This is a genomic window from Curtobacterium sp. BRD11, from assembly GCF_031844345.1.
Taxonomy (GTDB): Bacteria; Actinomycetota; Actinomycetes; order Actinomycetales; family Microbacteriaceae; genus Curtobacterium.
Genome location: NZ_JAUZUZ010000006.1, coordinates 1 through 112,920, shown reverse-complemented (window position 1 = coordinate 112,920; position 112,920 = coordinate 1). Strand labels below are relative to the sequence as shown.

Below are 112,920 nucleotides of genomic sequence, written 5' to 3'. Positions count from 1 at the left end.
CATCCTCATCCCGGTCGTGTCCGTCCTCGCCGCTGTCGGTGCCTCCGTGGGCGTCCGCGCGCTCTTCAACGCCAACGCCGAGCCGTCGCCGTCGGCGCTCGCGACCGAAGCGGCGAAGCAGGTCAACGAGAACTACACGTTCCCGCTCGAACTCGACGAGGTCACGCGGTGGGACGGCGTGACGGCCGACGGCGCGCAGCTCGAGTACGCCTACACGATCGACTCCTCGGTCGATCCGGCGAGCCTGACCGCGGCGGACCTCAAGTCGTCGGTCGTGTCGAACGTCTGCCAGAAGAAGGAGTCGCGCGACCTGCTGTCGAAGGCGATCGTGATGCGCTACTCGTACGTCTTCGACGGCACGGACCGCACGATCGACTTCTCGGTCACCAGCGCCGACTGCTGACCCCCGGCGGAGGCTGAGGAGGGGTGGCTCCTGCACGCCGGGTCTTCCATGCGCTCCTCGCGGCGGTGGCAGTGACCAGCAGCGGGCTCATCGAGCTCGGGCACTTCGGCGTCCCGGGCTGGGCGTTCGCCGTCGTCACCGTCCTCGGACTCGGCTACGGTGCGGCGCTCGTGCGCGTCGGCGCAGCGGGTTGCCTCGTACCGACGGTGCTGTTCCTCGGGAGCTTCGTCGTGCTCGGTGTCCTCGTGGACCACGTGTCGGGCTGGGGGCCGCTGCAGTACGGGTGGCTGCCCGCGGTGCTTGCCGGTGCGCTCCTCGCTCGGGTGCTGTTCCCGGACGTCGGGGCGAGGCGGCGCAAGGAGACGGTGGGCCGCGGGCTGCGCACAGCGGGTGGGGAGTGGCTGCGTGAGCTCGGCCCGTTCATGCTGTGCACGGGTCGTTCTGCGCCGCCGCGCTGGGGGCGATCCTGCACGGCGAGGGTGACGAGGCGCTGCGGTACGACGACGCTCTCCGGCGGACCGGTGTGATCGTCACCGGCGAGGTCGTGCACGTCGAGCGTGTGCACTACACGGGCTACAAGGGACGTGGGCACACCGAGTACACGCCCGTGACGCGGCAACGGTACGAGGGCGTGGAGTACGAGACGACGCTCGACGAGTACACGGTGTCGAGCGATCCAGACTTCTACCGGGTCGGACAGCGCCTGCCGATCATGGTCGACCCGGACGATCCGACGACCGCCGGCGTCCGGTCCGAGGAGCTGCACGGGATGTTCGCCCGGAACGTCGACGACGGTCGCAGCTACGCGTTCACCGCACTGCCGCTGCTGGCCGTGGGGGCACCGCTCCTCGCGGTGCAGACGGTCGAGGGCATCATCCGGAAGATCCGCACCAGGCACACGCGGCGGTGGGCGAGAGCCAGGCGACAGGTGCTCGCCGCTCGACGGCGCGCTCGCCGTCTGGCCGCCGGTGTCGCGTCAGCCCACCGCGCTGGATCGTTCCCGCCACGCACCCCGACCGAGTGACCGCGCGACCGTCACCGGAGCAGCAGGCGACGGAGCAAGGCGACTGACCCCGCGGGGCGGGTCGCGAGGACGGGCTGCACCGCGCCTCCAGGCCGGGCTGCGGTGATCAGCGTCCGACGGTCAGCGCGGGAGCCCGCTCACCCACGCGCGGAACGTGATGGCATCGCTGTCACGGAGGACGACTGCCGGTGCGTCCTGCGCGTCGTACAGGAGTGCGAGGCTCTCCGGCGGCAGACCGGCCAGCTGCCGACCCCCGAGCGAGGTCGGGGCGACGAGCGCAGGGCTGGCGAGGAACGCGAGGGGCTGCGAGTCGGACTCGGCGACCGCCGTCCGGCCGTCGATGAGGGCCCGGACCTCGGCGGGGTGCAGCACGACGACGTCGCCGCCGACGAACAGTCGGATGACCGGGCGTGGGCGACCGCCGGGGCCGAGTGGGACGGTGGTCCAGTCGGCGCTGCACGCGGCACCCCGCCAGGACGGGATCGAGACGCCGTCCGGTCCGAGCGCTGCGGGGGCCACTGCACGGGGACGGACGACGCGCTCCTGCAGGTACGCCTCGAGCTCCGCGTACCCGCGGGCCAGGCCCATGACGGAGAAGAGGCGCTTCCCGGTCGCGTCACGTGCCTGCAGACCGCCGTACTGGTTCGCGATCGGCAGCATCGCAGCGATCTCGCCGAGGTCGACGCGGCGCTCCTGGTGGAGGCCCTGGCGGACCAGCAGGTGGTCCTCCATGGCGAGCACCCGGGTCCGGCGCATCGAGCGGGAGAGCACGATGCCTCCGATGCCGGCCAGCAGGAGGACGATCGCCATGACGACGAGGCTGGGTTCGACACCGGTCGAGATCGTCGTGGCGGCGCCGAGCGCCAGCAGGGCTCCGACCACGAGGAAGATGATGGCGACCACGCGGATGAGCACCCACTGGAAGGTCCGCAGGCGCACGGTGACGAGCGCACCGCCCTCGTTCGGCAGCGGCTCCCCACGCTCGCGCCGGCGTCGGTCGCTGTGCTTGGTCACCGCCGTCACGGATCTCGTGATGACGAATGCCGCCACCATCGCGATCCCCACGGACGTGATCGTGATCCACATGTGTCGTCCCCCTCGTGCTGCGGCCCCTGAACCGAGTGGCCGACCGCCACGTTCACGACGGTCGACCACTCGATCATGCATCCCCGACCACCATCCGGCGTTCGGCGATCCCCCCAGGGCAATGTGCAGAGTATCAATTCCAGGAGGAGCTGCAAGTTCGTATGTCGCCGGGCTGTGGCTCGAACGGGGGTGGTCCCCACCTGTGGAGGACGGAACCTCACGGTATTTCAGCGGTTAGGATCGACAGCGCAGTCGATTCTTGAGGGGGACGATCGTGATGTTGACGCGCGCCGGGGGTACCGGAACTCGGCAGGGGAGCCGCATCGCGGGAGTGGTGGCCGTCACGGGCGCACTCGCGCTGGTGCTCGCCGGGTGCACCGCCGACCAGGACCAGGTGACGGATCCGTCACGCGTGCTGCAGACGGTGGACACGACGCTCACGACGAACGGCGCCGTGAACGCGATCTCGGACACGACGATCTCGGTCGCCGGCACGCGCTCGTCCTCGAAGACCGTCGACCACGACGTGCAGGACGCGGCGGGAGACCTGCCGCTGCGGATCACCACGCAGTACACGACCGACAAGCGCTCCGGGACCGACCTCGCCGACCTCGACGGGTACTCGGGTCGCGTCGAGATCGACGTCACCGTCGAGAACCTCACGGTCCGGTCGCAGAACCTGTCGTACGACGTCGCAGGGGCCTCCCGTTCCACGCCGGCGCTGGTCGGCGCTCCGTTCAGCGTCGCCGCGTCGACCGTCCTCGACGGGGTCGCACCGGACCGCATCGTGACCGAGTCCGTCGACGGCGGCGCGTCCACCGACGGCGTCGTGAGCACCAACGCCTCCGGTGACGCCGTCGTGCAGTGGGGCCGGCTGCTGGCGCCGCCGACGTCGGGAGCGAGCAGCACGCTGCACCTCGTCGCCGACGTCCGTGACTTCTCGACGCCCGCCATCGACGTCGCGGCGCAGCCCGGGCTGACGACCGACCTGTCGACCAGCGGCGTGATGAACGGGGCGTTCGGGTCCGAGACGGACTCCGAGCTTGCCCTGCAGCGTCGGACGATCGACCTCATCGCGCAGGTCAACGAGGTCCTCGCCCGTGCCGGCGGGACCATCACCGAGGTCCGCACGAACCTCGAGTCGACGTCCGAGACCCTCGGTGTGCGGACGGCGGAGCGGCTGCAGGAGAGCAGCGCGTCGCTCGCGAGCACGATGCAGTCGCTGTCGGGTGAGCTCGGTTCGCTGAACGGGGACCTCGGTTCCACCGTGCAGGCGACGCAGTCGACGGTGCTGCAGCAGCTGCAGCAGACGACGGGCAGCCTCGATGCCCTGCTCGGGGACACGTCGGCGACGGCGCCGACGCCGGTGCTCGACGGTGAGGGATGCAACGCGGTCCCGCGGACCGGTGCAGCGGGCTCGAGCGTCTACGGGAACCTGCTGCGCGTCTCCGCGCAGCTCGAGGGCTACGCCGACGCGAGCGAGGCGTGCAAGCAGCAGGCGACGAGCGACCTGGCAGCATCGATCGGTCCGGCTGAACCGACGGACGCGACGTGCCCTGCAGAGTCGACTTCGTTCACGTGCGTACTCTTCCTGTCCTCGAAGGACATCACCGCCACCGCCGTCCGACTCGCGGACACCGGAAAGGCGCTCGCAGATTCGCTCCAGACAGACAAGGCAGATGCTGCCGTCGCCAAGGTCGCAGCGCTGCAGAAAGCGCTCGCGGGCCTCGCTTCCCAGGCTGGTTCCGCATCGGGGTCGCTGAACGGTTCTCTTGACGAACTCGACGAGAGCATCGGCGCCGTCGAGCAGAGCATCGGTGTCCTCGGCGACGACGTCGATGCGGTGCACGTGAAGGCTGCCGCAGCTCGGGACGTCATCGGAGTTACGGAGGACTCGTTCCCCCCGAGGTCGATGCAGGCGCAGAACGCGGCACTCGCTGATGCCATCTGTGCGCTGGTCACGAAGCGAGAGGACGAGGACGGCCCCGACCCCGACCTCGACCTCGACCTCCCGATCATCGGCGGCCCGACTTCTGGTCTCACCGAGGAGCAGGCGGACGATCTTCGGGCGTACTTGACGGCAACCCCCTGTGACGAGTCTGAGGACGGCCCGGGGCCGCAGAAGCCACCGGCCCCCTTCTCCGCGCCCATGGACCAGCGTCTCGCCGAGCAGGCGGCAGCATGGGGCGAGATCGAGCAGTCCACCGACGTATCCAACCCCGACAGTGCATTCGGTCGAGCCTTCGTCGAACTGCGGAACCGCATCGCCGCAGTGCGCTCGGCTGTGGAGGCCGTTCGACGGGCTGGATCCGACGACGCCGGCGCCGCGGCTCAGCTTGACCAGTTGAAGACCAACATTGAAGCCGCAGTCGCACAGTCGGACGAGGTCGGCGCCGACCTCGGCGCGCTCAAGGAACAGCAGGACAAGGTCAAGGACGAGCTCCGCAAGACGGCGGACGACCAACAGAAGCGCGTCGAGTCGAGTGTCCGGGCGCTGCTCGACGAGCGTGTGACGGATGTGTCGAAGTCGGCGTCGTCGAACGCGTCAGAAGTCCGCGACGCGTTCGACAAGTCCATCGCCGGGCTCCGGTCCACGGCTGACGACGTGACGAAGCAGTCGAAGGGCACGATCGACGAGCAGAAGGGCTCGCTGCAGGAGCAGAGCAGCAGCCTCGCCTCGTCCGTGGACGAGCAGACCGCGGCGAGCCTCCAGCGCATCGACGCGAGCACCAGCGCCTCGGTTCGCGACGTCGAGGGCGCCAGCACGCTGCTCACCGGCGACCTCAACCGCGTGATGCTCGACCTCGGCGACCGCGAGGTGAACGGCTCCGGCATCCTCGGCGCGATGGCCACGAGCGCGGCGAAGTCCGACTCCGCCGACTACCAGCTCGCCCTCGCGTCGCAGAACGCCTCGGGCTACGCCAACGTCCGTGCCGAGGACGTCGCCGGCATCCTCCTGCAGCAGCAGCAGTTCCGCGCCTCGCTCGACCGGGCGGCGAAGCTCCCCGCCTTCCGTCTCGACGTTCCGTCCAGCGCGACGTCGACGACGCTCTACGCCTTCCGGATCGGAGCCGAGCGATGAGCCACGTGCAGGACCACTCGACCGAGGCGGCCGCAGAGGAGCCCGCGGAGACCGCAGCGCCCGACGCCGCCCGGACCCGGAAACGCCGCCGCACCGCGATCATCGTCGCGGTGGCCGTCCTCGTGGTCGCCGCCGTCGTCACCGCGCTGCTCGCGGTGCGTGTCTCGGCCTCGACCCCGGCCGAGGCGGTCTCCGCGACGGCACCGGTGCCGATCAGTGTCGCCCACGTCCCCGACGGTACGAAGATCGGCGTCGTGGTCACGCTCGGTGACGGCGAGGGTGCGCAGTGGGACGACGCCGCCCAGGGGGCCCTCGTGGCGCAGCGCCGCCTGGAGCTCGGCGGCACGGACGTGCAACTCGTGACGAAGAACGACGGCGGGTCGATTGACGGTGCCCGGAAGGCCGTCGAAGCGCTCGCTGCCGACGGTGTCTCGGGCATCGTCGTGGCCACCTCCGGCGACCACGTCGGTGGTGCGTTCACCGCGGCGGCCGACGCCGGCATCCCGGTCGTCGCACCGTACGCGGCCGGCGCGGACGACGCCTGGTCGACCGCGCCGTCGACGGAGTCCGTCGCGACGGCACTGCAGGACGCGCTCGGCGACGCCGCGTCGCCGCTGCTCGTCGACCTGGGCGGCGGAGCGCCGTCCGGAGTGCGGTTCGCCCACGTCGTCGACGCGACGAGCGCACCCGACCTCGGCGCTCTCGCCACCACCGTCGCGCAGCGCACCGGCGCGGCGGCGGGCTCCACCGACGCCACGACGGCCGACGACCAGGCTGCAGCCGAGCAGGCCGGAGCCGAGCAGGACGGGGACGAGCAGGCGGCACCCGACTCCGACGCCGTGGTCGTCAGCGGTCCGGCCGGACGACAGGGAGCGCTCGTCGCCGCCCTCCAGGAGGCCAACGTCACCGCTCCGGTCGTCCTGACCCCCGAGGCCACCAGCCCCGCCTTCGCGGCTGCGCTCGCCCAGGCGGGCGGCAGCCTCAGCGGCGCCTTCCGCACCGTCGGGGTCGAGACCGACGACGCCCGTGCCCTGTCCTCGGACGCCGAGGGCCGCGCCATGTCGGCGTTCCTCGGCGGCGTGCGGGTCCTCGCCGACGACGCGGACGCGAAGAACCTCACCGGCGACCGGTCGTTCGCCTCGGTGGCGACCGTGGCCGACGCCCGCAGCCACGACGCCGTCGTGGCGCTCGTGACGGCCGTCGGGACGGCCCGGAGCACGGACGCCGCCGCGGTGTCGGACGCGTTGGCCCGGCTCGACCTCGGGGCCGGAGACGGCCTCGCAGGCCCGGCACTCGACTTCGGCTCGCGACAGGCCCTCGGCGATCCCGCCGGCGTGCTCGCCGCCTCCGCGCAGGACCTCGGGCTCCGCCCCGCCGCTGCGACCGAGGACGACGGGGCCACGCCCGCGCTCGTCTGGTTCTCCGACTCGACCGACTGACCCCGTCCCACCTGCACCACCCGCACCGCCGCACCACGCCCAGGGAGGACCGCCCATGCGCCTGCTGATCGAGCTCGACGACCGCCGCGAGACGATCGAGGCCGACGGGTGGGCGGAGTCCTCCACGCTGGGGGACCTCGTCGCGGCGTCGCTCGGCACCCCGCTCGACCCCGGCACACCCCTGGCGGTCGACGGTCACCGGACGAGCTCCGACACCCCGTTGCGCGACCTGGTGCTCCTCGAAGGGTCCCGGGTCGCCCGCACCACCGAGGAGCCACCGCGCGCCGTCGACGGGTGGAGCGTGACCCTGGCGGGCGGCCTCGGGGCGGGCGTCGTCGTCCCGGTGCCGCGCAGCCGTCGGCTCGTCGTCGGACGCGCTCCGCAGGCGGACGTCGTGCTCCCCACCGAGAGCGCGTCCTGGGAGCACTGCACCGTGGAGCGCGAGGACGACGGTGTCCGGGTGCGCGACTCCGGGTCGACGAACGGCACGGTCATCGCGGGGGAGCGCATCGACGACGAGGGCGTCCTGCTGACCGGGACCACGAGCGTCATCGTGGGCGGCGCGGTCCTGCTGCTCCGTCCGGAGCTGCCGGAGACGACCGTGCCGGCAGCGGGCACGTTGCCCAACCTCACGCCGGCCGCCACGGCGCCGTTCAACCGACCGCCCCGGCCGGGACGGCTCACCGACACCGAGCCGGTGTCCCCGCCGACGCGCAGGGACGTCGCCCCGGCGTCGAAGTTCAGCTGGATCACGGTGGCGGCTCCGCTCGTGCTCGCCGGGGCGATGGTGCTCCTGCTCGGGGACGCCCGCTTCGCACTGTTCGCGCTGCTCAGCCCCGTGACCGCGATCGGCATGTGGTTCGAGCAGAAGCACCGCCGGGCGAAGAACCTGAAGGAGGAGGAGACGCGCTTCACCGAGGCGGTCGAGACCTTCCGCGGCGAGATCGCCGCGGCCGCGGCCGTCGAGGCGGCCCGCCGGCAGGACCTCGTGCCCGACCCGGCGACCGTCGTGCGTCGAGCGCTCGTCCCCACCACCGACCTGTGGCAGCGTCGGTCGGACGACGACGACTTCCTCAGCCTGCACGCCGGCACCGGTGACGCGCCGTGGCGTCCCGAGGTCGACCAGCGGGCGGCGTCGTCGAAGCTCGAGGACGAGGCGAAGGCCGCGATCGCGGACAGCCGGCTCACGGCGGCGCCGGTCGTCGCCGACCTGTCGGACGCCGGCGTCGTCGGCATCGTCGGTGACCGCGACGGTGCGCTCGCCCTGGCCCGCAGCCTGCTGGCGCAGGCGACCGTGCACTGCGGACCCGCGGACCTGACGGTCGGGGTGTTCTGCGACGCGGGCCGCGAGGACGACTGGTCCTGGGCCTCCTGGCTGCCGCACACGCGCGTCGCGGGCAGCAGCACCGGCGCCCGGTGGATGTCGGCGCAGCGCGACCAGAGCGCCGCCGTCCTGCGTGGGCTGCAGGAGTCGCTCGACGAGCTGCCCACGCCGAACCTGCTCGTCGTCGTGGACTCCGACGTCCTCACCGAGGGCCGCGACGCCCCGGCACGCAGCCTGCTCGGCCAGGGCCGCGCGGTCCCCGGTGTGTCGCTCCGCCCGGGGGAGCGGCGCCAGCGGGTGAGCGGCATCGTCATCGCGACGAACGAGCAGCAGCTGCCCGCCGCCTGCACGTCCATCGTCACGGTCGGTGCGGACGCGGCCGCGACGGTCTACCGCCCCGAGGACCGCACGCGGGTCGAGGACGTCGTGCTCGCCGGCCTCACCCCGGACACGGCGGAGCGCGCCGCCCGCGCCGTCGCCCACTTCGACGACCCCGAACTCACGGTGCCCGGTGCATCGCTGCCGTCGCTCGTCCGCCTGCCCGAACTCCTCGCGCGGAGTGCCGCGGCCCCTGGCGGCACCGCTCGCGCCGCGGCCCCTGGCGCGGGCCACGGGACCGCCGCCGTCGACACGACCACCGCCGAGGGCATCCGGACCCTCTGGCAGACCAGCACCGGTACCTCGACCCCGGTCGGTTCCTCGGAGTCCGGCGTCCTCGAGATCGACCTGGTGCGCGACGGCCCCCACGGCCTGGTCGGTGGGACCACGGGTTCCGGCAAGAGCGAGTTCCTCCGCTCGTTCGTCGCCGGCCTCGCGGCCCGGAACGACCCCACCCGGCTCAACTTCCTCCTCGTCGACTTCAAGGGCGGCGCCGCCTTCGCCGCCTGCGAGCGGCTGCCGCACACCATCGGCACGATCAGCAACCTCGACGAGCAGCTGGCAGACCGAGCCATCCGCGCGCTCGAGGCCGAGCTCGAGCGTCGTCAGCGGGTCTTCGCGACGGCCGGCGCCGACATCGACAACCTCGACGCCTACCTGGCGACACGGCCGACCGAGCCGATGCCGCGCCTGCTCTTCGTCGTCGACGAGTTCGCCATGCTCGCGAAGGAGTTCCCGGACGTCCTGACCTCGCTCGTCGCGATCGCTGCGGTCGGCCGGACGCTCGGCGTGCACATGGTGCTGGCCACCCAGCGGCCGGCCGGCGTCGTGAGCGAGGACATCCTCGCGAACACGAACCTCCGGGTGGCGCTCCGCGTGCAGAGCCGCGAGGACTCGACGAACGTCATCGGCGTGCCCGCCGCGGCGGGCATCGGCCGCCAGCAGACCGGCCGCGCCTACGTGAAGCTCGGGCAGGACGACATCACCCCGGTGCAGACCGCCCTGGTCACCGGCCGCGCGCGCGACGAACGGGTCGAGCAGCCGGTCTCCGTCCGCCCGACCGACGTGTTCGGCGTCCCGGCACCGGCGCCCGCACCCGGGCCGAGTGCGTCGGACGACACCGACCTCGACGTCCTCATCGAGGCGATCCGCGCCGCGAACGACGCCGCCGGGTACGCGGCACCCCGCCCCATCTGGCCCGAGGCGCTGGGAGCCCGGGTCGACCTGGCAGACGTCCCGGAACCGTCCGACGGTGCCCGCCGCTTCGTGCCCGTCGCGCTCGCCGACGACCCCGACCACCAGCGCCAGGTCGCCGGCGGCTGGGACCTCGACGAGGGCAACCTCGTCCTGATGGGCATCCCGGGCAGCGGCACGAGCACCGCCCTGTCCGCCCTGGCCCTGCGTCTCGCGCGGACGACGAGCCCCGACGACCTCGACCTCCTCGTCCTGGACATGGGACCGGGGGACCTGGCACCGCTCGCGCAGCTGCCGCACACGACGGCCTACGTCGGGTCCGGCGCCGGGGCGGGCGAGCTGCAGGCCCGCTTCCTCCGACACCTGCGCGCCGACCTCGAACGCCGTCGTGCGAGCCCCGGCGGACGTCGAGCCGTCGTCCTCATCGATGGCCTCGCCGCACTCCGCGACGAGTACCAGGACTTCGAGGGCCAGCAGCTCCTCGACGCCCTGTACCGCGTCTACGCCGAGGGGCCGGCGCTGGGGATCTCCTTCGCCGTCTCCACGACGCGGGCGAAGGCCGTCCCGTCCGCCATGGACGAGGTCACGACCCAGAAGTGGATGTTCCGCCTGGCCGACCCGTACGACTACGCGTCCATCGGGGTCCGTCCGAAGGACGTCCCACCGCCCGTGCCGGGTCGGTACATCGACTCGACGACGAAGCTGCAGAGCCACGTCGCGACGCCGTCGGTGCCCCTCGCCGGAGCCGTCGCCGAGGTCGCCGCGGCGTGGCCGGACGCCGCGGCGAAGACGAGCGCCGTCGGACGTCTGCCCGATGCGGTCCGGGTGCAGGACCTCCGGACCCCGGCCCGCTTCGACACGGAGCCGTGGCGCCTGCCGGTCGGCATCGCGGAGGACGACCTCGGCACCGCGGCGCTCGAGGTCTACGACGGCGAGCACGTGCTCGTCGCCGGCCCGGCGCGCTCCGGCAAGTCGACGGTGCTCCTCGCCCTCGCCGACCTGGCACGGTCCGCCGAGGGCGTCCGCCCCGCCGTGTGGGCGGTCTGCGACCGCCGGTCCCCGCTCGCCGACGGTGTGTTCGACCGCCTCGCGGTCGGTGCGGACGAGGTCCCCGCCCTGCTGGCCGGCCTCCGCCTGGAGCGGGGCCCGGTCCTGCTGCTCGTCGACGACGCCGAACGCTTCGACGACGCCGACCAGTCGATCGCCTCGCTGCTGTCCTCCGAACGGCCGGGCCTGTGCGTGGTCGCGGCCGGCCGGTCCGCCGACCTCCGATCGCTCTACAGCCACTGGACGCGATCGGTCCGGAAGTCCCGCTGCGGCGTGCTGCTGCAGCCCGACGTCGACTACGACGGCGAACTGCTCGGTGTCACGCTGCCGAGACGGGCCCCCGTCGCGCTGACCGTCGGCCGCGGCTACGCCGCATCGGGCGGTGCGGTCCGGCTCGTCCAGACGGCCGCCGCCGGCGCCTGACCGGCGCGACCACCACCGGACGGGAGGCACACCGCACCGCCGCCACGTGCCTCCCGTCCGGCGGGTCCGCGACCGGGAGGCACGGCACACCGCCGCCACACACCTCCCGTCCGGCGGATCCGCGACCGGGAGTCGCGGTGCACGCCCGCCGCGCGCCTCCCGGCGTGACCCACGTCACGTCCCGCGACGGCGGACGCCGGTCAGTCGCGGGTGGTGATGCCGAAGGGCGAGCTCTCGAGGTCCGTGAAGTTGCCCACCGTCGCGCGGACGGTGCAGGACGGCGCGACGGACAGTGCGGTCACGACGAGGCCGTCCGAGGACACGGCCAGCGCACCCGAGCACCCGTCGGCGAAGCGCACCCCGGCCTCCCCGCCGGCGACGTCGGTGAGCATCTCCGACGGCTTCCCGGTCGAGGGGCTGCGGTAGAGGGGGTTCAGTTCGTCGGCACCGCTCGGCCACACCGGTACGAGCGTCACGGGCAGCGTGGTCTGGCTGACCGTGCGGTCGGGCGTGCGGACCTCGACGCCCTGCAGTCGCTGCACGGGGTACGAGGTCCCGGTCACGGCCTGGTCGGTGACGGCCGTCGTGGTCGCGCTGCCCGCCGCGTCGAGCCACTCCTGGAGCCCGGCCTGGTCGGGCACGTCGGACAGCCGCACGGTCGCCTGCACGCTCAGGTCCTCGCCCGCCGGGACCACCACGTCGGAGAGCGTCCAGCCGCAGCGGACGTCGACGCCGGTCAGCGACGGTTGGTTCCGGGCACCGCTCACCTCGTCGCCGGTCCACGTCACCGCGGGACACTCGGACCGCGCTCCGACCCCGGGCACCACCTCGAGCAGCGGGCCGCGGAGCGTCGCGGACTGGGCGGCGTACGTGATCGACAGGTCCACCGTGCCGGCCTGCGGGTCGACGGTCGCCTTGCGGGTCGTCGAGAGTCCGGTCGGCAGCGGACGGTCCTGCTGGTAGGCGCTCGCGGCCTGCGCCGTGCGGGCCGCACTCGGGGTGTCCTTGCCGCCCAGGGCGCCGGGGAGCCAGACGACCCCGCCGACGACGAGTGCGGCGACGAGCACCACGCCGAGGGCACCGAGCCCGAGCATGCGGTTCGTGAGCCAGTCCGGGCGCTGCCACCGGCCGCGCGCCGGGGCCTCGGGTTCGCGAGCGGCGGCGACCGGAGGGCGTGCGAGCGGCCGGAAGACCGTCTGCGAGCCCGCCTGCCCGAGTTCGGGCACCGGTCCGGCGTCCTCCGCAGCAGGTGACGGGCCGGAGCCGTCCGCGGGGGGACCGTCGGACGCGGTACCGCCGCCGGGACGGAGTCCGCGCACCACGGTGGCGGGCCGCTCGACCTCGGCGAAGGACTCCGGCTCGGCAGTCGGGGCCAGCGCCGGGGCGTCGGCCAGCTGTCGGGCAAGGCGGCGCAGGGTGGCCGCGGCGTCGGCGGCCGCGGGTCGTGCGGCCGGGTCCTTGGCGAGCATCGTCGACACCGCCGTCCACAGCGACGCGGGGACGTCGAGCTGCGGCGGGTCCGAGGTGACGTGGCGGTAGGCGACGGCGAAGTCGGTGCCCGGTCCGGCGAAGGGGGTGCGTCCGGCGAGCAGCTCGTAGAGCATCACCCCGGCGCCGTACACGTCGGCCGCGGGGCCTGAGCGCCCCTGGCTGATCGACTCGGGGGCCATGTACTGCGGCGTGCCGAGCAGCCCGGTCGTGGTGCGCTGCCGGTCGGCCATGACGGACGCGATCCCGAAGTCCGACACCCGGACGTCGCCCGTGGTGCCGGGTACCCACGGGGACGCGAGCAGCACGTTGTCGGGCTTGACGTCGCGGTGGGTGACGTCCTGCCCGTGCGCGGCGGCGAGGGCGTCGAGCGTCTCGGCGGTGATCGTCAGGGCGTCCCGGGGCGGCAGCGTCCCGGCGTCGGCGAGCAGGTCGCGGGCGGAGCCCCCACCGACCAGGTCCATGACGATCGCGAGTCGGTCGCCCTCGACGACGAGGTCGCGCACCCGGACGATCGACGCATGCTGCAGGCCGAGCAGCACGGTGCGTTCGCGGACGAACCGCTCGACGACGGTCGGGTCGGCGGCGAGCTCGGCGCGCAGCAGCTTGGCGGCGACGTGCTCCCCGGTCGCGGTGTGCTCGGCGCGCCAGACCTCGCCGGTCGCGCCGGTGCCGAGCAGGTCGACCAGTCGGTACGACGCACCGAGCGGTTCGCCGCGGCCGTACTGCGCCCGACCCTGCTCCGTCACGTTGCCCCCGACTGCCCCCGGTCGACCCCTCGTCGACCTCGCGTCATGTTACCGGCCGGACCCTGCGGCGTACTGCACGTCGATCGCGTGCTGCGTGAAGCCGGACCGGCGGTAGAGCGCCAGCGCGGGCTCGTTGTCGCCCTCGACGTAGAGCGCAGACGCGGTCAGTCCACGACCGGCCAGCCGGGCCGAGCCCGCGCGCATCAGGACCCCGCCGAGCCGACGCCCCTGCAGGTCCGGCCGGACCGCGACCGCGTAGAACTCGCCGACGCCGTCCTCGACCTTGAGCCAGCACGATCCCGCGAGCGCGCCGGAGTCGTCGCGCAGGAGCAGCAGGTCGTCGCCGGAGAACCACGACTCGGCCTCGCGGGCGCGCAGGTCCTCGAGCGTCATCCGGCCCTGCTCGGGGTGGTGCGCGAAGGCCGCGGCGTTGAGGGTCAGCCAGGCGTCCTCGTCCTCGGGGTCGCCCGGGCGGAAGGCGTCGATGCGGTACCCGTCGGGGACATCGGCCCCGGTGGGTTCGTCCGACACCGTCGCCCGGAGCTGCAGCAGGGTCCGTACCGGAGTCCAGCCGTACCGGTCGGCGAGGGCGCGGGCGGCCGGGTGGTCCCCGTGCGCCCACGCGAGGCGCGGAACGTCCGAGGCCGGCGTCGCGCCCCCGGCGCCCGGGGTGAGCACCTGCGCGACGAGGGCCGACCCGACGCCCTGGCCACGGGCCTCCGGGGCGACGACGAGTTCCAGCTCGCCGTCCCGGACCACGGCGACCCCGCGTTCGTCCCCGACCACCGCGGCACGGCCGGCGCGCACGTCGACCAGGGTCTGGTCGGAGAACGGCGGGGCCTCGCCCGCGGCGGTCGCGGCGGCCGCGAGCATCTCGACGACGGCGAGCACTACTGCGCCGCCAGCCGGTCGGCCTCGTCGTCGTGCACGTTGAAGCGGTAGCCGACGTTGCGGACCGTGCCGATGAGCGACTCGAGGTCGCCGAGCTTGGCACGGAGCCGTCGCACGTGCACGTCGACCGTGCGGGTGCCGCCGAAGTAGTCGTAGCCCCAGACCTCGCTCAGGAGCTGCTCACGGGTGAAGACGCGCGAGGGGTGGGAGGCGAAGAAGCGCAGGAGCTCGAACTCCTTGAAGGTGAGGTCCAGCGGCCGGCCCCGCACCTTCGCCGAGTAGCTCGCCTCGTCGATGACGACCCCGGAGGCCTGGATCTTCGAGCCCGACGGGTTCTTGGCGGCGCGTCCCGTGGTGAGGCGGATGCGCGCGTCGACCTCGGCGGGCCCGGCGCTCTCGAGCACGACGTCGTCGACGTTCCACTCGCTGTTCACCGCGGTCAGCCCGCCCTCGGTCACGACGAGGATGACCGGTGTCGTCGAGCCGCTCGTCGCGAGGATCTTGCACAGGGCCTTGGCGCTCACGAGGTCGAGGCGGGCGTCCACGAACATCAGGTCGCTCTGCGGGGCGTTGACCAGCTGGGCGGCCTCGGCCGGGACGTGGCGGATCCGGTGGCTCAGCAGACCGAGACTCGGCAGGACGTCGCCGGGCGCGGCTGAGGTGAGTACCAGGAGCTGGGCCACAGGACCTCCAGAACGAGGGGACGTCGTGGAGCCATCCTAGTGATGTGTCGGAAGGGGCCCGCCGACCGGCCGGTCGGTCGGGCGTCCCGGTCGGCGAGGCCCTGTCATGATGGAGCGCGTGACCGAGCCCGTCCCACCCCTCGACCAGCGCCGCCTGCGGCTCACCTCCGTGCTGCCGGTCTGGGTCCTCGCCGTGGTCGGTGCGGTGCTCGTGCTGGCCCTGACGCAGAAGGACTCGTTCGCCTGGCTCCTGCTCGTCTTCGTGCTCTGCGTGCTCGTGAGCTTCGTGCTGCAGCTCATCACCGCGACCAAGGACGGGCTGGTCGAGCGGATCAGCATCGCGTCCTCCGGCGCCTTCGTCGTCGTGCTCGTCACGGCCGTGGTGCTGCTGGCGCGCTGAGCCGCGCGACCCGCGACCGCGCGACCTGCGACCGCGCGGCACGCCCCCTGGCGCCGTCAGGCGTCCCGCGTAGACTCGCGGCATGGATTCGCTGCTTGCGCTCGAGCTGTTCTACGTGGGCCTCCTCGGCCTGGCGTCGCTCGCGATCGCGTTCATCTCGGTCGTCGTCGTCGTGAAGCTGTTCAAGGGTCAGCGTTGATCGAACTGCCCGAGGGCCTGGCGCCCGAACTCGTCCCGCTGTCCTGGCTCGTCGGTGTCTGGGAGGGCACGGGCGTCGTCGAGTACCCGGTGGGCGACGAGGACGAGCCCCGCAAGTACGAGTTCGGCCAGCGCGTGAGCTTCAGCCACGACGGCCTGCCGTACCTCAACTACTCCTCGACGACGTGGCTGCTCGACGACGACCACACGCCCCTCGCCGCCGAGATGGGCTACTGGCGCATCGACCGGCCGAACGAGCCCGGTGACCGCGGTCCCGCGATGCTCATGGGCGACGGTCCCGCGCCGTTCAGCACGGTGGAGAGCGTCGAGGCGCTCCGGAACACGACCGACGGCTTCGACGTCGAGGCCGCGATCATCCACCCGACCGGGGTCAACGAGCTCTACGTCGGCCGCGTCAGGAAGGGCCGGATCGACCTGGCCACCGACGCCGTGATGCGCTCGCCGAACGCGAAGGACTACTCGGCCGCGACCCGCCTGTACGGGTTGGTCGAGGGCAAGCTCTTCTGGGCGTGGGACATCGCTGCGCTCGGGCAGCAGCTCACCTCGCACGCCTCGGGGCAGCTCGCGAAGGTCGACTGATGTCCGCCTTCAGCGGGCGCGACGGTTTCGTCGCGACCGAGGCCGGTCCCGCCGCCCACTTCGGCAACCCCGTCGGTGAGCAGCGGGCGCTCGCCTCCGGTGGCGCGGTCGTCGAGCTCGGCCTCGGGGTCGTCACGGTCAGTGGTCCGGACCGCCTGTCCTGGCTCAACTCGATCACCTCGCAGCTGCTCACCGGGCTCGAGCCCGGCGTCAGCACCGAGACGCTCGTCCTCGACCAGTCCGGCCGCGTCGAGCACGCCGCACGGGTGGTCGACGACGGCGAGATCACCTGGCTCCTCACCGAGCCCGCGGACGCCGCACCGCTCGCGGCCTGGCTCGACTCGATGCGCTTCATGCTCCGCGTCGAGGTCACCGACCGGTCGGCCGACCTCGTCACGCTCGGCCGCTTCGCGGGTTCGGCAGCGCCCGACGGCGTGGTCGTCGAGTGGGTCGACCCGTGGTCGTCGGTCACGCCCGGCGGATGGGGCTACGCCGCCCCGGAGGCCCATCCCGCCTCCGACTGGACCCTCCGCATCGACGTGGTCACCCCGGACGCCGTGGCTGCGCTGGCAGCGTCGGACACGCCGGTCGCGGGGCTGCTCGCGTTCGAGGCCCTGCGCATCGCCGCGTGGCGGCCCTCGCTCGCGGACGTCGACGAGCGGACGATCCCGCACGAGCTCGACTGGCTCCGCTCCGCCGTGCACCTGTCAAAGGGCTGCTACCGCGGGCAGGAGACCGTCGCCAAGGTGCACAACCTCGGGCACCCGCCGCGCCGCGTGGTGATGCTGCACCTGGACGGCTCGGACGGCGTGCTGCCCGCGCCGGGCACCGCGGTCGAGCTCGACGGCAAGGACGTCGGGCGGCTCACCGCGTCGGCGCTCCACCACGAGCTCGGGCCGGTCGGGCTCGCGGTCGTGAAGCGCTCGCTCGACCCCGCCGTGACGCTGACCCTGACCGTCGACGACGTCGTGGTCACGGCCGCGCAGGAGACGATCGTCCCGCCGGAGGCCGGCGCGACGGCGAACGTCCCGCGCCTGCCCCGGCTCGGAGCCGTGCGCCGCTCGTAGTCGTCGCGGGTTGCGGTCCGGCGAGACTCGGCCCCGCGGACGTGTTCGCGCCCGCACGACCGTGGACGTGTCCGCCTGGGCGAGTCTCGTGGCGCGGCGGCCGCTCAGGCGGGAGCGACGGCCGACCACGGGACGCTGAGCTCGCCGAGACGCCAGCGCGTCACCCCGTGCAGCACCGGCCAGCCCCGGTCGCGCATGCCGTGCACCGTCGCGATCCACCGCTGGCGGGGGCCGTACGTGCCGAGCGGAGCGGCGACCGCCCACGCACGATCGAGGTCGAGCAGGAACGCGTGCACCCGCTCCCCGGGGACGTTGCGGTGGATCAGGGCCTTCGGCAGTCGCTCCGCCACGATGCTCGGCAGCTCGAGGTCGGCGACGCGCAGGGACACCGTGAACGTGTGCGGCTCGTGCTCGTCGAGCGTGACCCAGGACGCCACGCGGCCGACCTCGTTGCAGGTGCCCTCGACGAGTGTCCCGCCGGGCTGCAGGCGGTCCTGCATGATCCGCCACGAGTCGACGACGGCGGACTCGTCGTACTGCCGCAGGACGTTGAACGCCCGGATCACGGCGGGACGGCGGCCACCGGGCGTCGGCGTCTCGAAGCCGCCGAGCCGGAACGTCACCCCGTCACGGGTGCCCGCGTTCGCCAGCGCCACGCGCGACGGCTCGATCTCGATGCCGGTGACCTCGACGTCGGGTCGGACCCGGGCCAGCCGGTCGCGGAGCTCCAGGGTCGTCGTCGGTCGGGCGCCGTACCCGACGTCGGCCACGAGCGGGTCGTCCGTCCGTCGGAGCGCGGGGAGTGCGGCGATCCAGCGGTCGACACGACGGAGCCGGTTGTACCCGGTGGTCCCGCGCGTGACGTTCCCGATGGGCATGGACCCCAGGGTACCGAGGCGCACCCGCTCGGTAGACTCGGACGCATGACCTCCACGCTCGTCCTGCTGCGTCACGGCAACAGTGACTGGAACCAGAAGAACCTGTTCACCGGTTGGGTCGACGTCCGGCTCTCCGAGCTCGGCGAGAAGGAGGCGAAGCGCGCCGGCGAGTTGATCGCCGGGTCGGGCATCGTGCCGGAGGTCCTGTACACCTCGCTCCTCACGCGCGCGATCCAGACCGCCGACATCGCCCTGCTCGAGGCCGACCTGGCCTGGCTGCCGGTGAAGCGCGACTGGCGCCTCAACGAGCGCCACTACGGAGACCTGCAGGGCAAGGACAAGGCCCAGACGCTCGAGCAGTACGGCGAGCAGCAGTTCATGGAGTGGCGTCGCTCGTTCGACGTGCCGCCGCCCCCCATCGCGGACGACGCCGAGTGGTCGCAGGCCGGGGACCGCCGCTACGCCGACCTCGGCGACCAGCTGCCCCGCACCGAGTCGCTGAAGCTCGTCATCGACCGGCTGTTGCCGTACTGGGAGTCCGACATCACGAAGGACCTGGGCGAGGGGAAGACCGTCCTGGTCACCGCGCACGGCAACTCGCTCCGCGCCCTCGTGAAGCACCTCGACGGCATCTCCGACGACGACATCGCGGGCCTCAACATCCCGACGGGCATCCCCCTCGTGTACGAGCTCGACGACGACTTCCGTCCGACGAAGCCCTCGTACTACCTCGACCCGGAGGCCGCCGCTGCCGGTGCAGCCGCGGTCGCCGCGCAGGGCGCCAAGAAGTAGCACCAGCACGACGAACGCCCCGCCGGACACCGGCGGGGCGTTCGTGCACCTCGGGCGGGCCTCAGACGAAGTGGTCGGCGATCTCCTGCACGAGCGCCCCGACGTCGTAGGGGCGACCGGTGTCGACCCGCACGACGGGGACGCCCGGCAGCCCGATCGGTGCGGCCGCGTCGCCGTGCTCGTCCCAGAAGGCCAGGATCTCCGCCAGGTCCCCGTGCACCTCGTGCCGGACGGGCAGTGTGCCGGGCTCGTACCGGTCGCGCAGCCGGTCCGCGGCGGTGACCCGGTCGACCTGGCAGAACACCTCGACGGCGCGCGGTGCGCCGGCGGAGGCGAGTCCGGCCTCCAGGCGGTCGCGGTCACGGGACGGCAGCCAGACGGCGTCGAGGACGACCCCGTTCTCGACGGCCTGCGCCATCGACCACATCGTGCCCATCGCGATGCCGCCGAGCTCGCGCGAGCCGATCATCGGACCGACCACGTCGGCCAGGGGTTCCTTGATGCGGTCCTTCGACAGGAAGGGACAGCCGAGCACCTCGGCCAGGGCGGCGCCCACCGTGCTCTTGCCCGAACCGGGCATCCCGTTGACGACGATCGCGACCTGAGCCATGCCACGATCCTGGCAGAACCCGTCAGGCGGGGGAGGCCGTCACCGACGCGGCGCCGGTCCAGTCGCCGGTCGCCAGGTACTCGACCTTCTTGGCGATGGACACCGCGTGGTCCGCGAAGCGCTCGTGGTAGCGCGAGGCCAGGGTCGCGTCGACCGTGTCGATCGGGTTCCCCTTCCAGGTCTCGCCGAGCACGAAGTCGAACACGCTCGCGTGCAGCTCGTCGACGGCGTCGTCCTCGTCGCGGATCTCCGCGGCCAGGGCGATGTCCTCGGTCGCGAGCAGGCGCGTGAGCTTCTGGGCCATCTGCACGTCGTGCGCGCCCATCTGCTTGAAGGTGCCGCGCAGGCCCTTCGGCACGACCTTCTCGGGGAAGCGCTGGCGGGCGAGCTGCGCGATGTGCTCGGCCATGTCGCCCATGCGCTCGAGCGACGAGCTGACACGCAGCGCGGTCACGACGACGCGGAGGTCACGGGCGACCGGCGCCTGCCGCGCGAGGATGTCGATCGCGATCTCGTCGAGGCTGTTCGCCGCGTGGTCGATCATGGCGTCGTCGGCGATCACCTCCTCGGCGAGGGCGACGTCGGACTCGCTGAACGCCTGCGTCGCACGGGTGATGGCGGACTCGACGAGTCCGGCGATCTCGGTCAGACGCTCCTGGACGTCCTGGAGCTCCTGCTGGAAGACTTCGCGCATGGGGGATGTGCCTCTCTGATGCGTACCGGACGAGTGTCGTCAGCCCAGGTGAACGAACGGTGACCTGCGGCTGAACACCTCACGATCCGGGGCCTCGACTGCGCGGAAGCGGGGTGAACGGCGTCGGAACCCCGCGTGACGATCCCTACACTGGCGGCATGGACAACGCGTGGCTCGTGCCACTGTCGATGCTCCTCGGCGGGGTCTTCGGCGCAGGGGTCGTGGTGCTGGTCATCACGGCGGAGCGCACGGCCCGGGCAGCCGACGTCGCGGAACGGACGCTGCCCGACGGCGTCGCCGCGGTCATCGCCACGATGCACAACCCGGCCGTGGTCGTCGACCCCTCGAACACGGTCGTCGCCGCGTCGCCGCAGGCACTGACCGTCGGGCTCGTCGTGCGGCGGAAGCTCGTGCACGCCGAGCTCGTCGCCCTGGTGGACCAGGTGCGCAGGAGCGGGGAGATGGGGTCGGAGGACCTCGAGCTGCCCCGCGGGCGCAGCGGGGAACTGGTCGGCTACCTGAGCTTCCGGGCGGCGCAGCTCGGCAACCGCTACGTGCTCGTCACGGCCGACGACCTGACCGAGAGCCGCCGCATCGACGAGGTCCGACGCGACTTCGTGGCGAACATCTCGCACGAGCTGAAGACCCCCATCGGGGCGATCGGCCTGCTCGCCGAGACCCTCGTCGTCGCCGCCGACGACCCGGACCACGTGAAGCGGTTCGCCGGGCAGCTCATCACCGAGTCCGAGCGGCTCGGGGCCCTGACGAAGGACATCATCGAGCTGTCGCGGCTGCAGTCGGTCGACACCCTCGAGAACAGCGAGGAGACGTCGGTCGACAAGATCGTGCAGGCGGCGGTCGACGCGAACGAGGTCGTCGCCCGCGCCCGGGAGATCGAGATCGTCCGGGCCAAGCGGTCGAAGCTGCGGGTCATGGGCGACCCGGGGCTGCTGCAGGTCGCGGTGTCGAACCTCATCGCCAACGCGGTCAAGTACTCCCCGGACCACACCCGTGTGGGCGTCGGCGTCCGCTCCACCAAGGGGTTCGTCGAGATCGCGGTGACCGACCAGGGCGTCGGCATCCCGGAGGCCGACCTCGACCGCGTGTTCGAGCGCTTCTACCGCGTCGACCCCGCACGGTCGCGGGCGACCGGCGGCACCGGTCTCGGGCTCGCCATCGTCAAGCACGTCGTCGGCAACCACGGCGGCGACGTCCGCGTCTGGTCGCAGCCCGGCAAGGGCTCGACCTTCACGATCCGCCTGCCCGAGGCGGATCCCGAACTCACCACCGCACTCGAAGAGCAACTGGAAGAGCAGTCATCGTGACCAAGATCCTCATCGTCGACGACGAGCCGGCCCTGAGCGAGCCCCTGGAGTTCCTCCTGCAGCGCGAGGGGTACGAGACCGCCGTCGCCGCGGACGGCGTGACCGCGCTGTCGAAGTTCGACACCGAGAACCCCGACCTGATCCTGCTCGACCTCATGCTGCCCGGGCTGAGCGGCACCGAGGTCTGCCGGCAGGTCCGGACGCGCTCGAACGTGCCGATCATCATGCTCACCGCGAAGGACTCCGAGGTGGACATCGTCGTCGGGCTCGAGCTCGGCGCCGACGACTACGTGACGAAGCCGTACTCGACCCGTGAGCTCCTGGCCCGGCTCCGGGCGGTGCTGCGTCGGCGCACCGAGGACGACCCGGGCGACAGCGGCATCCTGCAGGTCGGCGGGATCCGGATGGACGTCGAGCGGCACACCGTGTCGGTCGACGGGGCGGAGACGCCGATGCCCCTCAAGGAGTTCGAGCTGCTCGAACTCCTGCTCCGGAACGCCGGACGCGTGCTCACCCGCGGGCAGCTCATCGACCGCGTGTGGGGGTCGGACTACTTCGGGGACACGAAGACGCTCGACGTGCACATCAAGCGCATCCGGTCGAAGATCGAGCGTGTGCCGAGCGCCCCGGAGGTCCTGGTGACGGTACGCGGTCTGGGGTACCGGATCGAGGGCTGACCGGCGACGCACGGGAGGCCCGGTGCCGGTTCCGAGAACCGGCACCGGGCCTCCGGTGCGTTGCGTCAGGTCGTCGCGCCCGTCCGGCGCGCGGCGGTCAGTTCGTGCCGCTGTCGCCCTCGGACGAGTCGGTCTGCGAGTCGCCCGACTGGGTGCCCGGAGCCGTGGCGTCGCCGGTGGGCTCGGAGCCGCTCTCCGACGGCGAGGTCTCCGTGCTCGACGGGGTGGCCGACGGGGACGTCGTCGGGGCGAGGGTCTGGTACTCCTCGAGGGCGCTGGTGAGCACCGGGACGTTGGCCGAGACACCCTCGGCGCCCGAGTACGAGAAGTACGTCTTGACGAGCGAGCCGGGGACGGCGTCGGCGCCCGAGAAGACGAGCTCCGGCTGGCCGGCGGAGCGCGTGCCCTGCGTCTCGGCTCCGGACTGGACGCTGGACTCGGCCTCGCTCGAGGGGCCGGCCGGGACGGCGGGATCGACGTGCGAGTTCGCCGGGATCTCGACCGTCTGGGTCACGCCGCCGACCTCGACGCTCATGGTGACGTCCTTCGACCCCGTGTTGATGAAGCTCCCGACGAAGCGCGCGTCCTCGCCGCCGTCGGAGATGAGCAGCGCGTTCCGGATGTCGATCGAGCCGGTGCTGACGTTCACGCCGTCGGTGATCTGCTTGATCTCCTTGGTGTGCGCGGGCGACATGAACTCGCAGCCGGTGGCGCCGAGCGCGATGGATGCCGCAACGGCGACGGACACGAGTACCCGAGCTCGCAAGAGATTCCTCCGGAAGATCACGATGTGGACCAGGCGGTCCGCGTCCATCCTACCGATCGTCGGGGGTGCGGGCCGCCCAGGCCCCTTACCCGAAAGGTGCTTGTGGTAAACTGGGGGTCCTGGGAACGGAGCCTGATACATGCAATTCGAGGTCGGCGAGACCGTCGTCTACCCCCACCACGGGGCGGCAACCATCTCTGAAGTCAAGACGCGCGTCATCAAGGGCGAGGAAAAGGTCTACCTGAAGCTGCGTGTCACGCAGGGTGACCTGACGATCGAGGTGCCGGCGGACAACGTCGACCTGGTCGGCGTCCGTGACGTCATCGGCAAGGAAGGCCTCGACAAGGTCTTCGAGGTCCTGCGGGCGCCCTTCACGGAAGAGCCCACGAACTGGTCGCGCCGGTACAAGGCGAACCTGGAGAAGCTGGCGTCCGGTGACGTCATCAAGGTCTCCGAGGTCGTGCGCGACCTCTGGCGCCGCGACCAGGACCGCGGGCTCTCCGCGGGTGAGAAGCGGATGCTGGCCAAGGCCCGGCAGATCCTGATCTCCGAGCTCGCCCTGGCCGAGAAGACCGACGAGGACAAGGCATCGACCGTCCTCGACGAGGTCCTCGCCTCGTAGCGCGGACCGCCGCTGGACACCACGACGACGACCGTCCTGCTCCCCGACCGGGTGAGCAGGGCGGTCGTCGTCGTCGCGGCTGGGTCCGGCACGCGGTTGGGCATCGGGGACGCGAAGGCGTTCGTCCCGGTCTCGGGGGAGCCGATGCTCACCCGTGCCCTGCGCACCGTGCTCACCCTGGCCGAGCCGACCGTCCTCGTGGTCGTGGCACCCGCAGCCCGGCTCGACGAGTGCCGCGCCCTGGTCGCGGCGACCGCCGGACACGCGGTCGACCTCACCGTGGTCGTCGCGGGCGGTGCTGACCGCCACGCCTCGGTCCAGGCGGGCCTCGACGCCCTGCCGCACGGCATCGAGTGGGTCGGTGTCCACGACGCCGCCCGCTGCCTGACGCCGGCGGCGCAGTTCGACGCCGTGTTCGACCGTGCACGCGCGACCGGTGACGGCGTCGTCCCGGCCCTGCCCGTCACGGACACGGTCAAGCGTGTCGACGCGGACGTCGTGGTCGAGACCGTCGACCGGTCGGCGCTCGTCGGGGTGCAGACGCCGCAGGTCTTCCCGCTCGCCGCACTCCGGGCCGCCTACGCGGGCGCCGAGCGCTCCGAGACCGACGACGCGGGTGTGTTCCGGGCGGCCGGGGGAACGGTCCGCACGGTGCCGGGAGACGCCGACGCGTTCAAGATCACCACGCGGTGGGACCTCGCGCGGGCCGAGGCGCTCGTGGCCTCCCGCACCGGTGCGGCAGCCGCGGCGCCCGACGTCCGCGTGGGCCTCGGGGTCGACGTGCACGCCTTCGACGCCGCGTCGCCGTGCCGGGTCGGGCTGCTCGACTTCCCCGGCGAACCGGGGCTCTCCGGGCACAGCGACGGCGACGCGGTCGCCCACGCGGTCTGCGACGCACTGCTGTCGGCGGGCGGCCTCGGTGACATCGGCGGGCGCTTCGGCACCTCCGACCCGCGCTACGCCGGGGCCACCGGTGACGTCTTCGTCCGCGGGGCCGTCGAGCTCCTGCGCTCGGCCGGTCTCGCGCCGACCTCGGTCACGGTCCAGGTGATCGGGAACCGTCCCCGCATCGGTGCCCGACGCGACGAGATGCAGGCCGCCCTGGCCGCGGTCGTCGGTGCTCCCGTCGCGGTCTCCGGCACGACGACGGACGGCCTCGGCCTGACCGGGCGCGGTGAGGGGCTCGCGGCGATCGCGACCGCCGTCGTCCGGCCGCGCTGACCGCTCCCGACCCCCTCCGTCACCCGGCGCGTCCGACGTCCTAGGCTTGGGGCGTGACCGTTCGCCTGTACGACTCCCGCGCCGCAGCCGTCGTCGACCTCGTCCCGCTGGTCGACGGACAGGTGAGCATGTACGTGTGCGGGCCGACGGTGCAGTCGTCGCCGCACATCGGGCACCTGCGCTCGGCACTGGTCTACGACGTGTGGCGCCGGTGGCTGACGTACCGCGGGTACCGGGTGACCCTCGTGCGGAACGTCACCGACATCGACGACAAGGTGCTCGACCTGGCCGCGGGCACCGACGAGCATTGGTTCGCCCGGGCGTACCGCGTCGAGCGGGAGTTCACCGCCGCGTACGACGCCCTCGGGATCCTCGCCCCGACGTACGAGCCGCGGGCGACCGCGAGTGTGCCGCAGATGCACGAGATCATCGAGCGGCTGATCGAGCGCGGGCACGCGTACGCCGCCGCCGACGGCACGGGCGACGTGTACTTCGACACCGGCAGCTGGGAGTCCTACGGCGCCCTGACGCGCCAGCGACGCGAGGACATGGTCGAGGCCACCGACGCCGACCCCCGCGGCAAGCGCGACCCGCGGGACTTCGCGCTGTGGAAGGGCGCCAAGCCGGGCGAGCCGACGACGGCGACCTGGGACTCCCCGTGGGGGCCGGGCCGCCCGGGCTGGCACATCGAGTGCTCGGCGATGTCGCGGCGCTACCTCGGCCCGGCGTTCGACATCCACGGCGGCGGCCTCGACCTGCGCTTCCCGCACCACGAGAACGAGCTCGCGCAGTCGACCGCGGCCGGCGACCCGTTCGCGTCGTACTGGCTGCACAACGGCCTGGTGACGGTCGAGGGGCAGAAGATGTCGAAGTCCCTCGGGAACTCGATCTTCGCCGCCGACTTCCTCGCGTCCGCCCGTCCGGCCGTGGTCCGGTACTTCCTCGGCGCGGCGCACTACCGGTCCTCGATCGACCACCACGACGGCTCGCTGGCCGAGGCCGAGGCCGCCTACGACCGGATCGAGGGGTTCCTGGCCCGAGCGGAACCCCGGCTCGAGGGGGTCCCGCTCCGCGACGCCCCGGCCGTGCCCGACGCGTTCGCGGCCGCGATGGACGACGACCTCGCGGTGCCGCAGGCGCTGGCCGTGCTGCACGAGACGGTCCGTGCCGGGAACGCCGCGCTCGACGCCGACGATGCGGAAGCGCTCGGGGTCGCGTACCATCAGGTGGCCGCCATGGTCGAGGTCCTCGGCATCGACCCGCGAGCGGCCCACTGGTCCGGTGGTGCGCAGGACGTCTCGGCCGCACCGCTCGCCGCGCTCGTCGACCGCCTCGTGCAGGAGCGCGCCGACGCCCGTGCGGCACGCGACTTCGCCACGGCGGACCGGGTGCGGGACGACCTCGCAGCCGCGGGGATCACCATCGAGGACACCGCAGCAGGAACACGCTGGAGCATCGCCTGACAACGGCCGTGCCGGACAGGAGAGAGCAATGAAGAACGTCTCGGGGAGCAAGAAGGGCCGGCCCGGCGCCGTCCGCTCCGGCCGCAAGGGCAACAAGCAGGTCGGCTCCGGCGGCCAGGGCGCGCAGGCGCTCGAGGGGCGCAAGCCCACGCCGAAGGCCGAGGACCGGCCGTACCACCCCGCCGGCAAGCGCAAGGCGGCGAAGGACCGGCTCGACGCTGCCCGCGGCCGTCACGGTGCGTCGAGCTCGCCGCAGCAGCGCACCGGTCGGCCGCCGCAGCGCAAGAGCGACGACTCCGAGCTCGTGACCGGGCGCAACTCCGTGCTCGAGGCCCTGCGCACGAAGACCCCGTCGACGACGCTGTACATCGCCGCCCGCATCGAGGTCGACGACCGCGTCAAGGAGATCCTGGCGCTCGCCAACCACCGCGGCGTCCCGATCATGGAGATCATGCGGCCGGAGCTCGACCGCATCACGGGCCACGACAGCGTGCACCAGGGTGTCGCGCTGAAGGTCCCGGCGTACGAGTACGCCGTCGCCGAGGACCTCGCCGAGCGCGCGTTCTCCCGCGACCAGGTCCCGCTCATGGTCGCCCTCGACGGCATCACCGACCCGCGGAACCTCGGCGCGATCATCCGCTCGACCGCGGCCTTCGGTGGCCACGGCGTCATCGTGCCGCAGCGCCGCTCGGTCGGCGTCACCGCGTCGGCGTGGAAGACGAGTGCCGGTGCCGCTGCGCGCACGCCCGTCGCGATGGCACCGAACCTGACGCAGACGCTCAAGTCGCTGAAGTCGATGGGGCTCTTCGTGCTCGGTCTCGACGGCGACGGGGACGTCGAGCTCGACGCTCTCGAGCTCGCCGACCGGCCGATCGTGATCGTCGTCGGGTCGGAGGGCAAGGGGCTGTCCCGCCTGGTCACCGAGACCTGCGATGCGATCGTCTCGATCCCGATCTCCAGCGCCACCGAGTCGCTCAACGCGGGCATCGCCGCGAGCGTCACCCTGTGGGAGGTCGCTCGGCGCCGTCGCGCTGAGTAGGCGCGCGCTGCGCGGTGGCGCAGCACGCAGCCACCCGACCACCTGGAGGCCCGGTGCCGGTCCACGAGACCGGCACCGGGCCTCCAGTCCGTCCGGCTACACCGTCGCGCGCCAGTCCTCGACGTCGTCCTCGTCTGCCGTGTCGTCCTCGACGACGGGGATCGGCAGCGTCATGGACGACGTCGGCGGGTTGATGAGCAGCCGCTCGTCGCGGCGGTGTCGCAGCACGTCGTTGATGTACGCGGTCGTGGCCTCGGGCAGGGAGACCGAACGCTCTTCCTCCTGGGACATGAACCAGCGGTGCTCGAGCAGCTCGTGGAAGACCTCGGCGGGCTCCAGACGACCGCGCAGGTCACGCGGGATCGAGCGGATCACCGGCTCGAACACCCGGGACACCCACTCGTGCGCCACCATCTCCTCGTCGAGCTGGTCCCGCCCGTTCCGCGCCCGGTAGGCGTCGAGGTCGTTGAGCAGCCGCCGCGCCTGGTTCTCGCCGGCGTCGAGCCCGGTCAGCCGGAGCAGACGCCTCTGGTGGTGTCCGGCGTCGACGACCTTCGGCTGGATCCGCACCTGCGAGCCGCCCTCGGTGGTGTGGATGGAGAGCTCCTCGATGTCGAACCCGAGGGCGTTGAGGCGCTCGACCCGGTCGTTGATGCGCCAGCGCTCCTTGACGTCGAACTGCTCGGTGCCGGTCAGCTCCTTCCAGAGCGTCCGGTACTGCGCGACGATCCGGTTCGACACGTCCACGGGGTCGGCGTTCTCGTCGAGGCGCCCGCCAGCCTCGAGGTCGAGGAGCTCACCGGCGATGTTGACCCGGGCCACCTCGAGGTCGTTCTCGCGCTGGCCGTTGGAGAGGCCGCCCGGGTAGAGCTTCCCGGTCTCGGCGTCCACGAGGTACGCGGCGAAGGCGCCCGCGTCGCGGCGGAACAGGGTGTTCGACAGCGAGACGTCGCCCCAGTAGAAGCCGATGACGTGCAGGCGCACGAGCAGCAGCGCGAGGGCGTCGACCAGGCGTGTGGCGGTCTCCGGTCGCAGGGTCTGCGAGTACAGCGCGCGGTACGGCAGCGAGAAGCGCAGGTGTCGGGTCACGAGCACCGGGTGCAGGGGCTCGCCGTCGGCGTCGGCTCGGTTCGTGATCACCGCGACCGGGTCGACGCACGGCACGTCCATGCGCTGCAGCGTGCGGAGCATCTCGTACTCGGCCCGCGCGACCTCCTCCCCGGTCTCCTTGACGGCCGCGACGTACCCGCTCAGGTGCACGAAGCGCACGAGGTGCCGCGAGATGCCCTTCGGCAGGGCGACGATGACGTCGTCGGGCCAGTCCTCGAGCGGCAGGTCCCACGGCAGGTCGAGCAGGCCGGGGTCGACGGTGGCGGCGGTGATGGCGAGGGAGTCGGGCACGGTTGGCTCCTGGAGGGCGCGGTACCGGACGTCGGGCTCGTGGCGTCGGCACCACGCGCACGGCGTCCGGTGGGTGGAACAGCGGGAGCCCGCGCCCGCCCTGGTGAGGCGGGCGCGGGCTCCCGGGGGAACTGCGCAGACTACGCGCTGACGACTGCCTTGTCGTCGAGGCGCTCGCCCGACTCGGTGTCGAAGGCGTGCACGTGGCCCTGCTTCGGCGTGATGACGATCGTGTCGCCGATCGACGGGTGCGAACGCCCGTCGACACGGGCGACGATGTCGGTGCGCTGGCCGTTCACGTCGGCGTGGCCGTAGAGGTAGCCGTCGGCGCCGAGCTCCTCGACGACGTCGACCGTCACCGGCAGGCCCTCGCCCGAGGTCGACACGACGACGTCCTCGGGGCGGATGCCGACGGTGATGTTGCCGGAGCGCGCGTTCGACAGGGTGTCGCGGTCGAGCGGGTGGTTCAGCGTGCCGAACTTGATGCCGCCCTCGATGACGTCGGCCGGCAGCAGGTTCATGGCCGGCGAACCGATGAAGCCGGCGACGAACACGTTGTTCGGCTTCTCGTACAGGTCGCGCGGGGAGCCGACCTGCTGCAGGATGCCGTCCTTGAGCACCGCGATGCGGTCACCCATGGTCAGGGCCTCGGTCTGGTCGTGCGTGACGTAGACCGTGGTGACGCCGAGACGACGCTGCAGCGACGCGATCTGGGTGCGGGTCTGCACGCGGAGCTTGGCGTCGAGGTTCGACAGCGGCTCGTCCATGAGGAACACCTGCGGCTGACGGACGATCGCGCGGCCCATCGCGACGCGCTGACGCTGACCACCCGAGAGCGCCTTCGGCTTGCGGCCGAGGTACTGCTCGAGGTCGAGGAGCTTCGCGGCCTCCTGCACGCGGGTGGCGCGCTCCTCCTTCCCGACACCGGCGATCTTGAGCGCGAAGCCCATGTTCTCGGCGACGGTCATGTGCGGGTACAGCGCGTAGTTCTGGAACACCATCGCGATGTCGCGGTCCTTCGGCGGGACGTCGGTGACGTCGCGCTCGCCGATGCGGATGGCGCCGGAGTTGACCTCTTCGAGGCCGGCGAGCATGCGCAGGGAGGTGGACTTGCCGCAGCCCGAGGGGCCGACGAGGACGAGGAACTCGCCGTCGGCGACGTCCAGGTCGAGGGAGTCGACCGCGGGGCGGGTGCCTCCGGGGTAGAGACGGGTTGCCTTGTCGTAGGTGACGGACGCCATGAGCGTTCGATCCTTCCTTCACCGGCAGGTACGTGCCGGACGATCCGTTGTGAAGCGGTTGCCCGTGGGGGCCCCGGATGGTCGTCGTCGACCATCGGTGCTCATACAACACGAGTTCCCCCGCCAGCGCCAGTGTCCGGTCCGACCTGGTTGGCTGGTCCCAGGAAGGACCACTACGATCGGCGGGTCCGTCCGGCGTACGGGGGAAGGCGAGGCCGTGCGGACGTCAGGAGCAACGTGAGGACCAACGACGCATGACCAACCGCCCCGAGGGTGACGCACGCGCCGCGCGCAACGAACGACGAGAGGCCGCACGGCAGCGGGCCCAGCGAGCACGGACCCAGCAGAAGCGCCGGCAGCGCGGCACACGCCTGGGACTGCAGATCGGGCTCGGGGTCGTGCTCCTCGCCGCGGTGGCGGTCGTCACGCTGGTGCTGGTCGACTCGGTGAAGCCCGCCGGCCCCGGACCGTCCACGATGTCGCAGGGCGGCATCACGATCGGCGAGGGCCTGCGCCCGGTCGGGGCGTCCTCGTCGTCCCCGACGCCCGACGCGACCGACGCGTCCGACCCGGTGCGGATCACCATGTACGTCGATTACCTCTGCGACACCTGCGCGCAGTTCGAGGACGCCAACAGCGAGTACATCGCGAGCCTGGTCGACTCCGGCGCCGCGACGGTCGACATCCACCCGGTCGCCGTGCTGACGAACCGGTCGCAGGGCACGAAGTACTCGCTGCGCGCCGCGAACGCCGCGGCCTGCGTCGCGGACCGGTCGCCCGACCAGTTCTACGCCGTGAACCAGGCGCTCTTCGCGCGGCAGCCCGACCAGGGCACCTCCGGCCTCACCGACGCGCAGCTCGAGCGGCTCGTCACCGGGGTCGACGGCGTGCAGGACGCGGCTGCGATCCGCGACTGCATCCGGGACCAGACCTACGCCAAGTGGGTCGACGAGCGCACGGCCGACGTGACCGGCGGCGACATCCCCGGTTCGTCGCTCGACGAGTTCCCCGGGCCGCCCCTGGTGCTCGTGAACGGCAAGCAGTACGAGCTCACCGCGCCGATCACCAACGACGACTTCCGCACCTTCGTGGTGTCGGCGGCCGGGGCGTCGGACGCGACGCCGTCGCCCACCGCGACCCCGACCCCCTCCGCGAGCGCGTCCGCCGGCTGACGTCGCGACCGGTCGGCAGACCGACGGACGGGAGGCTCCCCACCGGACCGGTGGGGAGCCTCCCGTGCGTCCGGGGGCGGCTCGTGACCCGAGCGTGCGTCCGCGGCCCGCGGATCAGAGCCGGGAGCCCGGCACGCTGAACGTGTCGCAGGCGGTGGCCCCGCGCTCGTAGCCCCGCGTGAACCACGCCTGGCGCTGGGCGCTGGACCCGTGCGTGAACGAGTCGGGGTCGACGCGACCCGTGGCCCGTTGCTGGATGCTGTCGTCGCCGACGGCGCTCGCGGCGGACAGCGCGTCGGCGATCTGCGCCCGGGTGACGGGTTCGAAGAACGTCTCGCCGTTCGCGTCGCGGGTGGTCGTGGCCGAGCCCACCCAGGAGCCCGCGTAGCAGTCCGCCTGCAGTTCGACGCGGACACTGCCCGAGGACGCGCCGGTGCCGGAGCGGTCGGTGTCGGCGAAGGTGCCCTCGAGCTGCTGCACGTGGTGGCCCCACTCGTGCGCGACGACGTACATCTGGGCGAGCGGACCGCCGGACGAGCCGTACCGGGACTGCAGGTCGTCGTAGAACGCCGTGTCGAGGAAGATCGAGCGGTCCGGCGGGCAGTAGAACGGGCCGGTCGCCGCCGAGGCCTGGCCGCAGCCGGTGTCCGTCGACCCGTCGAAGAGCACGAAGCCCGGCGTCGTGTACGAGATCCCGAGGTCGGCGGCCTCGGCCGTCCAGTAGGCGTCGAGCGACTCGGCCGCGCCCTCCATGCGGCACTCGACCCGCTGGTTCGCGTCGCGGCCGGTGCGGCACCCCTCGGCGGGCTGCACCGTCTCGTCCTGCTGCTGGATCTGGGTGGTGCCGCTGCCGTCGCCGACGATGCCGCTCAGGTCGACCCCGGTGAACTGCGCGATGAGGAACACCACGATCGCCGCGACACCGACGCCGCCACCACCGATCGCCGCCGTCCGCCCGCGGCGCTTCACCTTCCCGCCGCTGAGCTGCGAGTCCTCGTTGAACGTCATGCCGCCGACCGTACCCGCAGCCGACCCGCGTAGCGTCCGGTGCGTCGGCACCGCCGACACCTGTCGTACAACAGCACGATCCACCCGGAAGGAAGCAGCACCATGGCCACTCCGATCAGCACCGTCATGAGCCCCGCCCGCTACGTGCAGGGCAAGGACGCGATCACCCGCGTCGGGGAGTTCGTCGCGCCGATCGGGAAGCGTCCGCTGCTCGTCGCCGACGACGTGGTGTGGGGCATCGTCGAGGACGCCGTCCGCACGAGCTTCGACGCCGCCGGCCTGCCGGTCGAGCGGGTCGGCTTCGGACGCTTCGCCACCCCGCAGGCGATCGACGACCTCACCGCGAAGATCCGCGAGACGGACTCCGACGTGGTCGTCGGCCTCGGCGGCGGGTCCGCGATCGACGCCGCGAAGGCCTCCGGGCACCTCGCCGGGATCCGCTGGGCGAGCGTGCCGACCGCCGCGAGCACCGACGCCCCGACCTCCGCGCTCGCGGTCGTCTACTCGGAGGAGGGGGAGTTCGTCGAGTACCGCTTCTTCCCGCACAACCCGGACCTCGTGCTCATCGACACGAAGCTCGTCGCGAACGCCCCCGTGCAGTTCCTCGTCGCGGGCATCGGCGACGCCCTCGCGACCTGGGTCGAGGCCCGTGCCGCGAAGCGCGCGAACGCCGACACCATGGCCGGCGGGCTGCAGACCGAGACCGGTGTCGCGCTCGCGGAGCTGTCGTGGGAGCTCCTGCACGACAACGCGCTCCAGGCGATCGAGTCCGTGAAGGCGAAGGTCGTCACGCCCGCGCTCGAGAAGGTCGTCGAGGCGAACACCCTGCTGTCCGGGCTCGGCTTCGAGTCCGGTGGCCTCGCCGCGGCGCACGCGATCCACAACGGCCTGACCGCGGCCCCGCAGGCGCACGGCCTCGCGCACGGGCAGAAGGTCAACGTCGGGACGATCGCGCAGCTCGTGCTCGAGGGGGCACCCGCCGACGAGATCGAGGACTTCGTCGTCTTCACGACGAGGGTCGGACTGCCGAACACCCTGACCGAGATCGGGCTGACCGTCGACGACCGGGACGTGCTCCGGGCCGTCGCCGAGGCCGCCACCGTGGAGAGCGAGACGATCCACAACATGCCGTTCCCCGTGACCGCCGAGGCCGTGGTCGACGCGCTCGTGGCGATCGAGGGCATCTCGCGCAGCATCCGTGCCGCCCACGGACTGCCGGAGCCGGAACTGTACCGCGCCCACTGAGCGTGGCCGGAGGGGGTGCGAGCAGCATGGCGGCATGGCCGACCTCGATGAACAGCACCCCCTCTTCCTCCTCGCGATGGACCAGCGGTCCTCGCTCCTGGAGCACACCTACGGCGACGAGTCCGGCGAGCCCGCGGACGAGGCCGACGCCCAGCGCGTCCGTGCCGGCAAGCAGCTCGTGTACCGCGGTGTGCTCACCGCGCTCGCCGCAGGGGCCTCCCGCGCACGCACCGGCGTGCTCGTCGACGAGCGCTACGGCGACGACGTCGCCCGGCTCGTCCGCGAGGCCGGGCTGCAGCTCGCGATGCCGATCGAGCGGTCCGGCCGCGACTGGTTCGAGCTCGAGTACGGCGACGACTGGCTCGCGCACGTGGACTCGTTCGACCCCGACTTCGTGAAGGTCCTCGTCCGCGACAACCCCGCGTTCGACGCCGGTGACCGGCAGGCCCAGGCCGAGCGGCTCGCCGAGGTCTCCCGCGCCCTGCACGACGCCGACCGTGCGTTCCTGGTCGAGCTCCTCGTCCCGGGCACCGACGACCAGCAGGCGCAGGCGGACGACTACGACCGCGACGTCCGCCCGGGACTCGTCGTCGAGACCATCGGGTACCTGCAGGAGCACGGGGTCGAGCCGGACGTGTGGAAGCTCGAGGGCCTCGACCGCACCGAGGACGCCGAGCGCGTCGTCGCCGCCGTGCGCGCCGGAGGTCGGGACCACGTGCAGTGCATCGTGCTCGGCCGCGACGCCCCCGAGGACCAGCTCGACCGGTGGCTGCGCGTCGCAGCACCCGTCGACGGCTTCGTCGGCTTCGCCATCGGGCGGAGCAACTGGGAGGACGCGCTCGACGACGTCGTGCAGCAGGGGCTCGACCACGAGGCGGCCGAGCAGGTGATCGCCGCCAACTACCGGCACTTCGTCGACACGTGGCTCGAGGCGCGTCCCGACGTCGTCGACGGGGTGGACGCCGGCGCGGCCTGATCCCGTTCCCGTCGACGCCGGGTCGGTGTCGGGCGCGGACCGGCGTCAGGTGCGGACGAGCGGCTCCATCGTCGCCAGGTCCGCTCCGATGCCGACGTCGACGAGCTCGATCCGCCCGGCGAGCGTCGCCCCGGGGCCGGTGAGCAGGCCCGCCTTGACCCCGCCGAAGGTCACGGTGACGTCGGCGTGGAGCACGTGGTCGTCGGCCACGGCGCCGGTGTCGACGTCGATGCCGCTCGGCACGTCGACGGCGACGACGAACGGGGCGCGCTGGTCGCGGGCGAGCTCGCGGATCGCGTCGACGACCTGCCGAGCGGGGGAGCGCAAGGGGGTGCCGCCGCCGGCACCGATGCCGAGGATGCCGTCGAGCACGAGGTCGGCTCCCGCGGCGGCCTCGGCGGCGACCGCCGCCAGGCGCTCGGCGTCCGGGGTCGCGGCGGCCCGCAGGACGTCGGCCGCACCGGCGTCGTCAGGGTCCGTCGGGCCGTCCGGGGCCCACGCCGCCGGTTCCGGAGCGACGCGCCAGCGGCGGTCCGGCCGTGCCGGTGGGGCGAGGCGCGACCCGGCGTCCAGCGCCGCTGCCAGGCCCGCCTCGTGGACACGTGCGCCGACGCGCAGCACCGTCACGTGCCTCCCGTCCGACGCCAGGTGCGCACCCGCGAACAGGGCGTCACCGCCGTTGTCGCCGCTGCCCACCAGCAGCAGGACCGACCCCGGGCCGTCCTGCGGGCGGACCGCCGGGTCGTCGAGCAGCTCGCCGACGATGCGGGCCAGCCCCGCCGCCGCGCGCTGCATGAGGGGTTCGCCCGCCTCGAGGTGCGGCCGCTCCGCCGCCCGGACCTGATCGCCGCCGTAGCCGTCCATGGCCACCACCATGCCCCGGTAGCCTGGTCGCGCCATGTCACTCGTCCCCGAAGCGCCCCGTCCCCGTGCCGTGATGTCCCCGGACGGCCTGAAGCTCGCGACGTACGACTTCGGCGAGCCGGACGCCCCCGTCGTGGTGGCCGTGCACGGCTTCGCCTCGGGCGCCGTCCTGAACTGGCACGCCTCGGGGTGGACCCGTGACCTCGTCCGAGCGGGCTACCGCGTCGTCGCGCTCGACCAGCGCGGGCACGGTGCCTCGTCGAAGCCGCACGACCCGTCCGCGTACTCGATGGACCTGCTCGTCGCCGACGTCACCACGGTCGTCGACACCTACCTGCTCGACGACGTCGCGTTCCTCGGGTACTCGCTGGGCGCCCGTGTCGGCTGGCACACCGCCGAGCAGATCCCGGACCGGATCTCGCGGGCCGTCCTCGGCGGGATCCCGGACGCCGACCCGATGCGCCGCGTGGCGGTCGACCAGGCGAAGGCGTACATCGCCGACGGCACCCCGGTCGAGGACCGGGTGACGAACGGGTACCTGCAGATGGCGGCGAACGTCGAGGGGAACGACCTCCGCGCGCTCGTCGCGATGGTCGAGGGGATGCGGAACAGCGTCGAGCCGACGCCGGAGAACGCCCCCGCGCAGCCGATCCTGATGGCGGCGGGCAGCGAGGACGGGATCCGGGACAGCGCCGTGCGGTTGGCCGAGGCGGCGCCGGACGCGTCGTTCTTCGAGATCCCGCGTCGGAACCACTTCAACGCCCCCACGTCGCGCGACTTCCGTGAGCGTGCGATCGCCTTCCTGTCCGAGGGACGCTGAGGGGGCGGTGCGCACCCCTGACGGGTACTGGCAGGTCCCCGCTGGCGGAGGAGACCGGGCGTAGCGTCCCGGCCATGGACTACAGACTCCTCGGCAACAGCGGGACATCGGTGTCGACGCTGACCCTCGGCACCATGACGTTCGGCAGTGAGGCCGACGAACCCACCTCCCACCAGATCCTCGACACGTTCGTCGCAGCGGGCGGCACGCTCGTCGACACCGCGGACGTGTACTCCGGCAACGAGTCCGAGCGCATCATCGGCCGGTGGCTCGCCGCCCACCCGACCGAGGCGCAGCAGGTCGTCCTCGCGACGAAGGGCCGGTTCCCCCAGGGTGACGGCCCGAACGACCTCGGCCTGTCCCGCCGTCACCTGCGCGTCGCGCTCGACGCCTCGCTCGAGCGGCTCGGTGTGGAGCACATCGACCTCTACCAGATGCACGCGTGGGACGCCCTGACGCCGATCGAGGAGACCCTGCGCTTCCTCGACGACGCCGTGTCCGCCGGCAAGATCGGCACCTACGGGTTCTCGAACTACCTCGGCTACCAGGTGACGAAGGCCGTCTACGAGGCGAAGGCCCACGGCTGGGCACCGCCGGTGACGCTGCAGCCGCAGTACAACCTGCTCGTGCGGGACATCGAGCACGAGGTCGTGCCCGCGTGCCTGGACGCCGGCATCGGTCTGCTCCCGTGGTCGCCCCTGGCCGGCGGCTGGCTCTCCGGGAAGTACCAGCGCGACGAGGCTCCGACGGGCTCGACACGTCTCGGCGAGAACCCGCAGCGCGGCATGGAGGCGTGGGAGGCCCGCAACGGCGACGAGCGCACGTGGAAGGTGCTCGACGCGGTCTCCGCGGTCGCCGACGCGCACGGTGCCTCGAAGTCGCAGGTCGCCCTCGCCTGGCTGCTCGCGCGGCCCGCGGTGACGAGCGTCATCCTCGGCGCCCGGACGGTCTCGCAGCTCGAGGACAACCTCGGCGCTGCCGACCTCGTGCTCACCGACGACGAGCTGCAGGCCCTGACGGACGCGAGTGCCCCGCGGGTCGACGACTACCCCTACGGCACCGCCGGCGTCGCCCAGCGCGAGCGCCGCATCACGGGCGGACGCTGATCGCGGTCGGACGCGGAGCACGGCCGTGCGCGCCGGGCATCCGCCCGGCGCGCACACAGCGGGGACGCAGTCCGACCGGCCGGTTCCTGCACATCCGTGCGGGTTCGCGTGGATCGGACCGGAACCGTGGACACGTCACCGGGTGCGGTGACACCATCGAGGGACGACCGGCTGGTTACCGCGTCGAGCGCTCGGAACGCCTCCTGATCCGCGTTCCGCGCGCCGGAGGGCCCGGGACGTCCATCGTCCGGGCCCTCCGTGCTCCCGCCGGAGGGCGGCGGCTCCCGCCGTAGGATCGTCCGGTGCCCAGTCGACGCCACGCCCTCGTGCTCCAGGACCGCCGAGCGGTACGGATCGTCGCCCTCGTCCTGCTCGCCCTGGCGGCCGCCTACCAGTGCTTCTGGCGGATCGCCGACGAGAACATCGGCGGCGACGAGGCCACCTACGTCCGCGCCGGCTTCGCGTACGTGCACGGCGCGTTCGACCAGAACCGCGAGCACCCGCCGACGGCGAAGTACCTGTTCGGGCTCGCGCAGCTCGTCGGCGGCGAGGGGGCCACCGCGCCCCGGGTCCTCGTCGCCGCCCTCGTCGTCCTCGGCGCCGCCGTCATGTTCGTGTGGCTCCGCGCCGAGGTCGGCTTCTGGGCGGGGTGGACCGCCGCGGCGCTCTGGACGCTGACGCCCCGGGGTGGATCCGGTGCGCGGCTCGACCGTGTCGCGCTCCTCGACCCGGTGATGGTGTTCTTCGCCCTGGCCGCGCTCTTCGCCGTGTGGACCTGGACACGGACCGGCCGGTGGTGGTGGCTCCCGGTGTCCGCGGTGCTCATGGCCGCCTCGGTGACGTCGAAGGCGTCGACGCTCGTGCTGGTGCCCGTGTTCCTGCTCGCCCCGCTGCTGTTCCGGCAGTGGCGTCGGCTCGTCGTCGGCGGCGTCGTCTGGGCCGTGGTCTTCACGGTGACGGTCGTCGCGCTGTACGCCCCGATGGGCATACGGTCGGCGGTGCTCTACATGCTGGCCTTCCAGGAGGGGCAGAACGAGAACGGCCACCTCGCCGTGATCGCCGGGCAGACCCACCAGTTCGCACCGTGGTGGGGGAACTGGTGGTTCCTGGCGCAGGGAGTCGGCCTGCCGGTGCTCGTCGTCCTGGCCGCCGGGGTGCTGCTCGCGGTCGTCGTCCGTCCGGACCGGCTGGTGGTGTTCCTCGCCGCACCGCTCCTGCTGCTCGTCGCGTTCTACACGGTGGCGGCGAAGATCGCGCTGCCGACCTACTACAGCGCGTGGACGCCCTGGATCGTCCTGCTCGCCGCGGTCGGACTCGGTCGGCTCGCGGTGCTCCGCCCCCGGCCGCTGACCGGCGCGCTCGCCGCACTCCTCGTCGTCGTCGCACTCGTCGGCAGCATCCCGACCGCGCGGGCGGTCTGGCAGACACGCCCCGAGGGGGTCGCGCGCCTCCTGCCGCTGCTGCGGAGCGAGGGCATCCGGGACGGCCGCATCTTCTTCGGCGCGATCACCCCCAGCGACTACGACCAGTACGTCGGTGCGCGCGGTGTGCGCGACGTCGACGATGCACCGTTCGAGGCGATCGTGGTGGGCCGCGACCAGCGCTTCCCGCTGCCGCAGGAGATCACGGACCTGCTGCGCGACGAGCGGTCGTCGTTCGAACGGGTGCGCCTGGACCGCATCGTCGTCTGGATCCCGGACGGCGAGATCGAACGGGACGCGGACGGCGAGCTCGACGTGCGGTGACGACGCGCGACGGCTCCGCCTCGGGCTGCACGAGGAGCCGTGATCTGGGGCCGGCAGCGGGACTCGAACCCGCAACCCCCGTATTACAAGTACGGTGCGCTACCAATTGCGCCATGCCGGCTGACGCGCCCATCCTACCGGCGGACGCGTCGGGGTCTCATTCGCCCTGCTCGGAGAAGTTCAGCGACAGCGAGTTCATGCAGTAGCGGTCACCCGTCGGGGTGCCGAAGCCGTCGGGGAACACGTGCCCGAGGTGCGAGCCGCAGTTCGCGCAGCGGACCTCGGTGCGGACCATGCCGAGGGACTTGTCCTCGATGAGCTGGACCGCCTCGGGGCGGACCGACTCGTAGAACGACGGCCAGCCGCAACCGGAGTCGAACTTCGTGCCGCTCTGGAACAGCTCCGCGCCGCACGCCGCACACGTGTACGTGCCGGCGCGCTCCTCGTCGAGCAGCTCACCCGTCCACGGGCGCTCGGTCCCGGCCTGCCGGAGCACGGCGTACTGGTCCGGGGAGAGCTCCTCGCGCCACTGGGCGTCCGACTTGTCGACGTTGTACGCCATTGCTTCCTCCTGCTTCCGGTCGGGGCTCGATGGTGATGCCCGACCCCTTCAGTAAACTCGCGACGATGTCCGAGCATTCCGTCCGCCACGCCCGCTGGACCCGCCTGACGACGGACGAACTGTACGGCATCGTGCGGCTGCGGAACCGCGTCTTCGCCCTCGAGCAGCGGGTCACCGCCGACGACTTCGACGGCCGTGACCGCGAGCCGGACACCGAGCACTGGTGGTTCGGAGCGGAAGGCGATCCGGTCGGGTACCTCCGCCTCGTCCGGCCTGCCCCGGACGAGGACCACCCCGCGGCCAGCGAGCCGCCGGCCTGGGTGATCGGCCGGGTCGCCACCCACCCCGACCACCGGGGGCAGGGGATCGCCGGACGGCTGGTCGCGGGGGTGCTCGAGGCGCACGGTCACGAGCCGTTCGTCCTGCACGCCCAGGAGTACGTCGCGAGCCTCTACGAGCGGCACGGCTTCGTCCGGTTCGGTGCGCCCTACGACGAGGCCGGCATCCGTCACGTCGGCATGCACCGCCCGTGACCGGCACGCGCGAGCGGTACGCCACCTACGCGGCGCGCATCGCTCCGGCCTCGCCGTCGTACGCGGCCTGGGCACGCTCGGTCGACGACGACCTGGTCGCGCTCCTCGACGCGGTCCCCGAGCAGCAGCGGCAACCGGAGCTGGTCTTCGCCGTCGCACGTCGGCTGGGTGCCGACCCGTCGGACCCCGGAGCGCTCCGTGCGCTCGGCCGGGAGGCCCGTGCCGCGTTCGTCACGGCGCTCGCCGCCGCCACGGTGCAGGCCAACGACCCGCGGCGGCTCGGTCCCGTCGTCCCGCTGTTCGCGGCGCTCGCCGCGGCGGACCCGCGGCCGCTCGGCCTCGTCGACGCCGGAGCCGCCGCCGGGCTCTGCTCGATCCCGGACCGGGTGACGCTCGACCACCGGACCGGGGACGGCACGGTCCGGGTGCACACCGCCGTCGCCGAGCCGTCGGTGCACCTGACGGTCGACGCCAGCGGCGCGGTCCCCGAGCCGGCCGGCACCCCGATCCGGATCGGCGCGCGGGTCGCCCTCGACCCGAACCCGATCGACCTCGCCGAGCCCGGTGCGTTCGACCGGCTGGTCGAGGCCGTCCCGCCCGAGGCGACGGACCGCACCGCCCTGATGCGCGAGGCGGCGCGCGCGACGCTCGCCGTGCCTCCCGTCCGGATCCGTGGCACGCTGCCCGGCGACCTCGACCGTGCACTGGACGCGTTGCCGGACGGCGTCCGTCCCGTGGTGCTCACCACCGGGACCCTCGTCTACGTGCCGGGCGCCGACCGCCAGCGCGTGGTCGACCGGCTGGCGGAGCGTGGCGTGCACTGGGTCGCGGTCGAACGGACGGGCATCCTGCGCGGGGTGGCCGCGACGCTGCCCGACGACGTCGACCCGGCGGACCCGGACGCCTTCGCCACGGTGTCGCTCGACGGTGTGGCGACGGCGGTCTGCGACCCGTTCGGCGTCCGGGTGCGGTGGTTCCGGCGGCCCGCAGCCTGAACCGGGCTTCGCGACAGTCCAGCCGCGTGCCAGGGTCGGACCGCCGGGCACCCCTACGATGTGCGAGACCCGTGACCGAACCGTGACCGGAAGTGCCGTGACCGCCCTCCCCACCGACGAGCTCAGCGAGCTCGACCAGCGCGTGCTCGCGTTCGAGCACGACCGGGCGCGGCACGACCGCACGAAGGAGGCGGAGATCCGGGTCGAGTTCGACATGTCGCCGGCGCGCTACTACCAGGTGCTCAACCGCGTGATCGACCTGCCCGCCGCGCTCGCGCTCGACCCCCAGCTGGTCGGTCGGCTGCAGCGGCTCCGGCACGCACGCACCCGAGCACGAGCGGCGCGCGCGTTCGTCGCCCCCGCGCCCGATCCCCGTGAAGAGGAACGATGACCGAGAGATTCCCGCGAGACCGGTTCGACGACGTCACCGACGGCCCCCGGGTCGGAGCGCACCGCGGTGCCCGTCGTCGTGGGCGCGGGTGGATCGCGTTCGCCTGGGGCGCCCTCGCGACCGGTGTGCTCGTGCTCGTCGGTGTCCTCGTGCTCGCGCTGCTGAACGGCAGCTACTCGTTCCCGGGGTCGACCTCGTCGCCGCGCCCCTCGTCGAGCTCCTCGGCGTCGGCCGCGCCGTCGGAGACGCCCTCGGAGTCGCCGTCGGCGCCCGCGTCCGAGGAGCCGAGCGCTGCGGAGCCGTCGGCGCAGGGCTCGACGAGCGTCGTCGTGCTGAACGGCACGACGACGACCGGTCTGGCCGCCCGCGCCAGCAGCGCACTGACCACAGGGGGCTGGCAGGTCGCCTCGACGGGTGACGCCGGGACGACGGGGACGACGACCTCGGTCGTGTACTACCAGCAGCCCGAGCAGCAGGCCGTGGCACAGGGTGTGGCGAAGGCGCTCGGCATCGCGACGGTGGAGCAGTCGGGGGCGTTCCCGAACGCCGACGTCAGCGTCGTGCTCGGCGACGACTACGGCGGCTGACGCGCGCTGTGTGACGGAGGTGTTTCGGGCACGTTGAGTTCTGACGCGATCGGCGTGCAAGAACGTCACACCTCTTGCCTTGCCGCCGTTGTTGCACGAGAGTCATCGCCAGACGGCGATGGCGTCGTCCGCAACTGCAGCACCAGGGAGCAAGAGATCATGGCCAACGGAACCGTGAAGTGGTTCAACGCCGAGAAGGGCTTCGGCTTCATCACCGTGGATGGAGGGGGCCAGGACGTGTTCGTGCACTACTCGGCGATCGACATGTCGGGGTACAAGGTCCTCGAGGAGGGCCAGGCGGTGACGTTCGACGTCGGCACCGGGTCGAAGGGCCCACAGGCGGAGGCGGTCCGTCCCGCCTGAGCCCAGGACCACTCGACGAACGCGCCGTCCCCTCGGGGGCGGCGCGTTCGTCGTGCACAGCGCTCCGCCCGCCGAGCAGCCACCACCCGGGCCGACCGTGCCGGGTCCCGGCCGCAACGTGTCCTGGGAAGTCGAGCCGCGCCTCCCGACTGTGTTGCACTCACACCCGGCGAGTGCCAGAATCGGCGTTGGCACTCGCTTGCGCTGAGTGCCAGCACGACCCCCACGCACGACGTCCGGGAGGGACGAGAAACTCACATGGCTAAGATCATTGCTTTCGACGAGGAGGCCCGTCGTGGCCTCGAGCGCGGCCTGAACACCCTGGCCGACGCCGTGAAGGTGACGCTCGGCCCGCGCGGCCGCAACGTCGTCCTCGAGAAGAAGTGGGGCGCCCCCACGATCACGAACGACGGTGTCTCCATCGCCAAGGAGATCGAGCTCGACGACCCGTACGAGAAGATCGGCGCGGAGCTCGTCAAGGAGGTCGCCAAGAAGACCGACGACGTCGCCGGTGACGGTACGACCACCGCGACCGTGCTCGCCCAGGCGCTCGTCCGCGAGGGCCTCCGCAACGTCGCGGCCGGTGCCGACCCCGTGTCGCTCAAGCGCGGCATCGAGAAGGCCGTCGCCGCCGTCTCCGACCAGCTCCTCGCCAACGCGAAGGACATCGAGACCAAGGACCAGATCGCCGCGACCGCGTCGATCTCGGCCGCCGACCCCACCATCGGCGAGCTCATCGCCGAGGCGATCGACAAGGTCGGCAAGGAGGGCGTCGTCACCGTCGAGGAGTCGAACACCTTCGGCACCGAGCTCGAGCTGACCGAGGGCATGCGCTTCGACAAGGGCTACCTGTCGCAGTACTTCGTCACGGACCCGGAGCGCCAGGAGGCCGTCTTCGAGGACCCGTACATCCTCATCGTCAACTCGAAGATCTCCAACATCAAGGACCTGCTCCCGGTCGTCGACAAGGTGATCCAGGCGGGCAAGCAGCTCCTCATCATCGCCGAGGACGTCGACGGCGAAGCCCTCGCGACCCTCGTCGTGAACAAGATCCGTGGCATCTTCAAGTCCGTCGCCGTCAAGGCCCCGGGCTTCGGCGACCGTCGCAAGGCGATGCTGCAGGACATCGCGATCCTGACCGGCGGCCAGGTCATCTCGGAAGAGGTCGGCCTCAAGCTCGAGAACGCGACCCTCGACCTGCTGGGCAAGGCCCGCAAGGTGATCATCACCAAGGACGAGACCACGATCATCGAGGGTGCCGGCGACGACGAGCAGATCGCGGGCCGCGTCCGTCAGATCCGCTCCGAGATCGAGGCGACCGACTCCGACTACGACCGCGAGAAGCTCCAGGAGCGCCTCGCGAAGCTCGCCGGTGGCGTGGCCGTCATCAAGGCGGGTGCCGCGACCGAGGTCGAGCTCAAGGAGCGCAAGCACCGCATCGAGGACGCCGTCCGCAACGCGAAGGCCGCCGTCGAGGAGGGCATCGTCGCCGGTGGTGGCGTCGCGCTCATCCAGGCGTCCGTCGCGCTCGACACGCTCTCGCTCGAGGGTGACGAGGCGACCGGTGCGAACATCGTCCGCGTCGCCATCGACGCGCCGCTCAAGCAGATCGCGCTGAACGCCGGTCTCGAGCCGGGCGTCGTCGCCGCCAAGGTCCGCGAGCTCGAGTCGGGTCACGGCCTCAACGCCGCGACCGGCGAGTACGTCGACCTCGTCGCCGCGGGCATCATCGACCCGGCCAAGGTCACGCGCTCGGCGCTGCAGAACGCCGCGTCGATCGCCGGTCTGTTCCTCACGACCGAGGCCGTCGTCGCCGACAAGCCGGAGAAGAACCCGGCCATGCCGGCCGGCGACCCCACGGGTGGCATGGACTTCTAGTCCCGGTAGCCGGAAGGGCCCCGCACGCGCTGCGTGCGGGGCCCTTCCGCGTGCGGGGCCCTTCCGCGTGCGGGCGCCGCGGCCCTGGCTCGGTTTCGGTCGCAAGACTTGCCGCTCAGAACCGGCAGCGACGGCAGGTCGTGCGCCCGCAACGACCGCGGGCGGCATGCCGTGCTACCAGGACGTAGGTGCTTCTCCCGCACGGGAGGCTCAACTGCGGTCGTTCTCCACAGGTGCGCCCGCCTCTGGCTCGGGTGGTGCCGTGCGCCTCCAGGCTACGAGCATGACCACTCCGCGCGCACTGCCGAGCGGCCTCGCGGAACGGGCCTTCACCGTCGCACAAGCTCGTCGGTACGGCGAGGGTACGAGCCGCATGCGCCGCGCTGATCTCCGGCGCCCCGTCCACGGCGTCCGCGTGCCTCGTGACCGCGACGCGAGCCTGGTCGACTGCATCGCCCTGGTGCTCCGCCCCGACCAGCGGTTCAGCCACACGACCGCAGTCAGCGTGTGGGGAGCGCCGGTGCCGAGGGAACACCGCGAAGGGTCGCGGGTACACGTGGCGACCATCGGCGGAGCGAGCCTCATGCGGCGTCCGGGTGTCACGGCCCATCGTGTGGCCGACGACGAGACCGTCGAGCAGGACGGCCTCCCGGTCAGCACGCCGGCCCGCGCCTGGGCCGAGTGCGCGACCCTCTTCGACTTCCGAGCGCTCGTCGTCCTCGGCGACCACCTCGTCGGACGGGCGGGACTCGCCACGATCGAGGATCTCGCGCGTGCGCTCCGTCCCCGCGGGCACGGGGTCGTCCTCGCGCGGGCTGCACTCGAGGCCGTGCGTCCGGGGAGCGAGTCACCCATGGAGACGCTGATCCGCCTCGACGTCGTGGATGCAGGATTCCCGGAGCCCGAGCTCAACCACGAGGTGTTCGACGAGCGCGGTGCGTTCCTCGGACGGGTGGACATGTGCTGGCCACAGCTCCGTATCGCGCTCGAGTACGACGGCGACCATCACCGCGAGCGCGACGTCTTCCGACACGATCAACGCCGAGGGAACGGGTTCGCTGTCAACGGGTGGATCGTGGTGCACGCGACGGCTGCCGACGCGGCTCGACCTGCGGTGCTGTTCGAGCGACTCCGTCAAGCGTTCGCCGCCCGTTCCTGAGCCGGTCCGGCAGCTCTGATGTCGCTCGCTCCCACAGGTCCGCGCCGTGCTCCGGTCGCACGACCTGCCGCCTGCGACCGTTCGAGTCGCACGACATGCCGCGTCGGCCGGAGTTGAGCGGCAAGCCGTGCGACCAGAACGGGGACGGACGGCGGGACGGCCGGGCGGCGGGCGGCGGGCCGGCGGCGGCGGGCGGCGGCGGCGGGCGGCGACGGCCGGGGCCGGCGCTTCAGGCGGCGGGGGACTTCGGGGTGGGGGTGTAGTCGCGGGGGAGCAGGGGGAGCCAGACGCGGAAGGTCGCGCCGCCGCCCTCGGTGTCGAACACCTCGACGGAGCCGTTGTGCGCGTGCACGATGCCCGACACGATCGCGAGACCGAGGCCCGAGCCGCCGGTGTCCCGCGCGCGCGAGGTGTCCGCCCGCCAGAAGCGCTGGAAGATCTTCTCGCGCAGCTGCGGCGGGATGCCCTCGCCGTGGTCGATGACGTCGATGTGGGCCATGCCGAGGTCGTCGTCCACGCCGATGCCGATCTCGATCGGGTCGTCGTGCTCGGTGAACCGCATGGCGTTGCCCATCAGGTTCGTCACGACCTGGCGGATCTTGTTCTCCTCGGCCAGGACGATCGGCGGACGGGCCGGCAGCACGACGGTCGGCAGGGGCGTGGTCTCGTCGGTCGGTACACCGCCCTCGACGCCCATGGCGCGGTTGCGGCGGGCACGGAGGCGCGCGATCGTCTGCCGCGAGAAGGCGATCGGCCCGGTCGAGTTTGCCGACGGCGGGGAGACGGGCGTCTCACCGGTGTCGACCTGGCCGAACGCACCCGGACGGACGGCCTGCGGCACGCTGACGCCCGTCACGGCGTCCTCGACGAGGACCTGGATCTCGCGGTCGGGGTTCGACGCCATGGTGTCGAGTGCCGAGTCGCGCGCGATGGCGACGAGGTCGACCGGGCCGAGCTCGAGCGGCTTCGACTCGTCGATGCGGGCGAGCTGGAGCAGGTCCTGCACGAGCAGGCCCATCCGCTGCGCTTCCTTCTCGATGCGGTCCATCGCCTGGGCGACGTCCTCCTCCTTGCGGAGCGCCCCCATCCGGTAGAGCTCGGCGTAGCCGCGGAGCGACACCAGCGGCGTGCGGAGCTCGTGGGAGGCATCACCGACGAAGCGGCGCATCTGGTCGATCGTCCGCTCGCGGTCCTCGAACGCGGAGTCGATCCGCTCGAGCATCGCGTTGAGCGAGCGGTTGAGACGACCGACCTCGGTGTTCGGGGTGTCGGCCTCGAGCCGCTGGTTGAAGTCACCGGCGGCGAACCGGGCGGCCGTGTCCTCCACGTCGCGCAGCGGGTCGAACGTGGCCGTCACGAGGAGCCGTGTCAGCATCGCGCCGAGCAGGATCACCGAGATGCCGAAGCCCAGGAAGATGATCGTGAAGCGGCCGATGGTCTTGTCGGTGTCGGCGCTCGACACGGCGACGAGCACGTACCCGGTCTCCGAGGTGCCGCTCGACTGGTTCTGCAGCGACGCCGGGATGATCTGCGCGCGCCACTCGTGGTCGTGCTGGCTGTCGTACAGCGAGAACCGCTGCGAGCTCTGTGCCGCGGCGGAGAAGTCGAGCGAGCGGATGTCCGGTCGGCTCGAGGCGCGGGTCTGGCAGATCTTGTCGCCGCGGGAGTCGTAGGCCGCGACGTAGGCGCTCGGCGACAGGACGATCGACAGCGTGCAGTACTGCTGGCCGTCGCTGATGTTCTGGCCCTCGAGCTGCTCGGACGTCTGCTTGACCGTGTTGTCGAGCTGCTGCATGAGGTACGTCGAGAGCACCGTCATGGTGCCGAGCCCGGCGACGAGCAGCCCGAGCGCGACGAGCAGCACCGTGATGCCGGTGATCTTGGTGCGGAGGGAGATCCCGTCCCACCAGTGGCTCATTCGCGTGTGCATGCTGCCCCAACGATAAGCGGCGACCGCCCGGTGAAACCGGACGGTCGCCGTGTGCCCGGCGTCAGGACGCCTTGGACGCCTTCAGCATGTAGCCGAACCCGCGCTTCGTCTGGATGATCGGCTCGGTCGAGTACTGGTCGAGCTTGCGGCGGAGGTACGAGATGTACGACTCGACGATGCCCGCGTCGCCGTTGAAGTCGTACTCCCACACGTGGTCGAGGATCTGCGCCTTCGACAGCACGCGGTTCGGGTTGAGCATCAGGTAGCGCAGGAGCTTGAACTCGGTCGGGGACAGCTCGATCTGCGCGTCGCCGATCGTGACCTCGTGCGTGTCCTGGTCCATCGTGAGCTCGCCGGCGCGGATGATCGCGTCCTCTTCGTCGTTCATGGTGCGACGGAGGATCGCCTTGATGCGCGCGACGATCTCGTCGAGCGAGAACGGCTTGGTGACGTAGTCGTCGCCGCCGACGGTGAGCCCGGTGATCTTGTCCTCGGTGTCGTCCTTCGCGGTGAGGAAGAGGATCGGCGACGTGTACCCGGACGAGCGGAGGCGCTTGGTGACGCCGAAGCCGTTCATGTCCGGGAGCATCACGTCGAGGATGATCAGGTCGGGCTCCTCCTCGAGCACGGCGGAGATCGCCTGGGCCCCGTTGCCGACCGCACGGACGGCGAACCCGGCGAAGCGCAACGAGGTCGTGAGGAGGTCGCGGATGTTCGGCTCGTCGTCGACGATCAGGATCTTGGGGCCATCGGTCATGGTCCCATCCTCTGACCGTTCCCTAGAGGTTTCCTGGGAGCGGGTCGTGTGGTGGCTACGCGGCCGCCAGCACCTGGTCGGCGTCGAGGATCGTGTACGCGTACCCCTGCTCGGCGAGGAAGCGCTGCCGGTTCTGCGCGAAGTCCTGGTCGACCGTGTCCCGCGTCACGAGCGTGTAGAACGACGCCGGCAGGCCGTCCTTGTTCGGGCGGAGCAACCGGCCGAGACGCTGCGCTTCCTCCTGTCGGGAGCCGAACGACCCGGACACCTGGATCGCCACGGTGGCGTCGGGGAGGTCCACCGAGAAGTTCGCGACCTTCGACACCACGAGCACGTCGATCGAGCCCTCGCGGAACGCCTGGAACAGCCGCTCGCGCTCGTCGACCGGTGTCGACCCGGTGATCTCGGCGGCGTCGAGTGACGCGGCGAGGTCGTCGAGCTGGTCGATGTACTGCCCGATCACCAGGATCTGCTCGCCGTGGTGCTTCTCGATGAGCTCGCGCACCACCGGGGTCTTCGCCGGCGAGGTCGCCGCCATGCGGTAGCGCTCGTCGTCACCCGACGCCGCGTACTCCAGGCGGTCCTGGTGGGGGAGGTCGATCCGCACCTCGTAGCAGGCCGCCGGGGAGATGTAGCCCTGCGCTTCGATCTCCTTCCACGGGGCGTCGTAGCGCTTCGGCCCGATGAGCGAGAACACGTCGCTCTCGCGGCCGTCTTCGCGCACCAGGGTGGCCGTGAGCCCGAGCCGCCGCCGTGCCTGCAGGTCGGCGGTGAGCTTGAACACCGGCGCGGGGAGCAGGTGGACCTCGTCGTAGACGATCAGGCCCCAGTCGAGGGCGTCGAGGAGCGACAGGTGCGTGTACTCGCCCTTCCGCCGAGCGGTCAGGATCTGGTACGTCGCGATCGTGACGGGACGGATTTCCTTCGTGGTACCGGAGTACTCGCCGATGTCCTCGGGGGACAGGGTCGTCCGGCGCAGGAGTTCGTCACGCCACTGCCGGGCGGACACGGTGTTCGTCACGAGGATGAGCGTCGTCGCCTTGACGGTCGCCATCGCCCCGGCGCCGACGAGCGTTTTGCCGGCACCGCACGGCAGCACGACCACGCCGGAGCCCTGCGCGAAGAAGGTGTCGACGGCCTGCTCCTGGTACGGCCGCATGTGCCAGGACGCCGTGTCGAGGTCGATCGGGTGCGGCTGCCCCGGTGTGTAGCCCGCGAGGTCCTCCGCCGGCCACCCGAGCTTGACGAGCTCCTGCTTGACCTGCCCGCGTGCCCAGGGCTGCAGCTCGATCTCCGAGGGGGAGCGCTGGTCACCGAGCAGGGGCTTGATGCGCTTCGACCGGGTGACCTCGGCCAGGACCGACGGGTCCTCGGCGGTGAGGAGCAGGAGCGGCTGGCGCTCGAGCTCCTCGCTCGGGGAGTTCGCGATCGCCGGGGCGTCCTCGCGCTCCTCGCGCCGGATGACGAGCCGCCCGTACCGCGAGACGGTGTCGCGGATGTCGACCGTGACGCTCTGCGGGACCGGGAACTTCGCGAACCGCTCGAGCGTGCCGATCATCGACTCGGCGTCGTGCCCGGCCGCGCGGGCGTTCCAGAGCCCGAGGCGCGTGATCCGGTAGGTGTGCACGTGCTCCGGGGCGCGTTCGAGCTCGGCGAAGGCCGCGAGCTCGTGCCGGGCGTCCTCGGCCTGGGGGTGGGCGACCTCGAGGAGCACGGTGCGGTCACTCTGCACGATCAGCGGTCCGTTCATGACGGATCAGCCTAGGCGGCGCGGCTGCGAGCCGCCGCCCCCGGTGCGCAACGGTGGAGAACCGGCTCGCGGGGCGCGGCTGTGCAGGGACGCGCGGCTCAGGCCTCGCTCTCGACGGCGACGACGAGCGACAGCGGCAGCGTCCGCTCCACGTCGACCGCGGTGTCACGGCCGCGGACCCGTCCGGCGGCGACCGACGTCGGCACGATCGAGATCGGTCGCTCCGACCCGTCCGGCATGCGGACGGTCAGCCGGATCGGCGTCTTCCCGCGCACCGCCAGGTCGATCTGCCGCCCGAGCCACTCCTGCTCCGGCTCCGCGTCGCCGCGCTCCGTCGTCAGGCGCAGGCGTTCCACGAGCGCGTGGGCGGCCTGTTCCGGCGTCCGACCGGCGCCACCACGCCGACGGCCGGGAGGCGCGTCCGAGGCCACGGGGCGGGCAGCGGCCGTCAGCACGGCCGGGTACCGCTGCTCCTCGAGCGCCGCGTGGACCACGTGCGGCGGGTGCGGGGCGGTGAGCGTCGTCAGGTCGGCGCGTTCCCAGGTGAGCTGGCGCAGCTCGGCGTCGACCCCGACCAGGTCGAGCTGGTCCGGCGTCCCGTGCACGACCGCCCCGCGACCGTCCGGCGCGACGTCGACCACGAGGCCGCCGTCCCGCGACGCCACCTGGTCGACGAGGTAGGTGAGGGGCTGCGGCACGTCGGTCGCCGAGAGTCGGTCCAGCAGCGCGAGCAGGTCCTCACGCGTGCTGCCGGCCCGGACCGCCCGCCGCACGGAGTCCTCGGAGACGCGGTACCGGGCGGCCAACCCCGGCGCCTCGAGGTCGGCGACGCTCCGGAGTGCGTCGTCGTCGGCGGGAGTGAGCGGCCCCGGGGCGATGACCGTCAGGTCGTGCTGCAGGTAGACGCCGTCGACGGTCGGCGGCAGGTCGTCGGCTGCGGCGTCGGCATCGCCGTCGAGGACCGCTCGGCCCGTCGCCGTCACCGTGCCGTCGACCGCGAGCCCGAGGACCTCGGCGGTGCCGGCGACGTCGAGCAGGACGGCGTCGAGCCACCGGGCGCCCGCCGGGAAGGCCCAGCGTCCGACGGCGACCAGGTCGTGCAGGTCGTCGTCGGCCGCCCGGAGCACGTCGTGCACGGCCGGGTCGAGCGAGCGCCACCACCGTCCGGCCAGGTCCACCCAGCGGTCCGGCCAGGCCGCGAGGAGCCAGGTGCGCCCCTCGGAGGACACGGCCCAGCGCCCCTCGCCGGGGTGCGCGAGGCCGGTGCGGTCCAGCAGCGTGAGCCGGTCCGGCACGACGTCCGGGTCGGTGCCGACGCGCTCGCCGAGGGTCCGGGCGAGCGGCGTGCCGATGCCGCCCTTGACGAGTTCGCGGACCTCGCCGGCGTCGACCGCGCGGAGCAGCTCGGCGAGCACCGTCATCGTCGTGAACGCACGCTCCGCGCCGGTCGCGCGGGCGCGCTCCTGGTCGGCCACCTGCTCGTCGGGCGCGGCGGGGCGGACCGGTGCCGTGCCTCCCGGCCGGAGGTCGGCGACCTCGGCGTGGGCGGCCAGTCGTCCGGCGACGGCGTCGTCCACCGCGCCCGCGTCGTCGGCGAGGCCCAGCGCGACCGCCGGGGCGAGCGCGTCGGCGTCAGCCGACCCGTCGCGGAGGGCGAGGAGGGTCGCTCGGGGCAGGTGCTCGAGCGCGGCGTCGACGGCGTCGTCGGTGCGCAGCGCCTCGGCGAGGTCGAAGAAGTCGGCCGCGTGCTGCGGGCCGGACTCGGCGAGGACGGCCGCGGGCAGACGGCGGGCGACCACGAGCCGTTCCAGCTCGTCGTCGGACATCCCCCGCAGCCGGGCGGCGAGGTCGGCGGTGGTCGTCATCGTCCGCCGCTCCGGTCCGCGCGGGTCCTCAGCGGTCCGACCGGTTCTCGCGGGCGCGCTTGGTCCAGGTCAGTCCGAGCAGGACGAGGACCAGCACCATGCCGATGGGCAGACCGATGAGCGGGACCGCCATGATCACCGGCCAGGGCATCGATCCGTTGGCGCTCGGGACGGTCAGCCACATCACGACCATCGCGATGATGCAGAGGAGACCGGCGATGAAGATGCCGCCGATCATGAACCCGAGGACGCGTTCGGTACGATTGAACGTCACCGGGGTGTCCGCGGGTTCGCGCGTGTTCCCGGTGGATCGGGTCGGCTTGGCCATCGGCCCAGGATATCCGACGCACCACGGCCGTTCCACGACCACGAGGAGTCCACGCATGCCCACCGGCAAGGTCAAGTTCTACGACGACCAGAAGGGGTTCGGGTTCATCACCGGCGACGACGGTGAGCCGGTCTTCCTGCACGCGTCCTCGCTGCCGGACGGCGTCACCTCGGTCAAGGCCGGCACCCGCCTCGAGTACGGCGTCGTGCAGGGCAAGAAGGGCTCGCAGGCGCTGTCCGTGCGGCTGCTCGAGCCGGCTCCCTCGCTCGCGAAGATGTCCCGCCGCTCCGCCGACGACATGGCGGTGATCGTCGAGGACCTGGTGAAGGAGCTCGACCGGGTCAGCGGCGACCTGCGCCACGGGCGCTACCCGAAGAACGGCGAACGCCTCGCCGCGATCCTGCGCCACGTCGCAGACCAGTTGGACGCCTGATGATCGACCACACGGAGCTCGCGCGGAAGGCGCTGCTCGAGGTCACGCCGGAGTCGACGGTCGGCCAGCCGGTCGGCACCGTGGACGAGGGCGACGGCGTCGTCTCGGTCCTGTTCTCGAACCGGATGCCCGGCTACCCCGGGTGGCGCTGGACGGTCTCGATCGCGCAGGTCGAGGGCGACGAGCCCACCGTGCTCGAGGTCGAGCTGATGCCGGGCGACGGCTCGCTGGTCGCTCCGGACTGGGTGCCGTGGGCGGACCGGATGGCGGAGTACCGCGCCGGCCAGGCGGACGAGGACGACGACGACGAGTCGGACGACGAGGACGACGACGAGTCGGACGAGGACGACGACCTCGACGACGCCGAGGAGTCCGACTACGACGACCCGGACGACGACGAGGCAGACGACGACGCCTCGGACGACGACGACGACGAGTTCGAGGACGACGAGGACGACCTCGCGGAGTCGGACGACGACGAGCTCGACGGCGTCGACGTCGACGCGGCGGACGACGACTCCGATGACGACGCGGCGGACGACGTCGCCGAGGACCCCGCTCCGGTGCGCTCCCGCGGCTCGCGTCGTCGGGCTTCCCGCGTCCGGCCGACCGACCCCGACCAGGACCTCGAGCTCGACCGGCTCGACCCGTCCGAGACGGACCCGGAGCGCCACGGCGCCTGACGCGCCACGGACGGACGGGAGGCGCGGTGCCCGCTGGCACCGCGCCTCCCGTCCGTCCGTGCTGGCGCCTCAGCCGCGCAGCTCGCCGATGACGAAGTCGATCGCCCGCACGAGCTTCGCCACGTCGTCCGGGTCGATCGCGGTGAACGTGGCGACACGGAGCTGGTTGCGGCCGAGCTTCCGGTACGGCTCGGTGTCGACGATGCCGTTCGCGCGGAGCGTCGCGGCGACGGCCTTCGCGTCGATCGACTCGTCGAGGTCGATCGTCGCCACGACCTGCGACCGGTGGGCGGGGTCGGTGACGAACGGGGTGGCGTGGTCGGAGGCCTCGGCCCAGTCGTAGATCGTCGACGACGACGTCTTCGTGCGGGTGTCGGCCCACGCCAGACCACCGGACTGGTTGATCCAGTCGACCTGGTCGTCGAGCAGCAGCAGGGTCGCGAGCGCCGGGGTGTTCAGCGTCTGGTCGAGCCGCGAGTTGTCGACGGCGTTCTGCAGGGAGAGGAACTCCGGGATGTAGCGGTCCGAGGCGGCGATGCGCTCGACGCGCTCGATCGCGGCGGGGGAGAACAGTGCGAGCCACAGCCCTCCGTCCGAGGCGAAGTTCTTCTGGGGCGCGAAGTAGTAGACGTCGGTCGCGGCGACGTCGAACGCGGCACCACCGGCGGCGCTCGTGGCGTCGACGACGGTCAGCGCGCCGTCGTCACCCGCAGCGCGGACGACGGGCGCCATGACGCCGGTCGAGGTCTCGTTGTGCGGGTAGGCGTAGACGTCGACGCCCTCGACGGGCTCGAGCGCGGCGAGCGAGCCGCCGGGTGCCTCGACGACGTGCGGGGTCTCGAGCCACGGGGTGTCCGTGGCCTTGGCGAACTTCGAGCCGAACTCGCCGAAGGACAGGTTCTCGGCACGACGTTCGACCAGCCCGAAGGCGGCGGCGTCCCAGAACGCGGTCGAGCCGCCGTTGCCGAGGACGACCTCGTAGCCGTCCGGGAGCTGGAAGAGGTCGGCGAGGCCGCGGCGGACGCTGCCGACGAGGTCCTTCACGGGCTTCTGGCGGTGGGACGTCCCGAGGATCGTCGCCCCGCGGGTCACGAGTGACTCGAGCTGCGCGCCGCGGATCTTGGACGGGCCGCAGCCGAAGCGTCCGTCGGTCGGGAGGAGTTCGGCGGGGATGACGATGTCTGCCATGCGCCGATCCTAGCGAGCGGTATCCCACCGTCACCGACCCTGGACCGGCCGGACGGGGCGGACCCGACCCGCGCCTCCAGGCCGTGGAGCGCGCTCGTCGGTGCGGTCTTGTCGCACTGCTCAAGTAGGGTGGATCGGGCTGGGCCCAGACATGAGAGGCGGACCGTGACCGATCTCGTCGACACCACGGAGATGTACCTGCGGACGATCCTCGACCTCGAGGAAGAGGGGATCGTGCCGCTGCGCGCGCGCATCTCCGAGCGTCTCGGACACTCCGGTCCCACCGTCTCCCAGACGATCGCGCGGATGGAGCGCGACGGTCTGGTCGTCGTCTCCGGTGACCGCCACCTCGAGCTCACGGGTGAGGGGCGCTCGCGGGCGACGCACGTGATGCGCAAGCACCGGCTGGCCGAGCGGCTCCTCGCCGACGTGATCGGACTCGACTGGGCCTTCGTGCACGACGAGGCCTGCCGCTGGGAGCACGTGATGAGCGAGCAGGTCGAGGTCCGACTCCTCGAGATGCTCGGCAACCCCACGGAGTCGCCCTACGGCAACCCGATCCCCGGGCTCGCCGAGATCGGTGGACCGACGGCGGGACAGTTCCTCGACGGTGTGCAGAACATCGTCGCGGCGACCGACGGCACGGACGCCGTCGCGGTCGGCGTCGTGCGTCGCCTGGGCGAACCGGTGCAGTTCGAGCCCGAGCTGCTGCACCAGCTGCGCACCGCCGGCGTCATGCCCGGCCGTGTCGCCCGGGTGCAGCGCGCTGGTGCGTACGTCGCGGTCCGGGTGGACGGCGAGGACGCCGGCATCGAGCTGCCGACCGAGGTCGCGCAGCACGTCTACATCGAGCGGGACTGACCGTCGGGGCTCCGTCCGAGCCTGAGAATCGGCACAAGGTCACACGGGTTGATCGCCGCTGATCAGGGGTTCGTGATCGTTCCGTTACCGAACCGTCGTTTCATCTCGACAAGGTAACGGCCCCCACGTACACTCGTCGAGTCCCCGGGCCGCCCACGAGGCCCAGGACCCGTGGCAGGACGTCTCGAACCCGTCTCCTGCCTCGATCGGAAACGATGACGAACGGATGGGGTCCGCCCCTCCGCCCTGACCCAGGCGGAGACGGTGACGAGACGCCGGAGACACCACCCTTGACGCAGACCGGTTCCGCCGCGGACGACCAGACGCCCGCCAACCCGACGAACACCGCGAACGACGCCCCGCTCACCCGGCGGGCCGCGCGCCAGACCGAAGCCCCCGCCCGTCGCATCACCCCCGTCCGCGACGCACCGCTCCCCGGCGGCCGTCGCGCTGCGCAGGCCGCCCGCGCCGCCGAGACCGCCAAGGCGAGCAGCTCGGCCCGCAAGCGCCGGTTCCTCGCCCCCGTCGTGCTGACGGTCGCCGCCGGCATGTTCGGCACCGTGGCCGTCGCCCCGGCCTTCGCCGCGACGCAGCAGACCGGTTCGACCGCCGCCGACGCGCAGCGCCAGGTCCGCACGACCCAGGCACAGCAGTTCTCGGTGTCCGACGCCGTGGCCCTCGCCGGGACGTCGCGTGACGGCTACGGCGCGACCGCCCAGTCCACCCTCGACGCCGAGGCCGCGCAGAAGGCCGCCGCCGAGCAGGCCGCGGCTGCGCAGGCCCAGGCCGCAGCGACCCAGGCGGCGCGCGCGCAGACCGCGAAGCAGTACTCGTCGTACAGCGGCCCGTCCGCGAACGAGATCGCCACCACGGCGGCCGCCGCGAACACTCCGTTCTCGCTGCCGGCCGTCGTCGCCACCGCGAAGCAGTACATCGGCACCCCGTACGTCTTCGGCGGCGCGGACCCGTCCGGCTTCGACTGCTCGGGCTACATCATGTACGTCTACGCGCAGTACGGCATCAGCCTGCCGCACTCGGTCCCGCTGCAGGACGCCGCGGGCACCACGATCCCCGAGTCCCAGGCGCAGCCGGGCGACGTCGTCATCTTCAACGACGGTTCGCACGACGGCTTCTACATGGGCAACGGCATGATCATGGACGCGCCGAAGCCCGGTGGCTCCGTCTCGATCCGCCCGATCTGGACGAGCAGCTACCACATCGTGCGCTTCGGCATCTGACCCGAGCACCCGCACGACGGTGACGACCCTGGTGTCGTTCCCGTGAACACTCCCGGAAACCGGTCCGCACACCCTCGTGTCGGGCCGGTTTCCGACGTACCCTGGTGCTGCACCGGTCCGATCCGGCCCGAACACGGGAGACCTCATGTCAGCGTTCCGCACGACCCGCACCACGGGTCGGCGCGCGCTCGTGGACATACGGTCGACCGCCCCCTGCGTGCACCATCACGCCCCTGTCTGACGAGAGCACTGCCCATCCGGGTGGTGCTCTTCGTGGTTCAGGGCGTGGTCACAGGTCGCGGTCCCCTGTCGACGTCGATCGACCCGACGCACCCGCAGCGCCTGGAAGCCGTCCAGGCACCGTCGGAAGGGAACCCATGCGCACTCTCGTCCTCAACGCCGGTTACGAGCCCCTCGCGGTGATCTCGGACCGACGGGCCCTCGTGCTGGTCATGAACCAGAAGGCCGCCGTCATCGCCGCCGACCTCGACCACCCGGTCTCGGGGTCCTCCGCGAGCTTCGATCGTCCGTCCGTCATCATCCTGACCCGCTACGTGCGGATCCCGCACGCGAGACTCGTGCCGGTCTCGCGACGCGGGGTCCTGCGGCGTGACGCCAACCGCTGTGCCTACTGCGACCGGCACGCCACCACGATCGATCACGTGCAGCCCCGGTCGCGCGGCGGCCAGGACTCGTGGGAGAACCTCGTCGCCTGCTGCCTGGCCTGCAACAACACGAAGGGCGACCGCACCCCGCAGGAGATGGGGTGGCGACTTCGCTTCCGGCCGAAGGCGCCGCACGGTGCGTCCTGGGTGGTGCGGGGGATCGAGCGTCCGCAGTCGGAGTGGGACGAGTACCTGGTGGCCGCGTAGCGCCGGCTCGGCGTCGCGACGGACGGGAGGCGCGTGGCGGGGCCGCCCCGTGCCTCCCGTCCGTCGCGTGGTCGCGCCCGCGGGCGCGCGGCTCGCGTGGGCGGTGTGCCTGGCGCGTGTGGGAGGTGTGCCTGGCGCGTGCGCGGGCGGTGTGCCTGGTCGGAACGGGCGTACCTGGTCGGAACGGGCGTAGCTGGTCTTCCCGAACGACCAGGTACGCCCGATCCCGCTCTCCACCGCGGGTGTGATGGGAAGGAACGGGCAGGTGGCGCCGAGCGTCGCGTAGTCTGGCCGCAGTGATCCGCTCATCGCTGTGACCCAGCTGCTTCGTCGCCTCGTCCAGGAGGCGGTGGTCGCGTGTGCCCTGCGGGTGGACTCCTCGGGAGTCGCCGCCGTCGCCACCTCCACCTCGACACACTGGACGACCACCGATGACCTCTTCCTCGTTCCCCGGACCCGACCGCGCCGACCTGCGCGCCGACTGCGGGTCATGCGCGGCCCTCTGCTGCGCCGCGTTCGGCTTCACGCGGTCCGCTGACTTCCCCGTCGACAAGGCGCCGGGCGACCAGTGCCGGAACCTCGCCGACGACTTCTCGTGCACCGTCCACGAGTCACTCCGGCCACGCGGGTACCGCGGCTGCACCGTCTTCGACTGCGCCGGTGCCGGACAGCGCGTCACCGGACAGCTCTACGGTGGCGTGGACCGGCACCAGCGCCAGGACGTGCGGGTCGAGATGTTCGCCGTCTTCCGTGTCGTCCGACAGCTCCACGACCTCCTCTGGTACCTGGCCGAGGGCGCGGTCCGCAGGTTCCAGCCCGAGGCGTCGGCAGTGTTGGTGGAGCGGATCGAGGACGCGATCGGGCAGGGGCCGACCGCGGTCCTCGGGCTCGACCTGGTCGGGCTGCACGAGGAGGTCCGCGCGGTCCTGGTCGAGGTGAGCGCCGAGGTGCGGGGCGGGTACGCGACGGTCCTGCCCACGGTCCTGTCGCCCGGGGCCGACCTGATTGGTCGGCGCTTCCACGGCGTCAGCCTGTGCGGGGCGGACCTCCGCGGCGCGTACCTGATCGGCGCTGACCTCTCGGGGGCCGACCTCGGCGGAGTCGACCTGCTCGGCGCAGACCTGCGTGGTGCGCGCGTGCACGGGGCGGACCTCTCGGGCTCCCTCTTCCTGACCCAGATGCAGGTCAACGCGGCGCAGGGCGACGAGCGCACGCGGCTCCCAGTTGACGTCGTCCGCCCGTCGCACTGGGGCAGCGGCGGCGCGTAGCGTGCGAGCCATGAGCGAGACGCCCGTGATCGACGACGCCACGATCGGGGACCTCCGTGTCCGACTCCGCGCCACCCGCTGGCCGGACGCGCCCGCCGGCACCGGGTGGTCGCTCGGCGTCGACGTGGACGAGCTCCGGCCGCTGGTCGAGTACTGGGCCGACGGGTTCGACTTCGACGGGCACCGGGAGCAGCTCGCCGCGCTGCCGTCCGAGCGGCACGTCGTCGACGGCGTCCGGGTGCACGTGCTCCACGCGCGATCCGGCCGTCCCGACGCCCTCCCGCTGCTGCTCGCCCACGGCTGGCCGGACTCCGGATGGCGGTACCGCAAGGTCCTGCCGATGCTCGTCGAGGCCGGGTTCGACGTCGTCGTGCCGGACATGCCCGGGTACGGGTTCTCGGACGCGCCGCCGCGCGTGCTCGACGCCCGCGAGGTGGCCGGCATGTGGGCGACACTGATGACCGTCCTCGGGTACGACCGGTTCGCGGCCTCCGGCGGGGACATCGGGACGCACGTCGTCCGGTACCTCGCACTCGACCACCCCGACCGTGTGGTCGCCGTGCACCGGATCGACGGCGGGCTGGCGTGGCCCGGGATCGACACCACGGAGCTGTCCCCGGCGGAGCGGGCCTTCGTGCAGGCGACCGAGCGGTGGCGGACCGCCGAGGGCGCCTACGCGATGATGCACCGCACGAAGCCGCAGACCGCCGCCGTCGGGCTGACCGACTCACCCGCGGGTCTCGCTGCGTGGATCGTCGAGAAGCTCCGGTCGTGGAGCGACTGCGGCGGCGACCTGTGGTCGGTGTACACGCGGGACGAGGTCCTGGCGCTGCTGACCGAGTACTGGGCGACCGCGACGATCGGGTCCTCCATGCGGATGTACCACGCGAACGCGGCGATCCCCGCTTCGCAACTGCGTCGACGGGTGGAGGTGCCGTCGGGGTTCTCGGTATTCCCGGGCGACATCGTGCGGGCTCCGCGGGAGTGGCTCGAGCGCACGACGAACCTCGTGCACCACCACGAACTCGACAGGGGCGGGCACTTCGCGCCGTTCGAGCAGCCGGAGCTGTTCGTGGACGAGGTCTGCGCGTTCCTGGAGCCGTACCGCCGCTAGAGTGGACGGGCCAGCCTCTGTAGCTCAATGGAAGAGCAGTTCCGTCCTAAGGAAACGGTTGGGGGTTCGAGTCCCTCCAGGGGCACCACGTCGTCCGGGGGCACCGCGTCGAGCGCGGGTTCGCGTCCCTGCGGTGCTCGTCCAGGGGCACCGATCGTTGCACCAGCCGTCGTCTGGGCCGGAACGGGTTCTCCACAACCGTCGCCCTGGACGGTAGCTCGGGCCCAGCGCCCCGTACGATTGACCCCGTGTCCAAGGTCCTGAGCAGTCTCCCCGTCGGCGAACGAGTCGGCATCGCGTTCTCCGGAGGTCTCGACACCTCCTGCGCGGTCGCCTGGATGCGCGAGAAGGGAGCGGTGCCCTGCACGTACACGGCCGACATCGGCCAGTACGACGAGCCGGACATCGACGCCGTCCCGGGTCGCGCGAAGGAGTACGGCGCCGAGATCGCCCGCATCGTCGACGCGAAGAGCGCCCTGGTCGAAGAGGGCCTCGTCGCCCTGCAGACCGGTGCCTTCCACATCCGCTCCGGCGGCAAGACCTACTTCAACACGACGCCGCTCGGCCGCGCGGTGACGGGCACGATGCTCGTCCGCGCCATGAAGGAGGACGGAGTCGACATCTGGGGCGACGGCTCCACCTACAAGGGCAACGACATCGAGCGGTTCTACCGCTACGGCCTGATGGCCAACCCGCGGCTGCGCGTCTACAAGCCGTGGCTCGACACCGAGTTCGTCGAGGAGCTCGGCGGTCGCAAGGAGATGAGCGAGTGGCTCGTCGCCCGTGGGTTCCCGTACCGCGACTCCACCGAGAAGGCCTACTCGACCGACGCGAACATCTGGGGAGCAACGCACGAGGCGAAGAGCCTCGAGGAGCTCTCGAGCGGTCTGGACATCGTCGAGCCGATCATGGGCGTCGCCGCCTGGCGTGACGACGTCGAGGTCGCCACCGAAGAGGTCTCGGTCCGCTTCGAGGCCGGCCGCCCGGTCGCCATCAACGGCGTCGAGTACGCCGACGCCGTCGCGCTCGTGTACGAGGCGAACGCCATCGGTGGTCGCCACGGCCTCGGCGCGAGCGACCAGATCGAGAACCGCATCATCGAGGCCAAGAGCCGCGGCATCTACGAGGCGCCGGGCATGGCCCTGCTGCACATCGCCTACGAGCGTCTGCTCAACGCGATCCACAACGAGGACACCGTCGCGGCGTACCACAACGAGGGTCGTCGTCTCGGACGTCTGATGTACGAGGGCCGGTGGCTCGACCCGCAGTCCCTCATGCTGCGCGAGTCGCTGCAGCGCTGGGTCGCCTCCGCCGTCACCGGTGAGGTCACGCTGCGCCTGCGGCGTGGTGACGACTACACGATCCTCGACACCACGGGTCCGGCGCTGTCGTACCACCCGGACAAGCTCTCGATGGAGCGTGTCGGCGACGCAGCGTTCGGTCCGGACGACCGCATCGGGCAGCTCACGATGCGCAACCTCGACATCGCGGACTCGCGCTCGCGCCTCGAGCAGTACGCGGCGGCCGGGCTGATCGGCGGCGCGACGGGCGAACTCGTCGGCGAGCTGCAGTCGGGCGAGGCCGAGGAGATCCTCGGCGGAGCCGTCGTGTCCAGCGAGGACGAGGCACTCGGTCGCGCGACGGACGCCGCGTCCGAGGGCGCCGCCTTCGACTCCGGTACCGACTGACACACACCGCACCGACACGAACGGGAGCCCCTGCCGCGCGCAGGGGCTCCCGTTCGTCGTCCGTGGCGTGCGTCGGGAGAGGGCGTGTGGCTCTTCCGAGCCGCGTGCACACGCGTACTTCGACGTTGCGCGCGTCGAACGACGTGCGCGGTGTCGTCCTGTGCGCCTGCATCGGTCGCGGGTGCATCGGCCGACATCGCGCGGGTCGATCGACGGGTGCTTCGGCGCGGGACGTCCCGTGCATCGGGAGTAGGGGTCGGGTCGTGCGACATCACCGTCGTCGTGCGACAGCGGCGGTGTCGTTTCGGCCGATCCGGCACGAGCGAGGTCGGTTCGTGCGACATCACCGTCGTCGTGCGACAGCGGCCGCGTCGTACGACAGCGCCGCGCTGCCGCGACCAGCCGCCGACGCGCCCACACGACGGACGGGAGGCGCGGTACCGACCGGCACCGCGCCTCCCGTCCGTCCCGTGGGACCCGCTACCGCCGCTCGGCGGTCTCCGGCCGCTTCTGGCGCCACGGCTCCGCCGGCCGGTCCGGACCGCCCCACACCTGCACGGCGCCCCAGGCCGCCGCGAGGAGCGGCACCGAGATGATCGCGCCGGTGATGCCCGCGAGTACGGTGCCCGCGGTCAGGCCGATCAGGATCACCAGGCCGTGCAGCTTGAGCGTCTTGCCCATCAGCACCGGCTGCAGCAGGTTGCCCTCGAGCTGGTTGACGAGCACCACGATGCCCACGACGATCAGCGCGGCCACGGGGCCGTTCGCGACGAGGGCGACGAGCGCGGCGAGGATGCCCGCGGCGGTGGCGCCGACGATCGGGATGAACGCGGTGATGAACACGACGACGGCGAGGGGGAGCGCGAGCGGCACCCCGACGATCGCCAGCCCGACGCCGATGCCGATCGCGTCGACCGCCGCGACGCTCGCCGTGCCGCGGACGTAGCCGCCGAGGGTCTGCACGACGCGGTCACCGACGCGGCGTGCACGCTCGTACCGGGCGCCGGTGAACGGACGGAGCAGGAACTCCCAGATCGCCGGCCCGTCCTTGAGGAAGAAGAACAGCACGACGATCATCAGCACCAGGCCGGTCAGGAAGTTCGCGGTGGCCGACGCCCCGGCCAGGGCGCCCGACCCGAACTGCGAGCTGGTCAGGAAGTCCTGGACGCCGTTCACCACCTGGTCGACCTGCTGGTCGGAGATCGAGAACGGCAGGTGCGCGACGGTGTCCTGCAGCTGCTGGAAACCGCTGATCGCCGACTTCTGCAGGTCGGGCCACTGCGAGATGACCGCGACGACGATCAGCCAACCGACGAGGCCGAGCACGACGAGGACGCCGAGCAGGACCGCGAGGGTCGCGAGCACCGAGGGCACCTTGTGCCGTCGGAGCCAGGACACGACCGGGTGCATGGCGGACGCGATGATCAGGGCGAGGAGCACCGGGATCGTCACGACGCTCAGGGTCGCGGCGGCGTACACGATGCCGATCGCGATCACGAGCACGACGATCACCTGCAGGCACCGGGTCGCGAGACTGCCGAACCCGTCGGTCCACTTGCGGGCGAGTGGTCCCGGTGTCGCGTCGGACGTGGCGGGGTGGTTGCCGAACAGGGGCATGAGGCTCCTCGGTGGTGGTGCGGAGCCTCCACGCTACCGACGCAGCCGACCCGCGGTCCCGACGCAGCCGACCCGCGGCCGGGGACGTCCGGGGACGCCGCTAAGCGCATCGACCTGGACGCGCTCCTGTCCCGCTTCTACGCTGGGGTCACCGGGTTCACTCACAGGGTCCCGTCGTCACGATGCCCTCGCGGTCCGCGGGGTCTGGCACAGCGGGACGGCCCGGTCGGATCCGAGGTGAGCAACACCTCGATGAAGGGCTGGTCCTCATGACCGCCACGTACCCGTGCTGCACGCACCTCGACTTCCCGGCGGGGCACACCCGCACCCCCGTCTCCACCTTCGCCGCCACGACCCTGCAGGTGCTCTCGTGACGCCCCGTCCCGTCGAGGACTGGCACCGTCACGGCATGCGCTCACCCGAGGAGGTCGCCGAGCTGATCGCCGACCGCGTCGGCGGCACCTCGGACGCCTCCGTGCCCGCCGGTCCCGAGCACGACGAACCCTCGTACGCGGACTTCCTCGGCGAGCAGGTCTGACGCGGCCCCCGGACGGGGGCTCGCGCCGTCCTGCCTGCGCGCGGATGATCCTCGGCAGGGGCCGTGTGGCCCGTCCCGTCTCACCAGCGGGACCCGGATCAGGGAGGACCCGACGTGCACGACCACGACACCCATCCGTTCGACCGTCACGTCGGTCCGCCGCACGTCGAACGCTTCCGGCTCACCCGGACCGACGAGATGCTCCGCGTGGTCTGCACGTGCGCGATCGGTGCCGACCACGACAACACCATCCGGCACCCCGCTGCCCCGACGGTCGCCTGAGTCGAACGGGTGAACACCAGCCGCGTGCCTCCGGTGAATCCGGTCGTGCGCCACGGTGCGGCGGGATACTGGTCGGGTGCGTGAACTCCAAGCCACCATCGCTGCGGACCTCGACGTCCAGCCGACCATCGACCCCGAGCAGGAGGTCGCCCGCCGTGTCGCGTTCCTGCGTGACTACCTGACCACGACCGGCGCGAAGGGGTTCGTCCTCGCCGTCAGCGGCGGGCAGGACTCCACGCTCGCGGGGCGGCTCACCCAGCTCGCCGTCGAGTCCCTCCGCGCGGAGGGACGCGAGGCCGAGTTCGTCACCGTCCGCATGCCGTACCGGGTTCAGGCCGACGAGGACGACGCGCAGCTCGCGCTGCAGTTCATCGCCGCCGACCCCGGCATCGTGGTGAACATCGAGCACGGCGTCGACGGCGTGGTGCAGGACACCGCGGCGTCCGGCGTCGCGCTCAGCGACTTCGTGAAGGGCAACGTCAAGGCGCGCATGCGCATGGTCGCCCAGTACGCCGTGGCCGGGCAGCGCGGACTGCTGGTCGTCGGTACGGACCACGCGGCCGAGGCCGTGACGGGCTTCTTCACGAAGTACGGCGACGGCGGCGTCGACCTCACCCCGCTGACCGGGCTGACCAAGAGCCAGGGGCGGCAGCTCCTCGAGCACCTGGGGGCGCCGGCTCGCCTGTACGAGAAGGCGCCGACCGCGGACCTGCTCGACGACCTGCCCGGGCAGACCGACGAGGCCAACCTCGGCCTGACCTACGTCGAGATCGACGCGTACCTGCAGGGGCACGACGTCCCCGACGAGGTCGCCGAGGCGATCGAGTCGCGCTACCGAGCGACCGAGCACAAGCGTCGCGTGCCCGCGACGCCCTTCGACAGCTGGTGGCAGCAGGGCGCGTAGCGCCACAGCGCTGGACCGGACGGGAGGCGCGGTGCAGGTCCCGACCTGCAGCGCGCCTCCCGTCGTGCGTGCGACCGTGTGGCGTGGCCGGTCGGTCCTGGTGGCCGTCCGGTTCTCCACAACTCCGGTCGCCGTCCTGCCGCTGCGGTCCCCGCGCTCCTAGGATGGGCGCAACGGAACAACAGATGCGGAATCCCGGTCACGACCGACCGTGCCGGGGCCGCTGGGGGGAATCATGGAAGTCCTGCTCGCACTCGGCGCCGTCCCGCTCGTCATCGTGGGGATCATCGTCCTCGCCGTGATCGCGCTCGTGTACGCCAAGCTCGTCTACCGCAACGCCGGTGCGGACGAGGCGATCATCATCACCGGGAAGCGGTCGCGGAAGGTCAAGAACCCCGACGGCACCGAGACCGTCGAGTCCGGCATCAAGGTCGTCCTCGGTGCGGGTGTGCTCGTCCGACCGTTCTTCGAGCGGGTGGCGAAGATCTCGCTGTCCTCGCGTGCCATCGACATCAACGTGAACGCGCAGGACTCCCGCGGCGTCACGATCGACGTCGAGGCCGTGGCGCTCGTCAAGGTGGGCGAGGCCGATGCGTCGATCCGTGCTGCTGCGCAGCGCTTCCTCGGCCAGGAGAAGAAGATCGACGACTTCGCGCGCGAGGTCCTGTCCGGTTCGCTCCGCGCGTCGATCGGCGCGACCGACGTGTCGACGATCATCCGCAACCGCGACCAGCTCACGGTGGCGGTCCTCGACGTCGCCAAGGACGCCCTGCACAGCCAGGGTCTCGACGTCGACTCGTTCGAGATCAAGGGCATCTCGGACCGCAACGACTACATCAGCGACCTCGGTCGTGCCGAGCGCGCCCGCGTCCGGCTCGAGGCGGAGAACGCCGAGGCCCAGGCCGACCGCGAGGCACGCGAGGCCCGGGCCACCGCCGACCAGGCGATCGCCGAGGCCGAGAACACCCTCGCCATCCGTCGTGCGGCGCTGCAGCTCGACGCCGACCGGGCGTCGGCCGAGGCCGCAGCGGCTGGTCCGCTCGCGCAGGCTCGCGCGTCGCAGGGCGTCGTCGAACAGGAGCAGATCACGGCGCAGAAGCGCGCCGAGCTCCGTCGTGCCGAGCTCGAGTCCGAGGTGAGCGCGGTCGCCGAGGCGAACGCGCGCAAGACCCGGGTGGAGGCCGAGGCTGCTGCGGCTGCCCAGGTCGAGACGGCCCGTGCGCAGGCCGAGGCCCGACGGATCTCGGCCGAGGCGGTCGCCGCCGAGGCCCAGGCCGAGGCTGCCGCCCGCAAGCTCGCCGCCGACGCCTCACGTGCGGAGGGTGAGGCCGCGGCCGACGCCATCCGTGCGAAGGGTCAGGCCGAGGCCGACGCGACGAAGGCCCAGGCCGACGCGCTCGCACAGCACTCCGAGGCCGTGCTCCGGGTGAAGGCGCTCGAGACGCTGCCGAGCATCGCCCGCGAGCTCGCGGCGCCGATGGGCAACATCGACAAGCTGACGGTCGTGTCCTCGGACGGCGCAGGCGCCCTGTCGAAGAGCGTCGTGAGCCAGTTCAGCGAGGTCGACGCGCTGCTCGGCACCACGGCCGGCTTCACGCTGAGCGACATCGTGAAGAGCACGACGACCGGCCAGGCCGCTGCCCGGGCGGTCGCGCGTGAGCAGGGCGCCGCGCCGGTCGACTGACGGGCACGGTCGTGCGCACGGGCGCGGTCGGGTCAGCCCCGGTCGCGCCCGTCGTCGTCCCGGTGTCGCTGCTGGCCGCCGGCGTCCTCGCGCTGGTCCTCAACCGGGTCGCTGTCGGTGGCCGGGTCGCCGTCGGTGACCGGGTCGCCGTCGGTGACCGGGTCGCCGTCGGTCGACTCCTGCGGCCGTCCCTGCAGCGCGTCCCGCTCGGCGGCCAGACGCTGCTGCCAGACGACGCTGCGAGCGGCGCCCTCGAGCACGTCCTCGACCTGCCCGCCGGTCTTCGCTGCGAGTGCGCCGCTCAGGCCCGCGGTGAGGGTGCCGCCAGCGGCAGCGAGGCGTTCCATGACCTCCTCCTGCCGGGGCGTGAGGGGTTCGTCGACCATGCTGTCCACGGTCTCGCGGATGTTCGCCTCGCTGGCGTCGAGCGAGGCGTCGTCCCCGGCGTGCAGTGCGGCGGCCTCGCCGACGACGACGAGTCCGAGCCGTGCGGCGTCGTCCTCGGGACGGGGGCGTTCGTTCTCGTCGGTCATGGCGGGGACGCTACGCCCCGGCCGATGTACGGCCGTCAGCACCGTGTCCCCCCCCCCCCCCCGCTCGGGGCCGATCGGTCGCACGGGACGACGAAGGACCCCGGACCGTCACGGTCCGGGGTCCTTCGTGGTGCCGCTCCGACACCCCCACGTCGGTCAGTGGCGCCTGCTGGTGGTCAGCGGCGCGCGCCGCGACCCGCGAAGCGCGTGTAGAGGAACAGCACGATGACGGCACCGATGATCGAGCCGATGATGCCGGCCGGCTGGAAGAAGCCGTCCATCGGGTCGTGCTGGAAGATGAGGAACCCGAGGAAGCCGCCGACGAACGAGCCGATGATGCCGAGCACGATCGTCATGAGGATCGACATGTGCTGCTTGCCGGGGATGATCAGCCGGGCGAGGGCGCCGGCGATGAGGCCGATGATGATGAGGCTGATGATGAGACCGAGCACGGTGTCCTCCTTGGGTCAGACCTGTCGCGGTCCGGGGGTGTCCGCGATCTGGGTCGGCCCCGATTGAACACCGCTCTTCCCCAGCATGTTCACAGCCTGCATGGAGGCGCAGGTACAGGCGAGGGTCACACCGCTCCGGACGACTCCAGCTCCGCCTGCAGCTCGGTGTCCGAGGGCTCCACGAAGTGCTTGCCGTTCGGCAGCACCACGACGGGGATGTTCTTGCGGCCGCTGATGGCCTCGGCCCGGTCGGCGGCGGACAGGTCCGCCTCGACGTCCACGTAGTCGTAGTCGACCCCGAGGCGGTCGAGGAGCGCCTTCGAGCGTCGGCAGTCGCGGCACCAGTCCGCGCCGAACATCGTCACCTTGTCGAACGTCGCATCAGTCATGTCCTCACAGTACGTCCGACGGCCGCGGGACATTCCCGCGTCACCGCCCACGCCCCGACGACGTGTGACCGCGTGACCGCGTGACCGCATGACCGTCAGCCCGCGCGACTCCGCGCCGACCCGCACGCCCTACGATGGCCCCATGCCGCAGCGACCCGACCCCGAGCGGGCCGCATGGGCCGCGGCAGCCGTCCGACGCTTCGCCGCGGCGACCAACCTCCTCGTCGCCGGCCGCACCGTCCGTGTGCTCGGCGGCGACCCGCGTGACGCCGCGGCGCTCGTCGCACTGCTCACCGGGCTCGGTGCACGCACCGCGGTGGACACCGCCCCTGCGGACCACGAGCCGGTCGACGACGAGCCGATCGACCAGCTCTGGTGCCTCGGTGACCCGGACGAGTCGACCGCTGCCGTCGAGCGCGAGACCGACCGGCCCCGCGGTGCGACCCTCGTGGTGGTGGACGCCGGCCGGTACGCCCCCGCTGTGGACGAGGACGCCTTCGGCCCGGTCGCCCCGGCCCGCCCCGGGGTGCTCGCCGTCCCGACGTTCTCCGACGACGTGTTCCTCGTCTCCACCGGTCGGGAGCCCGAGGACGACCCAGCCGCCGAGGACCGCATCCGCTGGGCGCGCAGGTCGATGCCGGTCGCCCGTGCGGTCGCCGCGGAGCTCCGTGACGGCGGGCTGCTCCGCGGTACCCGGGTCGGCGTCGCGATGGTGCTCGAGCCGAAGACCGCCGTGCTCAGCCTGCTCCTGCGCGACGCGGGCGCCGAGGTCGTCGTGTACGCGCACGCCGACGAGACGGACGACGCGGTCGCCGACGTGCTCCGCCGCGCCGAGATGCCGGTCCACGCGGACAGCACGGCCTCGCTCGCCGAGCAGCACCGTCTCGCCCTGGCGATGCTCGACACGCGTCCGCACGTGCTCCTCGACGACGGCTCGCACCTGATCCGCCTCGCGCACCAGGAGCGGCCCGAGCTGCTGCCGACCATGCTCGGCGCCGCGGAGGAGACGACGAGCGGCCTCCGACCCCTCCGCGTCATGGCCGAGCGCGGCGAGCTCGGCATCCCCGTGGTCGCCGTCAACGACGCCCGCGCCAAGACCTGCTTCGACAACCGCTTCGGCACCGGCCAGTCCACGGTGTTCGCGACGCTCGACCTGGTCGACCCGCTCCCGTCCGCCGTGCACCGGGTCCGGCCGGGAGGCACGGCGGTCGTCGCCGGCTTCGGTCCCGTCGGCGAGGGGGTCGCCCAGGTCCTCGTCGCGCTCGGCTTCCGGGTCACGGTCGCCGAGGTCGACCCGGTCCGCGCCCTGCAGGCGCGCTTCGCCGGGCACGCGGTCGCACCGTTCGTCGACGCGGTGCGCGACGCCGACCTCGTGGTGAGTGCCTCCGGGGTGGCGGACACCGTGGACCACACGGTCCTGCGCGCGTGCGCGGTCGGTGCGGTCGTGTCCGTCGCGGGGGGCGTCGACGACGAGGTCGCCCTGTCCGCGGCGGCCGCCGCCGGTGCGGTCCGGACGGCCGTGGCGCAGCACGTGGAGCGCCTGACCTGGCCGGACGGCCACCAGGTGCTCGTCCTCGCCGGGGGCAACGGGGTGAACACGAGCGCCGCCGAGGGCAACCCCGTCGAGATCATGGACCTGTCCTTCGCGGTGCAGCTCGGCGCCCTCCGGATGCTGCTCGAGCGCGGCGACGAACTCCCGCGCGCCGTCGTGCCGGTCGACCCCGCGGTGGACGAGGCGACCGCCCGCGTCGCGCTCGCCGCGTGGGGGAGCCGGGTCGCTCCTCCCGTCCGGATCGCCGAGCAGCCCGCCGACCGCGAGCCGGACGTGCGGACGCACCGGTTCGGGACACCCCGGTGACCGCGTCGCCGGTCGTGGTGCACTCGGCGCGCGTCGTCGTGCCGATGACGGCACCGCCGATCGCCGACGGGGCGGTCGCGGTGCAGGACGGACGGATCCTGCACGTCGGCGACCGGTCGTGGGTGGTCGACCAGCTCGACGCCGCCGGGCGCACGTGCACGGAGCGGCGCTGGCGGGGCGCGCTCCTGCCGGGTCTCGTCAACGCGCACACGCACCTGCAGTACACCGGCATGTCCGGTGTCGGTCAACGGCAGTACGCGGGTTTCGAGGACTGGGCGGCTGCGTTCAACGTGGACTACGCGCTCCCGCACGACTGGCGGGCGGAGGCGTCCGCGGGCGCCGTCGCATCGATCGCGGCGGGCGTCACGAGCATCGCGGACGTGGTGACCGACATCGAGGCGGCCGACGTCCTGGAGCAGCACCGCCTCGGCGGGATCGCCTACTGGGAGGTCATGGACTGGGAGAACGCGGCGTGGGAGTCCCACGGGCGCGACCAGGTGCTCGACGAGCTCGCACGGATCCCGACCACGCCCGGGGCGGGGCTGTCGCCGCACGCGCCGTACTCCCTCGACGTGGCACCGCTGCTCGAACTGCCGGACATCGTGCGCCAGCGGGGGCTCCGGCTGCACCTGCACCTGGGCGAGGCGGCGTTCGAGGGGGAGCGGGTCTCGCTCGGGCCGGTCCCGGGGCTCGAGGGCGTCGACGGCGTCGGGCACACCGCGGACTGGCACCTGGCGAACGTGCCGTCCTTCCGGGCCATGCGGGCGCTCGGCTTCGGCGCCAGTGCCACCGCGTTCGTCGACCGGCTGGGCGTGCTGGGCCCCGACTGCCACATCGCGCACGGCGTGTACGTGACCGCGTCCGACCGAGCCCTCCTGCGGGCACGCGGCACCACGGTCGCGCTCTGCCCCCGGTCGAACGCCGTCATCGGCCTCGACCCGCCGCCCGTCGCGGACTACCTGCGCGAGGGCAGCCCGATCGCGATCGGCACCGACTCCCTGTCGTCGTCGCCGTCCCTCGACCCGATGGCCGACGTCACCGCACTGCACCGCATCGCCCGCGCCCAGGGGTACGCGCACCGCGACCTGCACGAGCGGCTGCTGGCGGCGGCGACGCTCGGTGGCGCGCACGCGATGGGGACGGCGGTCGGGCCGGACCGCGTCGGACACCTCGCCGTCGGGGCACGAGCCGACCTCGCCGTGTTCGACGTCGACGCCCGGACCGTGCCCGACGCGCTCGCCGAACTCGTCGAGGACGGTGCCGGCCGCGCCGTCGCGACGATCGTCCGCGGCGTCGTGCGGGCCACCGACGGCACCGTGCACCCGCTCGACCCCGAGACAGCCCCCACCCGGGGCCCCGGTTCCGGGGACACCCGGGGCCCCGTCCCCCACCACGTCCGTCCCCAGGAGGAACGATGACCGACACCGCACCCCGCCCCGGCATGGTCGCCCGCCGCACCGTCGGCGGCGAGCTGATCGAGTGGCTCGACGTCCCGCAGCGCGCGGCCGCCCTCGGCATGGAGCCGCACCCGGAGGGCGGTTGGTACGTCCGCACGTGGACCTCGCCCTCGACCGTCGAGACCCCGGCCGGCGAGCGTCCCGCCGCGACCCTCATCCAATTCCTGCTGCCCCCGGGCGAGGCCTCCGCCTGGCACCGTGTCACGAGCGACGAGATCTGGATGTGGCACGGGCCGGACACCGTCGTGCTCGAGCTCGGCGGCTCCGGCGACCGGCCCGAGCCCGGGGACCGGATCACCCTCGGCCCGGACGCCGGCCGGCACCGGCTGCACGACGCCCAGGCCTTCGTGCGCGGTGGGGTCTGGCAGCGCACCCTGCCCGGCGACGGCGAGGTGCTCCTCAGCTGCATGGTGTCGCCCGGGTTCTCGTTCGACGACTTCACGATGGCGGGCGACACCGACGGCGACGCCGCGACCGCGTAGTCGACGGTCATCCGCGTCGCGGTGGTATCCCACGCGCCGGTACACTGCCTCCTGCCCGCTCCACCCCGCTCTGTCCCGCTGACGAAGGCCCTCCCGTGACCCGCACCCGCCGTCTGTCCCTCGCCGTCGCCACCGCCACGGTCGCCGCCCTCGCGCTCGCCGCCTGCTCCGCCGGTGGGAGCAGCGCCGGGAGCGACGGCACCGTCACGGACGGCAAGCTCACGATCGCGACCGGCCAGCCGGCCTACTCGCCCTGGGTGGAGGACGACGACCCGCAGTCCGGCAAGGGCTTCGAGTCCGCCGTGGCCTACGCGGTCGCGAAGGAGATGGGCTACGCGAAGGGCGACGTCGTCTGGAAGCGCAGCACCTTCGACAGCGCCATCGCCCCCGGCCCGAAGGACTGGGACCTCAACGTCCAGCAGTTCTCGATCGACGCGAAGCGCAAGAAGGCCGTCGACATGTCCACGCCGTACTACACGACCACGCAGGCCGTCGTGACGACGTCGGGGTCGAAGGCCGCGAAGGACACCACCGTCGCCGCACTGAAGGGCGACACGATCGGTGTCGCCTCGGGCTCCACGAGCATCAGCTCCGTGAAGGACGTGCTCGGCGTCACCCCGCAGGTGTTCAACTCGAACGACGACGCCGTGCTGGCGCTGCAGTCGGGGCAGATCGACGCGATCGTGACCGACCTGCCGACGGCGTTCTACATGGCCGCCGCGCAGCTCGACGACGGCACGGTCTCGGCGCAGTTCCCCGAGGACGGCTCCGGCGACCAGTTCGGCTTCGTGCTGCCGAAGGGCTCCGCGCTGACGAGCAAGGTCGACAAGGCCCTCGAGGCCCTGGAGAGCGACGGCACGCTCGCCGACCTGCAGACGAAGTGGCTCTCCTCGGAGACGAACACCCCCGTCCTGAAGTAGCCCGGTGACCGCCCCAGCAGGTGCCGGCACCCCGGTGACCGCTCCAGCGCCGAGCCAGGTCGAGCTCGAACGACGGCTCTACCGTCGGCAGCGCGGCCGCCGCTCGGTCGTCGTCTCGGTCGTCTCGACGCTCGTCGTGATCGCGGTCGTCTGGCTCGGCGTCGTGAACACGCCCGGCTGGGCCGCGGTGCAGCAGTCGTTCTTCGACCCGCAGACGGCGATCGACACCTTCCCGGCCGTCCTGCTCGGGCTGTGGCTGAACATCCGGATCCTGTTCTTCAGCGCGATCGGCGTCGCCGTGCTCGGCACCCTGCTCGCCGTCGTGCGGGGGCTGCGGAACCCGGTGTTCTTCCCGCTGCGGATGCTCGCCACCGCCTACACCGACCTGTTCCGGGGTCTGCCGCTCATCATCGTGCTCTACCTGGTCGGCTTCGGCATCCCGGGGCTCGGCATCTTCCCGCGGCAACCCCCGGAGGTCTGGGGCACCATCGCGATCGTGCTCACGTACTCGTCCTACGTCGCCGAGGTGCTCCGCGCCGGCATGGAGGCCGTGCACCCGTCCCAGCGCCTCGCAGCCCGGTCGCTCGGCCTGTCCCACGCCGGGACGCTGCGGCTGGTCGTGCTGCCCCAGGCGATCCGCAAGGTCACCCCGGCGCTCATGAACGACTTCGTCTCGATGCAGAAGGACGTCGGCCTGGTGTCGATCCTCGGCGCCGTCGACGCGGTGCGGAGCGCCCAGATCGCACAGGCCGAGACCTACAACTTCACGCCGTACCTCGTCGCGGGGCTGCTGTTCGTCGTGATCAGCCTCCCGCTCATCCGGGTGACGGATGCCATCGCTCGACGGCAGCAGCGTCGCGAGCAGATCGGGGGGACGGTGTGAGCGAGTCGGTGGTCCTGGAACTGCGCGGACTGCGCAAGACGTTCGGCGAGCACGAGGTCCTGCGGGGGATCGACCTGACCGTGCACCGCCACGAGGTCATCTGCGTCATCGGGGCGTCCGGCTCCGGCAAGTCGACACTGCTGAAGACGGTGAACCTGCTCGAGGGCATCGACGACGGCGAGATCCTGCTCCAGGGGACGGACATCGCCGACCCCCGCACCGACGTCGACGCCACCCGCGCCCGGATCGGCGTGGTCTTCCAGCAGTTCAACCTGTTCCCGCACATGCGGGTGCTCGACAACGTCACGCTCGCGTCCCGTCGGGTGCACGGCATCGCCCGGGCCGAGGCGGAGGCGACCGCCCGCCGACTGCTCGACCGGATCGGCCTGGGCGACTTCGCCGGGGCGTACCCGGACCGGCTCTCGGGCGGGCAGCAGCAGCGTGTCGCCGTGGTGCGGGCGATCGCGACGTCGCCGGAGCTGCTCCTGCTCGACGAGGTGACGAGTGCCCTCGACCCGCAGCTCGTCGGCGAGGTGCTCGACCTCGTCCGCGAGCTCAAGGAGCAGGGCGCCACGATCCTGATGACCACGCACGAGATGTCGTTCGCCCGGAACGTCGCCGACCGCATCGTGTTCCTGCACCAGGGCGAGGTGGTCGAGCAGGGCGCACCGGCGGACGTGCTCGACCGACCGCAGCACCCGGCGCTCGTCGAGTTCCTGTCCCGCGTCCACGCCTGACCCCGCGTCCACGCCTGACCCGGGTCACACGGCGAGCAGCACCTTGCCGATGACCTCGCCCTCGCGGACCCGGCGGTGCGCCTCGGCGGCCTCGGCGAGCGGGACCACCGAGTCGATGATGGGTCGGACGCTGCCGTCGGCGACGAGCGGCCAGACGTGCTCGCGGACGGCGGCCACGATCGCGGCCTTCTCGTCGAGCGGCCGGGCTCGGAGCGTCGTCGCGCTGATGGTCGCGCGCTTCCGCATCATCGCGCCGAAGTCGAGTTCGCCCTTCTGCCCGCTGCCGGCGGCGATCACGGCGATGTGCCCGTTCGGGGCGAGCACCTCGAGGTGCTTCGCGAGGTAGTCCGCCCCGACGACGTCCAGCACGACGTCGACCCCGCGGCCGTCGGTGAAGTCGAGGGCGCGCTCGACGAAGTCCTCGGTGCGGTGGTCCACCACGAGATCGGCGCCGAGCTCCCTCGAAGCACGCACCTTCCGCTCCCCGCCGCTCGTCGCGATCACCCGGGCACCGAGCGCCTTCGCCCAGACGACCGCGTGCGATCCCATGCCGCCCGTGCCGCCGTGCACCAGCAGGGTCTGCCCGGGCCGGAGCCCCGCGAGCATCCCCACGTTCGAGTACACCGTGCACGCGGCCTCGGGCAGTCCCGCGGCCTCGACCAGGTCCACGCCGTCGGGCACCGGCAGCACCTGGGCCGCGGGCACGGCCACGAGGGTCGCGTAGCCGCCACCCGACAGCAGCGCGCACACCCGGTCACCCACCGCGAACCCGTCCACGCCGTCGCCGAGCGCGCGGACCGTCCCGGAGACCTCGAGGCCCAGGACCTCGGACGCGCCGGGCGGCGGCGGGTAGTTGCCCGCCACCTGCTGCAGGTCGGCGTTGTTCACCCCGGCCGCTGCCACCTCGACGAGGACCTCGCCCGGCCCGGCGACCGGGTCCGGGTGCTCGTCGAGTCGGAGTCCGCCGTCGTGTGCCGTGATCGCCTGCATGCCCTCGACCGTACGCCCCGCGGCAGGGCAGACCGGCACGGCTCGTGGCACGGCGGGCCCGACGGACGCCGTGTACCGTCGGTGCCGATCCGCGCCGCTCCGTCGCGCGGGCACGACCAGGGGGGGACGTCCATGTCCAGGAAGACCATCGCCGTCGCGACCGCGGCACTCGCCGTCGCACTGCTCGCCGGCTGCTCGAACGGGGGCTCCGGGAACGGCGGCGCCGAGGGCTCCGGTTCGTCGTCCTCGGCGGCCTCCTCGGCCCCGAGCTCCGCGGCGCCGCAGGCCGCGTCCCAGAGCAAGGCCGAGGCGTGCAACGCGTTCCAGTCGAAGGTCGAGGACGCCGCGAAGGGCCTGCAGTCGCAGGTCACGGAGCTGCAGTCGGACCCGCAGGCAGCCGTCGCGAAGCTCGAGGAGTTCGACCAGTCGCTGTCCGACGGCGTCGACGCGGTGCAGAACGCCGACGTCAAGCTGAAGGCCGAGGCGTTCCGGTCGGCGTACACCGACATGCTGACGCAGATCAAGGCGATCACGGCGGACCCGCAGTCGGCGGACCTGTCGGCGTTCTCGGACACCACGCAGAAGGTCCAGGACGCGGGGACCGAGTTCCAGCAGGCCTGCACGTCCTGACCGCCGCAGCACGACGACGCCCCGTCCACCGATCGGTGGACGGGGCGTCGTCGTGCGGGTGCTCCGGCCCGTCAGGCCGCCGGTCGAGCAGCGTCGAGCCGGGCGACGTCCTCGTCGCGGAGCTTCACCGTCGCCGCGACGACCGAGTCCAGGATCGACTGCGGCCGCGACGCACCCGGGATCGGGATCACCACGTCGCTCTTCTGCAGCTCCCACGCCAGCGCCACGACCTGCGGCGACACGTCGCGCTCGCGGGCGATGACGGCGAAGTCCTCGTACGCGGTCCCCAGGTCGGCGGCCTTCGCGATGCCGCCGAGGGGGCTCCACGGCAGGAACGCGATGCCGAGCTCGTCGCACAGCTCGAGCTCCGGCTCGCTCGACCGGAACGCCGGTGAGAACTGGTTCTGCACCGAGACGAGGCGGCCGCCCAGGACCTCGTTCGCCTCACGGATCTGGCCGGGGTCGGCGTTCGAGATGCCCGCCATGCGGATGACGCCCTCGTCGAGGAGCTCCGCGAGTGCCCCGATCGAGTCCGCGTAGGGCACCGACGGGTCCGGCCGGTGGAACTGGTACAGGCCGACGGCGTCGACACCGAGGCGCTTCGCCGAGGCCTTCGCGGCCTCCTTGAGGTACTCCGGTCGGCCGTCCTGCGCCCACGCGCCCGGTTCCGGCCGCAGGTGGCCGCCCTTCGTGGCGACGAGCACCGCGTCGGTGTCGCCGTGGAACTCGCGGATCGCCTTCGCGATGAGCTCCTCGTTGTGCCCGACCTCGTCCTTGGCCGCCTGGTGGTAGGCGTCCGCGGTGTCGATGAGGGTGACGCCCGCCTCGAGGGCGGCGTGGATGGTCGCGATCGCCTGTCGCTCGTCGGGCCGCCCCTCGATCGACATGGGCATCCCGCCCAGTCCGATCGCGCTGACCGACACGTCTCCGATGACTCGTTGCTTCATGCGCCCAGCTTGCGCCGGTCGACCGGGGCGACGCCCAGCGTGCGCGGACGGGACAGGCCGACGGGGCCGCAGGACGGGAGGCCCGTGACGGCCCCGCCACGCGCCTCCCGTCCGGCGGACGCCGCGCTAGGGGAGCTGCAGTGCGGTCACCTGGCCGGCCCCGGTCGCCGGGTCGGTCGCCTGCGCGAACACGACCCCGCCCCCGGTGACGACCACGATCGCCAGGACGAACCCGAGCGCGGCGATCCACCACGACGAGCGACGACGCACCCAGGCGCCGACCGCGAGCACGACCGTCGCGACCCCGATGACGAAGGACCCGCCGACCGCGATCGCGGCGCCGCCGAGGAAGCGGCCCGGCGAGCACCCCGTGGCCGCGTCGCAGCCCGCGGTGGCCGAGACGACCGCGATGATCCCGACCACCAGGGTGAGGAGCGTCAGGAGGGCACCGGCTGCGAGCAGGAGGACGGTCGACACCCGGTCGGCGACCCGGCCCGCGGGGAACAGCGTCGTGCCGCCACGCGCCCACGCGGCGCGTTCGGTGCTGCCCGGGCCGGACTGGGACGGACCCGAGGGTGAGGACTGCGGCGGACCGCCGGACGGGTGCGACCAGGTCATGCGACCGGTCTACCGTGCCTCGACGCCGAACGCCCGGGCGAGCCGCTGGATCTTCTGCGCGCGGCCGAGTCGCGGCAGGTCGGAGCCGTCGCGGATGACCTGCCCGCGGGCGTCGAAGTCGTCGAGGAAGTCCTGCGCCCAGGCGACGTCGGTCGGCGTGGGGGAGATGACCTCGTTGATGACCGGCAGCTGCTCGGTGTCCAGGCAGAGCTTGCCGGTCAGGCCGAGCGACACCGCCACCTGGGACTGCTCGCGGAGGATCGCGTGCGCCGAGCCGACCGTCGGGCCGTCGATCGGACCCGGCAGGTCGCCCACGCGCGAGGCGACGACGAGCCGGGAGCGCGGGTAGGCCATGGCGAGCGTGTCGGCCGAGGTGCCGGTGTCGCGGCGGTAGTCACCCGAGCCGAAGGCCAGACGGAAGGCGCCCTGTGCCTTCGCGATCGACGTCGCCTCCTCGATGCCGAGCGCCGACTCGACCAGGGCGACCACCGGGGTGTGGCCGCCGAGCCGGTGCCACGTGTCGGTGACCTGCGCGGGGGACTCGGTCTTCGCGAGCATCACGCCCTGCAGGCCCGGGAGGCCGCGGAGCTCCTCGACGTCGTCCGCCCAGAAGTCCGTCGTGACGTCGTTGATCCGGACCCAGGCCTCACCGCCGCCCGCGAGCCACGAGGCCACGGTCGTGCGGGCACCCGGCTTCGCGGCGGGGTCGACGGCGTCCTCGACGTCGAGGATGATCTGGTCGGCGCGCGACCGCTGTGCCCGCTCGAACCGGTCGGCGGCGGTGCCGGGCACGAGGAGCCACGACCGGGAGATCTCGGCGGGGACCGACCGACGCCGGTCCGGCCGGGCCGACGAGGGTGCGGGGGCGGACGGGGCGGTGCGGTCGTCGATGGCCATGCCACGTTGCTACCACACCGGCCCGTCGGACCCCGTACCGGGCCCGCACGGAAAGCCGGAAACGTCGGGTCATTGCCAGGGAGGCCGCCCGCTTCCGCCTACAGTGTCGGATGTGTGGCGAGACAGGGTGACCGACGGCGCGGACGACGCGGATGACGACGTCCCCGTCCAGGGTGCCGACGCGCCCGAGGACGGGCGCGAGCAGCGGGAGGGCGACCGGAGCGACGAGCCGGACCGCACCCTGCGGCCGGAACTGCAGCTCACGAGCCCGCAGGCGATCAGCCTGGGCGACCCGCGCCTCCAGGCCGGCAACGCCGCCGAGCCCACGTGGGACGCCTGGCGGACGCAGCTGACCGGTGTCGGCGGGACGAGCCCCCTCACGCACTTCAGCGACCACCCGCGTGCCCGGATCGAGCTGTCCACCACGCACCCCGGCGGACTCGCGCAGTTCATCACCGGCAAGACGACGCTGCTCTCGAGCCTGATCCGCGACGAGGTCGCCCTGCGCGCCGCGCGTGTCGCGGCCGCCCAGGTCGAGGCGAAGGGCACCGAGCTCGCGACCGTGCGCGGGATCGACGCCGTGAAGCTCGGCATCGGCATGGCCGACTGGCAGCACGGCGACGAGCACTTCCGCGGCCCGGTGCTCCTCCGCCCGCTCGCGATCCGTCGGCACGGCCGTGACTTCGAGGTGCGCTTGCTCGGCGAGCCGGTGCTCAACCCCGGGCTGGCCGACGCGCTGCACGAGCAGTACGGCGTCATCCTCGACGCGCAGTCCTTCGTCGCGCTCGCGCAGCAGGACGGTTCGTTCACCCCGAACCCCGTCATCGACCGGCTCCGCGGCCTGACCGCGCACATCCCCGGCTTCTCGGTGCACGCGCGTCTGGTCGTCTCGACCTTCGCCGAGGTCGCCAGCGGCATGGTCGAGGACACCGGCGACCTGTCCCACCCGGTGCTCGACGCGCTCGCCGGCAACCCGAGCGCGAAGTGGCAGGTCGAGCAGTCCTACCACCCGGTCGAGCAGACCCCCTCGGACGAGCGCAGCCCGGAGACCGACACGCTGCTGCTCGACGCCGACGACGAGCAGGAGAACGTGATCGCGCAGATCACGGCGGGCAACTCGATCGTCGTGAAGACCCTGCCGGGCACCGGCGGGACACAGACGATCGTCAACGCGCTCGGCGGCCTCGTCGCGGCGAACAAGCGCGTCCTCGTCGTGAGCCCGAGGCGAGCGACCCTGCGGGGCATCGCCGCACGCTTCGCCGAGGTCCAGCTGCCGGGCGTCGCCGTCACGCCGGGCACCCTGCGCCGTGACGTCGTCCGGGGCATCGCGCGCAACGAGAAGGCCGCGCGTCCGAACCTCCGCGAGGTCGACGACGCCCTGGTCCGGCTCCGCAAGGTCCTCACCGACTACCGCGGCTCGCTGACCCGCGTGGACCCGGACTTCGGCGTCTCGGTGCTCGACTGCCTGGTCGAGCTGTCCCGGCTGTCGCTCCTGCCGGTGCCGCCGTCGACGACCGCCCGACTGTCGAAGCGGTCCGTGACGAGCATGGTCGAGGGCCGTTCGCGCGTCGCCGAGACCATGGTCAGCGCGGCCAACCTCGGCGAGTTCCGCTACGGCCCGGACGACTCGCCCTGGTACGGCGCCAAGTTCGGTTCGAGCGACGGCGCGCAGCGGGCGCACAAGACCGCGAAGGACCTCGACGCCGACGGCCTGCCGACGCTGCTGCGCCGTGCGCACGACCTCGTGGCGTCGACCCACATGCGGCAGTTCACGACGATCAACGAGCTCGGCATCTACCTCCGCCTGCTCACCGAGATCCGGGACACCCTCGACCGCTTCCTGCCCGTCGTCTTCGACCGGTCGGTCTCGGAGCTCGTCGCCGCGACGGCCCCTCGTGGCGAGGGCGCCCCGATGTCGTCGACGAACCGTCGTCGGCTGAAGAAGCTCGCGCGTGAGTACGTCCGACCGGGCGTGCACGTGTCCGACCTGCACGAGGCGCTGACCCGCGTGCAGCAGCAGCGCGTGCTCTGGCAGCGCTACGTCGCGGCCGGCGTGAACCCCGAGGTGCCCACGGGCATCGGGGACGTGCAGGTGCTCTTCTCGAACGTCGTGCAGGACCTCGCCCGACTCGACGAGCCCCTCGGCCGGACCGAGCGGGACCGCCAGCTCGCGAACCTGCCGATCGACGAGCTCGTCCCGACGGTCGCCCGCCTGGCCGAGGAGTCCGACGTCCTGCACAACCTGCAGGAGCGCACCGAGCTCATGCAGACCCTGCGCGACCTGCAGCTCGAGCCGCTCATCACCGACCTGGCACACCGCCACGTGCCGGACACCCAGGTGCCGGCCGAGCTCGAGCTCGCCTGGTGGCAGTCCGCGCTCGAGACGATGCTCGAGTCCGACCGGGCGCTGCTCGGCGGCAACACCGACATGCTCGACCGGGTCGAGGCCGACTTCCGGCTCGTCGACGACGCCCACGCGGCCGGGGTCTCCCAGGGCCTGGCGTGGCAGCTCGCCGAGAACTGGAAGGTCGGACTGGTCGACTGGCCGGACGAGGCGACGTCGCTGAAGACGCAGCTCAAGGAGGGCGCGATCACCTCGCGCCTGCTGCAGGACTCCGCGCCGCACCTGTCCCGGTCGATCGCGCCGGTCTGGCTCGCCTCGCCGTACGAGGTCCCCGAGATCGCCGACACGATGCCGTTCGACACGGTGATCCTCGTCGACGCCGGTGCCGTCACCATCGCCGAGACCGTCGGCGCCGTCCGTCGCGCCCGCCAGACCGTCGTGTTCGGCGACCCGGTGACGCAGACCCCGTCGCCGTTCCGGATCGCGGTCGACCCCGACCACCGGGCACTGCAGGTGGACGAGGGCACGCTCGACGCCCTGCACGCCGACTCCGCGCTCGCGAAGCTGTCGACGCTCCTGCCGACCCTGTCGCTCACGCGGTCGTACCGCGCCGGCGGCGAGGACCTCGCCGAGCTCGTCAACCGCCGCTTCTACGGCGGCCGCATCGAGTCGCTGCCGTGGGCCGGTTCGTTCCTCGGCCACGGCTCGATCGCGATCGACTACGTCAGCGACGGCAAGGCCGTGCCGGACCCCGAGTCCGGGGCGGTCGAGAGCGTCGACGCCGAGGTGGACCGCGTGGTCCGGCTCGTCACCGAGCACGCCCGCACCCGCCCGACCGAGTCGCTCATGGTGATCACGGCGTCGGCGAAGCACGCGGTGCGCGTCGAGCAGGCCGTCCTGACCGCGGCGCAGGGCCACAAGGACCTCACCGAGTTCGTCATCGGCGACCGCGCCGAGCCGTTCATCGTCGCGACGCTCGAGCAGTCCGTGGCGCAGAGCCGCGACCGCGTCGTCTTCTCGATCGGGTACGGCCGGACCCCGCACGGCCGCGTGCTGCGCGACTTCGGTCCGCTCGGCAAGCCCGGCGGGGAGCGTCTGCTCGCCGTCGCGATGACCCGAGCGCGCCGGTCGATGGTCATCGTCACGTGCTTCCAGCCGTCGGACATCGAGGCCGAGCGGATGGGCCACGGCACCGTCGCGCTGGCCGAGATCCTCGCCGAGGTCCGCGCGCGCACCGCCGCCGAGTACGTGCCCGACGACTCCGACCCGCTGCTCGTCGACCTCGCCCGACGACTCGAGATGCGCGGCATCCCCGTCGCGCTCGGCCACCGGGGCAAGCTCGGCCTGGTCGCGGCGCACGGCGGCGTCTGCGTCACGATCGAGACCGACGCGTCGCTCGTCCGGGGTTCGCTCCGCGAGTCGCTGCGGCTCCGTCCCGAGGTGCTCCGCCGACTCGGGTGGCACTACGTGCGGGTGCACGCGTTCCAGCTGTTCTCCGACCCGGACCGCGTCGCGGACACCGTGGCGTCGGTGCTCGGCGTCGACCGCGGAGCGACCCAGGAGATCTCGATCCCTCCGATCCCCGCACGCCGATGACCCGGTCGGAGACGCATCCCCGCGTGCCCGCTCCGGGCCCCGCTCGCCGGTGAGCGGGTCCCGGCGCGCGTCCCGCGCGGCCGGTCCGGTGACGGCGGGGACGGACCAACTGGTGGGCTCGTGGACGCGGGCCGACGACGTGACGGAGGTCGAGCCTCCCGTCCGTTCCGCAGATGACGGTGGCGGAACCGGCACCGACACGACCGACCGGCCGGGAGGCTCTCCCCGCCGCACCAGGCGCGTCACCACCGCGCCGGTGCCGGGCTACGACCCGGCCGCGCCGCCGGAACCGGCCCGCCACCGCGACGGGGAGAACGACGCCCAGCTGCTCCGCGACGTGCCCCCACACTGGTGACGGGTAGCCTGGGGTCGATGACTGACACCGCGCGACGGCGACCCGACTGGCAGACGTGGCCGAACCTGATCACGCTGGTGCGCTTCCTGCTCATCCCGGTGTTCATCGGCTTCGTCGTCGCCGGTCACCCCGGCTGGGCGCTCGTCACGCTCGTCGTCCTCGGTGTCAGCGACTGGGCGGACGGCTTCATCGCGCGTCGGTTCGACCAGGGCTCGAAGCTCGGCAAGACGCTCGACCCGATCGCCGACCGCCTGGCGATCATCGCCATCGTGCTGTCGCTCGTGCTCGTCGGCCTGCTGCCGTGGCCGAGCGTCGCGATCATCGTCCTCGTGGACGCGGTGCTCGCGCTGCTGTCCGGCCTGTGGTTCCGCGGCGACCCGGACCTCGACGTCACGTGGACCGGCAAGGTCCGATCCGCGCTGCTCTTCGTCGGTCTGCCGCTGCTGCTGTTCTCGTCGACGTCGTGGGCATCGCAGCACGACTGGATCCGGGTGCTCGCGCTCGTCTTCGTCTGGGCGGGCACGATCGGCCACGTCGTCGCCGGTGTGCAGTACGCCCGGGCCCTCGCCGCGAAGCACCGCGCGACGGCCCGCACCGCCTGACGCGGACGCGCGCGGCGCGGGCGTCCGGCCCGCGCCCTCCTGCCCCGTCGAACCAGGAAACCGACGTCGAACCGGCCCCGGAGGCTGGTTCGACGTCGGTTCCGTGGTTCGGGACGCCCGCGGCTAGAGCTTCGTCGAGCCGCTGATCCCCGGTCCCTCGGGAGCGGTCGACGGGGCGACGTGCGCACCGCCGCCCGACGCCACCGCGTCGCCGTTCTGCGTGCGGAGCAGGTCGCGGATCTCGAGCAGCACCTCGACGTCGGTCGGCGGGACGTCCTGCGGCGTTTGCTGCTCGTCGTTCTTCACCCGCTCGAAGGCGAGCTTCTTGAGCCGGTTGACCGGGACGACCAGGGCGAAGTACACCACCGCCGCGACGATGACGAAGTTCAGGACCGCGCCGATGATCGCGCCGAACAGGATGTCCGCCGAGTCCCCGGAGACGGTGGGGATCGACACGACGAGTGCCTTGTCCAGGCTCGACGCGTTGAAGACCGCGCCGATCAGGGGGTTGATGAGCGAGTTCACGATCGCGGTGACGATCGCGGTGAACGCCGCACCGATGACGACCGCGACGGCCAGGTCGATGACGTTCCCGCGGAGCAGGAACTCCTTGAAGCCCTTCACGTGAGCCTCCTTCCGTGTCGAGGAGACCCCACCGTACCGACGGAGACGAGCCCTCGTCAGGAGGCGCTGGGCGCGGCCGGCTTCGACTCGGTCTTCTTCGGCTCCGCCTTCGCCGGCGTGCTCGACGACGGCGAGGACGACGAGGACGACCCCGACGACCCCTCGGCCTTCGGCGTCGACCGCGAGTCGGTGCGGTAGAAGCCGCCGCCGTTGAAGGTGACGCCGACCGGCGAGAACACCTTGCGCAGCGCACCGCCGCAGACGGGGCACTCGGTCAGGGTGGCGTCGGAGAACGACTGCTTGACGTCGAAGGCGTTGTCGCACTCGGTGCAGCGGTACGAGTAGGTGGGCACCCTAGCTCCGGAAGGTGATGATGCGCGACGGCGTGATGATGCCGTCGACGGGTTCGTCGTGGGCCTCGCGCGGGACCTCGTCGAGGTACTCCGCGTCGAAGATCACAGCATAGACGGGCGGCCGGTTCGCCATCGACCCGAGGGTCTTGTCGTAGTAGCCGCGGCCCCAGCCCATCCGGCATCCGTCGTGCCCGACCGCCGCCGCCGGGGTGAGGATCGCGTCGACGTCCCCGAGCGCGAGCGGGGAGAGCACCTCGCCGACGACCTCGGGCATGCCGTGCAGGCCCTCGTGTTCGGAGACCCCGTCGTCGACCGCCCAGTCGAGCAGGCCGTCCTCGCGGGTGATCGGGAGCAGCACCCGGACGCCGTGCTCCTGCGCCCAGCGCAGGAAGGGTCGGACGTCCGGCTCGTCGGGCGCCGACAGGTAGAGCGCGAGCGAGCGCAGCTGCCGTTCTTCCACGAAGCGCTGCAGCGTCGACGTCAGGGCGGTCGTGTCGGTGTCGCGCTCCGTCGTGGTCCGGGTGCGCCGCCGCTGCCGGAGCTCGGCTCGCAGGGCGCGCTTCTCGTTCCCGAGGTCGGCGGTCATGGCGGGGAGTCTACCGAGCGCGGGTTTGCGGCTTCCCGCCGTGGGGCGCGGGATGCCGTGTCCCCCGAAGTGCCCGTGCCCGGACCCAGTGGGCGTCCGGTACGTTCGCTGACATGGGCTTCCAGATTTCGAAGGCGGTGATCCCGGCCGCAGGCCTGGGCACGCGCTTCCTCCCCGCGACCAAGGCGATGCCGAAGGAGATGCTCCCGGTCGTCGACAAGCCGGCGATCCAGTACGTGGTCGAGGAGGCCGTGGGCGCCGGGCTGACCGACGTGCTCATGATCACCGGGCGCAACAAGAACGCGCTCGAGAACCACTTCGACCACGTGGCCGAGCTCGAGGAGACCCTCAAGAAGAAGGGCGACCACGAGAAGCTGCAGAAGGTCAACCAGTCGACCGACCTCGCCGACATGCACTACGTCCGTCAGGGCGACCCGCTCGGCCTCGGCCACGCCGTGCTCCGCGCGAAGATGCACGTCGGCCGCGAGCCGTTCGCCGTGCTGCTCGGCGACGACATCATCGACGCCCGCGACCCGCTGCTCAAGCGCATGATCGAGGTCCAGGGCGAGAAGAACGCCACGGTCGTCGCCCTGCTCGAGGTCCCCGAGTCGCAGACCCACATGTACGGCATCGCCACGGTCGAGGAGACCGACACCGACGACGTCGTGAAGATCACCGGCCTGGTCGAGAAGCCCCCGCAGGGCGAAGCCCCCTCGAACCTGGCCATCATCGGTCGCTACGTCATCCGCCCCGAGGTCTTCGACGTCCTCGAGAAGCAGGAGCCGGGCAAGGGCGGCGAGATCCAGCTCACCGACGCGCTCATGAAGATGGCGGGCGCCGAGGAGTGGACCGGCGGCGTGTACGGCGTCGTGTTCCGTGGACGCCGGTACGACACCGGTGACAAGCTGGACTACATCAAGGCGATCGTGCAGCTCGCCTCGGACCGCGACGACCTCGGCCCCGACCTCAAGGCCTGGCTGAAGGACTTCAACGCGGGAGAGTAGCCACCCCGTCACGAACGGGTCCGGGGTCCGCCCCGGGCCCGTTCGTGCGTCCACCCGGTCGAGCGCCGGGCACCGGAGGAACCACAGCGATGACGACGATCCCGACCCTGTCCCACGGGCGGGTCACGATCCGGCCCCTCCGGCTCCGCGACACCCGTGACCTCGACGTCGCCCTCGCCACGAACCGCTCGTGGCTGCGGACGTGGGAGGCCACCAACCCCTCCGGACACGTCTCCACCGACGTCCGCGGCAGCATCCGGGCGCTGCAGGCCAACGCCCGCGCCGGGCTCGGTCTGCCGTTCGCGATGGAGCTCGACGGTCGCTTCGTCGGCCAGCTCAACGTGTCCGGCATCACCTACGGCTCGCTCGCCAGTGCGTCCATCGGCTACTGGGTCGTCGAGGGGGCGGCCGGGCACAACGTCACGCCGATCGCGGTCGCGATGGCGGTCGACCACTGCTTCCGGGTCGTCGGCATCCACCGCATCGAGATCTGCATCCGTCCGGAGAACGCGCCGAGCCTGCGGGTCGTCGAGAAGCTCGGCTTCCGGTTCGAGGGCCTGCGCCGCCGGTACATCCACATCAACGGCGACTGGCGCGACCACTTCTGCTTCGCCCTCGTCGCGGAGGAGGTGCGCGAGGGCGTCCTCGACCGCTGGGTCGCCGGTCGCGTCCCGCACGGGGCGGGCAGCGTCCCGGCCTCCGCCCGTGAGGAGGCGGCGACCCCGCTCGACACCCGACCGCGCATCTGACGGTCGTCCCGTCGTCCTGTCACGTCGGCCTGGAGGCGCGACACGCGTCCCACGGATTCGGTCGCGACTCGCGCAACACGCGTCCGGCAATGGGCGGTCCGGGGAACGCGCACCCCTACCGTGTCCCCATGGCAGGTATCGGCTCCTGGGGCGGCGGCATCGTCCTGCTCATCGCGGCCGTGCTCTGGGTCGTCTACCTCATGCCGTCGTGGGCGGCTCGTCGGCAGTACCTCGCCACCGAGCGGAACGCGATCCGGCTGCAGCAGACGCTGCGCATCCTCGCGCAGACCGCCGAGCTCCCCGACGAGGTCCGGGTCGAGATGAACGCGAAGTCCCTGGCCGAGGCGCAGCGCGTCGCCCGATCGGAGGAGGCGAAGCGGGCCGCGATCGTCCGAGCGCACGAGGCCGCGCGGCAGCGTGAGATCACCCGGCGCCTCGCGGAGCAGCAGCCCCAGCTCGAGCGGGTGTCGTCCGTCCCCGCACTCACGGCCATGCGGATGCGTCGCTCCCGGCTCGGTGCGACCCTCTTCGGCACGCTCGGCGTCCTCGTCGCGGCGGTCGTCTTCGTCGCGGCCCCGGGCGCCTGGCTCGTCGGTGTCGCCGGGCTCGTCGCCGCCGGTGGGTCCGCGGCGGTCCTGGCGCAGCTGCACCAGGTCGCCCAGGCGCGGAAGGCGCGTGCCGCGGCGGGCGCTGCTGCGGTGACCCGTGCCTCCCGGCCGTCGACCGCGTGGACGGACCCGGCACCGCCGCTGTCCACCGAGCAGCACGCCGAGCCGACGCGCGACCGGAGCTGGACGCCGGCCAGCGTGCCGAAGCCCCTGTACGTCGAGCGCCCCGCGGCGCCCGCGCCGTCGCCGGAGTCGTCCGCCGAGCTCGCTGCCCGGCTGCGCGAGCGCGTGGCCGAGGCGAAGGCCGAGGCCGAGGCCGAGGCGAAGGCCATCCGGGCGGGGGAGACCGACCCGACGCTCGCGCGGGTGTCCCGGATGCGGTCCGACGTCGAGGAAGCCGCTGCGTCGCTCTCCGCCCACGACCAGGGCCGTCTGGCGGAGCGACTCGGGCTCCGTGCCCCGGCCGGGGAGCCGGCGCCGTCCCGCCCCGCCGGATCGCCTGGCGCCGGATCGCCTGCCGCCGGACCCGCCGAGCCCGAGGTCGCCGCCGAGCCCGAGCAGCCGGCGACGCCGAGCCGCTGGGCCGGCATGGGGGTCATCGACGACGAGGCGTACCGGCAGACCGACCTCGACGCCGTCATGCGTCGGCGCCGCGCGGTCTGACACCGTCCGTGCGCGGCGCGCCCGGACGTTGCGGGCCGATTTCGGTTCGCGCTCCTGGTGGTGCTAGTGTGGTCGAGCACTTGGGGCTATGGCGCAGTTGGTAGCGCGTCTCGTTCGCAATGAGAAGGTCAGGGGTTCGAATCCCCTTAGCTCCACCAAGCAGCAGCGAAGGGCCACCCGATCGGGTGGCCCTTCGTCGTTCCTCCGCGAGCGCGTCAGCTCGGCACGCTGTCCGTCAGGACGCCGGCCTGCGCGAGCGACGCGTGGATCGCGTTCGCGGCCTGCTCGAACGCTCGGTTGCCGCGGGCCACGCCGAGTGCGCCGCCCTTGACCGCGGACCGGCCCGAGCCGCGGAGCAGTCGCGCGACGGTCCGGCCGTCGGGCGCGACCATCAGCTGCACGTCGAGCCGGGTGTGGAACGTACGGTCGTTCAGGAAGCCGCCGACGAGCAGGGTGAGGCCCAGGCTGCCGCGGGTGCCCAGCAGCGTGCCCTGGTCGCCGTCGGTGATCGTGTAGCACTCGCGGACGAGGGCGTCACGGACGATCGTGCGGGTGGACTCGGGGTCGGCGGCGACGAAGAAGTCGTGGCTCTCGGGCATGTGCGGGTCGATCCTTCCGGTGGATGGTGTGCTGCCAGCGATCCTGCCGTACCGTCGCCTACCCTGGTCCGGTCATGACTGCCTCGTTCACGCGCCGTTCCCTGCTGTCGCTCGCCGGCGTCGCCGGCATCGGGGTCGCCGTCGCGGCCTGCTCCCGCGCCGACGACGCGTCGTCGGGCGCGACCACCCGCGCCGGCGACGGGCCGAGCGGCGCGTCGCCCGGGTCGTCGCCCTCCGGCTCGTCGAGCGCCCGCCCCGCGGCGACCGCGGTCGAGCCGGCGCAGGTGCCGCTCGCCGGTGGTGTCACGGTGACGGTCACGGGGACCGGCCTCGCCGCGGTGCAGGGGGTCACGGTCGGCGGGGTCGCGGCGCGGGACGTGCAGGCCTCGGCGACGACCGTGACCTTCACGGCGCCGCACCAGGCGATGTACACGGCGGGGTCGGCTGACGTCGCGCTCTTCACGTCGGCGATCGAGCCGAGCCCGTCGGCGAACCGGTCGTCGGACGGCAACGGCAGTGCCGCCAACGACGGGCAGGCCGGCGCCACGCAGGACCAGGCCACCGCGACGCCGACCCCGACGGCCGCGCCGGTCCCGGACGCCTCGACCGCGGTCGCGACGACCTCGGTGGCCTACGCGGCACTGACGGACGTCGACCGGCAGCTCGAGTACGCGATGCGGTACTGGGCGGACTACAACCTCGCCGAGTACGGCACGATGAACCCGATCGGCGGGGACTGCGCGAACTACGTCAGCCAGACGCTGATCGCCCGTGGGTGGGAACAGCGCGACGACTGGTACAGCCGGTCCGGCGGCGCGCAGCACAGCGCCACGTGGACGTACTGCCCGGCGATGGACCCGTGGATGACGGCGAACGCGGCGACCTTCGGGTTGACGCGACGCTCCCTCGACGAGCGCAGCAAGGTCAAGGTCGGCGACATCGTGTTCTACGACTGGAACGACAACCGATCGCCCGACCACGTGACGATCGTGTCCGAGGTGTTCACGGAGCCCGACGGCACGGTCCGCATCAAGTCGGCGAGCCACAACCAGGACGGGCCCTACCGCGACCTGGACGAGATGATCACCGTGCAGCACCCCGGCGGCACGGCCTGGTTCCACACGTTCGACGCGTAGCGGCGACGCGGCGCGGTCACCCGCCCTGCCGCCCCGTCGGCGCCGGTCGGCGCCGGTCGGCGCCGGTCCCGCGGGCCGATCGCGTTGCGCCGGCGCCGGTCATGCCGGCCGATCGCGTCGCGCCGGCGCCGGTCGTGCGCACAACCGGGAGCACCTCGCGCCACGTGATCACGTGGCGCGAGGTGCTCGCAGTTGTGCGGCGGCACCCGACACCGCGTTCCGACGGGCCGCCGCGACGCGACGCGACGCCGCGCCCCGGCGGCCCCGGCCGCCGCGACGCGACGCCGCGCCCCGGCTGCCCGGCCGCCGCGACGCGACGTGACGCGGCGCCGCGCCCTGGCCGCTGCGCCGCGCCCCGGCCGCCGCGCCGACGCTCACGGGTACCCGAGGAACCAGAGCAGCACGATCGCGACGGGCTGCAGGCACACCCCGACGACCAGCCACACGGTCGTCCGTCGCCGTGACCCCGTGAACACGTCGGCCCCGAGCAGCGGTGCCGTCGGCATCAGCAGGCGCGGCAGGCTCTGCTGCGGCAGGAACACGGCCACCAGGTACAGCGCGTACGCCGCGGTGAACGACACGACGTCGACGCCGAGCGCCCGCACGCCCGGTCGGGTCCAGGACCACACCGCCCCGGCGAGGACCACGACCACGAGCACGACGCCGAGCGGGCCGAGCCACGTGGAGGCCATCGTGAACCACGGCGTGAGCGGCGCGAAGTGCTGCCGGCCGACGAACCCGACCCACCACGACAGCTCGGTCGCGAGGTACGCGTCCGGCCGTCCGGTCGCCGCCGTCGCCACGACGGGCCACGCCAGCCCCGCCGCCGCGACCCCGAGCCCCGCGAGGACGATCGCCACGGCGTCCCGCACCGGCAGCGCCCGGCGCTCCCGGACGACCCGCACGACCAGGTGCACCGCGAGGGCCACCGCGAGCGCGAGCACCCCCGGCTTCGTGAACGCCGCGACGAGCCCGATCGGCAGCACGAGCCAGTACCGCCGGCGCACCAGGGCGAGCAGTGCGCCGAAGAACAGCAGCAGGAAGGTGCTCTCGGCGTACGCCACCTGCAGCAGGAACCCCGTCGGTGCGAACGCGAAGAGCGCCGTCGCCCGGGTCGCCCGCCGGTCGTCGGTCACCGCGCGTACGAGACGCCAGAGCACGATGCACGTGCCGGCGCCCGCGAGCGTGGCGACGAGCACGCCTGCGGCCCAGAAGGACCCGCCGACGAGCGGCTGGACGAACCGTGCGAGCGCCGGGAACACCGGCAGGAAGGCCCACGGGTTCGGCAGCACGTGACCCGCCGCGTCGGTGGGCAGCGTCGTCGGGTAGCCGTGCTCGGCGATGGTCCGGTAGAACGACGCGTCCCACGACCCGAGGAACGCCGTGAACGTCCCCTCGCGTCGGACCGACGCGAACCGCCACCCGTGCGCGGTGGCGAGCAGCCAGACCGTGAGCAGCAGGACGGTGCTGACCATGCGGGAAGCCAGCCACACGACGAGCGGAGCGGTCCACCCGCCGTGCCGTCCCTCCAGGCCGACCGTGAGCAGACGACGGACGCGGGACGGCAGCCCCGGCCGGGAGGCACGGGTCGTCTCCGCCAGGTCGGTCACCGCCCGAGTCTCCCACCTCCGCAGCCGCCGCCCGCTGTCCGGTCACCGCACCTCCAGGATCCGTCCGGGCGACGGGCGTTGTATCGGGCACGTTCCCTGGAAACCACCAACAGGAGGAAGCATGCCCTTCGTCACCGTCGGCGCCGAGAACGGCCACGACATCGAGCTCCACTACGACGACCTCGGCGCGGGCGACCCGGTCGTCCTGATCCACGGCTGGCCGCTGTCCGGCCGCTCGTGGGAGGGCCAGGTCCCGGCACTCGTCGAGGCCGGTCACCGGGTCATCGCCTACGACCGCCGCGGGTTCGGGCAGTCGTCGCAGCCGTGGGGCGGCTACGACTACGACACGTTCGCCGCGGACCTCGACAAGCTCATCACCGAGCTCGACCTGACGAACGTCACCCTCATCGGGTTCTCGATGGGCGGCGGCGAGCTCGCTCGCTACGTCTCGACCTACGGCACCGCGAAGATCAAGAAGCTCGTCTTCGCCAGCGCGGTGCCGCCGTACCTGTGGAAGTCGGACGACAACCCGGACGGCGCGGTCGACCAGGACCTCGCCGACTGGTTCGCGAACGGCATCACGGGCGACCGTCCGGCGTTCCTGCACCAGTTCGTCGACATGTTCTACACGCCGGGCGGCGAGCCGGGCCTGCTCAAGAAGCCGCTCGTCAGCGAGGACCAGCGCGCCTACGACCTGGCGATCGCCGAGCTCGCCTCGCCGAAGGGCACGCTCGACTGCACGGCCGCCTTCGCGACGACGGACTTCCGCGACGACCTGACGAAGGTCGACGTCCCGACGCTCGTCATCCACGGCGACTCGGACGGGATCGTGCCGTTCGAGGCGTCCGGTCAGCGCACCGCGGCGGCCATCCCGAACGCGCAGACCCACGTCATCGAGGGTGGCCCGCACGGTGTGCTCGCCTCGCACAAGGACGAGTGGAACGAGGCGGTCCTGCGCTTCCTGGCGTCCTGACCTCCCCGCTCCGCAAGACGCAACGTGGGCGGTTCCTCGCAGCGGTGTACCGCTGCGCAGGACCGCCCACGTTGCGTTCCGCGGGTCGCGGGGTGCCGACCGCGGCCTCAGCGCCCGGTGACCGCGGCGCGGATGCGCTCGATCGGGACCTTCGGGGTGCGGTCGGCGTTCAGCAGGCCGTTCGTCTCCTGCATCGTGTCCGTCAGCTGCGTCCAGCACGAACCGGCCAGGAACGAGCTCGCCCGGACGCCGTCGTAGAGCGCCGTGATCCGCGCCACCCAGTCGTCGCCGTCGACGGCCGAGGTGTAGCCCCACCCGTCCTCGCGCTTCGCCCCGGGCTGGAAGTCCACGCCGCCGAACTCCGTCAGCATGACCGGCTGCCCCTGGTCCGTCGCGCCGCCCACCAGGATCCGACGATCAGCGGGCCCGCGCCCACCGAGCAGTGCCGTCCGTGCGGCGTCGTCGGTGTAGGTCGCGGCGAGCCGGGGGCCGTCGCCCTCGTAGTCGTGCACGGTGACGATGTCGGAGTTCGTGTGCTCCCAGCCGTCGTTCGAGACCACCGGCCGGGTGGGGTCGAGCGCCCGGGTGACGTCGGCGAGTGATCGGGCGTAGGCCTGCTGCGCCGGGTCCGTCGCGATGTGCTGCACGCCCCAGCTCTCGTTCGCCGGCACCCAGGTGACGATCGACGGGTGCGAGGCGTCGCGTTCGACGGCGTCCATCCACTCCCGCACGAGCCGCTGCACGGCGAGCGGGGAGAACGCGTACGCGCCGGGTGCCTCACCCCAGACGAGCAGCCCCAGCCGGTCCGCCCAGTACAGGAACCGCGGGTCCTCGATCTTCTGGTGGTTCCGCGCGGCGGTGAAACCGAGCTCCTTGATGAGCTCGACCTCGCGGCGCAGGGCCTGCCGTGATGGTGCTGCGAGGTGCGACTCCGGCCAGTAGCCCTGGTTGAGGACACTGCGGACGTCGTAGGCGCGGCCGTTCAGCAGGAAGGCGCCGCCGTCGATGCCCACGGTGCGGACGCCGAAGTACGACGACACGGCGTCCAGGGGCACGTCGCCCTCGGCCGGCAGCAGCGTGACGACCGCGTCGACCAGGCGCGGGGTCTCGGGGGACCACACCAGCTCGTCCTCGGCCTGACCGTTCTGCTGCCGGGCGACGGGCACGACGACCTCGACCTCGTGCGCGGTCACGGGCACGACCGTCTCGACGGTCGCCAGGTCCTCGTCGCCCTCGGACCAGTGCGCCGCGACGCGGACCCGCGCGCCGGCGGGGCGCTCCCCGGCGAGCCGGACGGTCAGCCGCACCGTCGCGTGGTCGACGTTCGTCCAGCGCAGGGCCCCGATCGACGCGGTCGGCACGGCCTCGAGCCAGACGGTCTGCCAGATCCCGGTCGTGCGGCGGTACCAGATGGCGTGCGGGTGCTCGTGCCAGTCCTGCTTGCCGCGCGGCTGGGTGACGTCGTGGGGGTCGTCCTCGGCGCGGACGACCAGGGTGTGCGTCGCGTCCGGCTCGGTGCCGAGCGCCTCGGTCACGTCGAGCGTGAAGGGGGTGTGTCCGCCCTCGTGCTCGCCGATGAACTGCCCGTCGACCCAGACCCGCGCGCGGTGGTCGACGGCGCCGAAGTGCAGCAGGAGCCGGGGTGCCGCGTCGCCGTACCCGGCGGCGTCGAGCTCGGCGCGCGTGATCGTCCGGGCGTACCAGACCACGGGGTGGAACCCGGGCTCGTCGATGCCCGACGCCGGCGACTCGGGTGGGAACGGCACCGTGATGTCCCGGGCGTCCGGGAACCCGGAGCGCCAGGTCGGGTCGTCGCCCGTGTTCCGGAACGACCACGTCCCGTCGAGGTCGGCCCACGCGCCGCGCAGCATCTGCGGTCGGGGGTACGAGCCGTCCTGGTCGGAGGCGCGAGGGAGCGGGGGCAGGAGGGCGGCGACGGTGCCGTCGAGCGAGGTCATGCGTCCATGCTCGCCGCTCCGTACATCGTTGTAAAGCGGTGCGGGCCAACCGGTGCGGGCCAACCGGTGCGCCACGACTCGGGGCGCGCCCCGGGACCGGCGCGTACCGTTCGCTGCATGAGCGCCGAGGCACCCGAGCACGTCGACGACCGCACGCTGGAGGGCTGGATCGCACGCCAGCGCTGGTATGCCGCGAAGGGTGGGACCCCGGCGCTGCACACCATCGCCGAGACCGACGGCACGCGGTTGGTCCTCGACGACGCCACGACCGGGCCCGTCCTCTACCAGGTGCCGGTCGTCGCGGGCCCCGGCGGAGGAGCCGTCGACCCGGTCGACGCCACCACCGACACCGACTGGGTGCAGCAGCTCGCGGCGCGCATCGACGCCGACCCCTCGAGCCTCCGGCCGATCGGCGAGGTCACCGCGTCCCGGGTGCTGTCCGGCGAGCAGTCGAACACCTCCGTCATCTGCGACACAGCGTCCGGTGACCGGGTCATCACCAAGGTCTTCCGGGTGCTCCACCACGGTGACAACCCCGACGTCACCACGCAGCTCGCACTCTCCGCCGCGGGCAGCTCCCGCGTGCCGACCGTGTACGGCGCCCAGCAGGCGAGCTGGCCCGACCCCGGCCGTCCCGACGGCACGGCCACCGGACACCTCGCGTTCGCCCAGGAGTTCCTGCCCGGCCTCGAGGACGCCTGGCGCGTGGCCCTCCGCGACGCCAGGACCGGCACCCCGTGGGACGAGCAGGCCGCCGCGCTCGGCGAGGCGCTCGCCGAGGTGCACCGCACGCTCGCCACCGCCCTGCCGACCGAGCCCGCCGACGATGCACGACGGGACGCTGCGATCGCGACGATGCGCGGCCGGCTCGACGCCGCCGTGCGCGAGGCCCCGACCGTCGAGCCGCACGTCGACGCGATCCGTGCCGTGTACGACCGTGCCGCCGCGTCGCACTGGCCGGACCTGCAGCGCATCCACGGTGACCTGCACCTCGGGCAGGTGCTCGCCGCGCCCGAGCCCCGAGGGTGGGTGTTCCTCGACTTCGAGGGCGAGCCGCTCCGCCCGCTCGCCGAGCGGTCGCTGCCCGACTCGACGCTCCGCGACGTCGCCGGGATGCTCCGGTCCTTCGACTACGTCGCCGGCGCGCTCGCGCACGACGCCGAGTTCGTCGACGCGGGTGCCTGGGCGCAGGCGGCACGGCAGGCGTTCCTCGACGGGTACCGCCGGGGGACCGGTGACGACCTGACCGACCACCGCGCACTGCTCGACGCGTTCGAGCTCGACAAGGCCGTGTACGAGGTGGTCTACGAGACGCGGAACCGGCCCGACTGGGCCGGCATCCCGCTGGCTGCGGTCGCGCGGCTGGCGGCGGACGGCGCGGCCTGATCCTCCGACCCCCGGCGTGACCCGCTGACGGACGGGAGGCGCGGTGCCGGCCGACACCGCGCCTCCCGTCCGTCACGTGGTGACGACGACCGTCGTCGTCAGTTGACGGGGCCCGTGTACTTCTCGCCCGGCCCCTTGCCCGGCGCGTCCGGGATGCTCGACGCCTCGCGGAACGCGAGCTGGACCGAGCGCAGTCCGTCGCGGAGCGGACGGGCGTGGTGGTCGCCGATCTCGGTGGCCGCTGCCGTCACGAGCCCGGCGAGGGCCGTGATGAGCTTCCGCGCCTCGTCGAGGTCGGTCTGCTCCTGCGGGTCGTCGGCGAGCCCCACCTTCACGGCGGCTGCGCTGAGCAGGTGCACGGCGACGGTGTTGATGAGCTCGACCGCGGGCACCTCGGCGATGTCGCGGGCCTCGCCGCCGGCTGCGGTCTCGTCCTGCGTGACCTGCGGGGTGTCGTTCTCGGGGGTGTCGGGCACGGTGCTCCTCTGCTAGACTCATCGGCGGCAGATGCTGCCCGTGTGCCCAGATCGTCTCCACAGGAGTCGGACCGAGCCCCGGACGGCGTCGTAGAAGAGGAGTCTCTCCCACCCGCGGCCGTGCACCACAGGCTACCGGGTCCCAACCGCTCCGTCGGGTCAGCAGTGCGATCGTCAGACCGCACCGCGTCCCGGCAGGCCAGCCCCGCGGGGCCGGTGTCGGGCGGCTGCCGAACGGGTTCCGATCCGTGCGTCAGATCTCCTCTCTCGTGCCGTCGTCCAGCGCAGCAGCGCCGGACGGCCACCACTTGATTGAAGGAGCTCCGCATCACCGATCCCCGCACCAACGACCGAATCCGCGTTCCCGAGGTCCGACTCGTCGGCCCCCAGGGTGAGCAGGTCGGCGTTGTCCCGATCGCCATGGCTCTGCGTCTCGCGCAGGAAGCCGAACTGGATCTGGTCGAGGTCGCCCCGAACTCGAAGCCGCCCGTGGCCAAGATCATGGACTACGGCAAGTTCAAGTACGAGGCAGCGCAGAAGGCCAAGGAAGCGCGCCGCAACCAGGTGAACACCGACCTCAAGGAGGTCCGGTTCCGCCTGAAGATCGACGTGCACGACTACGAGACCAAGCGCAAGCGCGCCGAGGGCTTCCTCCTCGGCGGCGACAAGGTGAAGGCGATGATCCTCTTCCGTGGGCGCGAGCAGTCGCGTCCGGAGCAGGGTGTCCGTCTCCTCCAGAAGTTCGCCGAGGAGATCGCCGAGTTCGGCGTCGTCGAGTCGCGTCCGACCCAGGACGGCCGCAACATGACGATGATCATCGCCCCCCTCAAGAACAAGTCCGACGTCAAGGGCGAGCAGAACGCGAAGCGTGCTGCGCAGAAGGCCGAGCGTCGTGCGTCGGAGCACGCGGCGAAGGGCAAGGAGGCCGACGAGGCCACCGAGTCCGCGCCGGCCGAGGCTCCCGCCGAATAGGTCCTCCCCGGACCACCCCGCGACGACGCGGCTCCCCACCCACCCCACGGAAAGGCACCACGATGCCCAAGCAGAAGACCCACTCCGGGTCGAAGAAGCGCTTCAAGGTCACCGGCAGCGGCAAGATCATGAAGCAGCAGGCCGGTATGCGTCACAACCTCGAGGTCAAGAGCGCCAAGCGCAAGGCCCGCCTCAACGAGGACCAGGTCCTCGCGAAGGCCGACGCCAAGAACGTCAAGAAGCTTCTCGGCCACTGAGCCGGCGGAACGTAAAGGAACAGATCAATGGCACGTGTCAAGAGAGCGGTCAACGCCGCCAAGAAGCGTCGCGTCATCCTCGAGCGCGCCGAGGGCTACCGCGGCCAGCGTTCGCGCCTGTACCGCAAGGCGAAGGAGCAGGTCACCCACTCCCTCGTCTACGCGTACCGTGACCGTCACGCGAAGAAGGGCGAGTTCCGTCGCCTGTGGATCCAGCGCATCAACGCCGCGTCGCGTGCGAACGGCCTGACCTACAACCGCCTCATCCAGGGCCTCTCCCTGGCCGGCGTCGAGGTCGACCGTCGCATCCTCGCGGACCTCGCGGTGAACAACCCCGAGACGTTCGCGGCGCTCGTCGAGACCGCCAAGAAGGCCCTGCCGGCCGACACCTCGGCCCCCAAGGCCGCGTAGTCACGCCAGCTCCCGAAGCCCCCGTTCCGTCCACGGAGCGGGGGCTTCGTGCATGCTGCGACACTTGACGCGTGAGCGATCTCCTCGAGAACCCGAAGTCCGGACGCGTCAAGGCCGTCGCGGCACTCGCCAAGAAGGACGTCCGTGCCGACACCGGACTCTTCCTGCTCGAGGGCCCGCAGGCCGTGCGCGAGGCGATCGAGTACCGCCCGGAGCTGCTCCGCGAGCTCTACGTGACGCCGACCGCCGCCGCACGGTACGGGCTCGACGACGCACCGGTCGACACGTGGTTCGTCACCGAGCAGGTGCTCGACACGATGGCGGACACCGTCACGCCGCAGGGGGTCGTCGCGGTGTGCCAGCAGTTCCCGACGTCGGTGAAGGACGTCTTCCCGGACGCCGGACCCGGCCTGGAGGCGCAGGGCGCGTCCGCCACGGACGGCACGCTGCCCGGGCTGGTCGCGATCCTCGAGCAGGTCCGGGACCCGGGGAACGCCGGCACGATCATCCGCGCCGCCGACGCGGCGGGCGCCGACGCGGTCGTGCTGACCGGTCGTTCGGTCGACCCCTACAACCCGAAGGTGGTGCGGTCCACCACGGGCTCGCTGTTCCACGTGCCGGTCTCGGTGGGCGTGACGCTCGCCGACGCCGTCGCACGCGCGAAGGCCCTCGGGTACACGGTCCTCGCGGCCGACGTCTCCGGCGACGACCTGCCGGACGTCCGGGCCGACGGCATGCTCGACGGGCCGACCGCGTGGGTCTTCGGCAACGAGGCCCGGGGGCTCACGGCGGAGGACCTGGCGCTCGTCGACCGGGCCGTGAAGGTTCCGATCTACGGTCGGGCCGAGTCGATGAACCTGGCGACGGCCGCGTCGGTGTGCCTGTACGAGTCGGCGTTCGCGCAGCGGGTGGCGTCCTCCTCCACAGCGCGCTGACCCGTCCTGCTCCGGCACCGTCCGTCCAGTGCAGGACGGCGGTATCCCGGGGGCCGGTAGGCTTGGGCCTCGTGTCAGAACACCTCGAGATCAGCGAAGCGGCCGTCGCCGACGCGGTCGACCGGGCCCTCGCCGCGGTCCGCGCGACGACGACCGTGGCCGAGCTGAAGCAGGCCAGGGCGGAGCACACCGGCGAGCAGTCGACGCTCGCGCGGATGAACGCGTCGATGCGCAGCGTGCCGAAGGAGCAGAAGGCCGAGGCCGGCAAGCTCGTCGGCCAGGCACGCGGCCGGGTCAACGCGGCGGTCGCCGAGCAGGAGTCCGTCCTCGCAGAGGCCGAGGAACGCGCCCGGCTCGAGTCCGAGCGCGTCGACGTCACCGCCCTGCCGGTCCGCCGGGCACCGGGCTCCCGCCACCCGCTCTCGGTCCTCAACGAGACCGTCGCCGACATCTTCGTCGGCATGGGGTGGGAGGTGGCGGAGGGCCCCGAGCTCGAGCACGAGTGGTTCAACTTCGACGCGCTGAACTTCGACCCGGACCACCCCGCACGGGCGATGGCCGACACGATCTTCGTCGAGCCGGTCGACCGGCACCTGGTCATGCGCACGCACACCTCCCCGGTGCAGGTGCGCTCCCTGCTGTCCCGGGAGCTGCCGCTCTACGTGATCGCCCCGGGACGCGTGTACCGCGCGGACGAGCTCGACGCCACGCACCTGCCGGTCTTCACCCAGGTCGAGGGCATCGCGATCGACAAGGGCCTGACGATGGCGCACCTCCGCGGCACGCTCGAGCACTTCGCGCGCCAGGTCTTCGGCGCCGGGGCGCAGATCCGCCTGCGTCCGAACTACTTCCCGTTCACCGAGCCCAGCGCCGAGATGGACGTCTGGCAGCCGAACGCCAAGGGCGGCGCGCGGTGGGTCGAGTGGGGCGGCTGCGGCATGGTGAACCCCAACGTCCTGCGTGCGGCCGGCATCGACCCGGACGAGTACCAGGGCTTCGCGTTCGGGATGGGCATCGAGCGGACCCTGCAGTTCCGCAACGGCCTGAACGACATGCGTGACTTCCTCGAGGGCGACATCCGCTTCTCGCAGCAGTTCGGAACGGTGGTCTGATGCGCGTCCCACTCCGTTGGCTCGGCGAGTCCGTCGACCTGCCCGACGACGTCTCCCTCGAGCACGTCCACGCGGCCCTCGTGTCGGTGGGCTTCGAGGAAGAGGACGTCCACACCTACGACCTCACCGGCCCGATCGTCGTCGGCCGCGTGCTCGAGCGCGAGCCCGAGCCGCAGAAGAACGGCAAGACGATCAACTGGTGCCAGGTCGACGTGGGCGAGTCCGAGCCCCGCGGCATCGTCTGCGGTGCGCACAACTTCGACGTGGGCGACCTCGTCGTCGTGACGCTGCCCGGCGCCGTGCTGCCCGGGCCGTTCCCGATCGCCGCGCGCAAGACGTACGGCCACGTGTCCGACGGCATGATCGCCTCGGCCCGTGAGCTCGGCCTCGGCGACGAGCACGACGGCATCCTGCGCTTCGCCGACCTCGGCATGGACCCCGAGGTCGGGGCCGACGCGATCGCGCTGCTCGGCCTCGACGACGCCGCGGTCGAGATCAACGTGACGCCGGACCGCGGGTACGTGATGAGCATGCGCGGCGTCGCCCGCGAGTACGCGCACGCCACCGGTGCCGGCTTCCGCGACCCGGCGGCGCGTGTGACGCCCCGCTCGGGCGAGGGGTTCCGCGTCACGATCGACGACCAGGCCCCGGTCCGCGGCCGTGTCGGCGCGCACACCTTCGTCACCCGCGTCGTCCGTGGCATCGACCCGACCCGGGCGACCCCGGCGTGGATGGTCTCCCGCCTGGCGCTGGCCGGCGTCCGCTCGATCTCGCTGCCCGTCGACATCACGAACTACGTCATGTTCGAGCTCGGCCAGCCCCTGCACGGCTACGACCTGGCGAAGGTCCGCGGTGGCCTCGGCGTGCGTCGCGCGGCGGTGGGGGAGACCCTCGTCACCCTCGACGACACGACCCGCACGCTCGACCCCGAGGACCTCGTCATCACCGACGACGACGGCCCCGTCGGCCTCGCCGGTGTGATGGGCGGTGCACGCACCGAGATCTCGGACACGACGACCGACGTGCTGATCGAGGCCGCCGGCTTCGACCAGGTATCGATCGCCCGGACGGCCCGCCGGCACAAGCTGCCGAGCGAGGCCTCGAAGCGCTTCGAACGCGGGGTCGACCCGCTCGTGGCCGAGGCCGCTGCGAACCGTGCCGTCGAGCTCCTCGTCGAGCTCGCGGGCGGCACGGCGGACACCCTCGGCTCCACGCTCGTCGACGCCGAGCCCCGCCCGACGATCACGATGCGGGCGTCGCGGCCGGCCGACCTCGTCGGTGTCGAGTACACCGACGCCGAGGTCATCGACACGCTGCGCGCCATCGGTGCGACGGTGGACGTCGACGGCGAGGTGCTCGTCGTCACGCCGCCGTCCTGGCGACCGGACCTGACCGACGACACCACCCTGGTCGAGGAAGTGGCCCGCATCGTCGGCTACGACCGCATCCCGAGCGTGCTGCCGATCGCCCCGCCCGGACGCGGTCTGACCCGGCACCAGCAGGCCCGTCGGCGCGTGTCCGCCGCCCTCGCAGCGGACGGCCTCGTCGAGGTCGTCACCGCTCCGTTCGTCTCGCAGACCACGCAGGACGCCTACCCGGGCATCGACGGCGACGGTGGTCCGAGCGTCGTGCTCGCGAACGCGCTGGACAGCGAGCAGTCACTGCTCCGTCGCAGCGGGCTCCCCGCGCTCGTCGACGCCGCCCGCCGCAACGTGTCCCGCGGCCTCGTCGACGTCGCCCTGTACGAGACCTCGCGCGTGTTCCTGCCGACGACGGACGTGCAGCTCGGCACCGACGCCGTGCCCGCCGGCGCCGAGCGGCCCGACCCCGACACCCTCGGTGTGCTCGACGCGTCGCTCCCGCCGCAGCCGTTCCACGTCTCGGCGTTGCTGACCGGCAACCGCGTCGTGAAGCAGCCCGGCGTGCAGCCGGAGCCCTACGGCATCGCGGACGCGCTCGACGTCGCCCGGGCCGTCGCCTGGGCGGTCGGTGTGGAGCTCCGGGTCGCACAGACGAGCCACCCGTCCCTGCACCCGGGGCGTGCGGCCGCGCTGCTCGTCGGTGACACCGTCGTCGGTGTCGCCGGTGAGCTGCTGCCCGTCCTCACCGAGGCCGCGGTGCTGCCGCGCGTCGTCGCCGTCGTCGAGCTCGACCTCGACGCCCTGGTCGCCGCGGCACCGGAGCTCGTGTCGGTGGCGCCGATCGTGTCCTACCCGGCGGCGACGCAGGACCTCTCCCTCGTGGTCGCGGTCGACGTCCCGGCGGGTGACGTGCTGGACGTCGTCCGCTCTGGCGCCGGAGAGCTGCTGGAGTATGCTCGGCTCGTGGACGACTACCGGGGCACGGGCGTGGACGAGGGACAGAAGTCCCTGACGTTCGCGCTGCGCTTCCGCGCCACGGACCGCACGCTGACCGCTGCCGAGGCCTCCGAGGCCCGTGACGGCGCCGTCCGACGTGCCGGCGAGCGATTCGGGGCGACCCTGCGCGACTGATCCACCGGATCAGCACCGCCCGGGGCCGCCGCCTCCGACTCTCTCGACGACCAGTCCGACCAAAGGTGGAACCCATGTCCGTATCCGTCGCCGTGGCGGGAGCCTCCGGCTACGCGGGCGGAGAGCTCCTGCGCGTGCTCGCCGCCCACCCAGAGTTCGACGTCAGGACGGTGACGGCCTTCTCGAACGCGGGGCAGCCGCTCATCGCGACGCAGCCGCACCTGCGGTCGCTGGCACACCTGACGCTGGTCGAGACGACGGCGGCGAACCTGCGCGGACACGACGTGGTGTTCCTCGCGCTGCCGCACGGGCAGTCCGGGGCGATCACCGCCGAGCTCGACGAGGACACCCTCGTCGTCGACTGCGGCGCGGACCACCGGCTCGCGGACCCGGCTGCGTGGGACGCGTTCTACGGCGGCGAGCACCACGGCGCGTGGACCTACGGCCTGCCGGAGCTGCTGCACGCCGCGCCGGCGCCCGGGACGGCGGAGGAGTGGCGGGACGTCGACGACATCGCGGGCCTCGGGCGGCAGCGCACCGAGCTCGCGGCGACGAAGCGGATCGCGGTGCCGGGCTGCAACGTCACGGCGGTGACGCTCGGGATCCAGCCGGGTGTCCAGGCCGGGCTCGTCGAGACGGACGACCTCGTCGCAGTGCTGAGCGTCGGGCCGAGCGGTGCCGGCAAGAAGCTCGCGACGACCTACCTCGCCTCGGAGATCATGGGCTCCGCGAGCGCCTACGCGGTCGGCGGCACCCACCGGCACATCCCGGAGATCCAGCAGAACCTCGTGACAGCGGGGGCCGGTGACGTCCGTATCTCGTTCACGCCCGTGCTCGTGCCGATGTCGCGCGGCATCCTCGCGACGACGACCGCCAGGCTCTCGCCGGGTGTCAGCGCGCGCGACGTCCGGATCGCCTGGGAACAGGCCTACGCCGACGAGCCCTTCGTGCACCTGCTCCCGGAGGGCGAGTTCCCGCGCACCGCGGACACCGTCGGCGCGAACACCGCGCTCGTCGGCATCGCCGTGGACGAGGCCGCGGGCCGGGTGGTCGCCGTGAGCGCCCTCGACAACCTGGCCAAGGGCACCGCCGGCGCGGCCGTGCAGTCGGCCAACATCGCCCTGGGCTTCCCCGAGACCCTCGGCCTCAGCGTGGACGGAGTCGCACCGTGACCGACGAGACCTCGACGGACCAGCCCGACACGGGCCTCCAGGGCGTGACCGCCGCTGCGGGCTTCCGCGCGGCCGGCGTCACCGCCGGACTCAAGACGAGCGGGAAGCCCGACGTCGCCCTCGTGGTGAACGACGGCCCCGACGCGGCCGCGGCCGCCGTGTTCACCAGCAACCGCGCCCAGGCGCACCCGGTGATCTGGTCGCGCCAGGTCGTCGGCGACGGTGTCGCCCGGGCCGTGGTGCTCAACTCCGGCGGCGCGAACTGCTTCACCGGACCCTTCGGCTTCCAGACCACGCACATGACGGCGGAGGCGGTGGGTGCCGCGCTCGGCATCGGTGCCGGCGACGTCGTCGTCTGCTCGACGGGCCTGATCGGCCGAGGTGACCAGACGTTCCGTGACGGCGTGCTGCGCGGTGTCGACCTGGCCAGCGCCGCGCTGGCGGCCGACGGCGGCCCCGACGCTGCGGTCGCGATCATGACCACGGACACGACGCCGAAGCAGTCCGTCGTGACCGAGGACGGCTGGACGGTCGGCGGCATGGCCAAGGGCGCCGGCATGCTGGCCCCCGGGCTCGCGACGATGCTCGTCGTCATCACGACCGACGCCGTGCAGACCGCGGAGCAGCTCGACCAGGCGCTCCGCGCGGCGACCCGCGTGACCTTCGACCGCGTCGACTCGGACGGCTGCATGTCGACCAACGACACCGTCGTGCTGCTGTCCTCCGGTGCGAGCGGGGTGACCCCCGAGGTCGGCGACTTCCAGGAGGCACTGACCGCGGTGTGCGCGGACCTCGCCCGGCAGCTCCAGCAGGACGCCGAGGGCGCGAGCCACGACATCACGATCGAGGTCACCGGCGCGGTGTCCGAGGACGAGGCCGTCACGGTGGGGCGCAGTGTCGCCCGGAACAACCTGTTCAAGGCCGCGGTCTTCGGCAACGACCCGAACTGGGGCCGCGTGCTGGCGGCGATCGGGACCACCGACGCCGAGTTCGACCCGTACGCGGTCGACGTCAGCATGAACGGCGTCCGCGTCTGCCACGCCGGCGCCCCGGACCGGCCGATCGACGAGGTCGACCTGACGCCGCGCGACACCCACGTCCTGATCGAGCTCGGGGTCGGCGTGCATGCGGCAACGATCCTGACGAACGACCTGACGCACGACTACGTCCACGAGAACAGCGCGTACTCCAGCTGATGAGCGACGACCTGACCAAGGAAGAAGAGCACGAGCTCGCCGCCGTCAAGGCCGCGACGCTCATCGAGTCCCTGCCGTGGCTGAAGCGGTTCTCGGGCAAGACCGTCGTCGTGAAGTTCGGCGGCAACGCCATGGTGAACGACGACCTCAAGCGGGCGTTCGCCGAGGACATGGTCTACCTGCGCTACGCGGGACTCCACCCGGTCGTGGTGCACGGCGGTGGGCCGCAGATCTCGGCGGCGCTGAAGGAACAGGGCATCGCGTCCGAGTTCCGCGGTGGCTACCGCGTGACGACGACCGAGGCGATCACGGTCGTCCGCGACGTGCTCGCCGGCGAGGTCAACCGCGAGATCGTCGACCTCGTCAACGAGCACGGTGACGGTCTGGCCGTCGGCGTCTCCGGCGACGGCGGCTCGCTGTTCACCGGTGAGAAGAAGGGCGTCGTCGTCGACGGCGAGTACTTCGACCTCGGCCACGTCGGCGACATCACGCACGTCGACCCGTCCGGCGTCCTCGCGGCGATCGAGGCCGGACGCATCCCGATCGTGTCGAGCATCGCGATCGACGACGCCCACCCGGACCAGGCGCTGAACGTCAACGCCGACGCCGCGGCCGGTGCGCTGGCCATCGCGCTCGGTGCCGCCAAGCTCATGATGCTGACGGACGTCCCCGGCCTCTACCGCAACTGGCCGGACCGCGACTCGATCATCGACCTGATCGCGGTCGACGAGCTCCGGGCGCTGCTGCCGAGCCTCGAGTCGGGGATGATCCCGAAGATGACCGCGTGCCTCGACGCCGTGGTCGGCGGGGTCGGCGGCGCGACGATCATCGACGGGCGGATCCCGCACTCGATCCTGCTCGAGGTCTTCACCCTGCGCGGTGCGGGCACCGAGGTGATCCCGGACCCGAGCCGTCGCACCGAGAACCAGAACACCCACGCCGAGGTCGGCCGACGGGTGCCCGAGTCCGCGGCGGACCCGGGCCGACACGCGGCGATCGACGCCACCGTCACCGACACCACCGTCACCGACACCGACACGACGCAGAAGGGGAACGAGCAGTGAGCACCGAGACGCACACCCAGACCTGGAACGACCGGTTCGGGGCGTCGCTCATGCGATCCCTGACCCCGCCGAAGATCATGCTCGACCACGGTCAGGGCTGCCGCGTGTGGGACGTCGACGGCAACGAGTACCTCGACTTCCTGGCCGGCATCGCGGTGAACTCCCTCGGCCACGCCCACCCGGCCCTCGTCGAGGCCGTCGCCGACCAGGCGGCGAAGCTCGTGCACGTCTCGAACTACTTCGCGACGCCGCCGCAGCTCGAGCTCGCCGAGCGCCTCAAGCGCATCACCGGTGCGGGGGACGCCGGCCGCGTGTACTTCGGCAACTCCGGTGCCGAGGCGAACGAGGCCGCGTTCAAGCTCGCGCGGCTGAACAAGGGTGCGGACGGTCGCAAGACCCGGATCCTCGCGCTGAAGCAGGGCTTCCACGGCCGGACGATGGGTGCGCTCGCGCTCACCGGCAAGCCCGCGCTGCAGGAGGACTTCCTGCCGATGATCGCCGGCGTCGAGCACATCGACTCGACGGTCGAGGCGCTCGAGGCGGCCGTTGACGACACCGTCGCCGCGCTCATCCTCGAGCCGATCAAGGGCGAGGCCGGCGTGGTCGACCTGCCCGAGGGCTTCCTGCAGGCCGCGCGTCGCCTGACCGAGGAGCACGGCGCGCTGTTCATCCTCGACGAGATCCAGACCGGGGTCGGCCGCACCGGCAACTGGTTCACCTTCCAGGGCCACGGGTTCACGCCGGACGCCGTCACGATCGCGAAGGGCATCGCCGGTGGGTTCCCGATCGGCGCCCTCGTGACCTTCGGCTGGGCGTCCGAGCTGTTCTCGGCCGGCCAGCACGGCTCGACCTTCGGCGGCAACCCGCTCGGCACCCGCGTCGCGAACGCGGTGCTCGAGGAGATCGAGCGCGCCGACCTGGTGGCCGGCGCGGTCACCAAGGGCGAGCGCATCCGTGCCGGCATCGCGGCCCTCGGTTCGCCGCTGGTGCAGGAGGTCCGGGGCACGGGCCTGCTCGTCGGCGTCGGCCTGACCGCGCCCGTCGGCCCCGCCGTCAACGCCGCCGCCCTCGAGCGCGGCCTCATCATCAACGCCCCGAACGAGTCGAGCCTGCGCATCGCGCCGCCGCTCATCGTGTCCGACGCCGAGATCGACGAGTTCGTGTCGATCCTCGGCCAGAGCCTCGCGGCCGTCGCCGCCGAGCAGGAGACCTCCGCATGACCCGCCACTTCCTCCGTGACGACGACCTGACCCAGGCCGAGCAGTCCGCGATCCTCGACCTCGCCGCCCAGATGAAGGGTGACCGCTGGGGCGAGAAGCCCCTCGCCGGGCCGCAGACCGTCGCGGTGATCTTCGACAAGTCGTCCACCCGCACCCGGGTGTCCTTCCACGTCGGGATCTCCGACCTCGGCGGCAGCCCGCTCGTGATCACGACGGCGAACAGCCAGCTCGGCGGCAAGGAGACCCCGTCGGACACCGCCCGCGTGCTCGAGCGCATGGTGTCGGCGATCGTCTGGCGCACCTACGCCCAGTCCGGACTCGAGGAGATGGCGGCGGGCACCCGCGTCCCGGTCGTCAACGCCCTGTCGGACGACTTCCACCCGTGCCAGCTCCTCGCCGACCTGCTCACGATCCGCGAGCACCGCGGCACCCTCGCCGGGCAGACCGTGGCGTTCATCGGCGACGGCGCGAGCAACATGGCGCAGTCGTACCTGCTCGCGGGAGCGACCGCGGGCATGCACGTCCGCGTCGCCGCTCCGGCGGCGTTCAGCCCGGACGCCACGGTCGTCGCCGACGCGGAGCGTCGTGCGGCCGAGACCGGTGGCTCCGTCCTGGTCGTCACCGACCCGGTGGCGGCGGTCGCCGGCGCCGACGTCGTGGTCACCGACACGTGGGTGTCGATGGGCAAGGAGGACGAGAAGCAGTCCCGACTCGACACCTTCGCGGGCTACCGGGTGGACGACGAGCTGATGGGGCACGCCGCCGCCGACGCCGTGTTCCTGCACTGCCTGCCGGCGGACCGCGGGTTCGAGGTGACCGCCGAGGTCATCGACGGGCCGCGCAGCATCATCTGGGACGAGGCGGAGAACCGGCTGCACGCGCAGAAGGCCCTGCTCGCCTGGCTCCTGGCCGCGAACGCGACCGGCAGCCCGGCCGCCTGACCCCGCTCGACTGGAGTCCCGTGACCGATCGCATCGTCGTCGCCTGCTCCGCCGGGGTGGACCCGGCGGCAGCCGTCGAGCACTTCGCCGTCGACCACGAGGTCCTGGCCCTGGTGGTCGACCTCGGCGGTCGGTCCCGCGAGGTCGACGCCGTGCGGGACCGGATGCGGGCCGCCGGTGCGGTGGACGCCGTGGTGGTCGACGCGAAGACCGAGTACGCCGACCGGTACGTCGTCGCGGCGGTCCGGGCGAACGCCGGCGGCCCGGGTCGCCCGCTCGTCCCGGCGCTGCGGCTGCCGATCGTCGCCGACCACCTGGTCCGCACGGCCCGGCAGCTCGGCGCGGTCGCCGTCGCGCACCTCACGAGCGCCCCGGACGAGGTCGCCCTCACGACCACGATCGCCGGCCACGATCCCGACCTCCGGGTCCTCCCGGTGCCGACGGCCGTCGTGCCGGCCGGCGGTACCGAGCACGACGTGTGGGGCCGTGTCGTCACCGAGCCGGACCTCGAGGACCCGTGGGCCGCGGTCGAACCTGCGGACTGGGCGCGGACGGCGGACGTCTCCGCGCAGCCGGACACCGAGCCCGACGAGGTCACCGTGACCTTCGAGCACGGCGTCCCGGTCGCCCTCGACGGGCAGCGCTTCCCGGTCCTCCGGCTGCTGCGCGAGCTCGACGCCCTCGCCGGCCGTCACGGGGTCGGTCGGCACGACCTGGTCGTCGACCTGCTCGACGGCCGCAAGGCCCGGCGTGTGGCGGAGACACCGGGTGCGACGGCGCTCGTGGCCGCGCACCAGGACCTCGAACGGATCACCCTCGAACGCGAGGTCCTGCGCTGCAAGCAGGGCGTGGACCGCGAGTGGGCGGAGCTGGTCGACGAGGGTCGCTGGGCGAGCGGACTCCGTCGCGCGCTCGACGCCTTCATCGAGGAGACGCAGCGGCACGTCTCCGGTGACGTCCGGCTCCGGTTGCACGGCGGGGTCGCGAGCGTCACCGGGCGCCGGTCGGAGCAGAGCCTCTTCGACTTCGAGCTGGCCGGGGCACCGGCCACCGGCAGCGTGTCGTTCGCGAGCGCCCGGGCCCGACCGACGCGGACGGCCACGCGGCGCGACCGCGCGAACTGACGCCCCACCGGCACCACGCAGCACCGCCCCCACCAGCACCACGCAGTACCACCCCCCGAAGCACCGCCCACGAACCGAGCACGACCGACCCGTACCCCCAGGCAGGACGACATGACCGACGCGACGCAGCCCAGCAAGACCGACGCCACGAACACGGGCGCCCTCTGGGGTGGCCGCTTCGCCGACGGCCCCAGCGCCGAACTCGCCGCGCTGTCCCGGTCGACGCACTTCGACTGGCAGCTGGCCCCCTACGACATCGCCGGGTCCCGCGCCCACGCCCGTGCCCTGCACACCGCCGGCTACCTGACCGAGGACGAGCTCGGGCGCATGACCGCCGGCCTCGACCGCCTCGAGACCGCCCACGCCGACGGCTCCCTGCAGCCGGACGACGGCGACGAGGACGTCCACGGCGCCCTCGAGCGCCTGCTCATCGCCGACCTCGGCCCGGAACTCGGCGGCAAGCTCCGCGCCGGCCGGAGCCGCAACGACCAGATCGCGACCCTGGGCCGCATGCACATGCTCGACCACGGCCGGCGGATCGGGCGCCTCGTCATCGACCTCGTCGACGCGATCTCGCAGCAGGCGAGCGAGCACCCGGCGGCGATCATGCCCGGCCGCACGCACCTGCAGCACGCCCAGCCGGTGCTCCTCGCCCACCACCTGCTCGCGCACGCGTGGCCGCTCGTCCGGGATCTCGAGCGGCTCCGCGACTGGGCCGACCGTGCGAGTGTCAGCCCGTACGGGGCCGGCGCCCTCGCGGGCAGCTCGCTCGGTCTCGACCCGACGGCGATCGCGCACGAACTCGGCTTCGCCCGCCCCGCCGACAACTCGATCGACGCCACGGCAGCCCGCGACGTCGTCGCCGAGTTCGCGTTCGTCCTCGCACAGGTGGGCATCGACGTGTCCCGTCTGGCCGAGGAGATCATCCTCTGGAACACGAAGGAGTTCGGTTTCGTCCGGCTGCACGACGCCTTCTCGACCGGGTCGAGCATCATGCCGCAGAAGAAGAACCCCGACATCGCCGAGCTCGCGCGCGGCAAGTCGGGTCGGCTCGTCGGCAACCTCACCGGCCTCCTCACGACCTTGAAGGGCCTGCCGCTCGCGTACAACCGCGACCTGCAGGAGGACAAGGAGCCGGTCTTCGACTCGGTCGCCCAGCTCGAGGTGCTGCTGCCGGCCTTCACCGGCATGGTCGCCACGCTCGCCTTCGACACGGAGCGGATGGCCGAGCTCGCGCCGCAGGGCTTCTCGCTCGCGACCGACGTCGCGGAGTGGCTGGTCCGGCAGGGCGTGCCCTTCCGCGACGCGCACGAGATCTCGGGGGCGCTGGTCCGGTACTGCGAGGAGCGCGGGATCGAGCTCGACGAGCCCGGCGACGACGAGTACCGCGCCGTGTCCGCGCACCTCACGCCCGAGGTGCGCGGCGTCCTGACCATCGAGGGCAGCGTCGCGTCGCGCGCCGGTGTCGGCGGGACGGCGCCGGAGCGCGTCGCCGAGCAGCTCGCCGCCCTGACCCGTCGCGTCCACGACCTGGCCGAGGGCGCGCCCTTCACCCGATGAGCGACGCGCTCCTCGCGCTCCTGGCCGAGCCGGCTCCGGTGTGCGCGCCGGCGCTGCTCGGCGCGACGATCACCGGGCGTGGTGTGACACTGCGCATCACCGAGGTCGAGGCCTACTGGGGCCCGACCGACCCGGGGTCGCACGGCCATCGCGGCCCGACACCGCGCAACCGGCACCTCTTCGGGCCGCCGGGCACGCTCTACGCGTACCGCTCGTACGGCATCCACACCTGCGTGAACGTGGTGAGCGGCCCGGAGGGCACGTCGTCCGGCTCGCTCCTGCGCGCCGCCGAGGTCGTCGACGGCATCGAGGTCGCCCGGGCTCGCCGCGGTCCGTCGGTCGCCGACGTCGCCCTGGCCCGCGGTCCGGGCAACCTCGGGCAGGCGCTCGGTGCCGTGCTCGGCGAGGACGACGGCACGTCGCTCCTCGACGGCTCGGGACCGTTCCGGCTCGTGCTCGCACCCGGTCTGGAGGCGCGGCTCGCCTCCGCCGACCCGGCGGACGTGGTCGCGGAGCTGCTCGCCGAGACGGTGGCCGGCCCCGCGAGGACGGCTCCGGTCCGGCGAATCTCGCGCGGACCGCGCACCGGCGTCGCCGGTGTCGCCGGCGGCGCGTCCTTCCCGTGGCGCTCCTGGCGCACCGGTGACCCGACGGTGTCGCCGTACCGACGGCACCGGCGCGCGGTCGACTGACGGGGCCGCGCCGATCCTCCCGGCCGTCGCCCGGTGGCTACGATGGTCGGGTGTCCAGCGCAACCGATCCCGATGTCCTGACACGCCAGCAGAACGACCCCACCTTCGCCTCGGTGTGGGACGAACTGCGCTGGCGCGGTCTGGTGCACGTCTCCACCGACGAGACGGCACTCCAGGAGGCCCTCGACGGCGGGACCGTCACGTACTACTGCGGTTTCGACCCGACCGCACCCTCGCTGCACTGCGGCAACCTGCTGCAGCTGCTCACCATGCGCCGGCTGCAGCTCGCCGGGCACCGGCCGCTGGCGCTCGTCGGTGGGTCGACCGGCCTGATCGGCGACCCGCGTCCCACCGCGGAACGCACGCTGAACACCCCGGAGACGGTCGCCGAGTGGGTGAGCCGACTGCAGGCGCAGGTGTCCCGGTTCCTCAGCCCCGACGGCGAGAACGGCGTGCGGCTCGTCAACAACCTCGACTGGACGGCACCGCTGTCCGCGATCGACTTCCTGCGCGACATCGGCAAGTACTTCCGCGTGAACGCCATGCTGAAGAAGGACGCCGTCGCCGCACGCCTGAACTCCGACGCGGGCATCAGCTACACCGAGTTCAGCTACCAGATCCTGCAGGGACTGGACTACCGCGAGCTCTACCGGCAGTACGGCTGCACGCTGCAGACCGGCGGTTCGGACCAGTGGGGCAACCTGACCTCCGGCACCGACCTGATCCGTCGCACCGAGGGGGTGTCCGTGCACGCGCTCGGCACCCCGCTCATCACGAACTCGGACGGCACGAAGTTCGGCAAGAGCGAGGGCAACGCGATCTGGCTCGACGCCGAGATGACCTCGCCGTACGCCTTCTACCAGTTCTGGCTCAACACGGCGGACGCCGACGTGGTCGCCCGGCTGCGCGAGTTCACGTTCCTCGATCGTGCGGAGATCGGTCGACTCGAGCAGGCGGTCGCCGACGAGCCGTTCCGGCGCGAGGCACAGCGGACCCTGGCGTTCGAGGTCACGTCGCTGGTGCACGGAGCGGCGGCGACCCGGGCGACGATCGACGCCTCGGCGGCGCTGTTCGGCAACGGCGACCTGGCCGCGCTCGACGAGGCGACGCTGCGTGCCGCGGTCGCCGAGCTCCCCGGCACGGTGTCGCTGCCGGGCGAGGCCGACGTCGCTCGCGCGCTCGTCGACACCGGACTCGTGAAGTCGCTCGGCGAAGCGCGCCGGGCGGTCGACCAGGGAGGCGTGTACGTGAACAACCTCCGCGCCGACGACGCGACCGCGCAGCTCGCGAGCCTCGCGCTGCCCGGCGGAGTCGTGGTGCTCCGACGCGGCAAGAAGACCCTGGCGGGCGTCACGCTCGGCTGATCGATCCACCCTCGGTGCACCCGGTGCCCGGTCTCCCGACGGAGACCGGGCACCGCTGCATCCGGAGGAGTTGCACAGTGCGACACGCCCGGGAGTGGGGCGCGGTTGGCGCTCCCGCCCAGCGCTGCGTAGAGTTCTTACTCGTCACCCCAAAGGTGCGGCGGAGCGGCTGGAGCGAGAGCCCAGAGCCTGCCGTCCTCAAGCGGGACCATCCTCCACCGAAGTTCAGATCAAGCCTTGTGCTCGATCGCTTCGACGCTTAGGATGACTACTCCACCGGCCCTCTCCCTCGGGATGAGCCACAGGACCTCGGTCCGACGCGATGCCGGTGGTACCAAGAACACAATGCCCCTCTGGCGGAGCTCCTTCGAGGAGTCGAGTGGG

The 112,920-nt window shown here is 72.4% G+C and carries 105 protein-coding genes and 3 tRNA genes (1 of these 108 only partly in view); 73 read left to right on the top strand and 35 right to left on the bottom strand.

Annotation, left to right across the window (positions count from 1 at the left end; genetic code table 11):
* The 3 genes in view from Q9R28_RS13775 to Q9R28_RS13765 are tightly spaced (at most 23 nt apart) and all read left to right on the top strand, a layout consistent with a single transcriptional unit that may run on beyond the window.
* On the top strand, positions 1-403 hold the 3' portion of the coding sequence (locus Q9R28_RS13775) for a hypothetical protein (protein ID WP_311206368.1). Its footprint begins 272 nt before the window's first position; only the last 403 of its 675 coding nucleotides appear in the window; the start codon falls outside the window, past its left edge; it ends in the stop codon at positions 401-403.
* Between the two features lie 23 nt (positions 404-426).
* Positions 427-930, top strand: a complete 504-nt coding sequence (locus Q9R28_RS13770; RefSeq protein ID WP_311206367.1) for a hypothetical protein — start codon at positions 427-429, stop codon at positions 928-930.
* A complete protein-coding gene (locus Q9R28_RS13765; protein ID WP_311206366.1) occupies positions 831-1,427 on the top strand; it encodes a DUF3592 domain-containing protein in 597 nt (198 codons plus the stop codon). Before Q9R28_RS13770 ends, Q9R28_RS13765 begins: the two co-directional genes overlap by 100 nt.
* Before the next feature lie 120 nt (positions 1,428-1,547).
* Here Q9R28_RS13765 and Q9R28_RS13760 read toward each other — a convergent pair whose 3' ends face one another.
* Positions 1,548-2,513 carry a hypothetical protein gene (locus tag Q9R28_RS13760; RefSeq protein ID WP_311206365.1) on the bottom strand — a complete coding sequence of 322 codons (966 nt, stop codon included), beginning with the start codon at positions 2,511-2,513 and terminating at the stop codon, positions 1,548-1,550.
* A gap of 334 nt (positions 2,514-2,847) precedes the next feature.
* On the opposite strand from Q9R28_RS13760, the gene Q9R28_RS13755 reads away from it, so the two are divergent.
* From Q9R28_RS13755 to Q9R28_RS13745, 3 genes are read left to right on the top strand one after another with little or no spacing between them, the layout of a single operon-like run.
* Positions 2,848-5,595, top strand: coding sequence for a hypothetical protein (locus Q9R28_RS13755; RefSeq protein ID WP_311206364.1), 2,748 nt, complete (start codon positions 2,848-2,850; stop codon positions 5,593-5,595).
* On the top strand, positions 5,592-7,034 hold the full coding sequence (locus Q9R28_RS13750) for a hypothetical protein (RefSeq protein WP_311206363.1): 1,443 nt from the start codon (positions 5,592-5,594) through the stop codon (positions 7,032-7,034). Before Q9R28_RS13755 ends, Q9R28_RS13750 begins: the two co-directional genes overlap by 4 nt.
* A 55-nt stretch (positions 7,035-7,089) precedes the next feature.
* Positions 7,090-11,400, top strand: coding sequence for an FtsK/SpoIIIE domain-containing protein (locus Q9R28_RS13745; protein WP_311206362.1), 4,311 nt, complete (start codon positions 7,090-7,092; stop codon positions 11,398-11,400).
* 200 nt (positions 11,401-11,600) lie between these two features.
* Here Q9R28_RS13745 and Q9R28_RS13740 read toward each other — a convergent pair whose 3' ends face one another.
* The 3 genes from Q9R28_RS13740 to Q9R28_RS13730 are packed head-to-tail and all read right to left on the bottom strand — an operon-like array spanning position 11,601 to position 15,211.
* Positions 11,601-13,637, bottom strand: a complete 2,037-nt coding sequence (locus Q9R28_RS13740) for a serine/threonine-protein kinase (RefSeq protein ID WP_311206361.1) — start codon at positions 13,635-13,637, stop codon at positions 11,601-11,603.
* A gap of 48 nt (positions 13,638-13,685) precedes the next feature.
* The gene (gene mshD / locus Q9R28_RS13735) at positions 13,686-14,528 is read right to left on the bottom strand and encodes a mycothiol synthase (protein ID WP_066656702.1); all 843 of its coding nucleotides are present in this window, start codon (positions 14,526-14,528) and stop codon (positions 13,686-13,688) included.
* On the bottom strand, positions 14,528-15,211 hold the full coding sequence (locus Q9R28_RS13730; protein WP_066656694.1) for a response regulator transcription factor: 684 nt from the start codon (positions 15,209-15,211) through the stop codon (positions 14,528-14,530). The genes mshD and Q9R28_RS13730 overlap by 1 nt, the downstream gene beginning before the upstream one ends.
* Positions 15,212-15,329: 118 nt before the next feature.
* On the opposite strand from Q9R28_RS13730, the gene Q9R28_RS13725 reads away from it, so the two are divergent.
* The 3 genes from Q9R28_RS13725 to Q9R28_RS13715 all read left to right on the top strand — a co-directional run bounded on the left by Q9R28_RS13725 (position 15,330) and on the right by Q9R28_RS13715 (position 17,476).
* Positions 15,330-15,611 carry a hypothetical protein gene (locus tag Q9R28_RS13725; protein WP_126891649.1) on the top strand — a complete coding sequence of 94 codons (282 nt, stop codon included), beginning with the start codon at positions 15,330-15,332 and terminating at the stop codon, positions 15,609-15,611.
* A 195-nt stretch (positions 15,612-15,806) separates the two neighbouring features.
* Positions 15,807-16,409, top strand: coding sequence for an FABP family protein (locus Q9R28_RS13720; RefSeq protein WP_066656691.1), 603 nt, complete (start codon positions 15,807-15,809; stop codon positions 16,407-16,409).
* Positions 16,409-17,476: a folate-binding protein gene (locus Q9R28_RS13715; protein ID WP_311206360.1), complete on the top strand. Its 1,068-nt coding sequence runs from the start codon at positions 16,409-16,411 to the stop codon at positions 17,474-17,476. The genes Q9R28_RS13720 and Q9R28_RS13715 overlap by 1 nt, the downstream gene beginning before the upstream one ends.
* A 104-nt stretch (positions 17,477-17,580) precedes the next feature.
* On the opposite strand, the gene Q9R28_RS13710 is transcribed toward Q9R28_RS13715, so the two are convergent.
* A complete protein-coding gene (locus Q9R28_RS13710) occupies positions 17,581-18,354 on the bottom strand; it encodes a class I SAM-dependent methyltransferase (protein WP_311206359.1) in 774 nt (257 codons plus the stop codon).
* 45 nt (positions 18,355-18,399) lie between these two features.
* On the opposite strand from Q9R28_RS13710, the gene Q9R28_RS13705 reads away from it, so the two are divergent.
* A complete protein-coding gene (locus Q9R28_RS13705) occupies positions 18,400-19,146 on the top strand; it encodes a phosphoglyceromutase (RefSeq protein ID WP_311206358.1) in 747 nt (248 codons plus the stop codon).
* 61 nt (positions 19,147-19,207) lie between these two features.
* Here Q9R28_RS13705 and Q9R28_RS13700 read toward each other — a convergent pair whose 3' ends face one another.
* Positions 19,208-19,756: an AAA family ATPase gene (locus tag Q9R28_RS13700; protein WP_311206357.1), complete on the bottom strand. Its 549-nt coding sequence runs from the start codon at positions 19,754-19,756 to the stop codon at positions 19,208-19,210.
* 22 nt (positions 19,757-19,778) lie between these two features.
* Entirely contained in the window at positions 19,779-20,450 is a 672-nt protein-coding gene (phoU, locus tag Q9R28_RS13695; RefSeq protein WP_066656682.1) for a phosphate signaling complex protein PhoU, read from the bottom strand.
* 158 nt (positions 20,451-20,608) lie between these two features.
* Between phoU and Q9R28_RS13690 the strand changes: the two genes are divergently transcribed.
* A complete protein-coding gene (locus tag Q9R28_RS13690; RefSeq protein ID WP_066656668.1) occupies positions 20,609-21,775 on the top strand; it encodes a cell wall metabolism sensor histidine kinase WalK in 1,167 nt (388 codons plus the stop codon).
* Entirely contained in the window at positions 21,772-22,452 is a 681-nt protein-coding gene (locus Q9R28_RS13685) for a response regulator transcription factor (RefSeq protein WP_271826098.1), read from the top strand. Before Q9R28_RS13690 ends, Q9R28_RS13685 begins: the two co-directional genes overlap by 4 nt.
* Before the next feature lie 97 nt (positions 22,453-22,549).
* Here Q9R28_RS13685 and Q9R28_RS13680 read toward each other — a convergent pair whose 3' ends face one another.
* Positions 22,550-23,266 (bottom strand): hypothetical protein, encoded by a 717-nt coding sequence (locus tag Q9R28_RS13680; RefSeq protein ID WP_209685419.1) that lies wholly within the window; start codon positions 23,264-23,266, stop codon positions 22,550-22,552.
* A gap of 91 nt (positions 23,267-23,357) precedes the next feature.
* Between Q9R28_RS13680 and Q9R28_RS13675 the strand changes: the two genes are divergently transcribed.
* The 4 genes from Q9R28_RS13675 to rlmB are packed head-to-tail and all read left to right on the top strand — an operon-like array spanning position 23,358 to position 27,563.
* Entirely contained in the window at positions 23,358-23,840 is a 483-nt protein-coding gene (locus tag Q9R28_RS13675) for a CarD family transcriptional regulator (RefSeq protein ID WP_017888066.1), read from the top strand.
* A gap of 51 nt (positions 23,841-23,891) precedes the next feature.
* Entirely contained in the window at positions 23,892-25,061 is a 1,170-nt protein-coding gene (gene ispD / locus Q9R28_RS13670; protein ID WP_311206356.1) for a 2-C-methyl-D-erythritol 4-phosphate cytidylyltransferase, read from the top strand.
* Between the two features lie 53 nt (positions 25,062-25,114).
* Positions 25,115-26,524: a cysteine--tRNA ligase gene (gene cysS, locus Q9R28_RS13665; RefSeq protein ID WP_311206355.1), complete on the top strand. Its 1,410-nt coding sequence runs from the start codon at positions 25,115-25,117 to the stop codon at positions 26,522-26,524.
* 28 nt (positions 26,525-26,552) lie between these two features.
* On the top strand, positions 26,553-27,563 hold the full coding sequence (gene rlmB, locus Q9R28_RS13660; protein ID WP_066656632.1) for a 23S rRNA (guanosine(2251)-2'-O)-methyltransferase RlmB: 1,011 nt from the start codon (positions 26,553-26,555) through the stop codon (positions 27,561-27,563).
* 96 nt (positions 27,564-27,659) lie between these two features.
* On the opposite strand, the gene Q9R28_RS13655 is transcribed toward rlmB, so the two are convergent.
* Both Q9R28_RS13655 and Q9R28_RS13650 read right to left on the bottom strand, forming a co-directional pair.
* A complete protein-coding gene (locus Q9R28_RS13655) occupies positions 27,660-28,964 on the bottom strand; it encodes a DUF4032 domain-containing protein (RefSeq protein ID WP_209685424.1) in 1,305 nt (434 codons plus the stop codon).
* Positions 28,965-29,104: 140 nt separating this feature from the next.
* On the bottom strand, positions 29,105-30,205 hold the full coding sequence (locus tag Q9R28_RS13650; RefSeq protein ID WP_066656626.1) for an ABC transporter ATP-binding protein: 1,101 nt from the start codon (positions 30,203-30,205) through the stop codon (positions 29,105-29,107).
* A 254-nt stretch (positions 30,206-30,459) separates the two neighbouring features.
* On the opposite strand from Q9R28_RS13650, the gene Q9R28_RS13645 reads away from it, so the two are divergent.
* Positions 30,460-31,377, top strand: coding sequence for a thioredoxin domain-containing protein (locus tag Q9R28_RS13645; RefSeq protein ID WP_311206354.1), 918 nt, complete (start codon positions 30,460-30,462; stop codon positions 31,375-31,377).
* Between the two features lie 114 nt (positions 31,378-31,491).
* On the opposite strand, the gene Q9R28_RS13640 is transcribed toward Q9R28_RS13645, so the two are convergent.
* Complete coding sequence (locus tag Q9R28_RS13640) at positions 31,492-32,385, bottom strand: neutral zinc metallopeptidase (protein ID WP_311206353.1); 894 nt, start codon at positions 32,383-32,385, stop codon at positions 31,492-31,494.
* Positions 32,386-32,487: 102 nt separating this feature from the next.
* Here Q9R28_RS13640 and Q9R28_RS13635 point away from each other — a divergent pair, with 102 nt between their 5' ends.
* Together Q9R28_RS13635 and Q9R28_RS13630 are read left to right on the top strand one after the other, a co-directional pair.
* Entirely contained in the window at positions 32,488-33,630 is a 1,143-nt protein-coding gene (locus Q9R28_RS13635) for a glycerol dehydrogenase (RefSeq protein WP_209685428.1), read from the top strand.
* Between the two features lie 34 nt (positions 33,631-33,664).
* Positions 33,665-34,606 carry a 2-deoxy-5-keto-D-gluconate 6-phosphate aldolase domain-containing protein gene (locus Q9R28_RS13630; protein WP_251155273.1) on the top strand — a complete coding sequence of 314 codons (942 nt, stop codon included), beginning with the start codon at positions 33,665-33,667 and terminating at the stop codon, positions 34,604-34,606.
* Positions 34,607-34,651: 45 nt separating this feature from the next.
* Here the strand turns inward: Q9R28_RS13630 and Q9R28_RS13625 are convergent, their stop codons facing one another.
* Positions 34,652-35,506: an NAD(P)H-hydrate epimerase gene (locus Q9R28_RS13625; protein WP_209685431.1), complete on the bottom strand. Its 855-nt coding sequence runs from the start codon at positions 35,504-35,506 to the stop codon at positions 34,652-34,654.
* Here Q9R28_RS13625 and Q9R28_RS13620 point away from each other — a divergent pair.
* From Q9R28_RS13620 to Q9R28_RS13610, 3 genes are all read left to right on the top strand, one after another.
* A complete protein-coding gene (locus Q9R28_RS13620) occupies positions 35,505-36,290 on the top strand; it encodes an alpha/beta fold hydrolase (RefSeq protein ID WP_209685433.1) in 786 nt (261 codons plus the stop codon). The two genes, Q9R28_RS13625 and Q9R28_RS13620, sit on opposite strands and share 2 nt — an antisense overlap.
* A 74-nt stretch (positions 36,291-36,364) precedes the next feature.
* Positions 36,365-37,396, top strand: coding sequence for an aldo/keto reductase (locus tag Q9R28_RS13615; RefSeq protein ID WP_066656578.1), 1,032 nt, complete (start codon positions 36,365-36,367; stop codon positions 37,394-37,396).
* A gap of 302 nt (positions 37,397-37,698) precedes the next feature.
* Positions 37,699-39,141 carry a glycosyltransferase family 39 protein gene (locus Q9R28_RS13610; protein WP_311206352.1) on the top strand — a complete coding sequence of 481 codons (1,443 nt, stop codon included), beginning with the start codon at positions 37,699-37,701 and terminating at the stop codon, positions 39,139-39,141.
* Between the two features lie 45 nt (positions 39,142-39,186).
* Here the strand turns inward: Q9R28_RS13610 and Q9R28_RS13605 are convergent.
* Positions 39,187-39,262: transfer RNA gene (locus tag Q9R28_RS13605), tRNA-Thr, on the bottom strand.
* 36 nt (positions 39,263-39,298) lie between these two features.
* A complete protein-coding gene (gene msrB / locus Q9R28_RS13600) occupies positions 39,299-39,703 on the bottom strand; it encodes a peptide-methionine (R)-S-oxide reductase MsrB (protein ID WP_066656573.1) in 405 nt (134 codons plus the stop codon).
* A 65-nt stretch (positions 39,704-39,768) separates the two neighbouring features.
* Between msrB and Q9R28_RS13595 the strand changes: the two genes are divergently transcribed.
* From Q9R28_RS13595 to Q9R28_RS13565, 7 genes are all read left to right on the top strand, one after another.
* Positions 39,769-40,236 carry a GNAT family N-acetyltransferase gene (locus Q9R28_RS13595; RefSeq protein ID WP_311206351.1) on the top strand — a complete coding sequence of 156 codons (468 nt, stop codon included), beginning with the start codon at positions 39,769-39,771 and terminating at the stop codon, positions 40,234-40,236.
* Positions 40,233-41,231 carry a DUF2332 family protein gene (locus Q9R28_RS13590; protein WP_209685438.1) on the top strand — a complete coding sequence of 333 codons (999 nt, stop codon included), beginning with the start codon at positions 40,233-40,235 and terminating at the stop codon, positions 41,229-41,231. Before Q9R28_RS13595 ends, Q9R28_RS13590 begins: the two co-directional genes overlap by 4 nt.
* A gap of 97 nt (positions 41,232-41,328) precedes the next feature.
* A complete protein-coding gene (locus Q9R28_RS13585; protein ID WP_235426381.1) occupies positions 41,329-41,622 on the top strand; it encodes a DUF3263 domain-containing protein in 294 nt (97 codons plus the stop codon).
* Positions 41,619-42,209 carry a LytR C-terminal domain-containing protein gene (locus Q9R28_RS13580; protein ID WP_311206350.1) on the top strand — a complete coding sequence of 197 codons (591 nt, stop codon included), beginning with the start codon at positions 41,619-41,621 and terminating at the stop codon, positions 42,207-42,209. Before Q9R28_RS13585 ends, Q9R28_RS13580 begins: the two co-directional genes overlap by 4 nt.
* A 159-nt stretch (positions 42,210-42,368) precedes the next feature.
* Positions 42,369-42,572, top strand: coding sequence for a cold-shock protein (locus Q9R28_RS13575; protein ID WP_066656547.1), 204 nt, complete (start codon positions 42,369-42,371; stop codon positions 42,570-42,572).
* A 258-nt stretch (positions 42,573-42,830) separates the two neighbouring features.
* The gene (gene groL, locus Q9R28_RS13570; RefSeq protein WP_066656544.1) at positions 42,831-44,450 is read left to right on the top strand and encodes a chaperonin GroEL; all 1,620 of its coding nucleotides are present in this window, start codon (positions 42,831-42,833) and stop codon (positions 44,448-44,450) included.
* Positions 44,451-44,733: 283 nt separating this feature from the next.
* A complete protein-coding gene (locus Q9R28_RS13565; protein ID WP_311206349.1) occupies positions 44,734-45,609 on the top strand; it encodes a hypothetical protein in 876 nt (291 codons plus the stop codon).
* Positions 45,610-45,838: 229 nt separating this feature from the next.
* Here Q9R28_RS13565 and Q9R28_RS13560 read toward each other — a convergent pair whose 3' ends face one another.
* The 5 genes from Q9R28_RS13560 to Q9R28_RS13540 all read right to left on the bottom strand — a co-directional run bounded on the left by Q9R28_RS13560 (position 45,839) and on the right by Q9R28_RS13540 (position 52,239).
* The gene (locus Q9R28_RS13560; RefSeq protein WP_066656538.1) at positions 45,839-47,539 is read right to left on the bottom strand and encodes a cell wall metabolism sensor histidine kinase WalK; all 1,701 of its coding nucleotides are present in this window, start codon (positions 47,537-47,539) and stop codon (positions 45,839-45,841) included.
* Positions 47,540-47,600: 61 nt separating this feature from the next.
* The gene (locus Q9R28_RS13555) at positions 47,601-48,296 is read right to left on the bottom strand and encodes a response regulator transcription factor (protein ID WP_056120555.1); all 696 of its coding nucleotides are present in this window, start codon (positions 48,294-48,296) and stop codon (positions 47,601-47,603) included.
* A 55-nt stretch (positions 48,297-48,351) separates the two neighbouring features.
* Positions 48,352-50,046: a DNA repair helicase XPB gene (locus Q9R28_RS13550; RefSeq protein ID WP_066656535.1), complete on the bottom strand. Its 1,695-nt coding sequence runs from the start codon at positions 50,044-50,046 to the stop codon at positions 48,352-48,354.
* Between the two features lie 98 nt (positions 50,047-50,144).
* Positions 50,145-51,911, bottom strand: a complete 1,767-nt coding sequence (locus tag Q9R28_RS13545) for a helicase-associated domain-containing protein (RefSeq protein WP_066656533.1) — start codon at positions 51,909-51,911, stop codon at positions 50,145-50,147.
* 28 nt (positions 51,912-51,939) lie between these two features.
* On the bottom strand, positions 51,940-52,239 hold the full coding sequence (locus Q9R28_RS13540) for a hypothetical protein (protein ID WP_066656531.1): 300 nt from the start codon (positions 52,237-52,239) through the stop codon (positions 51,940-51,942).
* Positions 52,240-52,294: 55 nt separating this feature from the next.
* Here Q9R28_RS13540 and Q9R28_RS13535 point away from each other — a divergent pair, with 55 nt between their 5' ends.
* A complete protein-coding gene (locus Q9R28_RS13535; RefSeq protein ID WP_066656529.1) occupies positions 52,295-52,672 on the top strand; it encodes a cold-shock protein in 378 nt (125 codons plus the stop codon).
* Positions 52,672-53,355, top strand: a complete 684-nt coding sequence (locus tag Q9R28_RS13530) for a DUF3027 domain-containing protein (RefSeq protein ID WP_311206348.1) — start codon at positions 52,672-52,674, stop codon at positions 53,353-53,355. The genes Q9R28_RS13535 and Q9R28_RS13530 overlap by 1 nt, the downstream gene beginning before the upstream one ends.
* Before the next feature lie 69 nt (positions 53,356-53,424).
* Here the strand turns inward: Q9R28_RS13530 and serC are convergent, their stop codons facing one another.
* The gene (serC, locus tag Q9R28_RS13525) at positions 53,425-54,543 is read right to left on the bottom strand and encodes a phosphoserine transaminase (RefSeq protein WP_066656526.1); all 1,119 of its coding nucleotides are present in this window, start codon (positions 54,541-54,543) and stop codon (positions 53,425-53,427) included.
* A gap of 165 nt (positions 54,544-54,708) precedes the next feature.
* On the opposite strand from serC, the gene Q9R28_RS13520 reads away from it, so the two are divergent.
* The 7 genes from Q9R28_RS13520 to argG all read left to right on the top strand — a co-directional run bounded on the left by Q9R28_RS13520 (position 54,709) and on the right by argG (position 61,584).
* Entirely contained in the window at positions 54,709-55,404 is a 696-nt protein-coding gene (locus Q9R28_RS13520; protein ID WP_066656523.1) for a metal-dependent transcriptional regulator, read from the top strand.
* Between the two features lie 290 nt (positions 55,405-55,694).
* On the top strand, positions 55,695-56,642 hold the full coding sequence (locus Q9R28_RS13515; RefSeq protein ID WP_066656519.1) for a C40 family peptidase: 948 nt from the start codon (positions 55,695-55,697) through the stop codon (positions 56,640-56,642).
* Between the two features lie 377 nt (positions 56,643-57,019).
* The gene (locus tag Q9R28_RS13510) at positions 57,020-57,514 is read left to right on the top strand and encodes an HNH endonuclease (protein WP_066656516.1); all 495 of its coding nucleotides are present in this window, start codon (positions 57,020-57,022) and stop codon (positions 57,512-57,514) included.
* Between the two features lie 431 nt (positions 57,515-57,945).
* Complete coding sequence (locus tag Q9R28_RS13505) at positions 57,946-58,782, top strand: pentapeptide repeat-containing protein (RefSeq protein ID WP_311206347.1); 837 nt, start codon at positions 57,946-57,948, stop codon at positions 58,780-58,782.
* 10 nt (positions 58,783-58,792) lie between these two features.
* On the top strand, positions 58,793-59,896 hold the full coding sequence (locus Q9R28_RS13500) for an epoxide hydrolase (RefSeq protein WP_311206346.1): 1,104 nt from the start codon (positions 58,793-58,795) through the stop codon (positions 59,894-59,896).
* 13 nt (positions 59,897-59,909) lie between these two features.
* Positions 59,910-59,984: transfer RNA gene (locus tag Q9R28_RS13495), tRNA-Arg, on the top strand.
* A gap of 160 nt (positions 59,985-60,144) precedes the next feature.
* Positions 60,145-61,584: an argininosuccinate synthase gene (gene argG / locus Q9R28_RS13490; RefSeq protein WP_209685453.1), complete on the top strand. Its 1,440-nt coding sequence runs from the start codon at positions 60,145-60,147 to the stop codon at positions 61,582-61,584.
* A gap of 480 nt (positions 61,585-62,064) precedes the next feature.
* Here argG and Q9R28_RS13485 read toward each other — a convergent pair whose 3' ends face one another.
* The gene (locus Q9R28_RS13485) at positions 62,065-63,201 is read right to left on the bottom strand and encodes an AI-2E family transporter (RefSeq protein ID WP_271826087.1); all 1,137 of its coding nucleotides are present in this window, start codon (positions 63,199-63,201) and stop codon (positions 62,065-62,067) included.
* 409 nt (positions 63,202-63,610) lie between these two features.
* Here Q9R28_RS13485 and Q9R28_RS13480 point away from each other — a divergent pair, with 409 nt between their 5' ends.
* From Q9R28_RS13480 to Q9R28_RS13465, 4 genes are all read left to right on the top strand, one after another.
* Positions 63,611-63,739 carry a hypothetical protein gene (locus tag Q9R28_RS13480; RefSeq protein ID WP_268746754.1) on the top strand — a complete coding sequence of 43 codons (129 nt, stop codon included), beginning with the start codon at positions 63,611-63,613 and terminating at the stop codon, positions 63,737-63,739.
* A 114-nt stretch (positions 63,740-63,853) separates the two neighbouring features.
* The gene (locus Q9R28_RS13475) at positions 63,854-64,021 is read left to right on the top strand and encodes a hypothetical protein (protein WP_158407773.1); all 168 of its coding nucleotides are present in this window, start codon (positions 63,854-63,856) and stop codon (positions 64,019-64,021) included.
* Positions 64,022-64,097: 76 nt separating this feature from the next.
* Positions 64,098-64,925, top strand: a complete 828-nt coding sequence (nadE, locus tag Q9R28_RS13470) for an ammonia-dependent NAD(+) synthetase (protein WP_066656508.1) — start codon at positions 64,098-64,100, stop codon at positions 64,923-64,925.
* 235 nt (positions 64,926-65,160) lie between these two features.
* Positions 65,161-66,609, top strand: coding sequence for a flotillin family protein (locus Q9R28_RS13465; RefSeq protein WP_209685460.1), 1,449 nt, complete (start codon positions 65,161-65,163; stop codon positions 66,607-66,609).
* A gap of 32 nt (positions 66,610-66,641) precedes the next feature.
* Here the strand turns inward: Q9R28_RS13465 and Q9R28_RS13460 are convergent, their stop codons facing one another.
* From Q9R28_RS13460 to Q9R28_RS13450, 3 genes are all read right to left on the bottom strand, one after another.
* Positions 66,642-67,142, bottom strand: coding sequence for a hypothetical protein (locus Q9R28_RS13460; RefSeq protein WP_066656496.1), 501 nt, complete (start codon positions 67,140-67,142; stop codon positions 66,642-66,644).
* A 176-nt stretch (positions 67,143-67,318) separates the two neighbouring features.
* Positions 67,319-67,594 carry a GlsB/YeaQ/YmgE family stress response membrane protein gene (locus Q9R28_RS13455; RefSeq protein ID WP_066656492.1) on the bottom strand — a complete coding sequence of 92 codons (276 nt, stop codon included), beginning with the start codon at positions 67,592-67,594 and terminating at the stop codon, positions 67,319-67,321.
* A gap of 125 nt (positions 67,595-67,719) precedes the next feature.
* Positions 67,720-67,983, bottom strand: coding sequence for a glutaredoxin family protein (locus Q9R28_RS13450; protein WP_066656489.1), 264 nt, complete (start codon positions 67,981-67,983; stop codon positions 67,720-67,722).
* Positions 67,984-68,125: 142 nt separating this feature from the next.
* Between Q9R28_RS13450 and Q9R28_RS13445 the strand changes: the two genes are divergently transcribed.
* From Q9R28_RS13445 to Q9R28_RS13420, 6 genes are all read left to right on the top strand, one after another.
* A complete protein-coding gene (locus tag Q9R28_RS13445; RefSeq protein WP_311206345.1) occupies positions 68,126-69,841 on the top strand; it encodes an adenosylhomocysteinase in 1,716 nt (571 codons plus the stop codon).
* On the top strand, positions 69,838-71,259 hold the full coding sequence (locus Q9R28_RS13440; RefSeq protein ID WP_311206344.1) for an amidohydrolase family protein: 1,422 nt from the start codon (positions 69,838-69,840) through the stop codon (positions 71,257-71,259). Before Q9R28_RS13445 ends, Q9R28_RS13440 begins: the two co-directional genes overlap by 4 nt.
* Entirely contained in the window at positions 71,256-71,780 is a 525-nt protein-coding gene (locus Q9R28_RS13435; protein ID WP_311206343.1) for a cupin domain-containing protein, read from the top strand. Before Q9R28_RS13440 ends, Q9R28_RS13435 begins: the two co-directional genes overlap by 4 nt.
* 95 nt (positions 71,781-71,875) lie before the next feature.
* Entirely contained in the window at positions 71,876-72,700 is an 825-nt protein-coding gene (locus Q9R28_RS13430) for an ABC transporter substrate-binding protein (protein ID WP_209685464.1), read from the top strand.
* 4 nt (positions 72,701-72,704) lie between these two features.
* Positions 72,705-73,583, top strand: a complete 879-nt coding sequence (locus Q9R28_RS13425; RefSeq protein ID WP_066656480.1) for an amino acid ABC transporter permease — start codon at positions 72,705-72,707, stop codon at positions 73,581-73,583.
* Entirely contained in the window at positions 73,580-74,320 is a 741-nt protein-coding gene (locus Q9R28_RS13420) for an amino acid ABC transporter ATP-binding protein (RefSeq protein ID WP_066656477.1), read from the top strand. The genes Q9R28_RS13425 and Q9R28_RS13420 overlap by 4 nt, the downstream gene beginning before the upstream one ends.
* Positions 74,321-74,344: 24 nt before the next feature.
* Here Q9R28_RS13420 and Q9R28_RS13415 read toward each other — a convergent pair whose 3' ends face one another.
* Positions 74,345-75,310 (bottom strand): NAD(P)H-quinone oxidoreductase, encoded by a 966-nt coding sequence (locus Q9R28_RS13415; RefSeq protein WP_311206342.1) that lies wholly within the window; start codon positions 75,308-75,310, stop codon positions 74,345-74,347.
* A gap of 132 nt (positions 75,311-75,442) precedes the next feature.
* Between Q9R28_RS13415 and Q9R28_RS13410 the strand changes: the two genes are divergently transcribed.
* Complete coding sequence (locus Q9R28_RS13410) at positions 75,443-75,940, top strand: hypothetical protein (RefSeq protein ID WP_311206341.1); 498 nt, start codon at positions 75,443-75,445, stop codon at positions 75,938-75,940.
* A gap of 71 nt (positions 75,941-76,011) precedes the next feature.
* Here the strand turns inward: Q9R28_RS13410 and Q9R28_RS13405 are convergent, their stop codons facing one another.
* The 3 genes from Q9R28_RS13405 to Q9R28_RS13395 all read right to left on the bottom strand — a co-directional run bounded on the left by Q9R28_RS13405 (position 76,012) and on the right by Q9R28_RS13395 (position 78,402).
* Complete coding sequence (locus Q9R28_RS13405) at positions 76,012-76,887, bottom strand: aldo/keto reductase (RefSeq protein WP_311206340.1); 876 nt, start codon at positions 76,885-76,887, stop codon at positions 76,012-76,014.
* 126 nt (positions 76,888-77,013) lie between these two features.
* Positions 77,014-77,505 carry a DUF6264 family protein gene (locus tag Q9R28_RS13400; protein WP_066656466.1) on the bottom strand — a complete coding sequence of 164 codons (492 nt, stop codon included), beginning with the start codon at positions 77,503-77,505 and terminating at the stop codon, positions 77,014-77,016.
* Positions 77,506-77,514: 9 nt separating this feature from the next.
* On the bottom strand, positions 77,515-78,402 hold the full coding sequence (locus Q9R28_RS13395; protein ID WP_311206339.1) for a CoA ester lyase: 888 nt from the start codon (positions 78,400-78,402) through the stop codon (positions 77,515-77,517).
* Between the two features lie 127 nt (positions 78,403-78,529).
* Here Q9R28_RS13395 and Q9R28_RS13390 point away from each other — a divergent pair, with 127 nt between their 5' ends.
* Together Q9R28_RS13390 and Q9R28_RS13385 are read left to right on the top strand one after the other, a co-directional pair.
* Positions 78,530-82,342, top strand: coding sequence for an ATP-binding protein (locus Q9R28_RS13390; RefSeq protein ID WP_066656464.1), 3,813 nt, complete (start codon positions 78,530-78,532; stop codon positions 82,340-82,342).
* Between the two features lie 372 nt (positions 82,343-82,714).
* Entirely contained in the window at positions 82,715-83,299 is a 585-nt protein-coding gene (locus Q9R28_RS13385; RefSeq protein ID WP_311206338.1) for a CDP-alcohol phosphatidyltransferase family protein, read from the top strand.
* Positions 83,300-83,422: 123 nt separating this feature from the next.
* Here the strand turns inward: Q9R28_RS13385 and mscL are convergent, their stop codons facing one another.
* The 3 genes from mscL to Q9R28_RS13370 are packed head-to-tail and all read right to left on the bottom strand — an operon-like array spanning position 83,423 to position 84,862.
* On the bottom strand, positions 83,423-83,923 hold the full coding sequence (gene mscL / locus Q9R28_RS13380; protein WP_066656454.1) for a large conductance mechanosensitive channel protein MscL: 501 nt from the start codon (positions 83,921-83,923) through the stop codon (positions 83,423-83,425).
* Between the two features lie 56 nt (positions 83,924-83,979).
* The gene (locus tag Q9R28_RS13375) at positions 83,980-84,276 is read right to left on the bottom strand and encodes an FmdB family zinc ribbon protein (protein WP_251155753.1); all 297 of its coding nucleotides are present in this window, start codon (positions 84,274-84,276) and stop codon (positions 83,980-83,982) included.
* A 1-nt stretch (position 84,277) separates the two neighbouring features.
* Positions 84,278-84,862, bottom strand: coding sequence for a 5-formyltetrahydrofolate cyclo-ligase (locus tag Q9R28_RS13370; RefSeq protein WP_066656450.1), 585 nt, complete (start codon positions 84,860-84,862; stop codon positions 84,278-84,280).
* A 113-nt stretch (positions 84,863-84,975) separates the two neighbouring features.
* Here Q9R28_RS13370 and galU point away from each other — a divergent pair, with 113 nt between their 5' ends.
* The 4 genes from galU (at position 84,976) to Q9R28_RS13350 (ending at position 88,044) form a co-directional block, all read left to right on the top strand.
* Positions 84,976-85,866 (top strand): UTP--glucose-1-phosphate uridylyltransferase GalU, encoded by an 891-nt coding sequence (gene galU, locus Q9R28_RS13365; protein ID WP_066656448.1) that lies wholly within the window; start codon positions 84,976-84,978, stop codon positions 85,864-85,866.
* Positions 85,867-85,955: 89 nt separating this feature from the next.
* Positions 85,956-86,615 (top strand): GNAT family N-acetyltransferase, encoded by a 660-nt coding sequence (locus Q9R28_RS13360; RefSeq protein WP_066656446.1) that lies wholly within the window; start codon positions 85,956-85,958, stop codon positions 86,613-86,615.
* A gap of 128 nt (positions 86,616-86,743) precedes the next feature.
* Positions 86,744-87,886, top strand: coding sequence for a hypothetical protein (locus Q9R28_RS13355; RefSeq protein WP_311206337.1), 1,143 nt, complete (start codon positions 86,744-86,746; stop codon positions 87,884-87,886).
* A gap of 82 nt (positions 87,887-87,968) precedes the next feature.
* Positions 87,969-88,044: transfer RNA gene (locus Q9R28_RS13350), tRNA-Ala, on the top strand.
* 57 nt (positions 88,045-88,101) lie between these two features.
* On the opposite strand, the gene Q9R28_RS13345 is transcribed toward Q9R28_RS13350, so the two are convergent.
* Positions 88,102-88,485 (bottom strand): hypothetical protein, encoded by a 384-nt coding sequence (locus Q9R28_RS13345; protein WP_311206336.1) that lies wholly within the window; start codon positions 88,483-88,485, stop codon positions 88,102-88,104.
* A 74-nt stretch (positions 88,486-88,559) separates the two neighbouring features.
* Between Q9R28_RS13345 and Q9R28_RS13340 the strand changes: the two genes are divergently transcribed.
* On the top strand, positions 88,560-89,621 hold the full coding sequence (locus Q9R28_RS13340; protein ID WP_311206335.1) for an amidase domain-containing protein: 1,062 nt from the start codon (positions 88,560-88,562) through the stop codon (positions 89,619-89,621).
* A 374-nt stretch (positions 89,622-89,995) separates the two neighbouring features.
* On the opposite strand, the gene Q9R28_RS13335 is transcribed toward Q9R28_RS13340, so the two are convergent.
* Entirely contained in the window at positions 89,996-91,231 is a 1,236-nt protein-coding gene (locus Q9R28_RS13335; RefSeq protein ID WP_311206334.1) for a hypothetical protein, read from the bottom strand.
* A 121-nt stretch (positions 91,232-91,352) separates the two neighbouring features.
* On the opposite strand from Q9R28_RS13335, the gene Q9R28_RS13330 reads away from it, so the two are divergent.
* Positions 91,353-92,204 (top strand): alpha/beta hydrolase, encoded by an 852-nt coding sequence (locus Q9R28_RS13330; protein WP_311206333.1) that lies wholly within the window; start codon positions 91,353-91,355, stop codon positions 92,202-92,204.
* Positions 92,205-92,311: 107 nt separating this feature from the next.
* On the opposite strand, the gene Q9R28_RS13325 is transcribed toward Q9R28_RS13330, so the two are convergent.
* Positions 92,312-94,162, bottom strand: coding sequence for a glycoside hydrolase family 2 TIM barrel-domain containing protein (locus Q9R28_RS13325; RefSeq protein WP_311206332.1), 1,851 nt, complete (start codon positions 94,160-94,162; stop codon positions 92,312-92,314).
* 117 nt (positions 94,163-94,279) lie between these two features.
* Here Q9R28_RS13325 and Q9R28_RS13320 point away from each other — a divergent pair, with 117 nt between their 5' ends.
* Positions 94,280-95,548 carry a phosphotransferase gene (locus tag Q9R28_RS13320; RefSeq protein WP_311206331.1) on the top strand — a complete coding sequence of 423 codons (1,269 nt, stop codon included), beginning with the start codon at positions 94,280-94,282 and terminating at the stop codon, positions 95,546-95,548.
* Between the two features lie 98 nt (positions 95,549-95,646).
* Here Q9R28_RS13320 and Q9R28_RS13315 read toward each other — a convergent pair whose 3' ends face one another.
* Entirely contained in the window at positions 95,647-95,949 is a 303-nt protein-coding gene (locus Q9R28_RS13315) for a DUF1844 domain-containing protein (RefSeq protein WP_066658711.1), read from the bottom strand.
* 387 nt (positions 95,950-96,336) lie between these two features.
* Here Q9R28_RS13315 and infC point away from each other — a divergent pair, with 387 nt between their 5' ends.
* The 15 genes from infC (at position 96,337) to tyrS (ending at position 112,536) form a co-directional block, all read left to right on the top strand.
* On the top strand, positions 96,337-96,996 hold the full coding sequence (gene infC / locus Q9R28_RS13310) for a translation initiation factor IF-3 (protein ID WP_081985092.1): 660 nt from the start codon (positions 96,337-96,339) through the stop codon (positions 96,994-96,996).
* Between the two features lie 62 nt (positions 96,997-97,058).
* The gene (rpmI, locus tag Q9R28_RS13305; protein ID WP_022903519.1) at positions 97,059-97,253 is read left to right on the top strand and encodes a 50S ribosomal protein L35; all 195 of its coding nucleotides are present in this window, start codon (positions 97,059-97,061) and stop codon (positions 97,251-97,253) included.
* A 27-nt stretch (positions 97,254-97,280) separates the two neighbouring features.
* Positions 97,281-97,664 (top strand): 50S ribosomal protein L20, encoded by a 384-nt coding sequence (gene rplT / locus Q9R28_RS13300; protein ID WP_066656427.1) that lies wholly within the window; start codon positions 97,281-97,283, stop codon positions 97,662-97,664.
* Between the two features lie 71 nt (positions 97,665-97,735).
* Positions 97,736-98,599, top strand: a complete 864-nt coding sequence (locus tag Q9R28_RS13295) for an RNA methyltransferase (RefSeq protein ID WP_209685486.1) — start codon at positions 97,736-97,738, stop codon at positions 98,597-98,599.
* Between the two features lie 71 nt (positions 98,600-98,670).
* Entirely contained in the window at positions 98,671-99,711 is a 1,041-nt protein-coding gene (gene pheS, locus Q9R28_RS13290; protein ID WP_311206330.1) for a phenylalanine--tRNA ligase subunit alpha, read from the top strand.
* The gene (gene pheT, locus Q9R28_RS13285; RefSeq protein ID WP_311206329.1) at positions 99,711-102,203 is read left to right on the top strand and encodes a phenylalanine--tRNA ligase subunit beta; all 2,493 of its coding nucleotides are present in this window, start codon (positions 99,711-99,713) and stop codon (positions 102,201-102,203) included. Before pheS ends, pheT begins: the two co-directional genes overlap by 1 nt.
* Positions 102,204-102,277: 74 nt before the next feature.
* Positions 102,278-103,375 carry an NAGSA dehydrogenase family protein gene (locus Q9R28_RS13280; protein ID WP_311206328.1) on the top strand — a complete coding sequence of 366 codons (1,098 nt, stop codon included), beginning with the start codon at positions 102,278-102,280 and terminating at the stop codon, positions 103,373-103,375.
* Positions 103,372-104,571: a bifunctional glutamate N-acetyltransferase/amino-acid acetyltransferase ArgJ gene (gene argJ / locus Q9R28_RS13275; protein WP_209685492.1), complete on the top strand. Its 1,200-nt coding sequence runs from the start codon at positions 103,372-103,374 to the stop codon at positions 104,569-104,571. The genes Q9R28_RS13280 and argJ overlap by 4 nt, the downstream gene beginning before the upstream one ends.
* On the top strand, positions 104,571-105,635 hold the full coding sequence (gene argB / locus Q9R28_RS13270) for an acetylglutamate kinase (protein ID WP_311206327.1): 1,065 nt from the start codon (positions 104,571-104,573) through the stop codon (positions 105,633-105,635). Before argJ ends, argB begins: the two co-directional genes overlap by 1 nt.
* Positions 105,632-106,855, top strand: a complete 1,224-nt coding sequence (locus Q9R28_RS13265) for an acetylornithine transaminase (RefSeq protein ID WP_066656412.1) — start codon at positions 105,632-105,634, stop codon at positions 106,853-106,855. The genes argB and Q9R28_RS13265 overlap by 4 nt, the downstream gene beginning before the upstream one ends.
* Positions 106,852-107,796: an ornithine carbamoyltransferase gene (argF, locus tag Q9R28_RS13260; RefSeq protein WP_311206326.1), complete on the top strand. Its 945-nt coding sequence runs from the start codon at positions 106,852-106,854 to the stop codon at positions 107,794-107,796. The genes Q9R28_RS13265 and argF overlap by 4 nt, the downstream gene beginning before the upstream one ends.
* Positions 107,797-107,816: 20 nt before the next feature.
* Complete coding sequence (locus tag Q9R28_RS13255) at positions 107,817-108,920, top strand: argininosuccinate synthase domain-containing protein (RefSeq protein WP_311206325.1); 1,104 nt, start codon at positions 107,817-107,819, stop codon at positions 108,918-108,920.
* Between the two features lie 111 nt (positions 108,921-109,031).
* A complete protein-coding gene (gene argH, locus Q9R28_RS13250) occupies positions 109,032-110,480 on the top strand; it encodes an argininosuccinate lyase (protein WP_066656404.1) in 1,449 nt (482 codons plus the stop codon).
* Positions 110,477-111,172: a DNA-3-methyladenine glycosylase gene (locus Q9R28_RS13245; protein WP_311206324.1), complete on the top strand. Its 696-nt coding sequence runs from the start codon at positions 110,477-110,479 to the stop codon at positions 111,170-111,172. The genes argH and Q9R28_RS13245 overlap by 4 nt, the downstream gene beginning before the upstream one ends.
* Before the next feature lie 50 nt (positions 111,173-111,222).
* Positions 111,223-112,536 carry a tyrosine--tRNA ligase gene (gene tyrS, locus Q9R28_RS13240; RefSeq protein WP_311206323.1) on the top strand — a complete coding sequence of 438 codons (1,314 nt, stop codon included), beginning with the start codon at positions 111,223-111,225 and terminating at the stop codon, positions 112,534-112,536.
* The last annotated feature ends 384 nt before the right edge of the window (positions 112,537-112,920 follow it).

What these genes read in the sequence shown, in the direction of transcription:
- Q9R28_RS13460 (WP_066656496.1), bottom strand. Translation starts at nt 67,142, where the DNA reads ATGACCGACGAGAACGAACGCCCCCGTCCCGAGGACGACGCCGCACGG.
- Q9R28_RS13480 (WP_268746754.1), top strand. Translation starts at nt 63,611, where the DNA reads ATGCGCTCACCCGAGGAGGTCGCCGAGCTGATCGCCGACCGCGTCGGC.
- rpmI (WP_022903519.1), top strand. Translation starts at nt 97,059, where the DNA reads ATGCCCAAGCAGAAGACCCACTCCGGGTCGAAGAAGCGCTTCAAGGTC.
- Q9R28_RS13355 (WP_311206337.1), top strand. Translation starts at nt 86,744, where the DNA reads ATGGCAGGTATCGGCTCCTGGGGCGGCGGCATCGTCCTGCTCATCGCG.
- Q9R28_RS13745 (WP_311206362.1), top strand. Translation starts at nt 7,090, where the DNA reads ATGCGCCTGCTGATCGAGCTCGACGACCGCCGCGAGACGATCGAGGCC.
- Q9R28_RS13280 (WP_311206328.1), top strand. Translation starts at nt 102,278, where the DNA reads ATGTCCGTATCCGTCGCCGTGGCGGGAGCCTCCGGCTACGCGGGCGGA.
- Q9R28_RS13410 (WP_311206341.1), top strand. Translation starts at nt 75,443, where the DNA reads ATGTCCAGGAAGACCATCGCCGTCGCGACCGCGGCACTCGCCGTCGCA.
- Q9R28_RS13540 (WP_066656531.1), bottom strand. Translation starts at nt 52,239, where the DNA reads ATGGCCAAGCCGACCCGATCCACCGGGAACACGCGCGAACCCGCGGAC.
- Q9R28_RS13615 (WP_066656578.1), top strand. Translation starts at nt 36,365, where the DNA reads ATGGACTACAGACTCCTCGGCAACAGCGGGACATCGGTGTCGACGCTG.
- Q9R28_RS13405 (WP_311206340.1), bottom strand. Translation starts at nt 76,887, where the DNA reads ATGAAGCAACGAGTCATCGGAGACGTGTCGGTCAGCGCGATCGGACTG.
- Q9R28_RS13625 (WP_209685431.1), bottom strand. Translation starts at nt 35,506, where the DNA reads ATGGCGCGACCAGGCTACCGGGGCATGGTGGTGGCCATGGACGGCTAC.
- Q9R28_RS13345 (WP_311206336.1), bottom strand. Translation starts at nt 88,485, where the DNA reads ATGCCCGAGAGCCACGACTTCTTCGTCGCCGCCGACCCCGAGTCCACC.
- Q9R28_RS13690 (WP_066656668.1), top strand. Translation starts at nt 20,609, where the DNA reads ATGGACAACGCGTGGCTCGTGCCACTGTCGATGCTCCTCGGCGGGGTC.
- Q9R28_RS13445 (WP_311206345.1), top strand. Translation starts at nt 68,126, where the DNA reads ATGCCGCAGCGACCCGACCCCGAGCGGGCCGCATGGGCCGCGGCAGCC.
- Q9R28_RS13450 (WP_066656489.1), bottom strand. Translation starts at nt 67,983, where the DNA reads ATGACTGATGCGACGTTCGACAAGGTGACGATGTTCGGCGCGGACTGG.
- Q9R28_RS13705 (WP_311206358.1), top strand. Translation starts at nt 18,400, where the DNA reads ATGACCTCCACGCTCGTCCTGCTGCGTCACGGCAACAGTGACTGGAAC.
- Q9R28_RS13485 (WP_271826087.1), bottom strand. Translation starts at nt 63,201, where the DNA reads ATGCCCCTGTTCGGCAACCACCCCGCCACGTCCGACGCGACACCGGGA.
- Q9R28_RS13340 (WP_311206335.1), top strand. Translation starts at nt 88,560, where the DNA reads ATGACTGCCTCGTTCACGCGCCGTTCCCTGCTGTCGCTCGCCGGCGTC.
- Q9R28_RS13675 (WP_017888066.1), top strand. Translation starts at nt 23,358, where the DNA reads ATGCAATTCGAGGTCGGCGAGACCGTCGTCTACCCCCACCACGGGGCG.
- Q9R28_RS13620 (WP_209685433.1), top strand. Translation starts at nt 35,505, where the DNA reads ATGTCACTCGTCCCCGAAGCGCCCCGTCCCCGTGCCGTGATGTCCCCG.
- Q9R28_RS13530 (WP_311206348.1), top strand. Translation starts at nt 52,672, where the DNA reads ATGATCGACCACACGGAGCTCGCGCGGAAGGCGCTGCTCGAGGTCACG.
- rlmB (WP_066656632.1), top strand. Translation starts at nt 26,553, where the DNA reads ATGAAGAACGTCTCGGGGAGCAAGAAGGGCCGGCCCGGCGCCGTCCGC.
- rplT (WP_066656427.1), top strand. Translation starts at nt 97,281, where the DNA reads ATGGCACGTGTCAAGAGAGCGGTCAACGCCGCCAAGAAGCGTCGCGTC.
- argB (WP_311206327.1), top strand. Translation starts at nt 104,571, where the DNA reads ATGAGCGACGACCTGACCAAGGAAGAAGAGCACGAGCTCGCCGCCGTC.
- Q9R28_RS13245 (WP_311206324.1), top strand. Translation starts at nt 110,477, where the DNA reads ATGAGCGACGCGCTCCTCGCGCTCCTGGCCGAGCCGGCTCCGGTGTGC.
- msrB (WP_066656573.1), bottom strand. Translation starts at nt 39,703, where the DNA reads ATGGCGTACAACGTCGACAAGTCGGACGCCCAGTGGCGCGAGGAGCTC.
- Q9R28_RS13700 (WP_311206357.1), bottom strand. Translation starts at nt 19,756, where the DNA reads ATGGCTCAGGTCGCGATCGTCGTCAACGGGATGCCCGGTTCGGGCAAG.
- Q9R28_RS13595 (WP_311206351.1), top strand. Translation starts at nt 39,769, where the DNA reads ATGTCCGAGCATTCCGTCCGCCACGCCCGCTGGACCCGCCTGACGACG.
- Q9R28_RS13370 (WP_066656450.1), bottom strand. Translation starts at nt 84,862, where the DNA reads ATGACCGCCGACCTCGGGAACGAGAAGCGCGCCCTGCGAGCCGAGCTC.
- Q9R28_RS13580 (WP_311206350.1), top strand. Translation starts at nt 41,619, where the DNA reads ATGACCGAGAGATTCCCGCGAGACCGGTTCGACGACGTCACCGACGGC.
- Q9R28_RS13400 (WP_066656466.1), bottom strand. Translation starts at nt 77,505, where the DNA reads ATGACCTGGTCGCACCCGTCCGGCGGTCCGCCGCAGTCCTCACCCTCG.
- Q9R28_RS13395 (WP_311206339.1), bottom strand. Translation starts at nt 78,402, where the DNA reads ATGGCCATCGACGACCGCACCGCCCCGTCCGCCCCCGCACCCTCGTCG.
- argF (WP_311206326.1), top strand. Translation starts at nt 106,852, where the DNA reads ATGACCCGCCACTTCCTCCGTGACGACGACCTGACCCAGGCCGAGCAG.
- Q9R28_RS13635 (WP_209685428.1), top strand. Translation starts at nt 32,488, where the DNA reads ATGGCCACTCCGATCAGCACCGTCATGAGCCCCGCCCGCTACGTGCAG.
- serC (WP_066656526.1), bottom strand. Translation starts at nt 54,543, where the DNA reads ATGGCAGACATCGTCATCCCCGCCGAACTCCTCCCGACCGACGGACGC.
- Q9R28_RS13330 (WP_311206333.1), top strand. Translation starts at nt 91,353, where the DNA reads ATGCCCTTCGTCACCGTCGGCGCCGAGAACGGCCACGACATCGAGCTC.
- Q9R28_RS13320 (WP_311206331.1), top strand. Translation starts at nt 94,280, where the DNA reads ATGAGCGCCGAGGCACCCGAGCACGTCGACGACCGCACGCTGGAGGGC.
- Q9R28_RS13325 (WP_311206332.1), bottom strand. Translation starts at nt 94,162, where the DNA reads ATGACCTCGCTCGACGGCACCGTCGCCGCCCTCCTGCCCCCGCTCCCT.
- pheT (WP_311206329.1), top strand. Translation starts at nt 99,711, where the DNA reads ATGCGCGTCCCACTCCGTTGGCTCGGCGAGTCCGTCGACCTGCCCGAC.
- Q9R28_RS13715 (WP_311206360.1), top strand. Translation starts at nt 16,409, where the DNA reads ATGTCCGCCTTCAGCGGGCGCGACGGTTTCGTCGCGACCGAGGCCGGT.
- Q9R28_RS13465 (WP_209685460.1), top strand. Translation starts at nt 65,161, where the DNA reads ATGGAAGTCCTGCTCGCACTCGGCGCCGTCCCGCTCGTCATCGTGGGG.
- argH (WP_066656404.1), top strand. Translation starts at nt 109,032, where the DNA reads ATGACCGACGCGACGCAGCCCAGCAAGACCGACGCCACGAACACGGGC.
- Q9R28_RS13500 (WP_311206346.1), top strand. Translation starts at nt 58,793, where the DNA reads ATGAGCGAGACGCCCGTGATCGACGACGCCACGATCGGGGACCTCCGT.
- Q9R28_RS13575 (WP_066656547.1), top strand. Translation starts at nt 42,369, where the DNA reads ATGGCCAACGGAACCGTGAAGTGGTTCAACGCCGAGAAGGGCTTCGGC.
- Q9R28_RS13360 (WP_066656446.1), top strand. Translation starts at nt 85,956, where the DNA reads ATGACGACGATCCCGACCCTGTCCCACGGGCGGGTCACGATCCGGCCC.
- Q9R28_RS13385 (WP_311206338.1), top strand. Translation starts at nt 82,715, where the DNA reads ATGACTGACACCGCGCGACGGCGACCCGACTGGCAGACGTGGCCGAAC.
- Q9R28_RS13435 (WP_311206343.1), top strand. Translation starts at nt 71,256, where the DNA reads ATGACCGACACCGCACCCCGCCCCGGCATGGTCGCCCGCCGCACCGTC.
- Q9R28_RS13750 (WP_311206363.1), top strand. Translation starts at nt 5,592, where the DNA reads ATGAGCCACGTGCAGGACCACTCGACCGAGGCGGCCGCAGAGGAGCCC.
- Q9R28_RS13510 (WP_066656516.1), top strand. Translation starts at nt 57,020, where the DNA reads ATGCGCACTCTCGTCCTCAACGCCGGTTACGAGCCCCTCGCGGTGATC.
- galU (WP_066656448.1), top strand. Translation starts at nt 84,976, where the DNA reads ATGGGCTTCCAGATTTCGAAGGCGGTGATCCCGGCCGCAGGCCTGGGC.
- Q9R28_RS13710 (WP_311206359.1), bottom strand. Translation starts at nt 18,354, where the DNA reads ATGCCCATCGGGAACGTCACGCGCGGGACCACCGGGTACAACCGGCTC.
- Q9R28_RS13760 (WP_311206365.1), bottom strand. Translation starts at nt 2,513, where the DNA reads ATGTGGATCACGATCACGTCCGTGGGGATCGCGATGGTGGCGGCATTC.
- Q9R28_RS13505 (WP_311206347.1), top strand. Translation starts at nt 57,946, where the DNA reads ATGACCTCTTCCTCGTTCCCCGGACCCGACCGCGCCGACCTGCGCGCC.
- Q9R28_RS13680 (WP_209685419.1), bottom strand. Translation starts at nt 23,266, where the DNA reads ATGGACGCGGACCGCCTGGTCCACATCGTGATCTTCCGGAGGAATCTC.
- Q9R28_RS13650 (WP_066656626.1), bottom strand. Translation starts at nt 30,205, where the DNA reads ATGGCGTCCGTCACCTACGACAAGGCAACCCGTCTCTACCCCGGAGGC.
- groL (WP_066656544.1), top strand. Translation starts at nt 42,831, where the DNA reads ATGGCTAAGATCATTGCTTTCGACGAGGAGGCCCGTCGTGGCCTCGAG.
- Q9R28_RS13545 (WP_066656533.1), bottom strand. Translation starts at nt 51,911, where the DNA reads ATGACGACCACCGCCGACCTCGCCGCCCGGCTGCGGGGGATGTCCGAC.
- Q9R28_RS13640 (WP_311206353.1), bottom strand. Translation starts at nt 32,385, where the DNA reads ATGACGTTCAACGAGGACTCGCAGCTCAGCGGCGGGAAGGTGAAGCGC.
- Q9R28_RS13550 (WP_066656535.1), bottom strand. Translation starts at nt 50,046, where the DNA reads ATGAACGGACCGCTGATCGTGCAGAGTGACCGCACCGTGCTCCTCGAG.
- Q9R28_RS13645 (WP_311206354.1), top strand. Translation starts at nt 30,460, where the DNA reads ATGACCAACCGCCCCGAGGGTGACGCACGCGCCGCGCGCAACGAACGA.
- Q9R28_RS13565 (WP_311206349.1), top strand. Translation starts at nt 44,734, where the DNA reads ATGACCACTCCGCGCGCACTGCCGAGCGGCCTCGCGGAACGGGCCTTC.
- Q9R28_RS13630 (WP_251155273.1), top strand. Translation starts at nt 33,665, where the DNA reads ATGGCCGACCTCGATGAACAGCACCCCCTCTTCCTCCTCGCGATGGAC.
- phoU (WP_066656682.1), bottom strand. Translation starts at nt 20,450, where the DNA reads ATGCGCGAAGTCTTCCAGCAGGAGCTCCAGGACGTCCAGGAGCGTCTG.
- Q9R28_RS13415 (WP_311206342.1), bottom strand. Translation starts at nt 75,310, where the DNA reads ATGCAGGCGATCACGGCACACGACGGCGGACTCCGACTCGACGAGCAC.
- Q9R28_RS13535 (WP_066656529.1), top strand. Translation starts at nt 52,295, where the DNA reads ATGCCCACCGGCAAGGTCAAGTTCTACGACGACCAGAAGGGGTTCGGG.
- Q9R28_RS13555 (WP_056120555.1), bottom strand. Translation starts at nt 48,296, where the DNA reads ATGACCGATGGCCCCAAGATCCTGATCGTCGACGACGAGCCGAACATC.
- Q9R28_RS13560 (WP_066656538.1), bottom strand. Translation starts at nt 47,539, where the DNA reads ATGCACACGCGAATGAGCCACTGGTGGGACGGGATCTCCCTCCGCACC.